This window comes from Aquiflexum gelatinilyticum (assembly GCF_024741135.1).
GTDB classification, from domain to species: domain Bacteria; phylum Bacteroidota; class Bacteroidia; order Cytophagales; family Cyclobacteriaceae; genus Cognataquiflexum; species Cognataquiflexum gelatinilyticum.
Map to the genome: position 1 here is coordinate 115,344 of NZ_JANSUY010000007.1, position 115,343 is coordinate 230,686.

Genomic DNA, 115,343 nt, shown 5'->3' on the forward strand with positions numbered 1-115,343 from the left:
GGGCAGGGCCAAAGGGAAAAAGACACCAAAGATTCAGGTCAGGGTAAACCGGCTGAAACATTTCCAAGAAGGCAGGAAGGAAGGACATTTGAGCAACCTAAACCGAAGACTGTCCAAGAAGTCAAAAAGATCAAGAGATATGAAAGTTATGAAGGGGTGATTGAAGAAAGAGCCCTTCCGGACAGGGTTAAATTAGCAGACCAAGAAAGGATCCATAGCCATGTGGAAGGGATTAAATCCACCATTGCACTTGAATCTGTAGGAGGTCAAGAAGAAGAGAACAAGTATAAAACCATGCTCAGAAATCCTGAAACCATCAAAGATGCAGTGATTTTGAGTGAGATTTTGAATAGGAAATATTTTTGAAGCCAAGCTTATTTTTTGATTTAATGAGCGGGTATGAACCTTACTTATGGCTTTCTTTGATATGAATATTGTTTCTTAGTAATTTATTACTGAATGATTTGGTTTAGCACCATTTTCCCAAACCTTTACCTCCTATTTTTCTGAAAAACAATTGTTTGCCTTTGGCGTTTTACTCTAGTAATAATTTTTAAATCCAATCCCAATCCCTTATCCGTATATCTTAACATGAAAACTTTAACTAAAATCAAAACGGGTGAATTGTCTTCGGCAAGAAGAGATTTTATCAAAAAATCCGGTGCTATGGCAGCCATGTCTTTATTTGGAGTGGCTTTTTTTACAAGTTGTTCTTCCGATGATCCTGATCCTGGAAGCGGCAGCAACAATCCTCCGGCGACTGGAAATGGAATCACCGTTACCAATAGTGCTGTCACTGTCAATCTTGATCAGGCAACAGCCTTAGCAACAGCAGGAGGTTGGGCTTTGGTAATTGAGGCAAAGGTCTTGATTGTCAATTTAGGGAATAACACTTTCAGTGCTTTAACATCTGTCTGCACACACTCTCAATGTGACAGAAACTGGACTTTTGGAAGCAATGTGTTTACATGTACTTGCCATGGTTCGAGGTTTAATACAGAAGGTGCTGTGCTCACCGGGCCTGCCATCCAACCATTAAAGAGCTATGCTACCAACCTGAACAACAGGACTCTCACCGTAAATCTCACCTGATGAAAAGGTTTTGGTTTTATTTTATTGCAATTTCCTTTTTTGCATTCCCCAAAATAGGGAATACCCAAGGTTTCAAGACAGAAAGCGGTTCTGTTGAATTTCTTTCAAAAGCTTCCTTGAATGAGTTTACCGGAGTTTCAAGTTCGCTCAACGGCTTGATGGATTTGGATAAAAATCTCCTTGACTTTTTTGTTGACCTCAATACCGTGAAAACAGGTATAGGTTTGCGGGACAGGCATATGAGAGAAAATTACCTTGAAACAAAGAAATTTCCTTTTGCTGAATTTACAGGGAAAATTGAAACCTTGCCTACGTTGATAAAAGGTCAGTCAAGAGAGGTTTTAGCCAAAGGGAAGTTTAAAATTCATGGTGTTGAGCGTGAAATTGAGGTTCCTGGAAAGTTGACCATGATCTCCGATAACGAACTGAAGCTTGAGGCGCAGTTCAAAGTTTTACTTTCTGACTACAAAATAGATATACCAACTGTGGTATTTTATGAACTTTCTGAAGAACAGGTTGTCACCATTCAGGCTGTTTTGAAAAAGAATTAAAAAATCTAACCCATCACTTTATGAACTTGAGAAATCTTATCCTTTTAGCAGGGTTGGTGTTTACATACCCTGCATTTGGTCAACTCGAAAGAAAATTAGCTACCGAAAACCAAAATGTTGATTTGATATTCCACGCGCCAAGACATATCAATTTGCTTACTGTAGAGCCATTGGATAAGAAAGCACTCCATTTTGCGATCATGCATACTTTTGGAACCTTGGATGGCGGGATACAGGATTTGTGGGGCTTGGACAACGGTGCAAACATCCAATTCAGTTTTGAGTATGGCTTCAGTGACAAATTCTCTTTGGGTGCAGCGCGTCAAAGTCGAGACAAAGTGTATAACCTATACGGAAGGTACCATCTTCTAAGTCAGACACAAGATAACAGCATGCCTTTTTCCCTCTCATTGATGGGTGGTGCAGCGGTCAACACTTCTGATTATGGTTTTTTACAAAATGACGCACCAAATTTTGCTGAAAGAACCTCATACGCTTTTCAGTTTATGGCTGCCCGTAAATTTTCGGAAAAGCTTAGTGTACAGGTCACACCGATGATGGCCTATTTTGTAGACCCTAATCCTATCTTCTTTATTGAAGGAGATCAAAACCTGTATCTCGCTTTGGGATTCAGCGGTAAATATAAGGTTACAGGAAAGTCCTCGCTGACTTTACAATGGATTCCCAATCTAAACAGCGACCTAAGAAACAACCTTGGAGTTGGGATTGATTTAGAAGCAGGCGGGCATGTATTTCAAATGTATTTTGTTACCTCCCAATTTTTAAATGAACAGTATCTTTTGGCAGGAGGAAATGGAACACCTGGGGATGAATTCAGGATAGGGTTCAATGTCAACAGAATATTTGCTACAGGAAGAAAGAAAAGCAAAAAGTGATTATTTGCTTTTATAAATCCTGATCAAACCCATTTAGTGAAAATTTTCTGTGACATTCCTTGTCAGTCAGGAAGGAATAGTTGTCAAAAGCATTATATTTTGGCTTTAAACTTATTCTTATGGCTCAGGCAAATACTATTGAACAGCAAAAGATTCTTCGGGTATTTAAACTCATCAACCTTTTGAGGGGAAATATTGGAAAAAATGTCCACCGGTTGGCAGAATCATTGGATACGGATTCAAGGACCGTTTATAGGTATTTTAAGTTGTTGGAAGCATTAGGATTTGAAATAGAAAAACAGCATTCCAAATTCAGAATCGTAGACCGGGTGGAGATTCCCATCGAACATGTTTTCGGTACTTTCAACGAGGAGGAAATCGGTTTTATGAATGAGCTGATCAACAAAAGCAGCCAAAAGAACCTCCTCAAAGACTCCATTCTACAAAAAATAAATATCCGTTCTGATTTTAGGCAAAGCGTAAACCAGCTTTTCAATGCCAATTTGGGCATTTTTGTAGACTTGATTTCCCATGCCATCAAGGACCAAAACCAAGTGATTCTGAGAGATTATTATTCCATGAGTTCGGATTCTGTTTCTGACAGGTTGGTTGAGCCTGTGGCCTTCAACAATAATTTTGATTCAATCTATGCTTTGGAAGTAGAAAGCAAAGAAATGAAAATGTTTAAAATAGAAAGGATTGGGGAGGTTTTGTTGACTTCCAAGGTATTCAGATACCAATCATTGCACCAGCCTTTGGAGCAGGGATTGTTTGGTTTTTCAGGAAAAAGTCAGTTTACCGTCCACCTCAAACTCACCAAAAAAGCTTATCAACTGATGATAGAGGAATATCCTGACGCCAAACCTTTTACTTTCACCAAAAACCGAAACCAATATTATTTTGAAGGAAAGGTGCCACAATTGCCGGGATTGGCCCGTTTTATTCTTGGCTTACCCGGAGAAATCAAAGTGGTAGAAGGAGAAGAGCTAAAAATATATCTGGAAGAGCAGTTGGAGAAAGCTAAATTTTTTTGATTCTTATACTTTTAGCTCTGATAGTGATAAATTGTAAAGACTCTTTGTTAAGGACATTATTTAAAACAGAAAGCAAATTGTTAAAAACCTCTTCAAATTCATTTCTTGAATACCTGAGAAAAATGACTGAGCAATTTTTTAATCCATGTGCGAAAAAAAGTTCTCCGAAATCTTTGTCTTCAGTGATAATAGTTGCCTGCATTTCTTTTGCGAGATGAATAATTTCCTTGTCACTGAGACCTTGATAATTCCCTTTTATTGAAACAAATTCAAACCCCTCATTTTCAATTTTTGATACAAGCCTTTGTTCAATATTTTCGTCAAAAATAATCACTAGACTTCGATGTTTTCTTCAAGAGATATCATATCAGCCGCAAACTGAAGAGCTGCCAAAATCTGTTCTTTTGAAATATGTGGATAGTTTTCCAATAAATCTTCGATGGAATATCCTTCCCCTAGTTTTCTTATTACAAGTTCTACAGAAATTCTAGTCCCTTTTATTATCGGTTTTCCCAATAATACATCAGGGTTTCTTTCAATTAGGTTTCGATAAGTCATTGCAGTAATATTTTTATGCCAATTCAATTTAAACAAAAAAGCCACAATTTTCATCATGGCTCTTTCTTTAACTTATTTTTTGAAATTCTTTTTTTTCTAGAATCTATCTCAAATCTCCAGTCTCAATTCTCACTGATGCTCATCCCGCAATAAATCATTGACAGTCTTCACTGGATTGAAGGTAATCAAGGGAACTTCCACGAATACGGTATTCCAACCTGCCATCGCACCGTTCCATAATCCCGGCAATTCCAATGCCTTCAGGTCGCGTCCGCTTTTTGATTTTTCGGTAATGAACCCTGTCCGCATATCCCTAAATTTCAATAAGTCAAATTTATTACCCTTGTAATCCTTGGTGGCACAAACCAAATCGACAGGATTGAAGTGGGTAGAGGCAGAGAAAATCTCTTTGTGTTTTGGGTTGGAAAGGTCGATCTGCGCAGTCTCTGCGATCTGAAGGGAAAGCGAACCGTCATCCTCTTTTACCCAAAAAGGTCCACCTCCCGGTTCCCCGGTATTTTTGACCATCCCGCCGACACGCAAAGGTCTGTTGAGTTTGTGATGTAGGTATTTTCCTTTTTCTTCAAGACTTTTTACTTGGTATGAATCAGGCAAAATTCCTCCCAATAATTCAGTAAACACCTTCTCGGCAAAGGACACTGCAGATTCATCTACATTGAGATCCAATTTATTTAGAGCCTCGAAGACTTTTTCCTGAATTTCAAGCAACAATCCTCCAATTGCGATCTTATATTCCTTGGTAGTCTGCTTTAACCTGTCAGGAACTTCATTGTCAATGTTTTTGATGAAAATCACATCTCCGTCGATGTCATTCAGGTTTTCGAGCAATGCACCGTGTCCTGCGGGTCGGAACAGTACGCTTCCATCTTCCTCTACAAAAGGCTCGTTGTCCATGGTTACCGCTATCGTATCAGTGGATTTCTTTTGTTGAGAATAGGTAATATCGAACTTGACCCCATACTCCTTTTCCAGTTTTGGCTGAACTTCAGCAATCAAGGACTTAAACTTTGGCTCGTGGTCAGGAGAAACCGTAAAATGAAGTCTGATGGTGTTGTCTTTCCCCAAACTATACATCCAACCTTCGATCAGGTGTTCATATGCCGGAGTCCTGTTGTGGTCGCTATATTTATGGAATTTCAATAATCCTTTAGGGAGATTTCCATATCCCAATCCCGAATCATTGAGCAGGGCCGAAATGATTCTTTTGTATTCCTTGTTTTCCAAAGCCTCGCGGATGCTTGATCCTTCTTTTTTGAGGGTATTGTCGAGGTCTTCATAGAAAGCAAACTTTTCTATCTGACTGATGAATTTGTCTACAAACTTACTTTTGGAAATATCGCCGTCACCTTCCACAAAGGAAAAAAGGTCTTTGAACATCCTTGTAGCTGCACCACTGGCTGGGACAAATTTGACTACCTCTTTTTGTTTTGCTTTTTCAGGATAGGTTTTTTGAAAATGAGCCAATTCTTCTTCGGTCAACAATTTGATCCCGTCCCCGATGGTGGCTGCCCTTTCAATAGGTAAAAATGGAAATCCTTCTTTGAAGTTTTTGAGCTGTTCTTTGGCATTTTCAAGGGACATACCCTGACTCAAAATCTGCTTTTCAAGCTGTGCGTTCATGGTTGAATGGTTATTGGTTTAAAAACTTTAATATATGCATTGGAAATATAGAATGAAAGTTTTTTTAGAGGCTAAAGTTAATCCTGTCCCCAGGTCTTTTTTGGGAGAGGATGTTAAGGGAGTTGTTTTCTACTTGCAATATTCTCGGATATCCACCTGTCACCTGTGCATCGCGCATGAGGACTATCAGGGTTCCGTTTGGGGTAAGCTGAATTGTCCCCGGATATACAGGTGAAGTCAATATCGGCTCAACTTCATTTTCTATGGTTTCTTCAAGTTGATAGGCCATCCTGTTGACTAAAGTAGAAATGGTAAAGGACTTTTTCATGATCCTGTTTTGCATCAGTTTGGGCAATTGATCCCATTCTGGTCCTTTATAGACTTTGATCTCCCCATGCTTGAACCAGTTGAGGTTCATTTTGGCGTGAGAACTCAAAGCAGGGTAGAAGCGCTCTTCAGATAGGTAACAGACTGAATCACTTTTTTCAATCTTGAATTGTGGCGTAATGCCAGGGTACCAACTTCTGCTTTCGGCTACGATTTCAGTTTCAAAACCTCCCTGAATGCCCATATAGAGCCATTGTCCTTTCCTGAATTTACGGATATGGATAACATCATCTTCTTGGATCTCTAGTATTTTTCCTGCTTTGACAGGTTTGTCATTCCAATAGATATCCGCATCTGCTCCGACAAAAACAATCCTTGTCGGCATCTCAAAAACCATCTTGGCACCGGGCCCTCCCATTTCCAATACCGAATCGTAAAATTGGTTTTGAAGCAGATAATTAGCTTGGGTCATCGAAAACCTATCCATCACACCGGAATAAGGAACTCCGTATGCGGCCATTCCAAACCTTCCAAGGTCCTGAACCGTGGTCATCAATCCCGGTTGGATAAAATGAATGTAGGCGGGTGTTTTAATCATGATGCCATGAATAAAGTCCCTGATGGGAAAGTTGTTGGATATCTTCGAAAACCTCCCTTGTGATGGGTTCAAATTTGACTTTGTCACCAATGGCGGGAACTACAGGTCTTTCTTTTGAAATATCAAATAGCCTGACAGGACATTGGCCTATAGCATGCCATCCTCCGGGACTTTCTGCGGGATAGATGCCAGTCTGTTTTCCCCCTATCGCAACCGTTCCTGAGGGCATAGATCTTTCAGGATTTTTTTTCCTTGGGGTATATAGCTTTTCATCCAAACCTCCCAAATACATAAACCCAGGCAAAAAACCGTAGAAATGAAGTGTGTAAATGGTTTCGGAATGGATTTTAATAATTTCCTCAATGCCGATTTCGTGGATGCCTGCGAGTTTTTCTAAGTCCTTGCCGGATTCAGGGCTATAGTGGACAGGTATTTTCCAGATTTTGGAACTGAAACTTCCGAGGATCGAAGGCAATTGATTGATTTCCTCAAGGATATCAGCGCAATCATTTTCTGAGATTTCTATTCTAAGTTTCAATGAAAGGGTATTGAATCCTATCCTGATTTCCCGGATACCTTCTGTGTATTCTTCCTCAAAGAACCTGCGGACTTGTTGCTGTTCTCTCAAAATATCTGTAGAGATGACTTTTGGCCAAGCTAGCTCAATCAATTTGCTGTGAATTCTAAAAATTCTGATGTCCATCGTTTATTTGCCAAAATGGGTCCGGAAACTTTTCAATATCTCCAATGCCGCAGGATTGTCTCCGTGGATGCAAATGGTCTCCGCTTCGATGGGGATAAAATTCCCTGTGATTGTTTTGATTTTACTTTCATTGACCATCCAACCGACATGTTCCAAAACCTCTTGTGGGTCAGTCAGTAATGCTTTTGGTTTGCTTCTATCCACCAAGCTTAGGTCGTCATTATAACTTCTGTCTGCGAAAACTTCTCTCTTGATTTTGATGCCTGCCTCCATTGCCATTGCTGCCATGAGAGATCCGGAAGGACAATATAGGAAAGCATCTGCAAAATATTCTTCGACCAAGTGGATTAGGATAAAGGCTGTCAGGTCATCTTTTGCAGCAAAGTTATACAATGCTCCATGGGGTTTGACATGATTCATCGATAGGCCTTGTTGTTGGCATATTTTTTCAAAAAATTGAATTTGTTTCAAGATAATTGTTCGGAGCAGCTTATGCTCTATGTTCATGTACTTCCGACCAAAGTTTTCCCGGTCAGGATAGGAGGGATGTGCCCCTGCTTTAAGGTCATGTTTCTTTGCCAGCTTGATTGTGATTTCTATGCTTTTTTCATCTCCTGTATGTCCTCCGCAGGCAATATTACAGCTGTCAATAAATGGCATCAAGGCTGCATCATTGCTCATTCCTTCCCCAAGGTCACAGTTGATATCAAATGGAAAGGTGTTTTTGTTCATCCCTCTAAATTTAGCAAAATAGTCCTTGTATTGGGGTTTGGTCCTGCTTGGTTTTTTTGCAGATTCAATTTTATTTTTTTTATGGTTTTGGTGAATTCTATTTTTTGGAATAGGTATTTAATTTCTCAAGTTGATATTTTTCTCAATATTTGAATAAAAAAATGAAATATTCATACATTTAATTTAATAGCAGCCGATGTATTGATATGTATAAAATCCAAATACTGATTGTTTATTTTGTCTGTCTTTCGGTTGTTTCATTTTCACAGGAACAGGATTCTGTATTGCTCAGCAGGGCATCAGCTGCTTTTGACCTTGCATCTGTAGATTCAGATTCCGCGTACCTTATAGCTAAAGATGTTCTGAGACAATCGGAAGAAAAGGATTTTTCCCGTGGAATAGCAAATGCCTTTAATGCTTTGGGTTGGGTTTTTATGCACAAAGGCAAAATGGATTCTTCCTTGGTCTTTTTTCAGGAGGCAAAAAAGATCTTCGAAAACACAACCTCTGATTTTGACGTGGCTAGGGTGAATATCAACCTGACGGAAGTTTTGACCAAGCAATCAAGGTTTGCAGAAGCATTGGATTATGCATTGGAGGCAGAATTACAAGCTAACAAAATCGGTGACCTTCCACTTCAGACGGATACCAAGAGGCTTTTGGGGATATTATACAGGGAATTGGGAGATATGGAAAAATCCATTTCTTATTTCAATCAAGCCATAGCCGGATTTGAAAAATCGGGAGATATACGGCGGTCCGTCAATACCGCTATCAGCCTCAGTATTTTATTGAGGAAAATGAACCTCCCGGACAGCAGCCTGACAGTGCTTGAAAAGTGTTTGACTTTGGCACAAAACCAACCCAATAATGATTACCAATTGGCCATGATAAGGGAACACCTTGGTGACAGCCATTATCAAAAAGGTGATTTTAATGCTTCATTGGTGGATTATTTGGAAGCCTTCCAGCTGTTTGAAAAATTAGGAAATATGGCCGATGTGGCCTATGAAGCCATGGTGGTAGGTAAAACCCAAGTTGCTTTGGGAAAGTATGAAGATGCAGACCGCTACCTTTCCATGGCCTATAAAGTCAGCGACAGTCTTGGCTTTACCAATTACCAATATGATGCTTCGGTGGAATTAGCCTCTCTGTACCAAAAAACAGGTCAATGGGAAAAGGCCACCAAACAGCTCGGGATGTCGCTGCAGCTCAAAGACAGCCTTGCCAATCAGATGCAGCTTCAGAAAATGGCAGAGCTCAAAGAAAAATTTGAATCTGAAAAGCAAGAACAGGAAATAGCCTTACTCAAGGCCAACATTGACCTCGAAAGCAGCAAGTCCCGACGAAGAATGCAGCTGCAATATTTTGTTGTTGCAGTTTTTTTGTTGGCAATCATCTTGGCCTACCTTATTTTCAACAGATACCAGCTCAGCCAAAAACTCAAAGAGCAGGAACTGAGAAACCAGATTTCCTCAGACTTGCATGATGATCTTGGCTCCACTTTGTCAAGCATAGACATCAACAGCAGGATCGCTTTGCTCAAAATTGATGACGGCACCCTCGTCGCTTCTCAACTCCAAAAAATTCAGGAAAACAGCAAGACCATTTTGGACAGTCTTTCGCATATCGTTTGGTCGATCAATCCTTCCAATGACAGTGTCCAAAAGGTGATTTCCAAGATGAAGGATTTTGCCTCCGAAGTATTCGAATCTCAGGGCATCCTTTATAGGTTCAAGTCCGATGAAGAAGATTTAGAATCGAAAATCAATCCCTTGATCAGAAAAAATATTTACCTGATATTCAAAGAAGCGGTAAACAACTGTGGCAAATACAGTTTTGCAGAAAATGTGGAGATAGAAGTTGGGTTCAAAAACCAATGGTTTCACCTTTCGATCATAGATGATGGAAAGGGGTTTGATATCTTTGAATCCGGCGAAAAGGGAAACGGACTAAGAAATATGCGCCTGCGTGCGGAGCAGATCCAGGGAGATTTGACGATCAATTCCCAAGTCGGCCAAGGAACTTCCATCCACTTCAAAGTTCATATCCCCTGATTTGGGTATTGTAAATAGCTTTGCCAATCGATAGCTTTAATGTTAAAATGTTTTTCCTATGCCGACCAAGATTTTGATTTATGACGACAATACAGACCTGAGGGAAGGCATTTGTCATTTGTTGAGGTTAAGGGAGGAATATGAGGTGGTAGGCGAATTTGGAGACGCCAAAAACGTCCTCAAAGAAGTCGGCTTTTTGAAGCCTGATGTGATTTTGATGGATATCGAAATGCCGGGAATCACAGGGGTAGAAGCGGTCAAAAAAATCAGGACAATAGACAGGAATGCCCAAATCATCATGTTGACGGTCTTTGATGACCAAGGCCATATTTTTGAAGCGCTGCAATCCGGCGCCAACGGCTATTTATTGAAAAGAAATGCCTCGGACAGGTTGGTGCAATCCATAGAGGAAGTTTTATCCGGCGGAGCTCCCATGAGTCCATCCATTGCGCGTCTCATCATCTCAGAAATGCAGCTAAGGAAACCCCAAGAAAACTACCAGCTTTCTATCCGTGAAAAAGAAATTCTAAAATCCCTGGCCACCGGCAACAGCTTCAAACTGATTGCCTCCGACCTGCAGATCAGCCTGGAAACTGTCAGGACCCATATCAAAAAGATCTATGAAAAGCTGCAAGTACACTCTCAGATCGAGGCCGTCAGCAAAGCTTTGAATGAAAAACTGGTCTGATTTTTTGATTCTCTAAAATTTTTATCACCCTATTAGGGTATTGTGGGTTGTTACCCGATTCTGCACCTTTACTTTATGCAAATCATTCAGGTTGAAGTATTGACAGGCTGTCTATTAAAGTTTTTAGAATATTTCCATCATTTAACTTAATCAGTTATGAGAAAAATTATCTTCCCATATTTCAAAAAAATCCTCTTAAGGCTGCTGCTTTTCGTCTTGATGTTGGGGTCACTTGCTTGTTCTGAAGAGGAGGGACCAAACAATGTAAACAATCCCAACCCTCAGCCTACCACCAAGCTCGAAATCACAGAAACCTCTCCTGAGTTCGTGTTTTGGGGAGAAGAAATCACCATCAAAGGAACAGGATTTAGTACCAAGACTGAGGATAACTTTGTGTGGCTCAAAGGTGAATCCCAATCTTTTGGTAACTGTGCGTTAACCAACAGGACAGATTCACTTGGATGGAGAAAAGCAACTGTTATCAGCGCTACTACTACTTCCCTGACGGTAAGAATTCCTTATGTCCCAGCCTCTCAAAATGCCAATAACAAACCTTGTGGAGTATATAATCCAAATCTTAGCATAACGGTAGCTGGCAAAACCGTCGTCAGCCCGCAGGTGAAACTTCTCGGAAAGCCGTTTATCAATGAAGTCTGTATCAGTAATTCGGGATTCAAAGGCTCAGGTATCATACCTGGCAAGCAATCCAACAATGTGATCAGCATTGGTGGTTTGGGAATGTTTGGATCGGCTTCAGGAATGGATGCCAAAATGAAACTTGCCATAGGTTCTGAAAATATTCCCCTGATCAAAACAGATCCGCCAATTGCCACCTGTTCCAATGGTTATAGTTTTACAATCCCAATTACAATGGCTTCAGGAGAATGTACACCTGATCCAATCAGGACCGGCAGATTCTCAAAAATGATGGATTTTGTTGCAAGTATAGAAGGTACCTCAATCCAGTCAGAGAAGTTTTCCTATCCTGTCGGCTCATTCCCTGATCAAAGTATAGAGTCTTTAGCTACGCAAAGAGCTTCAAAAAGTGCTGCGGGAAATCCTGAAATCAAAATCAAGGGCAAAGGGCTGAATTGGTACAAAGAAGCAAGATTTATCAGTACCAATAGCGCAGGATGCCCTATGGCAACAATTGCCCCTGTATCAAATGTTGCGGGTACAGAGCTAACGGTCTTAATTCCATTGGCACAGATGAACGCGAACTGTACCTATCAACTTTCGCTGATCAATACCTGCAATCTTTCAACAGGACAAATCGGACAAGTGATCATTGACCCTTAATTATAGCTTTTCTTTCAACCAATCAGGGATAAGGCTTTTGGCTTTATCCCTTTTTTTTGGATTTCAGGTTAATTTCTGCCGCAATGGTCGCGAAGGTTTCGCAAAGTCCGCAATGGGAAGATCTCCGTTTCCCCGTTATCCTGCTTCTCCAGAAGCAGGATATTTTAATCCTATGATAGCATAGCACGCAACTAGAGGGTCTCTGCTAACCTGCTTCTCCAGAAGCAGGATATTTTTACTGCAAAGAATCTTCACTCAAACATCCCACAGAATTACCCAGGATTTCATTCTTAATTCTAATTCCCCTCTTTCTAGGGAAGTAAAGCGATCACATCAGAAGCAAATTTATCCATACTGAATTCTCCTTTTGGGGTAAAACCAAGACGGACAATCACCAAATCTTTTGATGGAATCACCAAAATCCATTGCCCTTCAAATCCTCCGGCATAAAAAGCATCATTGGGTAGACTTGGGAATTTCTTTTCCTCAGGACGGCTAGGATTGCCGGCATTGAGCCACCATTGTGCGCCATATTCTCCCATAGGAGCGGCAGTAGCCGGTGTGGTCGCAAATTTCACCCAATCTTCCGATAGAATCTGTTCGCCAAGCCAGTTTCCTTTACCCAACATCAGCAAACCCAATCTCGCAAAATCCCTTCCCGGGGCAAATACAAAGGAAGAACCCACGAAGGTGCCGGAGGCATCTTTTTCCATGACTGTGTTGTGCATGCCTATTTTGTAAAACAATCCTTCATAAGGCAAACGCTGGTAATTTTCTTCGCCAAGTTGGTTGCGGAGAATCTTGGACATGATGTTGGTTGTCCCGCTTGAGTAGTAAAAGTATGTGCCCGGTTCGTACTTCAATGGCTTGGAAGCTGCTACGGCTGCGGCATCAGGTTTAAGAAAAAGCATATTTGTCGCGTCTGAAACACCGCCGTAATCTTCCACCCAATCCAATCCGTTGGTGGCCTGAAGCATGTTTTGGAGGTTGATTTTACTTCTTTCATCTGTCCAATCAGGAAGTAGGCTGTTTTGTTCCAAATCCATGATACCCTTGTCTACCTGAAGGCCGATGAGGTTACTGATGATGCTTTTTCCCATGGACCAACTTGTATGTTTGGTATTGATATTATGGTCATTGCCGTAGCCCTCGGCCACCAATTGTCCTTTGTGCAGAACGACAATCATGTGGGTCAGATGGGTCTTCTTGACAGAATCTTCAAATTCAATATCAATCAAATCCTGGATTTTTTTGTATTGGGGAAGGTTCAGGATCGAATCATTGAGCAGGTCTCCGTTTGGCCAACTCACGGTATCTTGACTCCAATTGGGTTTGGCTACTTCATAATAAACCTGATTTCGGACTTCCTCTTCCTCCATTCCGGACAACAAAGTACAGCCCTGGCCATCGCGGTAAATAGCCACTCTTTTGGCCAAACCAAAAACAGATCCCGTTACTTTTTTTCCTTCTCTGTCCACTTCAAAATCTCCCAAGCTGATCGGGAATGCCCTCAATTCCTGACTCATCACCGAATTTTCGTCCCTTTCCGCAAGGAAAATACAGCTGCACATGATCTTTGATCCATAAGAACTGACAAGTGGAAATGATTTCCAGGCGTAGTTAATCCCATAGCCTAAGCCTGCTAAAAGGATCAAAAGGAAGGAATAAAGGATTTTCTTTTTCATGGGTAAGGTGGGGGCTTTTATATTTCCTGAAATTTAAAGGTTTTATTATTTCAGATGGCATTTTTTTTATCGCAAATCTCTCTAAGGATTTACCAAGTATGAAAAGAACTCAAATGATTAGGCTAAACCTGTTTTTCATAGTTTTTTTCAATCAAAGAACCTTTACATTTTCGTGATTTTTTTGTGATAACTCATATGCAATTTTGGATCAAACAAAATCACATCTATTATGAAAAAACTAATCTTATTCTTGTTTGTCGTCATTTTTGCTGCCTGTTCTGAAGATACCGAGCCGGTAATTATCGATTCAGCATTGCCGGATGGCACTTTGAGCGTTCTTCGCATGGGTACATTCATTGACCAAAACGGTGCCGGAAGCGCAGGCGCAGCATCAATCGGTACAGATACCAAAGGGACAGTATTTTTGAGTTTCAACAATGCCTTCAGAACTGCCTTGGGTACAGGAACCGTCACAGTTTACCTGTCAACATCTGACACTTTCACGCCTGACCCGGCTAATGGCAACCCCAATCTATTATTGGTGGGACCTGTTAGAAATGCCGGTGAAAACTTCTTTAAAATCCCGACAGGAACTGATTTGGCTAAATATACCCATGTTATCCTTTGGTGTGGATCAGTGGGTATTCCGTTTGGAAATGCAAGGTTGCAATAATCACTCTTCACCGACATCCCGGAATTTCCGGGATGTTTAAAGCTCCAATCATGAAAAATCTAAAATTCTTACAGATAGCAGCACTGTTTTTTGTGGTTCAAGAGGTGGACGGGCAAAGTGGATGGACCAAATCAAAAGGTGAAGGGTTTTTCCAAACTTCCTTTTCGACATTCAATTCCAAGGATTACTTCACCCTTGAAGGGGAAAAACTCCTCACCAATAGGTTTCATCAGCAAAGTATAGTCTTTTATGGAGAGTATGGGGTGACCGACAAATTCACGGTGATTGCCAATCTGCCCCTTCAAAACTTCAACGGTTTTGAAACCACTGAAACTGTTTCCGGACTTGGAGATCTTAGACTGGAATTTAAACATTCCCTATTGAAAAAATTCCTGCCATTGGCCATCAGTGTGGCTCCGGAAATTCCGACCGGTAGGGCCAATAATTTTGCCAACAGCATAGTCAATGATTTTGAAAGGATCAACCTTCCAAGTGGTGATGGAGAATTCAATGTTTGGACCACTTTGGCCACTTCTTTTGCTTTGGGAGACTTTCCGTTTTATGGTTCTTTATTTGGGTCATATAATTATAGAACGCAGTATGACGGGATCTCTTTCAGTGATCAGATGGCCGTAGGAGTGGAGTTTGGCTACAAGTTCTTTGATAAGGTTTGGGTCAATGCCAGGCTGAATGGGCTGACTTCTGTAGATGAGATTACAGAGGTGACGGATTTTGTAAGGGGGGATGGGACAGAATACACCAGTTACAGCATTGGTGCAAGTGTTCCGGTCTACAAGGAATTCCACCTCAATCTCAATTACCGAAACTTCAACGACCTCTTGTTCCAAAGAAAAAACATCTATTCAGGTGGAGTCTTTACTCTTGGGATCTATTATAACCTCAAACCTACGGCCGAATGAACAACAGCAATATAGTTTCGGGGTATACCTTCGGAAAAAACATTAACCCCGTCGGTTTGATGTTTATGCCTTCCGGAAAATTGGAAAAATTCCAGACTGTCTTCCATCAGGGGGATTTGGCAAACAAACTTTTTATCGTCAAAAGCGGCTTTGTCAAACTCTGTGAGTTGTCCCAATCAGGTGAAGAGATCATCCATGATATCAAATCTGAGGGTGAAATATTCGGTGAATGGGACAGTCTCTTCCATCCCGGAATTCATTTCAGGTATTCTGCCATTACCCTTTCAGATAATACTGAGGTTCATGCTATCAAATTCTCAGAAACCTCCATTGAACAGCCTTTCAATTCCATCTCAGGACTTTCCAATCTGGTATTGGAAGATTTGAAAAAGCTTGCCCTCAGACACCAAAGACTGCTAAACAATGATGCAGCATACCGGATCAAAGAAACCCTCCTCAACCTTGCCAGAAAAGCAGGTCAAAAATTCGGAGATGAAACCCTGCTCAAAATATGGCTCTCCCATGAAGATATCGCAAAACTCGCTGACACAAGCCGTCAGACTGTGACTGCAGTCATGAATCAACTTAAAAACAAAAATAAAATCACTTACTCAAGGGACAGGATTCTTTTCAGAAGCCTGACCGATTTCCACAATTAAACTCAATCATTATGAAAAAACTAAGCATGATTTTGGTATTGGCAACATTCTGCCTTTTTTCTTGTCAAGATAAAGCTGACAAAGTTCCGGCCGATGATTCAGTTGAGGTCACAGGGCCATTGGAAGTAGTCAAAAGCGGTACCCTTTCCAATCAAAGTGGGGCAGGGACCAGAGGAACCGTTCAGTTGGTAAAAGACCAAGCTGGAAAATTCTACATTTCCCTGAGTGATAATTTCACAACCAAGTTTTCAACAGGAACTGTCACCGTCTACCTTTCCACTGCCTCTTCTCTTCGATTGAATGAAAGCGGTAGTTTCCAATTGCTTGGATTGGCCAATAGACCGGGAGCACATTTCTACGAACTGCAAGGCAATAAAGACGATAAGTTTACCCACGCTATCATTTGGTGTGGGGCAGCGGCAATTCCTTTTGGAAATGCCTTATTGGAATAACATTTTGTTTGGTTTGTTTATTTGTAAAAATGGGGGATGACTATTCATCCCCTTTTTTTGTGGTCCTCTTTGAGAAAATGAATTATGATCCTATCTATTCATTATTTTAAAGAATTAAACTAGAATAACTTTTGGTACGGATAATTGTCCGAGGTGAGCAATCCATAGTCCAAAAGATGTAATTATTAAAATCATATCATTCCTTTTTTTTAATTAGAAAAAATGTGTGTCAGTATCGTTACACGTATCCGAATAATTCCGGAATTTTCTGCTTAAAACAGAACCTCATTTGTTCAAGGCGGGGAGGAATGACCCCGAAACTTCGGGAGGCCGGCTCCGGCCTTGTGCGCTGATAGGATTCCGCCGTCTTGGCTTTTTTGGCTACTTTTTTTGCTAAGAAAAAAAGTAGCTGTAAAAATGAGGAATCGATTTTCTATGTCATTAAGAATAATTTAAAGTTAATTTTGGTATGTGCATTCATCCGGATAAACATATCAGAAAATAATGGAGTGGAGAAGATTTGTCCTAATCTAATGTTGATTAAAATAAATTCCTTTATCAATTAGACTGCATCGGATCAAGCTCAAAAACAAATTCCGTAAAGGTGGAAGAATCAGAAAAGACCTGAATGGTGGAATCATGGACTTCCAATATTTTTTTGACAATGGCCAATCCCAAGCCTGATCCTTCAATCCCTTTTTTGTCCCTATCGACCATGTAATACCTTTCAAAAAGTGAATCCAAATCCTTTTGTGGTATTCCCGAGCCTGTATTTTTGATACTCACACAGACTTTGTAGGTAGTCTGACAATAAAAAGCTTTGAGCGTAATCTTTCCGTTTTCGGGAGCATATTTGACGGCATTGTCTATCAGGTTTTGGATCACCCGGTCCAATAAATAAAGATCAGCTTCCACGACAGGAAGGGAGGGCGAAATGTCTGCAACAAGGTCTATTTTTTTCGCTTTGGCCAATAGTTCAAATTTCAGACATGCATCAAAAAGCAATTCCTGAATTCGGAAGGGCTCCAGTTTTAACTGCATCTGACCGGATTCCAGCTTGGACAACTCAAATAAATCCGCGACCAATTTGGTAAGCCGGTCTGAGGAATCAGAGATTATTTTCAGGTATTGATCTCTTTCAGCTTCTGTGATCTGATCGCCTTTGATCATCATGGTTTCAACGTATCCGTTGATTACTGCCAAAGGATTGCGGAGATCATGGGACACATTGGCGATCAATTCCCTTCTCAGGCTATCCACTTTTTTCAATTCATCCATATGGTGGAGGATATTGTCGGCCATTTGGTTGAAGGTAGAGGCCAATACCGATAATTCTGAATTGGTCATTTTCTCAGGAATTCTTGCTTCCAAGTCTCCGTCTTTAAACTTCCGGACTGTGGCTACGATTTCCCTCAGGTTTTTTGTGAGCAGGATAGTCAAAAGTAAGGCGATCAATAAGGCTACGACCATGGTCACAATAAATGACTTCAGGGTCAGCTTCAGCCAATAACTGCCCAACAGTCCCGCGGCGGCCTCCTCAAACTTTTCACTAGCCAAAGTGATGTAAACATAGCCCAATAATTTTCCGTTTTCGGTCACTTCTGTTGCAGAGAAAATGGTCTGATATCCATTGGACCTTGGATCATCGCCAAGGATGAATTCTGAGCCTTTGGTTTGGATAAATTCCCGGACAGGCTGGATATCGACTCTTTTGAGCTTGACCTTGGAATCCAAAACAACAAATGAGAGGATCTCGCCTTCGGGATCCAAAAGGTAAACCTCAATACTCGGATTGACGGCCATCATGGAATGCATGATGACTCCCAATGCCTCTTCATTTACCTCACCGTTTTTGAAGGGCGGCGCTTCTTTGATCAGGTAATCCGCGATGGAAGCGTTGAGCTTTTGGGTGGTTTCGAGAAAATAATTTTTGGAAGCGATCGTGGTAATGATGATGTAGGCAAAGCCGACCACCATCATGACGAGTGTAATCACTACAGAAATTCTCCAATAAAAACTTTTCATAAAATCATGTTTTAGTATCCGCAAGTGTTTACCATTCGTCATTGAAGCGGTAACCAATCCCCCAAGTGGTCAGGATAAACCTTGGGTTGTTGGCATCGACTTCGATCTTGGATCTCAGCCGGTTGATGTGGGCGTTGACGGTGTGTTCATAGCCGCTGAAATCATATCCCCAAATCAGCTCCAACAGTTCCGACCTGCTGTAACTTCTTCCCGGACTTTTGGCCAAAAGCATGATCAGGTCAAACTCCTTTGGGGTGAGGTCAATTCTTTTTTGGTTCAAAAGGACCTTCCTTCTTTTTTCATCGATTTCCAGGTTTTCATACCTGACGGCATCCTCATTTTTATTGCTCAGCAGGACAAATTGGTCTTGCCTTCTCATGATGGCTTTGACCCGGGCGATAAATTCCCTGATTTTGAATGGTTTGGTGATGTAATCATCCGCGCCCGATTCCAAGCCTATCACTTTGTCAATTTCTTCAGATTTGGCTGTAATCATCAGGATGGGGGTGAAATTGTCCAAGGCCCTGAGCTTTTGGCAAATGCTCAACCCGTCCATTTCGGGAAGCATGATATCCAATATCATCAGGTCAAACTGTCCCGAGGAAGCGGATTCATAGCCTAAACGGCCATTGTTGGCTACCTGAATCTGATAACCCAAATCCTTGAGGTGGATCTGAATCAGTTGGCTGATATTTGGATCATCTTCGACTACCAATACCTTTTTCATAATTGACTAGTTATAAATTCCAATAAAAGTAAACTGAAATGTTCACGAAAGTATCACGAAAAAATCTGTTCCATATAATGGCCTTGGAGGAATGATTCATCCTAATCCATATGGTCCTGGGAGGATGTTGATTTTTAACCGCTATGTCCGCCAAGGTTTCACAAAGGGCCGCCAAGCTGTAATCCCAAAAAATCTATTTCTTCCATTCGTAAAAATACCCCGATCAAGGGATTTTTTGTTTGTCAAAGAAAAGGTAAGTTTGTGTTGGAAGGTTATTTCCAATAAATTTAAAAGTAATTGATATAAATAATTTTTTGGGAGAATCAAACAATGGGAAATTTAACAAAAAGCTTTTATGATAAAACAAAACCCCTTTTCACTATATGATTTTTTAGGATATTTCATTCCAGGTGCAATTACGTTTTATATCATACTAATTTTAATGGTGGGAGATGATATTAATTCTATTCAAGATATAATCAAAATCGCTAGCGAAAACAAAGAATTTCAATTTGATAAAGCCCTTTTTTTTATTATCATAAGCTATTGCCTTGGACACTTAATAAGCTATTTATCATCAATTACTATAGAAAATTTTGCAAATTGGAAATACGATTATCCTTCAAAATATTTATTAGGTTTAAATAGGGAACAGAAATATTTAATTAAAAAAGTAGAATGGCAAAAAAAAATGTTTAGAATACTCTTGGCAATAATTATACTTCCAGTTTCAATTTTAGATTACATTCTTGGTGAATGGTTTTTATTCAAAAGATTTTATACTAAGAAACTAGATGATTTTTTAGTTAAAGTTATAAAAGAAAAAAAAATAGAATTACTTCAACAGTTATATCCGCTTAATTTTACAAGTATAGAAAATTATGATTTTCATAGAATAATTTCACATTACGTTTATGAGAATTCGAAAAATCATCAATTTAGGATGACTAACTATGTTTCCTTATATGGCTTTTTAAGGGCATTATGTTTAATATGTTGTTTCGTTTTTTGGTTATTTGCCTTCCGTGCATTACAAGAAATTTGTATTTATTTAATGAATGTGGTCATTTATGAAAATTTCAACTTTTCAACTAAAGACTTTAATTGGGAATTATTTATTATTCTTATTTCATCATTTTTTATTTCCTATGTTTATTTTATGGGATTTATGAAGTTTTATAGAAGATATACATTAGAAGCCTATATGCTCGTTGCGATCGACCGCGAAATTGTAAATAACTCAAAAAAATTTTCACCACCTATTAAAAAATTATTTTCAAAAAATTAAAAGCCTGCAAATGAAGTTGGTATATCAATATTTTGAATAAAAAAAGTTTTGTATGATATTCATTACTATTGAAAATTTTATTTGAACAAACTTATTTTTTTAACTTTCTATACTTCTTAGAAATCTTAAGCTGAATAAAAAATAAGTGATGGAATCAATTAAACATATTTTATATGACTAAGGAGGAGGTAATGATTAATAAAGGGAGGGTAAATGAGTAATTTAATATCTCCAACGCTTTTAATGAGAAAGCCAAATGAAAAAAAAGTGATTTTTAATGGATTCTGCAATTTGATTCACAAAGAAAATACTATTAAAACAAAAGTTAAGATTTTTTATGAGTGGATTCCTGATATTAAAATTAAAATACATATTAAAAACATCCCTTTTATTATGGCACATTCATTTGCAGATTCTGGGGTAATAAAAGGGCCGAATTTTGAAATAACTAAATTTTTTATTTCAAGTATAAGAGGTTTTATTAATGCCGATGTTACAGGCTATTTAGACGGAAACTTCAAGATTGGAGACATCAAAGAAAAACAGAAGATTTTTAAAATTGATTTTACATTATTGAATTTAAAAAGTTACTTCGGGAAAAATTTTTTTTATGAGAATTCAAAAGGAAAACATTGGTCACGAGGAGAGTTGAAGTTTTTTTCAAATTCTACTGAATTAAATATCCATCAATATTTTAAAGAAGAAACACAACAAGATTTGCTGAATAAGTATGGAGGATTTTTGTCCACACATGGGGGGTGTATAATTTTTAAGGAAGGAATAAATCAATTTGAATATTCTTATTTCATAAAACGAATTGGATTGTTTTTTTCATTTATAAATGGAAGAAGATCTTACCCAAATTTTTTGAAAATTTATGATATAAACGGAAAATTAATTTTAAGAGATTATACGACCTATTTTGTTGATAAAAATAAATATGTTAGTTCATGGATTCCTCAAATTATAGATGCAGATTTCCAAGATTTATGGCCAAATTTTTTAGAACTAACAGAAAGTGAAGATGATTTTGAAAGAATGGACCTGATTATTCATTGGTATTTAGAGGCTTTAAATAATTCCGGATTTATTAATGGATCAATCATCCTAATACAAAATTCATATGAATTGCTGTTTAACTGGATTTTTAATGAGGAGAAAATTATAATTTCTTCTGATAGTTTAGAAAAAATTAGAGCCAGTGACAAACTCAGGCTTTTGCTTGATAAATTTGATCTTGAATTTAATCTTCCTGAAAAGTATTTAGAAAAATATAAAGATGAAATCAAGAAAGACCCAACTCTCAAAGATTTCCCATATCAATTCACTGAATTTAGAAATCATTTTGTTCACTTTAAGATGTCCAAAAAATCGAAATTGAATAATAGACCTGAAGGATTTTCTTGGTCTCTACTCAATACTTCTATTTTTAACTTGGAACAAATTATTCTAAAAATATTAAGATATAAGGGAAAAATCAGATCAAGAGTACACAAAAATCTTTGGCGAGGCACAAATGAAATTGACTTAAAATAATTGGTTTTTCTACCCCGTCTGAGAGTAGTTTATACATTTTATTTAGGACTGGGTGGTGCCGATAGCTATCGGCATGTAATCCCACCCTTAAATTTTTTGGGATTTGAAATCCCGATTCTGAGAAGTTCAATCCTTGGCTAATTCCCCACTGAAAAAAATCCTGTATTCTTCTCAAGCCTCAAAAATGCCATTCTCTAGAACCGGGAGGCAGAAATATTTTGCCCAAAGGGGGTACTTGCCAAGTGGAGGGGGGTACTTCCGAAGTACCCCCCCCCACTTCATTACCTACCCGAGTCACCTTTTTACCTACCCGTGTCACCTTTTTACTGACTCGGGTCGCCTTTTTACTGACACGGGTCGCCTTTTTGCTGACAGCGGTCGACTCGGAGGTGACACGTCTCACCTTTTTGCACCTCGCTGTCACCTTTTAGGTGACACGTCTCACCATTTTGGTAACTCGTGTCACCTTTTTGCTGACAGCGGTCGCCTCAGAGGTGACTCGTGTCGCCTTTTTGCTAAGCTGTGTCATCTTTTTGGCTCTCGCTGTCAGCTTTTAGGTGACTTGATGGTTCTCGGAAGTGGGTAAGGTGATATTTTTGGATAGACCTGTCAGGTTTTGGAAACCTTACAGGTCTTTTTCTCAAAGTTTGGATATAAAAAAACCGGACCTTTTCAGGTCCGGTGTAGTCTAAGTTCAAATCAAGGGTTAATCTTTTGCTTTTATCCGTTGTCGGATGGCTTCCTGCCTTGCTTCTCAAACCTCTTTCTGAGGTCTTCATAGATGGCTTTGGCATCGGGAGCATTCATTTTTGCAGCTTGCTTCACCGAATTGTAATAACTCAAGGCACCTTTATAGGCTTCCGACCCTGCTAGCATGGCAGTATCGCTCAAGGTGTCTTGGATCTGATCTACCATCCTCAACAATGGCATCAGTCCCGAAGTAGCATTCCAGTCTTTTTGAAGTTCCCCCAGACTGACATATGCGGGTAGAAATTCCGAATTGTTGACGGCATAGTCCATGACCTTGTCCACAAAAGGCTCTGTGCCGTCACTCATTTTTGGGATGGTTTTGCGCTGCTCGGGTGTGAGGGCGATGACATGGGGTGCCAATAGGCCCTGAATTTGCTGCAGGGCGGCCTTGATGGCCTGAAGATCCGCAGGTGGGATCTCGATGGAGATTCGATTTTCCATTGATTGGATTGTTTAAAATGAAAGAATATAACTGTAAGCACCTAGTACTTAGAACAAAATGTAGTTATTAAGGAAAAAATAAACAAGGGTTTAGGTAAAAATATTTGTGAACATTAGTTCAATGTCGTAAAATACCGTAGGAGGGAGGGTTTTTGGGATTTCTAGGCTAGTATTTCATGACCACTTTGGTTCAAATAATGATTTATCCGCCGGTAAAACTTTTTGGGAAGCTTTGATGGAACTGATCCATTTATTTTATATTTAAGCATATAATTTTGTCTTATATGAAAAAAGCCATCAATCATTGCCTTGTTTTTGTTTTTATCCTATTTGGAAGCTGTTCTTTGTTTGAAAGCGAGGAAGAAAAAAGAGAGGGAGAAGCAGTGGAATTGGACAACCAAGACTTGAATCTTTCCATTTTTGAAATAGTTACCATAAACCTTCCCGAGGGGCAATTTACCAATGGAGAAATCGAAGGAACTGTAGAAGGGGAGAACATAGAACTGACTATATCTGATAATACCCTGACTTTTATGGTTCCCAAACTCAATCAGGGATCTTACAAACTTATATTCCAAGAAAAAAATAAACCCTACAACATCGCTTTTCAGGTCAAGGCCCACAGTTTAAAAGAAACTCCCGCCAATTATATCCAAACCTATCTTGATAAGTCCCAAATGCAGGTTGAACGGCTGGAAAAGACTAAAAACTTACTTGTTGGGGAAAAGAAAATTGAATTGGAAAAAGACATCGCCGTCTTGAAGAAGTTTTTGGACGAGCAGTATGCCAAAGCAGCCTTATTGAAAGAGGATGAATTGGCGGATATGGCATTTTTTATAGAGGCCAATAAAGAATGGATGGATGAATTGTCTGCGGCTGTGAACGAACTCAACGTTTCTTTTCCAAATGCACGCATTGCAGGGGAGGTGGTGACCAATATCGAGGCTTTGGGAAACAGGGTTTCTGGAAAATATGTAGCTGCTGTGATGACAGTGGTTAAGCATATACCAAAAATCGTGTCTGCATTAACCATTGGTTATCTAACAGGATCTATTTTTGGCCCATTAGGGAGTTCTCTTGGTGCTGCTATTGGATTGGGGATTTCGCTTGGAAATTTATTATTGGATTTAGAGGAACTTTTGGGAAGTATTGATGCAGTGGCGAATTTTGTACAGGTAGTCGCGGATAATATAATGGAAGTCAATCTAAAGACCCTTTATTCTTTTCAAAATAATGAATCCACTGAGCTTTTTGTGTCGAGAAATTACAGGACTGTTTACAGTGGGGATTTGAATTCTACTGTACCGTTTGTCAGGGATTTTATGGGAGGAATTAAAACCTTGATTGCAGAATGGCAAAAGATAATATCAAAAATCCCTTTGGATTTGGTATTTACACCGACAGATTATTCAGCTATTTCTACTTACCAAACGACTAATCAAAGGGTACACAGTGACCATTTGAGTATATCAGGAATCACAAATCCCAAAGTTTCCGGCTCAGTCACAAAAGAAGAGGGAAGGTTATTGGTAAAAATGTCCACAGCCGCAGAATCCGAGGAAACATTTAAATTCAATTTGGTTTATGACAATGCAGACTTTGGGAAACTCACGGAGACAAATGATGGGGTGATTAATTCAAAATTTGTAGAAATAACAGACCCTCGGGATGGGAAAAAATACATGACCGTTAAGATCGGTAATCAAACCTGGTTTCGAAGTAATCTTCGCTACGTTGGAAACATTCCACAGGTTACCTCAGATGAAGCCTGGGCTGCAATTTGGAATAAAGGAAACCCGACCGGACAACCGGCATGGGCTTATTATGAAAATAAGCCTGAAAATGAAATTTTTTCTGGTAAAATGTATAACTGGTATGCTGTTGCCAATGGAAATCTGTGTCCTCCGGGATGGCATGTGCCTACCATACAAGAATGGCAGACATTAATAGATTTTTTGGGTGGACGATTCAGTGCTGGCAGTAAATTGAAGTTTCCGGGAGGCTGGAGTCCTGATTATTTTTCCACAAATTCATCAGGGTTTACCGCTTTCGGAGATGGTGTTCGGTATGCTGATGACGGAAAGTTCATCTTTCAACTAAAGATTGGCTATTGGTGGAGTTCTTCTGAAAGCGAAGCGACAAAGGCAAATGCTTTATTTATGATTTATGATTCTAGTTCAGCTTTGCTTGGTTCAAATTTTAAGGCTACAGGAATGTCCTGCCGCTGCATCAAGGATTGAATTTCCACAACCTGAAAAGTGGAGCCGATAATTATCAGCATGTAATTCCACCTTTTTTTTGGATTTATAATCCCAATTCTGAGAAGTTCAATCCTCATCTGGTTTTTGTTAAAAGTGCCAAAGAGTCGGTTTTTTATTTTTATTTGTTGTTTTTGAGAAACACACCCACCATTTCTTAACAAATTTTTTATGGAGAAACAGATGCTTTTCAATCGATTCCGAATGGTATTTTATTTCAAAATCAAAGCAAGGTTTGTTCTGATTTAGAATAAAATTCTGTTTTTGACGCAGAAATAGCTACTTTTGAAGCTTCATACCTACTAGGTAATAACGGATGACCATCACTCCACCCTGATATTTTGATTTTTTGATACCATCTTATTCCCTCAGATGAGCGGAAGACCCATTGCCTATTTTCCATTTAATAAAGTTTAAGAATTATGACGCAGATGTTTTATCGCCTGTTCAAACCGACACAGGTAAATCTGAAAGACGAAGTATTGTCCGGCTTGACTGTGGCCTTGGCTTTGGTGCCTGAAGCAGTAGCTTTTTCATTGATTGCGGGAGTCAGTCCTTTGATTGGATTATATACCGCATTTATTATTGGACTGATTACCTCTATTATGGGTGGCCGTCCCGGAATGATTTCCGGTGCAACAGGTGCCATAGCTGTAGTAGTAGTCGCTTTGGTGGTTTCTCATGGAGTTGAATACCTCTTTGCGGCAGTTGTCCTGATGGGATTGATCCAGATATTAGTAGGTGTTTTGAAATTGGGGAAATTGATCCGCTTGGTGCCGCATCCGGTGATGTTTGGATTTGTCAACGGATTGGCCATTGTGATTGCCATGGCACAATTTGCTCAGTTCAAAACTGTAAATGCCGAGGGAGTATCTGAATGGATGAGCGGAAATCCATTGTATATCATGATAGGCTTTGTCGTACTGACCATGGTCATTATTAAGTTCCTCCCAAAGTTGACTACAGCAGTTCCTTCAGCCTTGGTTGCAATATTGACCGTTTCCTTGATTGTTATTTTCGGAGGCATTGATACCAGAACAGTTGGTGATTTGGCATCCATCAGTGGAGGATTGCCGGAATTCCATTTGCCTTTGGTTCCTTTAAACATGGAGACCTTGATGATTATCCTGCCTTATTCTGCCATCATGGCGGGAGTTGGGCTGATAGAAAGTTTGCTGACCTTGACCTTGATAGATGAAATCACAGAGACGAGAGGTCATGGGAATAAGGAATGTGTAGCTCAAGGTGTGGCTAACATAACGACTGGATTTTTTGGTGGAATGGGCGGCTGTGCGATGATCGGACAGTCATTGATCAATGTCAATGCAGGCGGAAGAAGCCGGATTTCGGGAATAGTAGCTTCTGTCGGTCTTTTGGTATTTATTCTTTTCCTCTCTGCTTATATCGAAATGGTACCAATGGCGGCATTGGTTGGGCTGATGTTTATGGTGGCAATAGGAACATTTGAATGGGCTTCATTGAAAGTATTCCGGAAAGTCCCAGCCCATGATGTGTTGGTGATGGTTATCGTTACATTGGTAACTGTCTTTTTGCATAACCTCGCTTTGGCTGTGTTGATTGGAGTCATCATTTCCGCTTTGGTCTTCTCTTGGGAGAATGCCAAAAGGATCAGAGCAAGGAAATATGTGGATGAAAATGGAGTCAAACATTACGAGATGTTTGGTCCGCTCTTCTTTGCTTCTGCGATGGCTTTTGGGCAAAAGTTTGACCCGATCAACGATCCTGAGGAAATTATTATTGATTTTCAGGAAAGCAGGATTGTGGACCATTCGGGCATAGATGCCATCCACAAAGTAACCGAGCGTTATGAAAAATTAGGGAAAACTGTTTATATCCGTCATCTGAGCAGTAGCAGCAGGGTATTGCTCGAAAAGGCAGAGACGATCATCAACGTCAACTACACCGATGATGACCCAAGCTTTAAGATTGTCTTGGACAAAAGAGAAAAAGTGAGGTCCTGATGTTGATATGCAACCCTCCGCAGGGTGGAATTACAAATTCCACCCTTTTATTTTTTGGGATTTGAAATCCCAATTCTGAGAAGTTCAACACATACTTTCTGTCAGATAGCAGTTTCCTTTTCTCCAGGTTTCTTTACCTGAAGTGCCCTTTTGGTAACTTTCAAATCTCTGAAATAACCGATCGTACCGATATCCACATACAGTCCTACAAATCCCTTTTTGGTTTTGCCCAGCATTTTGTCTACGATAAAGGAGGAATACTTCATGTCATTGACATACATTTCGGCAGATTCACCATTGACTTCTATCCTCATGGTAATCCACTCATCGAGGGCCACTGGGGCAGAACCTTCATACCTGAATGGGGCAGTCTTCCGTAAGGTGTCAAATTTAAAGTCGGGATAAGAGAAGTACTGTACGGTGTGGTTTCTTCGCAGTTGGTTATCGGACCTTCCGACTTTTGGTCTCACATAAATACTTTCAAAGGCCGAATCATCTTCCTGAATCCTGAAATAAAGACCGATAAATCCGGCGATGCCTGAGTACGGGGCAGGGTTTTGTAATTGGCTGTACATCTTGACTTCAATGGTTCCATTTTCGAAGTCATCCAATCCTACAAGCCGGGCATAATGGGGTTCATCCACCGTGGCCTCTACGCGTGTCGAATCAAAAGGGAGGGCATTTAAATCCCGTTCGATTTTTAAGACTTTTTTTCCTTGAAATTTCACCACCTCGCCGGTGACATTGTGAAGTTCAAACTCCTGGTTTTTGAGTTTCAGGTTTTGCGCATTGACACCCAAGGTGAAAAATGCCAAAAGAAGTATGATTGGGGATTTTTTTATTGACATGATTTTCTTTGTTGATGATAATAACATTACAAAGGTCAACATAATCAACGGCCTATACCCTTAATCTAGGTTAAGAAATCAGCCCTTGGCTTGGAGGTTCTTCCGGATTTTGCTCAAAAATTCAGGGGTAATCCCGAGATAAGAGGCTATCTGCGTATTGGGAATCCTGTTAAAAAGATGGGGATATTGTTCCAAAAAACTCAGGTACCGTTCCTCCGCCGTAGAACTGAAAAGCTGTCCGATCCGTTCCTGTTGCTGCATAAAGTGGTTTTCCAACAATACCCGAAAAATCCTGTCAAACTTTGGGGCATGAATATACAGATCAAGCAAATCCCGGTGTGTGATGCGAAGTACCAAGGTATCTTCCAAAGCTTCAATATTCAAAGAGGATGGGATTCTTTTATGGAAACTTGTGAGGTCAAGAATCCAATAATTCTCTGTGGCAAACTGAAAAACGTGGTAATCTCCTTTTTCATCCACTTTAAAAAGCCTGAGACATCCTTTTACCACAAAATCAAAATGGTCACATACTTTACCCTCCTGTAAGGCAAACTGCTTTTTTGCAAAAGTGTGGGGATGGAATTTTGCTTCAACCAATTCTTTCTCCTCTTGCTTCAAAGGAATCAGCTTCCCGAAATAATCGAGGAGCGGTTGGCAAGCAGCTGGATTTGAATCGATTTCCATAAACAAAGAATTGCTAATTAGCCGTTCAAAGGTAAAAAGTTATGACCAATATGGGGGCTTTTTTGAATTGCAAAGCTACTCGGTCATTGAAATAAAAAAACCTACTCCATCTTTACCGCGATCACCACAGCCGAAAGAATCGTCAGCCCTCCAATGGCTAAAATTGAAATATCAATACCGAATGAATCTGCAATCAGGCCTGTGATGATTGCCCCGATGGCATAACCCAAATCCCTCCACAAGCGAAATATCCCGATACTTTTTGCCCTGTCCTGAGGATGGGTATTTTCAGCAACGGTTGCGAGAAATGTCGGATAGACCATGGCGGTTCCCCAACCCAATATGGCTGACAAGAACACGTAATGCGTCATGCTTTCTGCAAAAAGAAATAGACTCAATGCGATGCCCTGCAGCAGCATTCCGGTAAAGAGGAGGTACTTTTTATTGAAAACATCTGCCATCCTCCCGGTAAAGAGTTGTCCAAATCCCCAAACAGCCGGATAGACAGCGGTGACGACACCGATTTGTTCCAGATTAAATCCTTTGGCTGCAAGTAATATCGGGAAAATCCCCCAAGCCATTCCATCATTGAGGTTATTGATCAAACCGGCCTGCGTGACAGCGCCCAGGTTTGGATGTTTCCAGGTAGTATCCCAAAAAGGATTTTTCAATTTTGGAACATCAGAAAAAGAATTCTCAACTTCCACATGCTTCCGTGTGTCTTTGACAAGGAAAATGGAGCCGGCTAATCCCAATAGAGAAAGGCCTATTCCAAGGTAAAAGGGATAAGGTCTCAAACCGTATTCTGCCGCGATATATCCTGTCAAAAACGCAACCAAAGCCACAGCAAGGTATCCGGCAAATTCATTCAAGCCCATGGCAAAACCCCGCTGTTTTTCGCCAACAAGGTCAATTTTCATGACCACGGTACTGCTCCAAGCCAATCCCTGATTGATTCCAAGCAGGATGTTTGCGGCGACAATCCAATCCCAACTAGGAGCAAACATCAGGATAAAGGGAACCGGAACTGCAAACAGCCAACCGATGGTAAGCAGGTTTTTTCTCCCTACTTTATTGGCGAAAACTCCGGCAAAGTAATTGGTGATGGCTTTTACAATCCCAAAAACAATGATAAAAGAGAGTATGGCAGTTTTGGCTGCAATGTAAAATTCCTGTTCGGCAATCTGAGGCAGGATGCTCCTCTCCAGGCCTACCATCCCGCCTACAAAGGCATTGATGATGACCAAAAGTGTAAATTGCTTCCAGTTTTCTCTAAGACCCAGTTCTATTTTTTGCACTATCCCTCCATTTGAATACACAAAATTCGTGGAGGCTCGGGTCGATTCCTTTTACAAATGTTAAATAATCAACGTTGGGCGCGGATCCGGCTGAGGCTGACCTGAGTGATGCCTAGGTATGAAGCAATGTACTTCAGGGGTATTCTTTTCAAAAAATCGGGGGATTCCCGGGTCAGGGCATGATACCTTTCTTCCGCACTGTGAAATTGGAGACTCTCAATCCTGTTGACAGTTTCGACATAAGCAGATTCAAAGATTTTGCGGAAAAGACGTTCTATGTCAGGAAATTGGTCATAGAGATCAAAAAGTAAGGGAGAACTGATTCCGATAAATTCGGAATCTTCCAACACCTGAATGCCTTTCTTGCTCGGCTTTCCTGTAAAAAGGCTTTCCACCCTTGCAATCAGGGAGTTTTCGAAGGCAAAAGATTCGGTGATGTCTGTTCCGTCTTTGTAGTAATAGATCCTGGCGATTCCTTTTTTGACAAAATAAATGGTGCGACAGGTGTGGCCGATGGATTGGAGGTCTTTGTTTTTGGGGATCTGGGAAAGGCTACAAATGGCTGCTAATGCTTCCTTGGCTTCTCCGGAAACCCTATGAAAAGTATCAAAATAATCAAAGAGCGGGGAATAGTCTTTTGAAAAGTGATTGGTTTGAGTCGGCATATTATTCAAAGTTAAACCTCTGAAAGGGAAATTTCATTTAATTTTTTTTGCTATTGTTTCATTCTTTGGTTTTTAAAAAATTTGAATATTAAAAATCCTAATTCTAAAAAGTTCAGTCCTTGTGGGGATTTAGGATAGAATTTAATTTATTACTTTTTCTTTGGTTAAAGCCTAAAACCCTCTCTTCATTTTTTTATCCACCAGCTAAAGCAGGTTGCCATTAAATCCAAATCCATACCTCTGCTTAATGTCATTCTTCATTCAGAATTATTCATTTATTTGGCTAAAGAAGGTAGCAATTAACCATTGCCTTGTTTTTATCCTATTTGGAAGCGGTTCTTTGTTGGAAAGTGGGGATGAAAAAAGAGAAGGAGAAGCAGTGGAATTGGACAACCAAGATTTAAATCCCGTGCAGCCTGTAGTATACTGTTGTGCTTTCGACAAAGTCGTGAATAACAACTTTAATTAATTAAGGTCTTATTGCCAGTTGTAACCAAAACTGCTCAATTTTTTTGATTACATTAAAAAATTCCTCTATCTCCAGAGGCTTTTTCAAATAGCTGTTGCAATGATTGCTGTAAGCTATGTTTACATCCTTAGGATTGGAAGAGGTGGTTAGCATAATTACCGGTATTTTTTTGAGACTTGAATCCATTTTGATTTGCCGCAATACTTCATGACCGTTATATATTGGCAAGTTGATATCCAACAGGATAAGGTCTGGCTTTGGTGAATGAACAAATGATCCTTTTCTGAATAGAAAATCAAGTGCTTCCTGCCCATTCCTTGCCACACTGATCTCAGAAACCAATTTACTTTCTTCAAAGGCTTCTAAAGTGAGTAGGATGTCACCTTCATTGTCTTCCACCAGAAGTATATGTGCAGGTTTTAATTTCATTTTTTCTTCAATTTATTTTGCAACAGTAAAATAAAACGTGCTTCCAACTCCGGGAACAGATTCTACCCATATTCTGCCACCCAAAAACTCCACATGCTTTTTTGCAATTGATAAGCCGATTCCGGTACCTTCAAACTCGTCATGGTTGTGCAGTCTCTGAAAGATACCGAATATTTTATCAATAAAATTTGGATCAATACCAATTCCATTGTCTCTGATGGAAAATTCCCATTCCTTTTCTTTTTCGATTGAATGGATATCAATTTGCGGAGGAACGTCTTCTTTCGAATATTTGATAGCATTGTCCAATAATGCATGCAATACTTGGGTAATCCCAGCGCTGTACGTTGTAAGGGAGGGAAGAGGTTGGTAAGAAATGGATACTGACTTTTCTGAAATGACTGTTCTTCTTAATTTTTTATATTCATCGAGGATTTCATTTAGGTCAACCAATTCTTTGCCTTCGGAAGAACTGCTTGCCCTTGAATACTCCAATAATTCCAATATTATCTGCTTCATTCGTTTTGCTCCATCTATTGCAAAATGGATGTATTGGATTGCTTTTTCATCCAATTGTGAACCATATTTCCTTTTGAGGAGATCCATAAAGCTCGAAATCATCCTTAGGGGCTCTTGAAGATCGTGAGAGGTGACAAAGGCAAATTGTTCCAGCTCTTCGTTTGAGCGCTCGAGTTCTTTGGCGTACTTTTGAAGAGATTCATTAAGGGACAGTAATTGAAGTTCAGAATTCTTCCTTTCCGTAATGTCATTCATGGCACCAATTACCCTGATCACTTTTCCTTCGCTATTTCTAATAAAAGTAGCGCGGTCAATCACAAAAGCTATGGTATGGTCATTTTTTAAGAAACGGTATTCCTCATACCAATCCTTGAGTTCAGGATCCGACATAAAGCGATTTACTTTGTTGATGATCCTTTCCCGGTCCTCTATGTGAATACATGACATCAACAATTCAAATGTTGGATTTATTTCATCAGGATTGTATCCAAACAACGTAAAAAATCCCTTCCCCCAAAACAACGTATTGTTTACAGCATCAAAATCCCAAATTGCGTCGTTGGTGGCTTCAGTCACTTTTTCAAATCGTTCATTCGCTTCCAAAAGACGAAAATCTGCTTCTTTTCTAAGGGAAATGTCTCTAAAAAAAACCGTGATCCCCTCTTCCGAAGGATATGCATCCACTTCCAGCCACTTGCCAAAATTGTCCTCAAAGTGAATAGCTTCTCCTGTTTCCAGAACCCTATGGTAATTAATATAGGAAGGAAGGGTCACTGCATCAGGGAAGAGATCCCAAAGATTCCTACCGATAATTTCTTCTCTTTTTACACCAAGAAGTTTCTCGGCAGCATGATTCCAATAAGAGACAATGCAACCGCTGTCCATGGTAAAGAAGGCATCTGCAATACTTTCTATGATGTTGTTTTTTTCCTGAAAAGCCTTCTTTAATCCTTCTTCCGCTTTAATCCGATCATCTATATTTTTAAAAAAGGCAGAAACACCTCCTTTAGAAGGATATGCGGTGATTTCATACCATTTGCCATCAACAGGGTAATTGTATTCAAATGTTTTTGCTGCTTTGGACTTTGCAACACTTTCCAATTTGGATTTTAATCCTGTTTCTTCCCCTTGAGGGAAAACTTTCCAAAAATTTTCTTTATTGAATTTACCCCCGCTTTTTCTTTTGAGTAGATTTTCAGCTTCAGTATTAAAATAGGTAAGGTTCCAATGTTCATCTACGGCATAAAATGGATCGGAAATACTTTCCAAAATCTCGAGAATTTGAAGCTCTAATGATTTTGGTAAATCTATATCCTGAAAACTCCCAAAAATACGTTGACATTTACCTTCTATAAATTCCCCAATTCCTATGACGCGAACCCATCGTTCTTTCCTAGTAGCAGTCACAATTACTGCCTCAAAATCAAATGATTCACCTTTCTCTATACATTTTGACAATTTTTCAGTGACAACTTCATGGAAATCTTCCCTGTAAAAATGAATGGCAGTTTCCCAATCAAGTTCATAGGAATTAGGATCTGTTTCATGAAGCTCGTGGACCATATCTGACCAGAATATTTTACCTCTGTGCAAATCGATTTCCCAACTTCCAATTTTTGCCATACTGGTAGCTTGTCTCAACAACTCCTCATTTTCGACTTCCTTGGTAATATCCATCACCATGGAATTAAAAAGCACTGTCCCATCAGGTAAAAAATCAGGAGAGCCTAATCCTTGAAGTGTCCGCCTTTCACCGCTTGGAGATACTGTTCTGTAGCGTGCTGTCCATTTGGACCTGTTTTTTACAGAATCCAAAATACTTTGTCTCACCTGATTGAAATCACCGCCGGCTTTGGTTTGATTCCAAACCAAATGAACATCGTCCATCACTTCTTCAGGACTATATTCCCAGATCTTTTTGGATCCTTTGCTCACGTTTCTTAAAGCATCTGTGCCATCAGGAAACAATAAATATTGAAAAACCACCCCAGGTAAGTTATCAGCCAAAGACTGATGGCGTAATTCCGCAGCTTTTCTATCCGTGATATCTTCACAAATAGCCACTGTCCTTACAGGCTTACCCATTTTGTCCCTTATAAATGCAACGTGTAAGCGAACCCAAACAATGGAACCGTCTTTTTTCACATAACGCTTTTCATTTCTGTATTCTCCTTCCCCTAGGGCAGCTTTGCTGAAAATTTTCCAATCTTTTTCTTTGTCCTCCGGATGGGTAAGGTCCGGAAATTTCATGTTTAAAAGTTCAGATTTAGAATAACCTGTGATGGATTCATAATAGGAATTGACTAAAATTATTTGGCCGTTTGAAGGATCAACCTGTGCAATACCCAAAGTAGCAATCTCAAAGATGGTTCTGAACCTTGCTTCACTTTCAGCCATGGCTATTCCTGACATTTTAAAATCATGTATATCCTGAAAACTGCCATAAACGCGTGTGCATACCCCATCCATAAATTCTGCTTTCGCAGTGGTGCGTACCCAAAGTTCTTTATTGCCGGAAGTGACGATAACCGCCTCAATCGTATATGGCTGTTGGGTTAGAATACATTTTTCAAAACTTGATCGTGCTAGATGGCGATAATCCTCTCTGTAAAAATTAAAAGCCGCTTCCACATTTGGCACAAAGGACTTGGGGTCTGTCCCATAGATTTGATGAACTTCATCTGACCAAAAGATGGTGTTATTTACTGCATCAAACTCCCAACTTCCTATTTTAGCGAGTTTGCCAACTTGACGGTTTAATTCTCTTAGGTTCTTCTCTTCAGTAATGTTTTTGGCAACTGCATATACAACACCTTGTTCCGGAGAGGAGGTTGAAGTCCAACTCAACCAAATTACTTTACCTTGTTTTGTGACATAACGATTTTCAAAGTTTCTTATATTTTCACCATTATAAAGTTTCAATTGAGCGTCACTTGTCAACAATCTATCTTGCTCGTGTAAAAATGAGATGATGGGCCTAGAGCATATTTCTTCCAGGGTATAACCTAACAAAGCTAGGCCTGCTGGGTTGATTCGTTTTATATAGCCATCGAAACCTGCCATGCAGATTAAATCGGGTGTAAAGTCAAAAATTTGAGCCAATTCGATTTCAACTTTCTTTTTGCTTAGTTCACTTCCAATCGCTGACTCTAATTTTCTCAATAAGTCGATATATGGAGTCAGCGCTGATTTTGGTTTAACAGTTCCCAATAAAAGAACACCTATTACCTCATCTTTATTTTTTAAAGGCACTCCCATCATGGCTTCAAAGCCTGCCTTTTTAGCAGCTAATTTTCTTTTTATAAGCCATTCTCCCTCAACATTTCCCCAAATTTCGATTGTTTTGTTTTGCCAAACATTGCCCGGTAACCCTTCCCCCAGAGCGCAAGAGGTAATTTGCTTCGTTGCCTGATAAAAGGTACTTCCTGTTATTCCCTTCGCATGATGAGCTACGCGATTGATGCTTTTACCATCAATAGCAGGTAGCCATATTTCAGAAAGATCAAAATCACCAATCTTGATAATGTGTTCGCAAAGATTTGAAAGGCATTTTGTTAAATCATTATCAATGCTTTGATGGAAAATATCACTTATGGTATTGATGAGGTCTTTTTCTAATTCTTTGTTTTTTTGCTCCGTCACATCCCTTTCGATAGCAATCCAGTGTGTATACCAGCCTTTTTCATTGGCTACCGGGATTACAGAAAAATTGATCCAAAATTCCTCTCCGTTTTTTTTGTAGTTGATGGTGGTGATTTCATAGGGTTGCCAGTTTCGGATGGATTTGCTGAGCACTGCCAATTCTTCTCTATCTGAATTTGGACCTTGAAGGATTCGGGGAGATTTACCGATTACTTCTTCGGAAGTGTAACCTGTCATTTTTGTAAAAGCCTCGTTGACATAGATTATCCTTGGACCAGGTTCGTCAAATAGTTCAGCTTCTGTGATCAGAACAGCATCATTGGTATGGGTGATCACACTTTCAAGCAACTTCAGCCGCTGTTCTTCAGCTTTTTGCCTTGTAATATCCTGTACAGTTCCTTCAAAGGCAATCGGCTTCCCATTTTCATCCTTTATCAATCTACCCAATTCGTGTACCCACTTGATACTTTTATCGGGAAGAATGATCCTGTGTATATAATCGAGTTCTTTTTCTCCTGAGAATGCATCATCTTGTTCCTTCATTAATCCTTGAAGGTCGTCAGGATGAATGCTGCTCCTGAAATTTTCAAAGTTGACTTCAAAGCTGTTCTTGTCCCTGCTCCAAATATTATAAACCTCATCTGTCCAGGTTAAGGTTTTGCCATCTATTTCCAACCTCCAATAGCCAATCTTAGCCATTGACGATATAGACTTTAATTTTTCTTCCGTTCTTTTCAGTTCTAAAACCTGATTTTCCTTTTCTGTTACATCAAGGCACACCGCTAACATACATGGTCGATCAAAGTAGTCAACTTTGTTCGCATTGATTTCCATCCGGATCAGCTCACCTGATTTCTTTTGGTGGGTGAAAACCCCAAAATTAATATTCCCCTCAGGTTGATCCCGGCCCGCGTTAATTTCCAAGATTTCCTTTTTGGGATGGATATCCTTTAAGGTCATCGAAAGAAATTCTTTTCTTGAATATCCATAATGGTTGATGGCAGCAATGTTTACCTCTAAGATTTCTTGAGTCACATAGTCAAAGATCCATGATGGGATAGGATTAAGGCTGAAAAGGTTATTGGTCATAGCATCAATTACCATATATTTTGAAGGTTTTGGGCAAATCGGAAAATATAAGATTGTATTAAAAATTCGTTGTGAAGGAAATAGATATAAACGAACTGTCGAGTTTGGGCTTTCCTTGGCTTGGGTTATCGCAGGGAGATACTCGAATCCAATAGTTGCTGTTAAACTTCTAGCCAAAAAAACAGACAATCCGGTGGAATTAACCAATGTATTATAAGCATTATTTGACCTTTAATCAATTATGTTGTGGTTATATATGTTTGGTTTTGATGATCAATTTATTGACCCTTTCAGTTCGAATTTTTCTACTCTCACTATCATTTCTTGGCAGATATTAATTAAACTTAGTTTTTTTTAACTGTAAATCCAACTGCCACTGCAAACTATTATTTAGGATAATCCAAACCATAAAAACATTCTGTATCGGTAAGAATTTGAGGACAGGATTCTAGGGTTACTACCACCGTATTTCAAACATATATGATAAGCTGATAGTATTTCGTTAAGCAAAAAAATAAAGCCAAGTATTAGCTTCCTACTTTCATTATTTCTAAATCAAAAGAATCATTGGACTTCAACCGGTATTGAAGTACTTTACAGCTTTGCTTATGAGTCTATTGATTTATATGATATCAATTAATCCCCCTATTGGGATTTGAAATTCTCATTCTGAGAAGTTCAACTTATGCCTTCAACTGAAGAATGAAAAATCCAATTTGATTCCATAAACCACACACTACAAAAGAATCAGTTTCCCGAAATAATCAAGCAGCGGTTGGCAGGTTAACGGTTTTGTTTTCTTATCCATTAATCGGAATTTTCTTTTTAAAATAAACAACCAAATTTAAAAATTATTAATTGCTTCTTTTCCACAACTTCATTGTGGTGAACAATCTAAAACACCTCCATAGGACAGGAAGCTGATGATTGTTTTTGTCAAATTCCGGTAAATCCAGACAGGGTCGAATCTAATACCTTTGTCAAAAAGGATGGAATCTTTAGCTTAATCTTGTTTTTTTGAAGTAAATGGATATTCCTGATTTGCATATCCTCAGCAATAAACCAGAATCATCTCGTTCTTTGTCCCCCAATTTTTTCCTGATTTGGGTTTAACTTTTGGACTCAATATCAGTATCGGTTGTCCATTTGATCTAAGAAATAGGAAATGCTACAATAGCAAAGGGTATCAGGAAATTCCGCCTGATACCTAAATAGAATTATTGAAAAGCCCAACCCACAAAGACTCCGTAATTTGGTTTGAATGTTTTTTCAGGACCATATTGGTCAAGATTTCCTCCCAAGCCAAAATTGAAAGCATTCTTTTTTAATCCGGCTCGGATTTGAAGAAAACTCCTTGCATGCAGGTTGTCACGCGTACTGTGGATGTACAACATTTGGATCCTAGTGTATAAATTGGTTTTGGGAGTAAGGGTGGGTTTATACTCATAGATCCCAAAAAATTCTACATTTCTTTTGGAATGAAGAAATGCCGAAACTATAGTCACGGCTACCCATTCCTTATTGGTAAATGAATGTTGCGCACCAAGCAGCGGGGCAAAACCCACCGCATTGTTGATCGAAGTTCCGCCGACCAAACCAAATCCTTTATAGATATTATAGTTGATCAATACCGGGCTAGCAAAATCCAGATCTTCCATATCATTATCATAGCTTGCAGCTATAGAGGATACACTCAAAAATCCGAATCTACTCTCAGGAGTAAACTTTTTCTTGACCACCATCTGAAAAAACATCCTGTTGTTACCCGCCATAAATTCAACAGGGGTGGGGACTTTTGGGACAAATTCCTGAGCCAAAGCTGATTGAAAAACTCCAATAAAAAGCAATATTGTCAGAAGTGGTAATAAGTATCTTTTTGATTTTAGGTTTGAAACTTGCATAAGTTTTTCATTTAGTTTATGCAAATTTCAGAAATCAAAAAACAGTAATAGTTGCTCTATATCAACGTTTTGATACTAGAGCTGGGCTTTTAACCGGCTAAGTGTATAATGTGTGATACCTAAATAACTGGCGATTATTTTATGAGAGATCCTGCTTAAAATTTTGGGCTGATGATAAATCAGCGATCTCAACCTTTCCAGGCTATCAGTCCCTTGAAAATCATAAATTCTCCTCTGGGTCGTGATGTAAGCAGATTCCAAAATATTCCTGTAGATTTTATTAACAGAAGGTTCATTTTCCACCAAGAAATAAAAATCCTCTTTACTGATATAAAGTAGGGTGGATTTTTCCAGGGCTTGGATATACTCTATAGAAGGCTGTCCGGTTATCAAGCTTGTAAAAGAGGTTCCAAATTTACCTTCAAATGCTATGTACCTTGTATTTTCAAACCCTTCATTGTTTACAGAAAACAACCTCAAGCAACCTGATATAACAAAATAATTGAATTTGCAGACTTCACCTTCCTTGAGTAAAAATTCGTTCTTTTTTACTTTTTTTTCTTTGAAATAAGGAGATAGCGATTCGAGTTTTTCCTCCTCGATTTTGGTGAGGTTATGAAAATAGGATTTTAAAACTTCATGCATGATCTAAATTAATTCATTTTGTTAAAAATAACAGCAACCTTATCCATTGTTTAAATGATTGACAGATGGATTGGCTGAACTTTTATGTTCAAATGGGTCTTATAATCAAACATTACAAAAACTTTTAAATCAATAAATTACTAATCATAAAAATACGATCATGAAGGCCTTCTGGAAAAACCAAATTTTAGCTGAAAGCGATAAAACAATTCAAATTGAGGGAAATCATTATTTTCCTGCTGACAGCATCAAGAAGGAATTTTTCAAATCCTCCATAACCCATTCAACCTGTCCTTGGAAAGGGATAGCTTCTTATTACACCATTGAAGTTGACGACGAGGCAAACAAAGATGCTGCGTGGTTTTATCCCGAACCTAAGTCAGCTGCCAATGAAATCAAAGGCTATGTCGCTTTTTGGAAAGGTGTGGAGATAAAACATTAATAGTAGTCCACACTAGGTGGTGGCGATAGCTATCAGCATCTAATTCCACGCATTTATTTTCTAAGACTGAAGTCAGTGGAATAAAAAATCCAGTAATCTTCCCAAGCTGCTGAAATGCCATTCCTGAGAACCGGGAGGTAAAAATAATTTATTCTTCAAAGATAATTCCCAAGTGGAGGGGGTACTTCTGAAGTACTCCACTTCATTTTCTACCCGAGTCGCCTTTTTGCCGACAGCGGTCTCCTCAGAGGTGACACTTTTTGCCTTTTTGGTAACCCGTCTCACTTTTTTGGCTCTCGCTGTCAGCTTTTAGGCGACACGATGGTTCTCCCAAACCCAAATTCAAAATGTGGATAAAGCGCTAAAAACTAATTAAAGAAATTTTTGTTCCTTTATCATCTTTGGCAAAACCAAAACTTCAATGGAAAATTTAAGGCAGGCAATGCGACAAATGATTGACATTTCGGAACAGGAATTGGAGGTGTTTTTTGGGAAAATTTTTTCCAAAACATTCAAAAGACAGGAGATTCTATCAGCTCCCGGAATTGTTCCCGATGAGATCTTTTTTATTGTAAAAGGCATGGTCAGGGTAGTAGTCACCGACCATGCAGGAACAGAACATACTGTCCACTTTGCGATGGAAAATCAGTTCATTGCCGATTACACCAGCTTTTTGACCAACCAAGATTCTATCTACACCTTGCAGGCCTTGGAAGAAACCACCGTTGTGGTATTGCCCCGAGAGGCAGTTTATTGGGGTTATGAGAACCTTAAAGAAGGCCAAAAGATGGGTAGGTTGATTGCCGAATTCTATTTTGTGTACCAGGATACAAGGGTGAGAAATATGTATTCACGGACATCCAAGGAAAGGTATGACAGCATTTCTGAGGTTTTTCCCGGTATTCATAACAGGGTTCCGCAGCATATGATTGCCTCTTACCTAGGCATCACCCCGGTTCATCTCAGCAGGTTGAAAAAAGCAGACAGCCAAAAAGTCTAAACATTTGTTATCGTTTTGGGGAGTAAGTAGGGGGTAAGTTTGTGCTGTAATAAATGACAGACAAATGAATAAATACCTTATCCTGACTTCTCTTTTTGCATTCGCTTTGGGCATTGAGGCCACTGGGCAAAAAAAAGACCTAAAAGACCGAACCCCTCTGATTTCGTGGCCGACCGAATTTGAACCTGAAAAAAGTAAGTTTTTTGTTCACAATGAAATCGAGATTTCAGCTCCGCCCGAGGTGGTATGGAATATCCTGATCGATGCCTTGACATGGGAATCATGGTATGTTGGGGCAAAAAACGTCTCCCTTATTAATCCGTCGGACAAAGTTCTCCAAGCTGATTCCCAATTCAACTGGGAAACGATGGGATTGAAATTCCCAAATACCACCATCAAGGAATTTGAACCCAACAGGCTGCTGGCTTGGGAATCCAGAATCAAAAGTATTCAGGGGTACCATTTTTGGCTGATCGTGCCTACTGCTGAAGGGTGCAAAGTCATCACCGAAGAAGCACAAAACGGTTGGCTGACGTTTTTTGAGAAGACCTTTCAGGGCAAAAAGCTCCACCAACTCCATGATGTTTGGTTAGGAGAAATGAAATTGAAGGCTGAAAAGGTAGATTAAACAAAAAGGGTATGAATTCGAATAAAGTTTGATTGCTTGAAGGATACCGGGATTTTCAGATACAAAGTTGAGTTTCTATGTTTGTTCTTTATGGATTGAACTACCTTTAGGAAAACATCAGAAAATGCGTGAAATCATCGTTATCGGAGCTGGACTGAGTGGGCTTACTGTTGCTTATAACCTTCGGAAACGGGGGATTTTTTGTAAAATATTAGAAGCACAGGATAGGATTGGGGGAAGGATTCAAACCGTATTCGGGAAGGCTGGTACTCCCATGGAAATGGGGGCGACTTGGTTTGGAGATGTCCATGTACATCTTTTAAAGCTGCTTCAGGAGTTGGAAATCGGCTTTTTCAAGCAAAAAGAAGAGGGCATCGCCTTGTTTGAGACCATGTCCTTTGAGCCTCCCCATCAATATTATATCCCCGCTTCGGAGTCTTCTTCCTACCGGGTTCAGGGGGGTACTTCGTCTCTGATCTCCGCTTTGGCAAAATATGTAAGAGAGGAAAACATCATCCTCAACACGCACATTCTTGAAATAAGCGAAGACAATGATCAACTCATACTGATGGACCAAAATGGCAAGGAAAACCTTTGTCATCATCTTGTGGTTGCGATGCCTCCTAGGATTTTTTCCTACGGCATCAAGGTACATCCTGAGCTGCCCCGAGAAGCTTCCGAAATCCTTCAAAACGTTCAAACTTGGATGAGTGGCTCGGTAAAATTTGCTGTGGAATATGCTTCCCCTTTTTGGAGAGAAAAAGGATTTTCAGGGAACGTTTACAGCCAATCAGGGCTGGCAACTGAAATATATGACCACACTGATTTTGAGGAGTCAAAGTTTGCCCTCAAAGGATTCTTGAACGGCAGCGCATCTCATTTTAGTCCGGAAGAGAGGAAGAAGAGGGTTGTTCAACAACTTGTACAATACTACGGGCAGGAAGCGGCAGAATTCCTCAGCTACTCCGATAAAATCTGGGACGACAAATACATCAAGTCTCCCCAAGACGGGTTTTTGCTTCCCCATCAGAACAACGGCCATCAGGTTTTCAATGGATCTTTTATGGGAGGCAAGCTCTTTTTGTGTGGAGCTGAGACTGCCAAAACCTATGGTGGCTATATGGACGGTGCGGTAAAGGCAGCCAATGTGGTCTCAGAAAATTTATTCAGCCAAATCTTATGAAAAAACTTTTGTTGCAGATCGCCTCGGTCTTATTGCCCAACATGGTCGTAGGAAGGGCATATCAGGCACTGACCAACCCACAGATCAAGATGCTACGTGCACATGAAATCGAAATTCTGGAAAGGGCAGAAAAAGAACAGATCCATTTCAACGGATTTTTGATCCAAACATACAAATGGGGAAGTGGCTCCAAAAAAGTCCTTTTGATCCATGGATGGGAAGGTCAGTCCGGGAATTTTGCTGAAATCATAGAGGGTCTGTTGCGTGCCGATTACACCGTCTTTGCTTTTGACGGTCCCTCACATGGTAACAGTTCCAAAGGTCCGACAAGTCTGATGGAATTCACCAAATTGGTGGGAGAGATGATCAGAAAGTTTGAGGTGAGCAAGTTGGTCAGCCATTCCTTTGGAGGTGTAGCCACGACATATTCACTGAGTACCAATCCCGACATCCGGATCGAAAGATATGTCTTGCTTACTGCGCCAGATAAGTTTTCTGAGCGGATTGACCATGTTGCAAAACAGATGGGGATTTCTGAAAATGTAAAAAGAAAACTGATACAAAGGTTAAAGAAAGAAACCGGGATGGAAGTGAGTGAGTTGAATGTTTCTTTGTTTGTCAAAAAGATTAACGTAGTAAAAGGGTTGATCCTTCAGGATAAAAATGACAGGATTGTACCTCTTTCCCAATCCAAGGCAGTACATCTAAACTGGAAAGCTTCGACTTTGGAAGTCCTTGAGGGAACTGGCCACTTCAGGATTTTGCGTGATCAAAAAGTAGTGGACAGGATTGTAGCTTTCTTGGGATAGTCACCTCAGAAGGTTCAATGGCTAAAATTGAGAATCTTAGCCGCCATTGACTTTCATGGTTTCATTGTCAAACCTGTAGACGACACCATTGTCCAATTCTATTTCCAAATCAAAAATAAGTTCTAAGTTCCCGGAAGGTACGCCGATAAATTTGAGGTAAAGCCGCTCATTCTTGAGGAATCTGTGTCTGTTGTTAATGAAATCGGTCAGGTTATATTCCTGCTGAAAATTCTGGGTAAGGACGAATTTTTCATTGATCACAGCGCCTTCCTCCAAGGTTTCGTTTTCATTGACAATAAGATTTTTTTTATTGATGATCCTGATTGACCTCAGCGTTTCAATGGAGTAAGATTCAGGTGGGCTGCAGGCATAGGCTGTATTCAAAAAGAAAGAAACCTTTTCTTGGCTTTTGATTTCGCTGACAGGCTTCAGTCCTGAGACCCAAAATGCCTTGTATAAAGTCTGATGGAAATAGTACCGGTTTGGATCAAAGGCAAAATTCTTGTCAGCGCGAAACAGTGTTTCTATAGAAAAAGTGGTGATGGCGAAATCTTCTGTTTCAAAGACAGGATTACAGCCACAGGGACCGTTGCATTGGTCGATACAGGAAACCGGCACAATCCCCATAAATAGTAACAGTAATAAACCGGAGGCAAGATTCTTTGTCATTATACTTGGATTTTGGGAATTAATTTAACCAAACCTAATAGTTTTGAAACAAAAAAACTGATAAGAAGTTTTGATGTCTTTTATAAAATATTTGACAAAGAAGACTTTTTCAATAGTGATTGGATTAAATGATCAAATGGTTTTTTGATCAGTGTTTTTTAAGTATTGAATTTCCCGATTCTTAATTATGGATAGCGCTTAGGGAATCACTTTAGCCATTTTGTCAATTTGAAAGCTATAGGATGGGATATTTTATTCATAGTTTCTATATTCATATTCTTTTTAATTTAACCATAAACCACATGTCCCTAATCCAAATCAACGAAAGACCGGAGTTTACATCAAATGAAAAGATCAACAAAAGGATCAATTGTTTTTCGAACCTGATCCATGAATTAAGGAAAAGACAGCTTTCAGAAAAGGAGGTGGAAACCATCAATGCTGAAATCCAAAACATCAATTCCATCTCTATTTCTGAAAAAGACTTCGCCAAGGCCCTCACCAAATCACAAAGCAATGTGTTAAAGGTGATTGAAAAGGAGTCAAAGCTTGTGGTAAAGAACCATTACCGTAACCTGTGGCTTGTCCTGGGCATGTCAACTTTTGGAGTTCCTCTCGGTGTTGCATTTGGGATTTCCATAGGGAATTTGGCCTTCCTTGGTTTAGGGCTTCCGATTGGAATGGCTATCGGAGTTGGATTTGGTATTACATTGGATGCCAAGGCAGCCAAAGAAGGAAGGCAACTAGATGTGGTTTTGACACCCTGATTTGATCTTTTATCCACCCGGTTTATGTAAATGACCTATATGAAAGCTGCTGTATATTATCAATATGGACCTCCTGAACTGATTCAGGTCAAGGAAATTCCTAAACCCATACCTAAGCATGACGAGGTACTTGTTAGGGTTCATGCCACGACAGTAAACAGAACAGATTGTGCGATTCTCCGTGCCCATCCTTTTATCATGAGATTTTTCACAGGATTGACCAAGCCAAGTAATCCCGTGCTGGGGACTGATTTTGCAGGAATGGTAGAGGGGCTTGGCAAATCCGTAAAAGGCTTTAGATTCGGTGATCGGATTTTTGGCTTTACTGACCAGGGAATGAGTTCTCAGGCAGAATACCTTGTCTGCAAAACAGAGAAATTCATTAGCCACATGCCCAAAAACATAAGTTTCCAACAGGCCGCTGCAAGTATAGAAGGTGCCCACTATGCCATCAACTTTATCAACAAAGTCAAGTTGGAAGTGGGACAAAGGGCTTTTGTCAATGGTGCAAGCGGTGCCATCGGGTCGGCTATGGTGCAGCTGTTGAAGTATCAAGGTCTCCATGTAACGGCTACCTGCACATATAAAAACTTGGGACTGATCAGTTCTTTGGGAGTAGATAAAGTCATTGACTATGAAAAGGAAGATTTCACGCTAATCGGGGAAACTTTTGATTATGTTTTTGACGCTGTAGGTAAAAGCAGTTTTGGAAAATGCAAACCAATTCTGAAGCCTAAAGGGATTTACATTTCCTCAGAGTTGGGACCCAAAAACCAAAACCCAATCTTAGCACTTGTCACGCCTTTGATGGGGGGAAAGCAAGTCAAATTCCCTTTTCCTTACGACATTAAAACAAGTTTGGCTTTGGTGAAGAATATGATGGAAGAAGGAAAGTTCATGCCACTTATAGACAGAGAATATTCATTAAATGACATTTCCAAAGCATATGCTTATGTCGAAACAGGTCAAAAAACAGGGAATGTAACCATCAACCTTTTTTAGAAACAGCCGTTTTTCCAATCAATTTTCCACTAATCTCTTCCAATGAAAGCCATTGTTAATTCTAAATATGGGACACCTGATGTCCTTCAATTGATGGAAGTCCCAAAACCTGTTCCAAAAGATACTGAGGTTTTGATAAAAGTCCATGCCACCACAGTCAATAGAACAGATTGCGGATTTAGAAAGCCGGATTACTTTATCATCAGATTGTTCAATGGCTTTTTTAAACCTAAAGTAAAAATCCTGGGATCAGAATTTGCAGGAACAGTGGAGTCTTTTGGTTCCAAGGTCAGTGGCTTTAAAACAGGCGATGAGGTATTTGGATTAAGTACCAAAAAATTCGGGGCACATGCCGAATATATCTGTGTTCCGGAGTCAGGTTCTATAGCTATCAAACCTGTGAACTTTACATTTGAGGAGGCGGCCGCAGTTTGTGACGGACTGATGCTTGCAAATGGATTCCTTAAGGATCTCGATTACTCCAAACCTCAAAAAATCCTCATCAATGGTGCATCAGGGTCAATAGGGACAGCTGGAGTGCAATTGGCGAAATTCTTTGGGGCTGAAGTAACGGCAGTTTGTAATACCAAGAGTATGGACCTTGTCAGGTCATTGGGAGCAGATGAAGTCATTGACTATACAAAGAAAGACTTTACACTTGCAGGCAATGACTTTGATTTTGTCTTTGATGCGGTGGGGAAAAGTTCCTATTTCAAATGCCGAAAATTACTCAAGCCAAATGGCGTGTATGTTTCGACAGAATTTGGTTACCTAGCCCAAAATGTATTCCTGACCCTATTGACACCTTTATTCGGAGGAAAAAAGGTTAAGTTCCCGATTGTGACAGACAGTAAGTCAGACATTGTTTTTTTCAAAGAACTGATCGAATCAGGGAAGTACCGGGCAGTAATTGACCGGCGGTATCCTTTGTCTAAAATCATTGAAGCCACCAAATATGTAGAGACAAAGGAGAAGGTCGGCAACGTAGTGATAGATATAGGATAAGGGTTTTTTGGAATCCTTATATTTCATTTTTTTTTTCAGATCTTTAATATGAATATTGACCAATTTGCCATGAAAAAATTGAGCTTCTATATCTTGGGAATAATAACAGCTTTTTGTTTTGGGTTTCTGATAAAACCTACAGAGTCGATTTCAAACCAAATCAACAACGACGAAACTTTAGAAAATATGAAACTAGGTGCATTTTCAGTCAGTCTGAGTGTCAAGGACCTGCAAGCTTCCAAGGCTTTTTATGAAAACCTTGGGTTTACACAATTTGCAGGCTCCATGGAGCAAAATTACCTCATCATGAAAAATGAAAAAACCCTTATCGGACTGTTTCAGGGAATGTTTGAAGGAAACATCCTGACATTTAATCCCGGATGGGATGAAAATGCGGTTGAACTTGAATCCTTTGATGATATTAGAGCCATCCAAAAGCATTTGAAATCAAAAGGTGTCAAATTGGATGCTGAAGCAGATGAGAATTCTTCCGGCCCGGCAAGTTTGATGCTAAGAGATCCCGACGGGAATTTGATTTTGCTGGACCAACACCTGTAATTGAGGTAGGTTGCTTAAAATCAAAAAAAGAAACCTATATGCCTTGATCTTTTTGTTCAATTCATTGTAGACAAAGTTTTGGAAGGGAAACTTTATTTTTTTGAAAAGTATTGTGTTATTTTTTAGTAGTATGCTTAATGGTAAAAAATTTAAAAAAATGATTTTTACTCCATGTTTTAGGCTATTTGTATGCAAAATTAACCTATTGAATAATACGCATTTACAATTATTTTTCTAAATTGCTAGAGAAGTTTTTAAAATTCATCACTTAACTTATTTAATCTTAGATATGCCAATAATCAAAGAGATTACAATTTCGGGCATTCAACCAAATGGAGATCTTGTTTTGCCTAATAATGGAATTACCGAAGTGGAAAAAGGAGATAAAGTGATTTGGATCATAGGCCCCACCTCAGGTGTTAAAAAAATAAATAAAATCGAAAAAAGTGGAGGAGATGAGGTATTTAGTAAAAAACCTGCTAAGAAACTTTTTTCAAAAAGATGGGTGGGTACTATAAGCAACACTGTTCGGAATGGCGCAGAGCAAAAGTATGATATTCATTATACAGCTGAGGGAAGCACAGAAGTAGTTGTATTTGATCCAAAAATTATAGTGAACTCCCGATAAGTCAAGTGTAAAAAAACAGAAAGGGAAGTTTTGAACCTGCCTTCGGGTAGACCAAGATTCAATTTAATTAAAGGTTTTTTTTCGAAAAAACCGAATAATATTTGTTCAAGTTCTCTGAATTTCAGAGCAGGATTATTTTGATTTGCTTATTATTTGTCATGAGTCCATTTTCAACCATAAATTTTTAAAGCCATGAAAATTCATTATATCACCATTGAAGGAATAGAGTCTAGAGGAAAATTAAAGCTCTCGGATAAAGGAATCACAAAAGTGAATCCGGGAGATTTGGTGATTTGGGATATAGTTCCTGACGAAGGAGTCGTCAGGGTGAACAAAATCCTTAAAGACGAAAACTCCAACAATGTTTTCAGCATTGGGCCGGTAAGAATAAAAAACTCCACAGCATGGTTGGGGGTGATAAATCCAACAATTCCTCAGGCTGAGGAAGATTATACCATCGAATACACCGCAAAAGACAAGGATTTTAGATTTGATCCTAAAATTCAAGTTAACTCTTGACCCCGCTTATGAGATTCAAGATTAAAAGACATTTTTTTTCATTGACATGTTTTTTCTGTCTTTTATACCTCCATGTTTTTGCGCAAGATCAAAAACTAGCAGATAGTCTTGCAAAAGTTTATGAGCAAGGAAATGTGCCTGATGAAGATAAACTTGAGCTTTTAAGAAATCTCTCTTTCAATGAAATGAGGGATCTTGACTTGGGTCTGCGCTATGCTGAGGAACTGATTGATCTGTCAGAAAAGCTTGGAAATGACCTTTACCTATATCGTGGGTATTTGCAAAAAGGAAATAAAATCAGGTACCAAGGTGATTTGGACTTGGCATTGGATGCTTATTTTAAAAGTGCTCAGGCAGCCAAAAAAGCCAAATACAAAATAGGGGAGGGAACGACATACATTGCAGTAGCTGATGTTTATTCTTTTTCCAACAACCCTACCAATGCGATGCTTTATTACCATAAGGCGATTTCCACTCTCAGGGAGGCAGATGATTCCGTTGCATTGGCTTCTGCTATACTCAATGCAGGAGATGAGCACCTTAATTTGAAGAATTATGATTCTGCTTTGGTTTATTTTAGGGAATCAGAATTGATTTTTGAAAATGTGGATTATCCGACAGGGAAAGCCTTTAGCCTAGGAAATTTAGGAATGGTTTACGCCAATTTTGGGCAAAGCGACCTGGCTGAAAAAAACATCAACGAAGCGATTTCAATTTTGGAAGAATTGGGAAATTTTTATCCTATCTGCACCTACCTTATCTCCATGTCAGATATTTATTTGGAAAAGGGCGATATCCTTATGGCGATGAACTACGCAGCAAGAAGCTTAAAACTTGCACAAGTTCATGGACTTAAGGAGCAAATTTCTGATGCAAACCTCAAACTTTCTGAACTATATGAAAAAGAAGGGGACTTAAAAAAGTCCCTTGTCTATTTCAAAGACCACATAGCATATAGGGACAGCATCAATAACCTTAAATCTGTTCAAAATATGGCTGATCTCAGGACTGATTTTGAGGTTTCTCAAAAACAGATTGAAGTAGATCACTTAAATAAAGAAAGGGAAAACCAAAGAATAATCCTGATTTCTTTGGTAGTCATAATGGTTTTGGGGATTATTATTTTGGCGACCTTGTTTTGGTATTATAAAAATATCCAGAAAGAAAAGAAAAGGTCTGAAACCTTGTTGCTCAATATCCTGCCTTTAGAAACTGCCAAAGAGCTGAAATTAAATGGAAAAGTTGAAGCTGTCAAAGCGGAAAAGGTAACTGTGTTATTCACTGATTTTGTTGAGTTTTCTACTTTGGCAGAAAAAATTGAGCCAGAAAAATTGGTGCAAAGCATAGATTTTTATTTCAAAAAATTTGATGAAATCATCACCAAATATGGACTCGAAAAAATCAAAACGATTGGAGATTCATACATGTGCGCCGGAGGGATTCCAACTCCTAAAGAGGGCCATGCTTTCAGCATGGTCATGGCGGCTAAAGAGATGATGGCTTTAGTAGAGAATTCCAAGAATAATAATGACGGCTTGCCCCACTTTGAAGTTAGGATAGGAATACACACAGGACCTGTCGTAGCTGGAATTGTCGGCATCAAAAAATGGCAATATGATATATGGGGGGATACTGTAAACATTGCCTCAAGGATGGAATCCGCTTCTGTTCCGGGTAAGATCAATATTTCTGAAAGTACCTATAATGAAATCAAAAATGAGTTTAAATGTGAATATAGGGGGGAGATTGAAGTGAAAAACAGGGGACTGTTGAAAATGTATTTTTTGACCTGATTTACCAAAAGTAATTCTGGCAAACCGATGCCCCCAAGGATCAATTATTGATCACTTTATTTGGTTTGAATCTTATTTTCGTCTTATCATTGATAAGATTTATTTTAAAACTTTAACATCAAGGATACACAATCATGCATAAAGTCAATCTCTCAGAAAAATTTTCACTTTTTCAGGATTATTGGAATCCTAGAATAGTAGGAGAGCTCAATGGACAACAAGTAAAACTAGTCAAATTCAAGGGGGAGTTTGTCTGGCATAAACATGACCTTGAAGACGAATTGTTTTTTGTGGTCGCCGGACAATTCAGGATGGAGTTTAGGGATAAAACCGTTGAATTGAAAGAGGGTGAATTTTTGATAGTCCTTAAAGGGGTCGAACACCGTCCTGTGGCTGAAGAAGAGGTTTCTGTAATGCTTTTTGAACCAGCGACAACATTAAATACAGGCGATCAAAAAGGCACATTGACAAAAGAAAGCCTAGAGAAAATCTAATTAGGGATTGAAAAAAGGATGTCAGACTTTTAGCCCCATAAATCCTCCATCAATATTGAAATTGCTTCCTGTTATGAAGGAGGCATCATCAGAACCAAGGTAATAAACCATGGCAGCGATTTCCTCAGGTTTTCCCATCCTTCCTATCGGTTGGGTTGCTGCTAATTTTGCAAACATTTCCTTTTCTTGGCCCGGATAGTTTTTTGCCAAGAAACCGTCCACAAAAGGTGTATGGACCCTGCCGGGAGAAATGCAGTTGCAACGAATATTTTGGCTTACATAGTCTCGGGCTATAGATAGGGTCATAGACATTACAGCCCCTTTGGTCATGGAATATGCAAACCGGTCAGGAATTCCTATTGTCGCTGCTACTGAACACATATTGATTATAGCCCCGCCGCCATTGGCTTTGAGCTTCGGAATTGCTGCCTGACTACAGGTAAACACGCCTTTTGCGTTGACTTGAAAAACTCTTTCAAATTCTTCTTCTGAAGTATTTTCCAGATTTCCGATATGCGAGATTCCGGCATTGTTTACCAAGACATCGATCTTTTCAGGAGTTCTTTCAAAGGTTTTTTTGACCTCCTCTAAATTCGATACATCAGCTTGGAGGAAAGTAACCTTATTTCCTTTTTCTAGTAGGTCTTTTTCCACTTCTGTTCCCAAAGACTCATTGTAATCAATGAAGTAAACATTGTTTCCCTTTGATGCAAAAAGCGTGGTGATGGCCAAGCCAATACCACTTGCCCCTCCCGTGATGATGATGTTTTTCATAGCCTAAATATAGGAAGGTGATTCCAAAATAGTAACCTGCGGTGGAGTGGGGGAGAGGCTATTTTGAGGTTTTTTTTATTTTTTTCTTTTCTAATGAATCCAATTGAAATTCAACAAGCAAAAGTTTAGGAACAACATTTGGGAAAGGAAATAAACTGAGGAATTGAAATCAGTCTTTTGTTTTCCAAAATCAATCGTTTAAAGTGAAAAATGAATAGTTATATAATTATGCTATAATAAACTCAAAATATAGATTTTTTGGACAAAATAAAGTCAGAATTAGCAAAAAAACAGTAAGATTGAGAAACATTTAATGCGGAATTTGAATCTTTAGAAGAGTCGATAATTCCCCCATGAAAGCAAAATTACTAGAGCGAAGGAAGCCATTTGACAAATCCTTTATCTCAGCCATCCACAACTACCCCCATTTTCTCAATATCTGGCATTACCATCCCGAGCTAGAATTGGTCTTTATGATCAAAAGCAAAGGTACACGGTTTGTTGGAGACAGTATACTGCCATTTTCTGAAGGTGAATTGGTTTTGATAGGTGAAGATGTGCCCCACATGTGGCAAAACGACAAGGAATATTTTGAAAAAGAAAGCAATCTTACTGCTGAGTCCATCACGCTGCATTTCAGGAAGGATTTTGGAGGGGAACAATTGCTTGATATTCCCGAAATGATCCAAATCAAAACACTTTTTGAAAAGGCTTCACAAGGCATCCTTTTTAAAGGACCTATTTTGGAGACTGCAAAGGAGAAGTTACTTGCGATCCATAATGCTGAGGGATTTTCAAGGTGGATAGGTTTGGTAGAGTTTTTGCAAGAATTGGCCTTGGAGACTGATTTTAGGTATCTTTCATCAAAAGGTTTCCAACATCCTAAAGAAAAAAACGGGGATAGCAGAATTGATAAAGTGTATTCTTTTACATTCAACAATTTTCATAGAAACATCACGTTGGAAGAAGTAGCTGATATTGCAAACCTCAATCCAACAGCATTTTGTAGGTTTTTTAAGAAAAATACCAAGAAAAACTATTCCAAATTTCTGAATGAAATCAGAATAGGATATGCCTGTAAGATGTTGCTTGAAGAGAAGATGAATATCTCAGAAATAGGTTACGAATCTGGATTTAATAACCTTTCAAATTTCAACAGGCAATTCAAAGCCTCGATGGGGCTTTCTCCCTCTGAATATCTTTCAAAACACAAAAAGTAATTAAAGTAAAACTTTAATTAAATTACATTAACTATTTGGCATACTATTTGGTAAAGTAAATTTCCCAAGCTTTTATCAAAACCAAATAGCCATGAGTAAGAGATTAAGCGTTTACATTCTTTTAATTTTTAACCTATTGGGTTCCTGTATGCCGGGTTCGGAGGAAGGTGACCTCAGTCCTATCTATGATGATTATTTGGTGCTGATGGTAATTGATGAAAGCAGCATAGATAATGGTATCGAGCCTAATAATTTTTCTGAAACAGATGTCAACGACCAAATCGCTTCTGTAGGGCAGAGGGCGCAACTAAAGTTTTTTAAAGATAATGTGGGTAAAACCATTGACCTGAATACAGGTCAAGTAGGGGATGAAGGATGGTTTGCATTGAAAAATATTCCCAATAGATGGGTTAATGCAGGTCCGACTGACAACGGCGCTCAGAATTACCTGACCCCAGGTCCAGGTTTGGGTGCCCCAAATATTGATGGCGAACAAGATATATTGTTAGACGAAATTCCTTTGGTTGCTCCGATGAGGGCTACAGGTTTAAAAATGCTTGTAGGTTCCAAGGTTTTGGCAGTAGTGTATGACAGCGATATCAGCATAAACTATTCCCCTTTGGAAGGAAATCTTCAAGGTGCGAATCTTGGATTGGTAGCTTTTGAGGTATTGGAAGTGAAATCAAAAATCGGCAGCAGCGACTCTGAACTTCCTGTTGTAACTATAAAAATTTTGAATGTAGAGTCAACAACTCAGTTTGGTATTGTGCTGTTCTCAAATGCCCCCGAGCCGTTTTCCTCTTCTGAACCTAAGGATACCAATCCACCTGCAACAGTCGATATGCCTGTTTTTGTTTTGGCAAATTAGAATCTTTTCATTTATTTTTTTATTTAACCGTTTTCCACATTTGGTCCTTTGAAAATTTCCAGAAAAAACCACCTTCATAACCCATAAACAAACTGAGGTGAATGAAGATAGCAGGCCAAACCGCCTCTAAATAAATTACCAAGACGCAAAGGATCAGACCAAACCCAAGGCTAGACCAGGCTTCTTTTGGCGGAGCAAAAATGTGGATCAAGGCATAACATATAATATTGACGAGGATTCCTACAGGTAAAGAGGTAATTAATAACAAATCATTTAGAAAAAATCCCCTAAACCATATTTCGTAAGAAATCAGGAATAAAATACGAAACAGCAAATATGTAAAAATTGTAAATGTTGCAGGGTGCGGCTGGAATACATGGAATTTAAAATCTGATTTATTCACTTGAGATTTTCCGACCAAAAAGGCCAAAATCCCCAAAATAAGGACTAAAAAAACCTGAAAGTAGGTGGGTATAATTGGACCAAAAAGAAGCAGATAGGAATAGGTCATTTCGGATTTGGTCAAAGGAATAATTCCCCACAGCAAAATCCCTGAGGCCAATAAAAAAAATTGGATCTTATTATTTTTTGACCATCTATTTTCAGAAAAAAACTTAAGACTTTTGGTATGGTAAGCCCACCAACTTATCAAAAACAGAATGAAATACGCAAACCCATGATAAACAAATCCAAGGTATAGGTTATTGATCATGGATTAGGGAGTTAAAAGAAGACAGTCTTTCCTGATTTTACGGATTCATCACATGCAAATGCGATTTTAAGGCTATTGATGGCATCCTCCAAGTGGTCAGTCAGGTCAATATTTTCCTGAATAGCTTTTAGAAAATACTGTTGTTCCCTATCACAAAGTCCCTGATGATCAGGTTCGTCAGTCATGTCGATCCAAAAATCTTTTTTTGTAAAATGATTTTTTCCATCCAAATCTGAATGGTGTACTTTGATACTTTCGGTTTTGGTATGGGAATCCACATCATCTGATTTTCCAACTGATCCTGCTGATTTGGCTACGATAGATACGGCGCCTTTTGGCCCGAAAACGTCTTTGATAAAGAAGGCATTGTCGGAAATCATCGGACCCCATCCTGCCTCATACCAACCTACTGATCCGTCCTCAAACCTGATTTGTAGTTGTCCATAGTTGTAATTGTCAATGGGAATTTCATCCGTTAGTCTTGCGCCAATGGCCGACACCGAAACAGGCTTTGAGCGGGTCATCTGACACATCACATCAATATAATGTACGCCACAATCAACGATTGGACTTAGACTTTTCATGAGATTTTTATGGACATCCCACATAAAGCCATGACTTTGTTGATTGAGATTCATCCGCATGACGAGTGGTTTTCCAAGTTTATGTGCTTCCTTGATGAACCTCTCCCAAGATGGATGATGCCTCAAAATATACCCCACGACTACTTTTTTATCAGCTTTTTTGGCAGCATCTATGATCCTTTGCGATCCTTCGACTATGTCTGCCAATGGCTTTTCGATAAAAACATGGCAGCCATTTTCCAGAGCTTTGATGGCCATTTCCTCATGGGTATCGGGATAGGTAGAAATACACACCGCATCAGGTTTTGATTTGGTCAAGCCCAATTCAAAATCATCGTATAAAGGATAATTTGAACCTAATTTTTCATTCAGTTTGACTTTGCTTTCTCCCCTGGCTACAAGGCCACAGATTTCAAATTCAGGCATATTGTGATAAGAAGTGGCATGGGAAGCACCCATATTTCCACATCCGACTACAAGGATTTTAAATGGTCTTGACATTTATTTTGATGTTTATGGCTCTAATTTTTTCAAATCCGGAAGTCAGAATATTTTCAATTTCCCTTTGCAAAAACCTCCTTGATAGCTTCAAGGTAGTCAAATCCATGACCTTCTGTAGGTTCAATGTGATTTCCTTCCAGATATTCATTCCAGCAACAAACCATCACGGTATTTCCATTGGAGGCTCTATATTTTTCGGAAAACTTTTGTGCTTCCAAAAGTTTGGCTTTGAAAGTTGATTTGGTACTATGGACTTTGTCTTTGTATGGTTCACTCGGAAAACCTGTGGCTTGGGGCCATGTACCGCCCATAGGCCTCATATCCCAACCCATGGCCACAGGAATTTGGTATTCAAAATCTGAATCTCCATTAAACTTCTCTGACCACATTTCCCAATGACTTTTATAATTATTGCGCATATCATCATAAGACCTATTGTCTTTATCCATAAAGCTATGATAAACGTATGCCGTCATTCCTTCAAATCCCATCCCTTTCAGTCTAGGGACATAATCCTGAAAAAGTAATTTGTCAGTATAGTTTCCTCCACGCCAAAGCTCTCTAGGATTATTGGCCACCCATTTCGTGGGCAAAGCATATTGTCTCTCTCTTTCAGCCATAGCACCTGCAGCCACTGCTATGAATTTAATTCCTTTCAAGCCTGCTTTTTGCGCCAGGCTTTTGGATCTGTCAAGCAACTCTTTCATGGTTATGCCATAGACAGAAGCCCTAGCCTCAAGGTCTTGCGGAAAATAAAGGTAAACAATTGGTCTCCCTTTATCATCCTTGAGATAATCCTTCCTATTGAAATATTTGTCAATCCATAACTGGGTGATTTTATCATGAACTTGAAGGTAAAGTTGACGATCAGGAACCTCACCTCTATAATTTCTACCTGCTGATAAGCTAGCTGGTGAGCCTACATCAAGCCAATGTCTCCACCTTTCTTCACTGTCATCAACCCAGTTTATGGCCCACTTCATTTGTTTTTCGGCAGGAAGTTTTTCGTTTTCGCTTAATAATACAGTCAGTTGCTCATTCCATTCTTCCATTCCCGGAACAGCGGTTCTCCCATCTTTGGTAGGATCAGTTTTCCAACCTTTGGGATAGTATGTTTTTGCCTGTGGAGCAAAATTCATATGATAGTAATAGTGCCTGCCAAAAAACCAATCGTATGCAAAAAAATCTATGCCATAGCTTTTCATATATTCAAGTTGCTTTTTCGCGACTTGAGGATCATTTCTTTTATAAAACCCTTTGAGACTAGGATGTGGTTTTCTTTCCAAAAATGGACCTTCATAAGGATTTTGAGCATTATAAATCCTTCCCTTTGGTCCCCATATCGCCGTATTGTTGAGGTGTCCGCAATTCTCTCTTCCTGTCAGACAAGCCCAAAAGCTGTCAATATCTTTGTTTGGGTCAGGAGAAAGATTCCAAGATGGCATAAAATAAACACCTACAAGATTACTCTTTTCTGTTTTTTGATTTTGCCCTTCATCGCTTTCTAAAGGGTCCAAAGCAATTGAGTTTTTTGAGTTGCCCAACAAAGAAGGGGAAGATTCTGGTTCAAATACAGTGGATTGCAGGGTAGTTTTCTTTGAAGAACAGCTTTCGGGACCATACATGAGAAAGGTCAAAAGAAAAAGATAGGGCAGTAATTTGATCATAGGAAAATGACTTGATTGATTATTTCTTAAAAATAAAAAACCGTGATGGAAAAGCCACCACGGTTTAAATTTATTACACAATCTTATTTTATTTTCTTGCAATAGCTTTTTTGGCTGCCTTCACAATATTCTCAGCGTTCAAACCATATTTTTCCAGCAATTGCGTTGGGGTCCCGGATTCGCCAAATGAATCCAAAACACCGATATATTCTAGTGGAGCCGGGTTGTTTCTTGCCAAAGATTGGGCAATACTGTCTCCCAAACCGCCATTGATCTGATGTTCTTCGGCAGATACAGCACAACCTGTCTTGGCGATAGATTCCAATACTGCAGCTTCGTCAAATGGCTTGATGGTGTGGATATTGATCACTTCTGCATAGATGCCTTCTTCGCGGAGCATGGCTTCAGCTACAACTGCTTCCCAAACAAGATGTCCTGTTGCAAAGATGGAAACATCCTTTCCTTCGATCATTTTCCATGCTTTCCCGATTTCAAATTTTTGGTCTGCCGTTGTGAAAATTGGCCAAACAGGACGTCCAAATCTCAAATATGCCGGACCCACATGGTCTACCAAGGCTAAAGTTGCAGCTTTGGTCTGATTGTAATCGCATGGATTGATGACGGTCATATGCGGCAACATTCTCATCATGCCCACATCTTCCAAAATTTGGTGTGTTGCACCGTCTTCTCCCAAAGTCAAGCCTGCATGGGACGCACATATTTTGACGTTTTTGTCGGAATAAGCCACAGATTGCCTGATCTGATCATAAACCCTCCCTGTGGAAAAGTTGGCAAAAGTTCCGGTAAATGGGATTTTTCCTCCAATAGCCATACCTGCAGCCAAGCCTATCATGTTTGCTTCAGCGATACCTACCTGAAAAAATCTTTCAGGAAATTCTTTTTGAAAAGCCCCCATTTTCAATGATCCAATCAGATCAGCACAAAGTCCTACGACATTTGGATTTTTGCGTCCTGCCTCAAGCAATCCATCTCCAAATCCTGAGCGGGTATCTTTTTTATCCGTGTAGGTATATTTTAAGTCTAAGGTCTTTTCCATATTAATAGTCTCCTAAAGTTTCTTCCAATTGGCCCAAAGCGTTTTCAAGTTCAGCATCACTCGGTGCCACACCATGCCATTTGTGGGTGCCTACCATGAAATCCACGCCATATCCCATTTCGGTATACAAAAGAATCATCACAGGTTTTCCTTTTCCTGTAAGGCTTTTTGCTTCAGCCAGGCCGTTTACCACTGATTCTACATTGTTTCCTTTTTTTATTTCGATCACATCCCAGCCAAATGCTTCCCATTTTGCTTTGAGATTTTTCAGATCCATGATTTTTGAGGTTGGTCCATCTATCTGCTGGCCGTTATAGTCAATGGCCGCAATCAGGTTGTCCACCTTGTGGTGCGCAGCGTACATGCCGGCTTCCCAAACCTGACCTTCCTGTTGCTCGCCGTCACCCATCATCACATAGACAAGCTTGTCGTCCTTATCGATTTTTTTGGCTTGGGCAACACCGATGGCTACAGAAAGTCCCTGTCCCAATGAACCGGAAGCGATTCTGATTCCCGGAAGTCCCTCATGAGTAGCCGGATGCCCCTGAAGCCGTGAATTCAATTTCCTGAATGTCCCCAATTCCTCTGTGCTGAAGTATCCGCTTCTAGCCAATACACTGTACCAAAGTGCAGAAACGTGCCCATTGGAAAGAAAGAACAGGTCTTCATCCTTACCGTCCATCTTGAACTTGTTGTCGTGGGTCATCTCATTGAAATAGAGCGCGACAAAAAATTCAGTGAGACCTAGGGCGGCGCCAGGGTGTCCTGACTGTACGGCATGTACCATACGGAGGCAATCCCTTCTAACTTGAGAACAGATTTGTTTGAGTTGATCGATAGATTGTTTTTCCATTAGTTGGAATTATTTGAGTATTTGATTGGTATGGTTTTTAGTATCTACTTTTTCGATTATTTCTGTCAAAACCCCCTCTTCATCAATGACAAAAGTGGTTCTGGCAGTTCCCATATACTTTCTGCCATACATGGATTTTTCTACCCAGGTACCGTATGCTTCATGGACTTTGAGGTCTTCATCGGCAATGAGCGGGAAGGGGAGGTTTTGTTTTTCGATGAATTTGAGATGTGATTTTTCGGAATCTGAACTTACTCCAAGCACGATAAAACCTGCTTTTTGCAATGCTTCATAATTGTCTCTGAGGTTACAGGCCTGTGCTGTACATCCCGGTGTGGCGTCTTTTGGATAAAAATAAAGGATAACTTTTCTACCTTTGAAGTCGGATAGTTTGATGATGTTTCCGTTTTGGTCTTTTGCTTCAAAACTTGGCGCTGGATTTCCTACTGCTAATGACATAATGTTTTTTGTTTAAAGTTGAAGATTGATTAAAGCTTGGTGGTATAGCGTTTTTCATTCCCTGCCATATCCCTTACTATCAATAGAACTTCTCCTTTGAATGGTTGTTTATCTAATTTTTCGGACCAGATCACACTTTGTTTGTGTTCATACCTCATCAGTATCCATTTTCCATCCACATAAGCTTCAAAATCTTTGATCCCGGATTTATCATCTTTGATCACAAATCTCATTTCAGCTGTGTTGACTCTTACAGGTGCTATTGTGGGAGCCGTCTTGTCTACGTCCAAAACAAAAGTACCAAAATTTCTGGTTTTGAATCTGATATCTTCATTTTCCCATTCACCACCAACAAATGATTTACGTCCATTATCCGCTTGAAAATAGATATGGGTGTTTTTTTTATCCCCTGTAAATCCTGTATTTCTGATCAAAACCTCCATGTTGCTTTGAAGGTATTCAGAAGGACTGTTGATTCTGATGGATGGCCCATTGCCATTTTTTTTCCTTTCTATGCGGAGGAATAGGTCATCCAAAAGGGTGTTTTCTGAAAATTTGATTTCGACATCATTATTTGCAAAAGAGATTTCTTCGCCAAAGGGAATTTTGACAAGAACTCCCGGTTTTATGATTTCTGTACAAAGGTCTACCGAGTCAGGAACACCATAGCGCATATCCCAAAGGTAGTTTCTTCGGCCATCTTGGATATAGGCAGGAGGGATTTCCATTTCAAGACTGTTTACAAAAACCTTGGCCAAAGTACCCCATTCTGAACCAGCAGTCTGGATGGACATCACTTCCCTATTGAATGATATATTGGTAGTCTTATTGGCAGAAATGGCCTGGCTTCCTATCTGGGTTTTTGTATCTTCTCCCTCGACCTGCAGACTTAGAACCCGTGCATTGCCGAAGTAGTCCTTCATCGTGACTTTGAGCTGCTTTTTCTCCCCTGTTTTGGCAGAGATAGCGCCGGCAGTCAGGGAATCCGGTTCGTATATCTTGAGTTGATTGTTGGGATACTGATAGAGTCTGATAAACCTGTTTTGGTACATATGACTCAAAAAGAACCTCCCTTTATTGAAGTCGACATGGTCAACATTGATACGGTAAAGCGGTTTTTCGTTTTCGAGCATTTCTATGACCGGAATTCCAAAAACATTATTGACACCGTCCATTTTATCCACCGCATAGATTTCTACACCGACCCGTCCAGTGATTTTTACAGGTTGGTGAAGAATATACCTTCCGCCTTCGATGATGGGGGTAAATTCTTGTCTTTGATATCGGCCATTGACCCTAGCATCAGAATCGAGTGGGCTTAGGGCGATTCTGTATAAAACCGGAGGTGTTTTGTCTACCACTTCTTTGAAGCCAAAAATAAATGGGTCTATGGCCCTGTCAAGGCTGTCTCTGATTTCAAAATGCAAATGCGGTCCACCCGAACTCCCTGTATTGCCGCCGTTTCCTATGATTTCCCCTTTTTTGATGGGGAGGAATTCAGGATCCGGAAATACTTCCAATTCGTTTTTCTGGGCAAAATACATCTCCTTCCGCATGAATTCCATGATCTTGGGAGAAAGGTTCCGGAGATGGGCATACACGGAAGACTGGCCGTTGGTATGCTTGAGGTAGATGATATTGCCATAACCAAAGGAAGAAATTTTGATCCTGTACACGTATCCATCAGATATGGCGAGAACCGGTTCTCCATCGACACCGCCGATTTTGACGTCTATTCCTGAATGGAAATGGTTGGGACGGATTTCACTGAAATTTCCTGATAGGAGATTCCTGCTTCCGGGCTTGACCGGAAAAAGGTATTCCTGGGCATGGAGGAGGAAAGGAAAAAATAAAAATAAAATGAGGAGGTATTTACTTGACTTCAAAATCCAATAGCTTTTTATCTTCTATAAATGCTTCTAACCTATCTCCAATAGAGACTTTTCCAACCCCCGCAGGAGTTCCGGTAAAGATGAGGTCTCCTTTTTTCAAGGTGAAAAATTGGGAAACATATTCAATGATTACAGCAAAATCAAACAGCATCATGGAAGTATTTCCTTTTTGCCTCAACTCCCCATTGATATGGAGGTGGAAATTGATATCTGCAAAATTTTCAAACTCGGACACAGGTAAAAATTCCCCGATGGGAGCGGATCCGTTAAAAGCTTTGGCGATTTCCCAGGGAAGTCCTTTTGCTTTGCACTTATCCTGAATGTCTCTTGCAGTGAAGTCAATTCCAATCCCGATTTCATCAAAGTACCGGTCAGCAAATTTTTTTTGGATATGTTTGCCTTCCTTACACACCTTCAAAACCAATTCTACTTCATGGTGGATATTCTCCGAAAAGTCAGGATGGTAAAAGGGAGCGTTATTTTTGAGAACAGCAGTATCAGGTTTCAGAAACACCACAGGAGCAGTTGGGCGCTCGTTTTTCAGTTCCTCAATATGTTCTGCGTAGTTTCTTCCGATTGCAATAATCTTCATGGAAAAGGGAGTTTTTGGCTATGGCAAAGAAAGGGATTTTTTGTGGAAAGACATAGGGATATTGTACAGCAAAAAGATTAAAAAATTGGAAAAAGAGATGGTTTTTTTATCCTAAGGTTGCATTTAAAACGTGTTTAAAGAAACCACTATTTTAAGATTTGATTTACTTTTTGAACGAAAAAATCAAATTAGAACTTGCAAAAAGTTTGGGGATTTTTGACAATTACCCGACAAATTACGTGATTTTTGAATGGAGAAGAAACCCTCAATCCTAAGTGAGCCCGGTATAGCCAACTACAAAAAGTCCCTATTGTCTGCCCATGACATTTTGAATGTGGAATTGTAAGGTTGGATAAACCATTCCAAAGAGTGGAGACTTTCCGCAAAGGTTTGAAGAAAAGATCCGTTGAGGGATTGAAAGAAATATCGGGTCTTGATAATAACACTTTGGAAGCTGAATTGTCTCTCTCTGCCAAGACCCTTCATAGAAAAGATGTTTTTGATGAAGATCAATCTGAAAAGATGTATGAATTGGCAGAGTTATATGCTTTGGGTACCAATTATTTTGGCAGTGGGGGTTTTGAGCGTTGGATGGAGAGGCCACTTTTTACCATTTGAAATAGAATTCCCCTTGATCTTCTTGATGTTTCTGAATGGCTTGATATTCTAAAGACCGAGATTATGCGCCTGCTGTGCGTTCTATTGTTGATAAAACTTCAATCAACTTTGTGATCAATCCATTATCCCAAAATTTTCCTTCAGTTTCTTTCCGGGTTTATCCTCTAAATTTAGATCTAAGGATTATCTGTTAAAAAAGGAAAAAGGCTCAAGATTTGATCTTGAACCTTTCAAAGGAAAAATTTCATTTCTTCTTTTCATCGGTTTTTTTTTCCGGTAACATCAGTTTGATTATAAAACTAAAGCCTATGATCAGGTGGAGAAGAATCAGAAATAGGATTATTTTTGTACCGAAGGTCATGATTTTATTTGTGGATTGGTCTAATATCATCAAAGCCCAAGGAAATTCTGTCAATTTAGGACAAATTCACTATGATTATCAGCAACTTGAGTTTCGAAATCCTGATACTATTTCAACTTTATGCCAACAATATTTTTATCTATTTCAATATAATACCCTAAACCTGATTGTGCCGGGAATTTCTTTCATGGCTTCGATCATTTCCGGTGAATAAGCTTTGTCAATATCCGAAATCACATATCCGATTTTTTCATTGGTCTTAAGGTATTGACCGACAATATTGATATTATAACTGGCTAGGATTTGGTTGATTTTTGCCAATACACCGGGTTCGTTTTGGTGGACGTGGATCAACCTGTGTGCATCTCTTAGGAAAGGCAATTGGATATTGGGGAAGTTTACAGAGTTGTAAGTATTTCCCGTATTGATGTATTCCATTATTTTGCCCGGGACAAATCTTGCTATGTTTTGTTGCGCTTCTAGGGTAGATCCTCCGATGTGGGGTGTCAAAATGGTATTTTTCATGCCGATCAATTCAGATGCAAAAGGCTCATCATTATTTTTAGGTTCATGCGGAAATACATCCACTGCAGTACCTGCGATATGTCCTGATTCCAAAGCTGCTTTCAGGGCAGGAATATCTACAACATGACCTCTGCTAAGATTTACCAAGTAGGAGCCCTTTTTCATCAAATCAATTTTGGATTTATCGATAAGACATTTGTTGTCTTTTCTGCCATCCACATGTAAGGAAATCACATCACAGGTCTTAAGCAATTCATCCAAAGAATCAATTTTTGTTGCATTTCCGAGCGCAAGTTTTTCGATGACATCATAGTAGTAGACATCCATGCCCATGTTTTCTGCCAAAACTGAGAGTTGGGCACCGATATTTCCATATCCTACGATTCCTAATTTTTTACCTCTGATTTCAAAACTGCCTGAGGCAGATTTATCCCATATACCTTTGTGCATGCCATGGCTTTTGTCATGGAAGCCACGCATCAGGAATATGATTTCGGCAATTGCCATTTCCACTACTGAACGGGTGTTGCTGAAAGGCGCATTAAATACCGCGATTCCCTTTTCGGTACAGGTTTCCAAGTCAATCTGATTAGTGCCAATGCAAAAAGCACCTATGGAAATCAACCTGTTGGCATTTTCCAAAACTTTCTTGGTTACATTGGTTTTGGAACGGATGCCAAGAATGCTAACATTTTTGATTTTTTCTGCAAGTTCATCCTCACTTAGTGCAGAACTGATCACTTCTACATTATAGCCTTCATGTTTCATCAATTCCACACCAATAGGATGGACATTTTCAAGCAAGAGGACATTGATTCGGCTTTTTGGGTAGGAAAATTTTTTGTTCATCTTATTGACGTAAAGGATTTCATCTAAACTTGGTGCTATATGATCTGCTTTTGAAGTTACTTTTGGTCTTTCCACATTTTCTGTAAAGGCATAGAATTTGTTGGCCAATCCCGATTCTTTGATTTCATAATCTGTGTAGCCGTCTCCTATTACATAGATGTCACCTTCGAGATTGAGGGTTTTGATGGTTTTGGATTTGCCACCGTTTTTAGAAAGTACGTTTTCACGGTTGAAGTCAATTATTTTGCCCGCATCATCATATATAAACTCATTCGCAAAAACATTTTCAGCTTTGATTCCATACTCCCCGACTATGGGAGTGATAAAATCCTTAAAGCCGTTAGAAATGATGATGATGTTGTCAGCGTTTTCTTCAAAAAATTCTTTGTTCCGCTGGAAGGATTTGGAGACTTTGGTTTTCAGTTCAGAGATCAATTCCGAAATCTGAGGCTTGGAAGCTTCCAATATATCCAACCTTCTTTCAAGGCTTTCGCGGAAGTTGAGACTTCCTTCCATCCCAAGGTCTGTGATGTTTTTGATGGCCTGTATTTTTTCAGCTCTCTTTGGATCATTTTTTAGGCTGATTTCTCCCAATACATCCAATGCTTCGACTTGGGTAAAAGTACTGTCAAAATCAATGATAAATTTCTTGCTGCTGGGCATTATTGCTGTGGATTTTTTATGATCTAAGCTCAAAATTAGCATATTATTAAAAAGTAAACCCTTTTATTGAACAAAATACTTTTGTGATTTTTGGCACTTACCCTTGAAATCGATTGAGAAGGTTGTATTTACATTTATCCGATGAGCCTTTCGCCTGTCAACTCATAGACTAACCATTTGATATCCATGTTTTCATCATATTCAGAATCAAGAACGAATTTTTCTTTGTCCAATAGAAATCGGTAAATAAACCAATCTGTTTTTGGTGTTGGAATATTTAGGATATCATTGAAATGTATCCATTCCAAGGTCCCTTCATTGCATTCAGGAGGAGGGATTTTTTCGATTTCAGCCCAATACACATAATTGATCCAATTATAGTTGATAGGGGAGGTTTCAGTCAGGATACCACAAAATTCCATGGTCTCTACCTTGATTCCAGCCTCTTCCCTAGTTTCTCTGATAGCTCCTGTCAGCGGAGTTTCAAAAGGATCCAACTTGCCACCAATTGGTGTATAAAGGTCCTTATTGGGTTCCTTTAACCGCTTCAATAGTAAGAAGCTGTCTCCGTTTTTGAGCACGCATATTGTTGCTGTTTTTTTTATTCCAAGTGGTACGTTACTCATCTATTGAGTTGTTTTTGAAATGCTTCAATAAATAGACCTACATCATGTCCGTCCATCAGTGCATGGTGCACATGGATTGAAACGGGCATGGTTTTGATTCCTCGTGATTCTGTTACTTTTCCAAATGAGATCTTTGGACAAGAATCGGGAAAAGAAAAACTTCTCGCATGTGACAATGAAGTGAAGTCTATCCATGGTATCGATGAAAAGTGAACCACGTTTTCTCCTGAGCCTGCAGGAATTAGACCAGTGCTGTTTCTAACTTTTTCTATTTCTATTTTGGCAGATTTTTCAAATTCTATAAAATCTTCGAAGTAATCCAAATAAGAAAAGCCAAACGTCCCATTTTCCCTATTGATAGTTGGAGATGCATTGATTTTATCAAAGACAAGGACTTGACCGTTTTTGATTCTGTACCTGAATGCTTCTATGGAATTGACTGCCTGAAGAGAGGAATGTAGATAATAGAGAAAGAATGAGCTGCCTTTTGATTTGGAAGTCTCATATGCTTTTGTGCAATCCATCCTGACTGTCAATCCAAAAAACGGTTCTTCAAATTTACTGAAAAACAAGAAGTGGTCTTTTCGGGACCACTTTTCGATATCAAGAATCCTGTACATTCTTAATTTTTTATTTGATGGATTTAATCAATCTTTCATTTAGACTCACATAATCTGGGTTTTTAGCTTCCTTTGCCATTTCCATGGATTTGGTTGCACTTTCAATGGCTTCTTTTTTCTTACCAAGTGCCAATTCAATTTTGGCTTTCAAGTGCATCGTCCAGTATTTTGGATCTTGATTGACAGATTTCGAGATCCAATCAAAGGCCTGGTCCATGTCCTTGTTGTTGGTAAAATAATAATTGGCTGCCTGATAAAGTAACCCCGGATTCTCTGCTTCTTTATCTATCACCAAAGCCTTTATTTCTGCCATCACTATGCTGTCCACTTCGGTCTCTATCCGGAATTTCACCCTAGTGTTTTCCCATTTCATTGCGATGGTAGCTCCGGTATCCGTCATGTCCACGAAATTGATTTCCATGGTTTCATATTTTTGACCGGTTTTTCCGGGCTTCACATTAAACCTTACTAGGTCATCTTTTGGATCATATCCTACGGCACCCCACAATTTTGTATTTTTAGAAAGAATAATTGTCCATTCTGTCTTACCGGGAATGGAATAAAGCGCGTAAGATCCAGCTGGAATTAAATTCCCTTCAACTTTTGCCTCATTTTTAAAATTGATAATCGTAGCGGCATTTGCCCCTGTTCTCCAAACTTCCCCGAATGGAACTAATTCTCCAAATATTTTTCTTCCCTTCGTACTTGGACGGCTATATTCAATTATGACATCAGTAAGTCCAATTTTTTGGCTGATGGTAGCCGAAGGACTCGCCTGTGGCATTTGGATTTGTTGCCCTATTGCTAGGGTTGAAAATGTTGCAAATAATATAAATTGCAATAAAATGGATTTGGTTTTCATTTTTTTGTATATTAATTTAGTTAATCTAGATTTAACAATTGTAAAGATAATAATTTATTCAATGTGTATTATTTAAAGCCTTTTGAAAAGGTGGTACGGTTAATTTTAAATAATAGGTCCTTTTGTAACCGCTTAAAAAATTGTTTTTTTACTTAAGGAGATAGAAAAGCAATTTTGAACCGAATTAAATTTTAAAAAGTCAAATGAGTATAGCAATAATTTCACCTGGGAGAGACGTAAGTTCTTGGGTAAAAACATTTGAAAAGGTTGATTCAGGAATTGATGTTCAGGTTTTTCCAAATATAATTGACAAGAAATCTGTCGAAGTCGTCATTCTGTGGCAGCATCCAAAGGGGATTCTCAAGGAATTTCCAAATCTCAAATTGATCTGTTCTATGGGTGCTGGAGTTGACCATATTTTGAGTGATTCTGAAATACCCTTTTCAATGCCAATCACAAGGATTGTTGACCCTGGACTTACTATTCCTATGACAAATTATGTGGTCATGGCTACATTAAATTTTCAAAGGCAGCTTTTTAGGTATCAAACAAACCAAAAATTAAAAATTTGGGATATGAGCAATCCTGAACTGGAGACAAGAGTGGGAGTGATGGGGGTAGGTGCTTTGGGAAGTGATGTCATCGAAAAATTAAAGTTGCTTCGGTTTCCTGTTTTTGGATATGGAAACAGCCCAAAGTCAGGTACAGATTATCCTTATTACCATGGTGATGAACTTCCTTTATTTTTGAAAGAGGTAAATTTGATTATATGTATGTTACCCTTAACACCTAGAACCGAAAATATCCTTGACATGGGTTTTTTTCGTAAATGCAACAAAGGGACATATATAATTAATGTAGCGAGGGGTAACCATCTTGTCGAAGAGGATTTATTGGCCGCAATTGATGAAGGAATCATTTCAGGTGCTTTTTTGGATGTTTTTAGAAAAGAACCTTTACCAAAAGAGCATCCGTTTTGGAATTCTGATAAAATCACAGTCACCCCGCATATAGCAAGTGTTACCAATCCGGATTCAGCTATACCACAAATAATTGAGAATTATAAAAGAATCAAAAACCATGAACCACTTCTGAACAAGATAAACCCAATTTTAGGATATTAACCAGTAAACAAAATGGACACTACTTTTAAGATTGTTTGCCCAACAGATTTCTCAGAATGTTCACTCAATGCCATTGAATATGCTGCTAAGCTAGGGGAAATGTATAATGCTGATTTATTTTTATTCCATGTGCCTGATAAAGAAGATTATCAAAAACTGGCTTCAAATGAATTTCACTCAGGCGATCAATATTCTTTTATCCAAAAGAAATTGGACAGTTTGGTAAATATCGTTAGCCAAGAAAGTATTCCAAAAGGTTTGAAATCGTGTCAAAGCGAATTCATTGAAGGCAAAACGGTAAATACCATATTGGAGTATGCTGATGTCCAAAATGCCGATCTTATCATCATGGGGACTGAGGGAGTCAATGATTTTAAACAGAATTATATCGGGACAAGGGCAAGTAGACTTGTGGAAAAATCAGACAGAGATGTAATGGTCATTCCTCGAAAGGTATTTTTCAAATCACCAAAAAAATTGGTTTATGCTACTGATTATCTTGAGGAGGATAAACTCGCGATTCAAAAAGTGGTGGACCTAGCCCGAAATTGGGATAGTGAAATAGATATTGTTCATGTGAGTACCAAAATGAAAAACATAGATAAATCACTGCACATGACTATGGTTCAGGAGCTTAAACCATTTTTAAAATATGAAAAAGTCAACTTTGTTCTCAAATCCTACAGAGACGAACCCGGTTTGGGATTAGAAAATTATCTGATCATATCCAAAGGAGATATCCTGATTACATTGAGTAAAAAGAAGACATGGTTTGAACAGATATTTTCTAATAATCTCTCCCGAAAGATGTCATATTTCATCAATAAGCCACTCTATGTAATCAAAAAAGTTTAGTGATTTTATTTGGGTTCACCATTAAATTTTGATTTTATAAAACCAATAAATTCCTGTCTGGTGGAAGTATTTGTAAAAACCTTTTTGATTACTGAAAAATAACCTTTTACAGTAATCTTTTTTGGCCCTTCTTCGCGTTGAGTCTCGTTGGTACCCCCAAATGAATCTTTTGTTTGTGCAGATTTTTGTTCAGTATTTTTATTTGGTTCATATCCGATTAGGTCATCTGCCTTTGAAAAACTTGATTTGGCTCTTTCCTGATAGCCAAGTTTTTCTTCAAGCAATCCTTTGTTGTTGTATGCTACTGCATCCTCAGGATCAAGCTCAATGGCCCTTTCATAATCTTCAATAGCTCCTTTCACATCTCCGATTCTATCCCTAAAATACGCTCTGCTTGAAAAACGGTATGGATTTTTTGGGTCGAGGTTGATAGCTCTGTCAAACTCAGCCAAGGCTTCCTCATCATTTTTCATCAAATGAAGTACCACTGCCCTGTCATTGATATAGCTCGGATTGTAGGGGTCCAAGTCAATCAGTTTATTGAAATCTGCCAAAGCAGAGTCAAAATCACCCAAACGTGAAAAAACACGGGCCCGGAAAAAATAGTATTCTGTATTGTTTCCGTCTTCCTTGATGCAAAAATTAATTTGGGAAAGGGCATCTTCGAATTTGCCTTCCTTGAAATGAGCGATACTTAATTGAAATTCTTTCACTTGCTTGACTGTTAATTTCTGAAGTAAATACAAAACTAGGGCTAATAAAGTTTAAAATTAATCAGACCTTATTCAGGTATTCTTTCCCTAAAATGTTTTCTTTATATATTTGAATCGAAAACTCAAACCATGGCCAACAAAGCAGAAGATGTATTAAAAGACCTTAAGTCAGGAAAATATGCACCTATCTATTTTTTACAGGGAGAGGAACCGTTTTTTATAGATCAAATATCAGATTTCATCGAATCCAATGCCCTTCAGCCGCATGATAAAGGGTTTAACCAAGTGGTTATGTACGGCAAAGACGTAACGGTCCCTGATATACTGAACAATGCAAGGAGGTTTCCTATGATGGCAGATAGGCAGGTTGTCATAGTCAAAGAAGCACAGAACATCCCCCAACTTGGTAAAGATGAAATAGATCAAATGCTGATCAATTACATCAAAAATCCACTTCCGAGTACAATTTTAGTGTTTGCCCACAAATACAAAAACCTTGACGGCAGAAAGGCATTGGCTAAGGAGTTGGAAAAAAGTGCAGTTTTTGTAAAATCTGAAAAGATTAAAGACAACATTTTGCCATCATGGATTGAAAGTTTTGTAAAGAGCAAAGGACATGCTATTGACAATGCAACTTCATTTTTTTTGGCGGATAGTATTGGAAACAATCTTGAAGTGATTTCCAACGAACTTTCAAAGATGTTTCTCAACCTTCAAGGCGAAACAAAAATCACCAAAGATCATATTCAGAAGTTTATCGGGATTAATAAGGAGTACAATAACTTTGAGCTAACCAAAGCTATGGGAGTAAAGGATGTCGTCAAGGCAAATAAAATCATCCATTATTTTTCCCAAAATCCCAAAAACCATCCTCTTATACCAATTATTGCGCTGGTTTATGGATTTTTTAGCAAAGTCGCTTTGGTACATTTCAACAAACAAATGGCTGATGCCGAACTTGCAAGAATAACCGGTGTTCATCCCTATTTTCTCAAAGAATATAGGATAGCTGCAAATAATTACCGCTTAGGCAAGGTTATTGATTGCTTCGCATATATAAAAGAAGCGGATTTGCGTTCTAAAGGAGTCGATGCAAACGGAATGGAGAGTAAGGAGATTCTTAGAGAATTAGTATTTAAAATCATGCATTAAAAGGCATTATTCACCCATGAGGAAAAGTTTCATATTGTTTTTGATATTGTGGTGTGTCCACAATTTAAGTGCGCAGACAGGTTTATACCAATCAGGAAAGCAGGTTACTTTGGATGATAATTTTGAATTATTCAATAAGCACCTGTTTAGTGGTTCAAGATTTGAATATGAAGAGCTAAAAAATTCTGATCTAAACAATAACCAACAGGTTTTGGTAGATTTTTACCATTCCGTATCAGCACTTAAGATTGAAAATCCCGGTTCAACAGATCTCGTTAACCATTTTATAAGGAATTATCCCAATCATCCCAAAAAGAATGAAGCAGCTTTTATTTTGGGAAGTTTTTATTTTGACAGGAAAAATTACCGTGAGGCCATTCCGGCATTTCAAAAAATCGAAGCTTCGGCCATCAAACCTGAGAAAAAATCTGAGATCTATTTCAAAACAGGTTATTCTTATTTTTTACTGAAAGACTTCAAAAACGCACTTAATTATTTCAATCAGGTAAAAGTCGAGAAAGGGGGATATTCTGCAGATGCATACTATTATGCAGGTTTTATTTCTAAAGAATCAGGAAACTATGATCAGGCAATAAAGGATTTTAAAGAAGCGGAGAAAGCCAGTTTTTATGCTTCAAAAGTCCCGTACATGCTTGCAGGAATTTATTATCAACAAGGATATTTCGATGAATTGATTGCTTATGCTGAGCCTGTACTGAAATCCAGACCTAATCTTGACAGAAAAGAAGAAATCCACTTGTTCCTTGCAGAGGCTTATTTTGAAAAAAGAAATTTTGCAGCTGCAGCTCAAAATTATGACCTATTTGTAAATGCCAGAAAAAGGGATTTGGACAGGTCACAGGTTTATAAAGCAGGAGTCGCCCAATTTGAAACCGGAAACTTCCAAAGAGCCAGTGATTATTTTAAAGTGTCTGCAGTCATCGAAGATGAGATCGGGCAGGTTTCCAGCTACTATCTTGGACATGCATATTTAAAATTGAATAACCCGCAATTTGCCTCAACGAGTTTTAATGCTGCGTATAAAAATACCAGCAATCCAAATATCAGAGAAGATGCCTTGGTGAATTTCGCCAAAGTCAACTTAGAAAGAGGGAGTTTTCAGGAGGCGGTCAATGCGTTGGATGCTTATTTGGATAACTATCCAAATGGGATTTATGCCAATGAAGCAGAAAATCTGCTTACGGATGCATTGATCAATACAAACAATTACCTCAGGGCAATCGAACATATTGAAAAAATGTCCCGCAAGTCCGAAAGACTTAAAGCCGCCTATCAGAAAATAACTTTTTATCAAGGTTTGGTATATTACAGAGACAAAAAGCATGATTTGGCGACAAACTACTTTGACAAGTCTCTTGCCTCACCTATAGATAAGGATTTGGTCATCCAAGCTCATTTTTGGAAAGGTGAAAATTTTGCTGCTACGAATAGAAGTCCGCAAGCCATCAAATCTTACGAAACACTCCAAAGTCTTAAACCAAAAATAACTGATCCTTATTTGGTAAAATCCTATTATGGTTTGGGTTACACCTATTTTAACCTTCAGCAATATACCAAAGCCGAAAACCAGTTTAGGCAATACGTAGACAAAGGGGGTAAAAACGATGATCCTGACAAGTATGACGAGGCCTTGGTAAGGTTGGGAGATGTATATTTTGTTCAGAAAAAATTCACAGAATCACAATCCGCTTTTCAAAGGGCAATCAATGAAGGTGGTTCTTCGGTAGATTATGCCTATTTCCGCTCAGGTGTTGTTTTTAATTTTCAAAACAGAAACACGGAGGCCATAAGTCAGTTGGACAGGTTGATTTCAGGATATCCCAACAGCCTATATTTTGAAGATGCAATTTACCAAAAATCACAGATCAATATGGAAGAATCCCGCTACGCAGATGCAAGGGAAGGTTATTCCAGTTTGATCAGCAGCCGTCCCAACAGTCAGTTTGTTCCCTTTGCATTGGAGGGAAGGGCTGTAGCCAATTTTTCCCTGCAAAATTATGATCAAACCATAGAGGATTATAAAAGGATTTTACAGAACCATCCCAATTCTTCGAATGCAGAAGCGGCACTTGTAGGATTGCAGGAAGCATTGGCGCTTCAAGGCAGGTCAGAGGAGTTTTCTCAATACCTTGGTACCTACAGAAACGCCAATCCTGACAACAAAAGCCTTCAGAACCTTGAATATGAGGCAGCCAAAAACCTTTACTTCAGTAATTCATTTGATCAAGCTATCAATGCTTTTTTGGGCTATCTTAAAAACTACCCACAATCTGCCAACCGTGATGAAGCCAATTACTTTATCGCCGATGCACATTATAAGTTGGGGCAAAAAGAGAAAGCCTTGGAATATTTTTATCTGATAGAAAAAGTAAAAGCCTCAACCCAACGAATTAAAGCAGTCCAAAGAATTGCTGCTCTTGAGATGGAACAGAGTAATTACAAACAGGCTATAGGCTTTTACAGAGAAGCCATCAATTATTCGAGAAATAAAATTGAGGAATTTGAGGTTTTTTCAGGATTAATGAATGCCTATTATCAAACCCAAAAGTTTGATTCTGCGGGCTATTTTGCGGATAGGGTGGTTCAGTTGGGAAGCGTCACCCAAGATGCAGTTCCCGAAGCAACTTTGCTCAAAGCAAAATCACAAAGGGAAATGGGTAAAGAAACAGAAGCAGATGAGACACTTATGGAATTGATCAATGAATACAAGACTGTTCATGGAGCTGAGGGACTATTTCTATTGGCAGAGGGCCAATCCCAAAAGCAAAACTATGAGCAATCAAACAATACCATATTTGATTTCTCGGGACCTTTCTTCCCTTATGATTATTGGTATGGGAGGTGTTTTATTTTGTTGGCGGATAATTACCTGAAGTTGGACGAAGTGTTTCAGGCAAAAGCGACTTTGGAATCTATTCTTGAAAATTCCAATAATGACGAAGTTAAAGAGATGGCAAACAAAAAATTGGCTGAAATAAAATAATATGAGAGGAAATCAGATGAAACGATCAATCCAAAAGGCTTTCATATTCGGTATTGCAGGTCTTGTTTTATTTTTGGTGACTCCGGAATTGGTTTTTGCCCAAGAAAAAGGGGAAGTCAAAGACCAGGAATTTATCATCCGAAAAGACAGGGTGTTAACATTGCCTGTTCAGCCAAGGAGATTTGAAAGAACTCCAACCTTGCCGGCAGCAAAAAGCAATTCAAGCTTCAATTATGATGTAAAGCCGTATTTTCTTTCCCTTCCTCCAATTGTAATCAAAGCAGAGGCTTCGCAGAAAAATTTCCCGAAAACAGCCGAAGAACAGTATCGGGGATTTGTAAGATTTGGATATGGAAACTATGGCTCTCCTTTATTGGAAGGACGCTATAATATTTGGGAAGATGAAAATTATGACTTTGGAGCCAAATTCAAACACCAAAGCTTTGCCAAAGGTCCTGTAAGAGGAAATCAATCGTCGGAGAGTTTTACCGATTTCGGATTGGATGGCACTTACTTTATGGATGTATTCCAGGTTTTTGGAGGGATCAAATATGACAGGCACGAATTCAATTTCTATGGATTTGACCCTTCGAACTTGAACTTGGCAGATTATTTCCCGAGCCAGAATATTTTGAACTCATTCCGTCTTTTTGGAGGAATTCAGGACATTGACAAAATGGAAGGTGTCAATTATGCTGTAAAGTTAGATATCAGGGCTTTCAATGATAATTTTCAAGCCGCAGAAAATGAAGTAACTGTCGATGCCAATTCTTCCTATTGGTATAACGATAATTTACAAGGATCGATAGACTTTGATTTGTCACTTACAAGTCCTAAAGATGAGTTGTATGGTGATATCAACAGGAATTATTTTAAAATCAAGCCTAATATCGGATATCAGGACGAAACTTTAAAAATCTTTGCGGGTGCTAATATTATTTTTGAAAATGATGTCACACTTAATAAAAAATCTGACTTTCATATTTTTCCAGTCGTAGGTGGAGAATATAGGCTTAGCAAAGAAATTGGTGTCTATGGAAGTTTTGAAGGAGATGTTTTGAGGAAAACATACCATGATTTTGTATTGGAAAACCAATTTTTGGGTCCAAGCACCCAATTGTTGAATACCATTCAAAACTTTAAAACAGGAGCAGGGATCAAAGGGACTGTATTGGAAGGGTTAACTTATGAGGCGGGTTTTAACATTGGAAAGTATAGAAACATGCACTTTTTTGCCAATGGAGCTTCAGACAGTTTGAGATTCAATTTGTTGTTTGATGAAAATACACGTGTTTTAAACTATACAGTAAAAGTAGGATGGGAATATGAAGGGTGGTATAAAATGACTGCAACAGCTGATTATTATCACTATACATTAAGTACCTTGGGAGCGGCTTACCAAAGACCCGAATGGGAATTAAAAATCCACAACAGATTTACTCCTGCAGAGAAATGGCTGATTTACCTTAATGCCGATTTGATGGGTGGAATCGTTGGTTTCAATCAACAAAGCGATCAGACTCAAATTTTACCTGCGATTATGGATATTCAGCTTAAAGCGGATTATCAGATCACAGAAAGGATTTCTGCATTTGCCATTGGGAATAACTTATTGAACAGAAACAATCAAAGGTTCCTGAATTACCCTGTCCGGGGAATCCAAGGTATTGTGGGAGCAACAATTAAATTTTAGATTTACTGTGGTTTTGATTGATACCTTTGTTCAAAAACCAGTTTTGCAAGTCACCCAATTCGCTTAGTTTGCAAAGTTTTATAGACCAAGATCATTAATGGAAAACGATTCTGAAAATAACCTCAATTCGGCTGACAAGGACTATGGCTTTCCGTTTGTGAAAGTAGAACCTTTACAAAATACCTCAACACAGGAAGTTTCTCAACAGTCTGAGGATATCAAAGAAAGTGAATTCAAGAAAAATGAGATTTTGGAGCAACAGGTATCCGGGACAAACGACCTCAAGTTTGACGCACCGAAAATTCCTGAAAGTAAGAAAAAGAACTCAGCCCCTTTACTTTTTGGCCTTGTGCTTTTGATCCTAATTGTTTTGGCTTCTATGGCCTACTTCTTATACTATGAGCCGATACAATCAAACTTGGAAGAAAAAGGCGAAATGGTAGAGAATAAAGTTGCAGAGCCGCAGCTTCAACAAGCGGATGAAATAGATGAACCTGTTGAAACAGTAAATGATTCTATCGTTTCAGAAGTAGAAGAAGTACCAGCTCTTGTGGTTACTGAACCTGCAACCACTTCATCTGCAACAGGGAAATTGAATATATTAACAGTAAAAGAAGAAATAACGTATTACCATTTGATAGTGGCGAGTCTCCCAAATGAAAAAATAGCAAGGGAGGAAGCACAGATTTTCTTGGATAAAGGCAAAGAAATTTGGTTGATCTTTCCTTATGAAGATACCAAAAATTACCGCCTTTCCGTTGGTAAATACAGCAGTTTTAAATCAGCAACAGATGCCTTGGCTGGTGCCAAAGCGGACTTTAATGAATCTACCTGGATTTTGAAATATTAACATGATTTTAGCACAAACTTTGAGTACTGATGGCCAAATGATGGCCGATTCCCTGTCTATGATGGAACCTGGCAAACCTAGTATCGGATTGCTTGATTTATTGATTAAAGGCGGATATATGATGATCCCGCTTTATATCTTATTTGTCATTGCTGTATTTATTTTTGTCGAAAGACTGATTACGCTTCGAAAAGCAGCGAAATCCCCCAAACACCTGATGGATCAGATTAAAATTTTGGTTCAAAGCGGAAAAGTTGACCAAGCCAAATTCCTTTGTCAGGGAGAATCTACTCCAGTGGCCAATATGATTGCAAAAGGTTTGGAAAGAATCGGAAGTCCACTCAAAAACATTGAAGTTTCTATTGAAAATGTCGGAAAAATTGAGATTTATAAATTAGAAAAGAACCTTGGAATTCTTGCGACGGTAGCAGGAGCGGCACCCATGATTGGGTTCTTGGGAACGGTGACAGGCATGATTCAGGCCTTTATCGCTGTGGCCCAAGAAGAAGGAATGGTTTCTCCAAAACTATTGTCAACAGGTATCTATGAAGCGATGATTACCACTGCTGCCGGTTTGGTGGTAGGAATCATAGCTTACTTGGGTTATAATTACCTGGTAAGCCAGGTTTCCAAATTAGTACACAGCATGGAATATACCTCTGTGGAATTCATAGACTTATTACAGGACAAATAATATGGGCTTACAATCCAAACATAAAGTAGATGCCGCATTCAGTATGTCATCGATGACGGATATCATTTTTCTTTTGCTGATATTCTTTATGCTGACATCCTCTTTCATCACTCCTTCAGGGCTTCCGGTAAATTTGCCTTCAAGCGAAACTTCGGATATAGTGATGCAGGAAGTAACCGTGACAGTAACCAAAGACCTCAAGTTTTCCGTTAACGATAAGGTAGTAAGCAGAGATCAGATCAAAACCGAATTGACAGCCTTATTGAAAGATAAAAAAGGCCAAGTGGTTCTTCACATCGACAAGCAAGTGCCTGTGGAATATTTGGTTGAAATCGGAGGAATTGCTGCAAACCTAGAAGCCAACGTTTCGATAGCAACACAACCTTTCAAATAGCATGCAGATTTGGGAAACAGATAGCCAAGAAGCTGAAAACAAAAGAAAAGCGCTGATCATTACCATTTTGGTGAATGTGTTGTTATTGATTGGTATCTATTTTATTGTGGTCTGGAAGGAACAAATTCCACCTCTTCCAACTTATGGAATGGAATTGAATCTTGGATTTACAGATCAGGGAAGTGGGAATAATCAGACCACCACCCCTTCAGCAGAAACTGCAACCAATAACACAGAATCACCCGCTCCTGGAGAAGTTGCTGCCAAACCTGTGGAGTCTTCTGTACCTGTCTCTGAACCAAAAACCCAAGCTGCCAAGCCAAAATCTTCTCCGGCCAAAACTACCTACGAAGCACAATCCAAAACGCCTAGTCCAATAAAAGGGAGTGAAAAATCAAGTACGGCTAGCAAAGACCCAAGTTCTGCCAAAAAGGATCCCACTACGGTAACCCAACCTGCCACTGCCGAGGCAGAGAAAACGACTACCAAAGCCGAAGAAAAACCCAAAGTTGACCAAAGGGCAATTTTCGGAGCAGGTGGAACTTCGGGTACGAGTGCCAAAAAAGCATCAGGAAGTGCCCAAGGTTCATCGAATCAAAAAGGTGATGAAGGAAAACCTACGGGAACTGTAGATGGCAGGGCTATTATGGGTTCAGGAACAGGGGAAGGAAATCCAGGACCTGCTTCGGGAGTAGGTTTGGAACTTGCGGGATGGGATTTCGCTTCCCGACCGACTATCAACGATAATGTCTCTACCCGAAACGGTAAAATAGTTTTTAAAATAACCGTTGATGACAGCGGTAAAATAGTACAGGCAGTTCCATTGGAATACAACGTCTCTAATGAAGTCCTCGCTTACTACAGGACTGTAGTAAATAAAGTCAACTTCAAGCGCCAATCCGGAAATCCCACAGCCGATTATTCTACTGGCAAAATCACTTTTATTATCAAAGTAGATTAATCCATGACTTACCAAGAAACGTTGGACTTTCTGTTCAATGCATTGCCGATGTTTCAACGGGTCGGAGCTGCTGCATATAAGAATGACCTTAATAATACCCACGCAATTTGTGCTCACCTTGGTAATCCTGAGCATTCACTGAAATGTGTCCACGTAGCCGGTACAAATGGCAAAGGAAGTACTTCACATTCCATTTGCTCAGTCCTGATGGAGGCAGGCTATAAAGTGGGCTTATACACTTCACCTCATCTCAAAACATTCACCGAAAGGATCAAAATCAACGGGGCTGACATTCCGGAAAAAGAAGTGGTTGATTTTGTAGAAGATAATAAAGCATTTTTGGAGGAACTGAAACCCAGTTTTTTTGAAATGACTGTCGGTATGGCTTTTTGGTTTTTTGCCAAAGAGAAAGTTGAAATTGCAGTGATTGAGGTGGGCATGGGAGGAAGATTGGATTCGACAAATGTTGTTATGCCGGAAGTTTCGGTGATTACCAATATCGGCTTTGACCATATGCAGTTTTTGGGTAATACCCTTCCTTTGATCGCAGGAGAAAAAGCAGGAATTATCAAGCATAATATTCCCGTAGTTATCAGTCAAAAGCAGGAGGAGACTTTTTCGGTATTTCAAAGTAAGGCTCATGAAATGCAGGCACCAATTTATTTTGCAGAGGATTTTATCAAGGTGAAAAGATCCGGAATAAGCAGTTCGGGCAGACGGGTGTTTGAAATTATAGAACAAGATGAAAAGTCTTTGATCGAGATTGACCTTCATGGAAATTACCAGGAAAAAAATCTTGCAGGAATTCTTCAGACGTTAAAAATCCTCAAAAATTTGGGATGGAAGATTGATGAAAGTGCTGTGAAAAACGGATTGTCCCATATCGTTTCCAATACAGGTTTGAAAGGAAGATGGCAGATTTTGGGGTATCATCCTTTGACAATTTGCGACACAGGCCATAATGAAGATGGCATCAGGTTGATTATTGAGCAGATTATTGAACAGAAATTCAACAATCTATTTATGGTCATCGGGATGGTCAATGACAAGGATGTTTCAAAGGTTTTGTCCATGCTTCCCAAAAATGCTTGGTATATTTTCTGTCAGGCTACTATTCCAAGAGCGATGGATCCTGAAGAACTTTCAAAAAAAGCCATGGAAGCAGGCTTGAATGGGGAAATAGTGAAAGATGTGAATCAGGCTATTGAAAAAGCCAAAAAATCAGCATCAAAAGAGGACTTAATATTTATCGGAGGAAGTACATTTGTCGTCGCCGAAATCAACAATTTGTAAACATGAGCAGAAGAAAACTGGAAAGATTCAAACAAAACGAACAAAGCCGAAATGTGATTCAACCCGGAAAGGAGCTTTTTGAAACAATAAAAGGTAATTGGAAATCTGTTCAGTTTGAAAATGAAAACCCATTGGTCGTGGAATTGGCCTGTGGAAGAGGGGAGTTTACGGTTGGATTGGCTAGAGAATATCCCGGAAGTAATTTTATAGGGGTAGATATCAAAGGATCAAGGATATGGAAAGGAAGTACTATTGCCATAGCAGAAGGATTGCACAACGTGGCCTTTTTGAGAACTCAAATCCAATTATTGGACAGGTATTTTGATGCCGGGGAAATTTCTGAACTGTGGATCACTTTTCCTGATCCATTTCCAAGAGAAGGTGACGAGAAGCGCCGTCTGACTTCTCCGAAGTTTTTGGAAATGTACAAGCCATTATTGGAAAAAAACGGAATCATCCACTTCAAAACAGACAATACAGGGTTGTTTGATTACACTTTGGAATTGATCCAAAACCGGTCTGACTGTGAAATAATGATATATACCCATGATTTTTATGATTCTCCTTACAGGGATGAGCACCATGGTATCAAAACAAAATACGAGAAGCTTTTCAGCGAAAAGGGTGAAAAAATCAAATACCTGAAATTCAGATTTAAAGATGTGCAACCTGTCTAATTTTTTTAATCAAGATTCATTTCCATTACTATGTCATCCATAACGAATCCGTTACCGATGTCGATCACCTCCCGATAGGCTTCGTAAAAACCGATGTGCTTGTAAAATGAAATTGCACTTTCATTGAATCTGTTCACATTGAGGTATAAAAACTTATCTCCATTCATAAGTGCTATGTCCCTAATGTGGTTGATGAGTTTTTTGCCGATTCCTTTTCCTTGGGTACCGGGCAAGATGTAGATTTTGTGGATTTTCGTTTTTGTGTCATTCTTACAATGAACTTCATAGGATGCAAAACCCAAAAATTCCCCATCCTCTTTTGCCAAAAGGAAAACATGTCCCTTTTCATTTACCTGTTGTCCCAGCGCATTTAAGTCGTACATCCAATTCAACATAAATTTGATTTGGTCAGGTGTAAGAATGTTGGAAAATGTAACAGGCCAAGTTTGATGGGCTATTTTTTGAACAATAGAAAGCTGTTTTTCTGATGCTTCGTTGATTTCTATCATGGATATATAAGGGGAATTTGTTCCAAGTTTGATTTTTTTCATTGATTTTTTCCTAACCCAAAAAAACAAAAAACCCTTCAGAATTGAAGGGTTTTTATTTGGGTGAATTAAGCAAAAAAATTGATGGTCGAAAAAAAAATAATACTTTGAATGAAAAAAGAATTTCTGAGATAGATAAGCGAAATCGAGAATTGTGTTTTAAATTTTCATTGTTTTTTCAAATGGATTAAGGTAAAAACATTGGGTGATTTGACCTTTTGTCCTTATCGATGAGTTAAAACTATACAAACGAAACCAAATAAACAAAATAAAAAATATGCAAAAATCACATGAATTTCATTTTTATTATTTTTTATTTAAAAATTCCAAATAATAGTTTGAAGTATAAATTCATATATTCCAAAAGCATTTATTTGATTTTTTATGGTCTGGGTTGCTTTCATAACTTTAACTTTTGTGAATACCAATGCCATTTTTACTTCTACCATCTGAAGCCACAAGGCAAAAAAAAAATTAAAAAAAATGAAAAATATTTTTTGTGGCGGTTTTAGAAGCTAAAAAATCGCCTTGGACTTATAGATTTAAATTTTTCGGGTTAAATTTTTTCTCTATATCTGACGATTTATTTTTATTTTCCTTAAAGTAAGCCCCTCGAATTCCTGAAATAAGATTTTAACATATTCCAACTCCAATAAAAATGAAAACAAGAAAGATTTTCCCCATAATTCTAACCTTCCTGTTTCAACTTTTTCCTTTTTTTCTTTTTTCACAGAATTTTGATTTGGATTGGGATAGAAATCTGAATTTTAAAAGAGTTAAAGAAAATGAGATTAATAGCCCGGTTCCTGTTTTCTCTTTTCTGCTTAATGGTGAAAAAAAGTATTCGAATGATTTTTTACCGAATGAAAAGTCTTGGAATTTGGATGGGCGGGTTTCCCTAAGTATTGACAGTATAAAGAAAGGCCAAGACAACTGGACTGCTGTCTTTACTTTTTCCAATATTTCAAAAGATACGCTGAAAGTCGAAAATTTTATTCCCTTTGGAGGTTTGGAAGATCAGGTCTACATCACCGGAAAAGGCGATCACCGGTTATCCCGCTCCCACCTCTTCAGGCCGGGATATGATCCGGTCAATGTCATCCTTCCTGACAATGCATGGGAATTGGGCTATTCCAGTTTTGAAGTCGGAAATCAAGGATTTGCCGGTTTAATGAGACGCAAGTATTGGGATGGCGCGCAAAGGAGAAGGTTTGAGACTATTTTGCCTCCTAACTCGAATGTCAGCTACAGGATGTATGTAGATTCCTTTACGGGTGATTGGCAGGAAGGATTGAAGCAGGTTTTCCAAAAGAGGTTCCTTTACGATTGGGATGATTTTGACTACAGCATGTATCAAAGGGAAGACTTGCAATGGATCCGAAAGTCTTATGCCATGCACCTTATGATGGCTTGGGATGCTGATTTTTATGATAGGGAAGGAGAGAGGTTCACCATTTTTGATTTTCAACAAAGGAACAAGGAATGGTTTGGCGGGGATGATGTGATCGGAATCTGGCCTACCTGGCCTACTTTGGGATTAGACCAAAGAAATCAGTGGGATTTGTTCAGAGATCTTCCGGGTGGATTGGAACAGTTGACATCGATATCTGACAGCCTAAATCGGTTGGGTACCAAATTCTTTATTTCTTATAACCCATGGGATGAAAGTACCCGGTTAGAAGGGCATTTGGAGGGTATGACTGCCCTGATCAAGGCCACCAAAGTTGATGGTGTGGTCTTGGATACCAAGGGCAGTTCGAGCCGTGAAATACAGCAGGCTGCTGACTTGGCAAAACCAGGCGTAGTCATGTATAGTGAAGGAATGGCTGTACCCAAGGACATGCCGGGGATAGTTTTCGGAAGGGTTCACAATGCGCTTTATTATCCTCCTTTACTGAATCTCAACAAACTGATCAAACCGGATTTTGCGATTTTTAGGGTGGCTGAATTGGCCTATGACCGGATCAGAAGGGAATATGCCACCTCATTTTTCAATGGATATGGAACTGAACTGAATATTTTCAGACCTGGAAGGCCTGAATGGATGGAGGAGGATTACCGGTTTTTTGGAAAGACCTTGAGGATTTTGAGAGAAAACCATTCCAATTTTATTTCATTTGGATACACTCCCCTGATATCCACTTTGTCAGATGGGGTTTTTGTCAATAAATGGCACTCTGAGAAGAAAACCATTTATACCATTTTCAGTCTCAAGCCTGAGGGATTTTTGGGAAACCTTTTTGAAATTGAAAAACCTGCATCCGATTGGCATTATGTCGATCTGTGGAATCATGAGGAAGTGCAGGTTCAGGAATCAGAGGAAAAACATTTGATTCCTGTCGATTTGGAAGCTTTTCACAAGAAATGGCTGGGAACAAACAATGAAGGAGCCGTGGGGAGTATTGCATATTTCCCCAAATTATTAGAGGTGGATTTGGAACAAAATAAGTTGGGTATCAAAGCCTCCAAGGGAAATGAAATCAGGGTTTGGGCGGAATTCCGGAATATGGGAAGTCGTATTTGAGTTTAAAATCAGGTCTGCATTCTGTGGATATCCAAGAAAAATTCGGCCGATATGAAGGCAAAATAGTCGTCCAATTGTTTGAGTCAGAAGAACTGGTAGATGAACATGTCATCGAGATGGAATATGGAACTCCGAGATTGATAAGTTCGCCCGAAAAGACCCCAAGATCTGACAATGCGCCAAAGGGAATGGTAAAAATTCCTTCGGGAAGTTTTGAAATGAAGGTTTCTCAGGGAGACCAATTTATCCCTTATCCAACGTCAGGTTATCCCCGGACTATATCTATGGATGGTTTTTATATGGATAGGTATCCTGTTACCAATCAGGAGTTTAAAGAATTTTTGGAAGCTACAGGTTATCATCCATCGGATAAAAACCGTTTTCTTGCTCATTGGGTCCAAGGCCAAATTCCGAAAGATATGGAACAGCATCCGGTTGTGAATGTAAGCCTTGAAGATGCACAAGCCTATGCCAAATGGGCCGGAAAAAGACTTCCTACAGAGGCCGAATGGCAATATGCAGCATCATCAGGTGATGGAAGGGATTGGCCTTGGGATCAAAACCTTAAAGTGAAAAAGAGGTTTGAATATGTGACCAACACCTTGACCGTAGAGCATTTGGATGGATTGGGGGAAGAGTTTTGCAATATTGGGAATGGAATACCTGAAGCAGTGGGAAGCCATCCGAAAGGTAAAAACCCTTGGGGTTTGGAAGATTTGGTGGGTTCAGTTTGGCAGATGACCTCGGATATTTATGAAAACGGAACCAATCAGATGATGATTATGAAGGGTGGTTCCTATTTCAAACCCTCCTCAAGTTGGTGGTATGTACAGGGCGGTCCGAGGGAAACACATTACCGGCAGATGCTGCTGAGGGTTTCTCCGGGATTTGAAAGAAATGAAACTGTGGGATTTAGATGTGTTGCGGATTATTAAATGAAACTTTGTAAATGACCATTTCTGAAAAAATTGCCAATCAGGTGTTAGATGCTGAACTTCAGTTTCAATTTAGCCGAAGCAGCGGTCCCGGTGGGCAAAATGTAAACAAAGTCAACTCCAAAGTTGAGCTGAGGTTCAATATTCCGAATTCACAGATCCTTGATGAAACAGAAAAAGCGACACTTTCAGAAAAACATTCATCCAAAATCGATACGGAAGGAAACCTGATTATCCAAAGTCAGGAGAAGAGGTCGCAGATCCAAAACAAAGAGATTGCTGTTAGAAAATTCTATGACCTGCTCAAAAAAGCTTTCCATAAAAAGAAAATAAGGAAAGCCACCAAACCTGGTAAAGGTGCCATCGAAGACCGTCTGAAAGCTAAAAAAGCCCTTTCTGAGAAGAAGAAAGGAAGGAGAGGAGAGTGGTGATTAATTTTCGTCAATTTTCAAATAGTGATTAACCTTCGCTCCTAATCCCGGAATCTGACTCAAGTCCATTCCCCATAGATCTTTATTGGAAAAAACAGTTTCGATAATATCTTCCTTATTTTCATTTTTCCATACTTTTTCAAAAAACTCCAACACAGCAGGTTCATCTTTCAATGGAATGGATTCACCATTGATATTTCCTTTGAAAAACCGGATCAGGTCAGCAAATGACCGGATTAGATTTTCGGGAAATTGCCCGATCCGACTGTGGTATTCCAATATTGTTGGTAAAACCCTGACCCGGAACTTAGAGATGGAATTGAGGGAAATGGAGATCAATTCATGACGGATAAATGGATTTCTGAACCTATCCAAAACTTCAGCGGCAAATTGCTCCAACTCTTCTTGTGGTAAATCAAGCGTCGGGATGATCTCTTTAAAAATGGTGCCTGAGATAAATGCCGAAGTAAAGGTGTCTTCGATTGCTTCCCCAACAGTCCTGATTCCTTTCAGATATGCTACAGGAACCATCGCCGTATGTGCACCATTTAAGATTCTGACTTTTCGGAGGCGATAGGGTTGGAGGTCCTTGACTATGTGCACGTTCAGCCCTGTTTTTTCTGTTTGAAAAATGAACTTCAATGTTTCAGGGCCTTCTATTGCCCAAAAGTGATAAGGCTCGGCAACTACTGCCAAATGATCTACAAAGCCTGTTTTCTTCTCCAACTCTTCAAAATTCTCTTTAGGAAAACCCGGGACAATCCGGTCTACAAGTGTATTGCAGAAGGTGCATGTTGTGTCTAGCCAAACAATGAATTCCTGGGGGAAATTCCACAACACCGCATACCTGCTCACATTTTCTTTGAGTTTGTCCCCGTTATTTTCAATAAGTTCACAGGGGAGTATTGTTAGACCCTTTGTTTTATTTCCTTCAAGAAATGTAAACCGCTCATATAGCAGTGCCGCCAACTTCCCCGGAAATGATGCCGGTACTTTTTGGGGATCGGTATCTTTTTCATCGAAAACTATACCCGCTTCGGTGGTATTGGAAATGATAAATTCCAAATCAGGATTTTTGGCCAAATCCAGATAGAATCCATAATCCAAATTAGGATTGCTTATTCCTGAGATCGAGGTGATAAGTTTATATTCATCGACAACATTTCCGTTTTGAAATCCCCTTACGAAAACATGATAATTAAAATTCTGTCTAACAAAATCCTCAGGAATGGATTTTCCATGGCTTTGGATAATGTGGATGGAACCATCAAAATCTGTTTTTTCATTCAAAATCTCAATCATCCAATCGGCAAATCCACGGAGAAAATTCCCTGTACCAAACTGAAGGACTTTTACAGGTCTTTTTTTCTTTTGTACCAAAGAGATTGAATCAAGGTTTGTCATCATAGATTTAAATCTAAAATTAGACAGCAGTTTTATGGCTGTTTACATAAAAGTTTGTCAAACATCAGGGATTTTTTCTAAACTTTGATGTACTAAACAGAAAAAATATGCCTGCATTGGTTCTTGTTGAGGTCAGTATCCATGACCCTGAATTGTATGAATCTTACAAAAAGCTTACCCCCGGTTCCATGCTTCCATTTGGAGGAAAATTTGTAGTACGAGGAGCCCAAACAGAATCTTTGGAAGGAGACTGGAATCCGGAAAGATTGGTGATTCTAGAATTCCCATCCGTCCAAAAAGCCAAAGATTGGTGGAACTCAGAAGAATATACAAAAGCCAAAAATATCAGGTACCAGGCTGCCAAATCCAAAATGCTGGTGGTGGAGAGTTTGTGATATCGCTTTTGAATTTTTGATTTCGCTCCTCAACATCCATCAACCATGCAAATAACCTATCAAGAAGTTATTCATACCCTAGAAAAAATCCTTCTTAAATATGGGTTTGCAGAAGACAGGGCCGTTTTATGTGCTTCTCTTTTTGCCCAAGCCAGCTTGGATGGGGTTGCCTCCCATGGTTTGGATCGCTTTCCTGTGTTTTTGGAAATGATCAGAAAAAAACTCGTCTTCCCCGATCAAGAAGCCAATCTTTTGGACAGCTATGGGGTTTTTGAAAGATGGAACGGAAACCTCGGTCCCGGCCCGCTCAATGCGCATCAATGTATGGATCGAGCGATTCGGATTTCAAAGGAATTTGGCGTGGGAATCGTAGCGCTGCAAAATACGAACCATTGGATGAGGGCAGGGAATTATGGTTGGCAGGCCGCTGAATCCGGTTGTATAGGCATCTGCTTTACCAATACCAAACCCAATATGCCTGCTTGGGGCGGGAGTGAACCTAAACTGGGCAATAACCCTTTGGTAATCGCCATTCCGCGATCCAGTGGTCATATTGTTTTGGATATGGCTATGTCTCAGTTTTCTTACGGGAAATTGAAAACCTATTTGCGGGATGGCAAAGAAATGCCTTTTGATGCCGGGTTTGATCCTGATGGAAACCTAACCAAATCCCCCGAAAGCGTTATCGACAATGAGTTGGCTTTGCCTATTGGTTTGTGGAAAGGTGCCGGATTATCATTGCTGCTCGATATGTTGGCTACCACTTTATCAGGAGGAAATGCAACTTTTCAGGTTGGCGATAGTGGAGAAGAATCCGGTTTGTCTCAGGTTTTTATTTGTTTGGATGTCGAGAAATTGGGTTTAATGGAGTGGTCAGATGAAAAATTGGACCATATAATTTCAGATCTGAAGGCTTCTGAGACTTTCGCAGATAAAGAAATCCGATACCCTGGTGAAAACAACATGAAAACCCGCGCAGAAAACATGCAAAATGGTGTCCCTGTGGATGAGAATATTTGGAAAAGCATCATTAGGGAACTATGACAAAAAGAAAAGTAGAACTGACCGGATCAACTTTGAAACCTTACAACTCTACAAAGAAACTCCCCTTTTCCAAGGAATAAAATCATCCTGAGCCAATAGGACCGCTTTTGGTTTAACTTCTCCTGAAGCCACTTTAATGATTATTTCCAGGATTTCCTCACCCATCTCAGGAATGCTTTTTTCGCCTGAAATGATGCCTCCGGTATCAATATCAATGATGTCAGGCATTCTGTTGGCAAGTTTTGTATTGGAGGATATCTTGATCACCGGAGCAATTGGATTCCCTGTTGGCGTTCCTAATCCTGTTGTAAAAAGCATGACATTGGCCCCGGAACCTGCCATGGCAGTGGTACTTTCCACATCATTGCCCGGAGTGCAGACAAGATTGAGACCCGGCATCTGAAAATATTCCGCATAATCGAGCACATCTGTGACCGGTGAAGTTCCGCCTTTTTTGGCAGCTCCGGCTGATTTTATCGCATCTGTGATCAAACCGTCCTTGATATTGCCCGGGGAGGGATTCATATCAAAACCCGAACCCACAGCGACTGCTGAAGCCGCATAGGCTTTCATCAATGCGGCGAATTTGTCAGCCGACTCATCGGTAGTGCATCGGTTGATCAATTCCTGTTCCACCCCACACAATTCAGGAAATTCTGAAAGCATGGTAGTTCCTCCTAGAGCGACTATCAAGTCAGAGGCATACCCTACTGCAGGATTTGCTGAAATGCCTGAAAATCCATCCGATCCGCCGCATTCCAACCCAACAGTTAGCTTACTGAGCGGTGCAGGTTTTCTTTCCTGTTTGTTGGCTTCAACCATTCCCAAAAAGGTTTTTTTGATGGCCTCAGAAAGAAGTTGCTGTTCGGTTCCTTCCTTTTGCTGTTCCAGGATAATGAGCGGTTTTTTTAATTCCGGATTGATCTTTTGAATTTTTTCTTTCAAGATCGAAGGCTGTGCATTCTGACAGCCCAAGCTCAGTACCGTCGCCCCGGCCACGTTAGGATTGTTGATATATCCTGCCAAAAGTGCGCATAGGGATTCTGAATCTCTTCTAGTCCCGCCACAGCCTCCCTGATGATCCAAGACTTTGATGCCGTCAAGATTTGGAAACAATAATTTGGACTCCATTTCCTTCGCTTTCTCTATGTTCAGGTTCACGATTTCTTCTTGTTTTCCTTCCTGATGCAGCCTCACCATGTTTTTGACCATGGACTTAAACGGATTTGTTTTTCCATATCCCAATGCATCATTAAATGCATCATTGATGACTTCTACATTCCGGTTTTCACAAAAAACCAATGGGATGATCAACCAATAATTTGCTGTCCCTACCTGACCGTCCTCCCTGTGAAAGCCCATAAATGTCCGCCCTTGAAACCTACTTATGGAAGGAGGATTCCATTGATAATTTTCGGTTTTCTTGCCAAAATACGCAGCCTCGTGGACAGTATTTTGGGTTGTAATCAGACTTCCCACAGGCAAATCTATCTTGGTACGGCCGACGACTGTCCCATACATATAGATCAAATCCTCTTTAGCCAAGGGCTCAATGGTAAACTTATGTTTTGCCTGAATTTCCTGTCGGAGTTTGATTGTCTTTCCTCCAAAATCTATTATACTTTCTGCAGGTAAATCCACCAAAGCGACCAATACATTGTCCTTTTCGTGGATTTGAATAAAAGTATTTGGTTTGCCGGTCATATATATCTTGATTTAACCTGATATCGTTTGCATTAACTTATATCCTGTATCTCTTGAAAACAAAATTTAAGTGTTTATTTTCATGAATGAATAGCATTTTAAAACAATGAGCAAAAAAATTATCACTATAGGCGAAGTAATGATGCGTCTCAGCACTCAGGGTCACGAAAGGTTCGTACAGGCAAGTTCTTATGAAGCTGTTTTTGGAGGATCGGAAGCAAATGTTTCCATCTGTCTTGCCAATTGGGACCAGGAAACTTACCATGTGACTGCTTTTCCCGGACATGATATTGGAAAAGCTGCGACCCGGTATTTGAGACAGACCGGTGTCAATACAGATTTCGTTTATTTCTCAGAGGGTAGGATGGGTTTGTATTTTCTGGAAAATGGTTCCATGCAACGTTCATCGAAAATTATCTATGACCGATTTGATTCTGCTTTTTCAAATTTTGATGGAAAAGACATCAATTGGGATTTGGTTTTTGATGGGGCGGATTGGTTTCATTGGACTGGAATTACGCCAGCACTCAGCCAAAATGCAGCAGACATGACGCTGAAGGCACTTAAAGTTGCAAATGCTAAGGGATTGACTATCAGTGGTGATATCAATTATCGGAGAAACCTTTGGCAATATGGCAAAGGACCTTTGGACGTGATGCCAGAGCTGATCAGATATACCCATGTCTTGGTGGCAGGAAAATCCGATTTTGAAAATTGCATGGATATCACTTTGGAAGATTGGGCAGATGCTTGTCATCAAGCGAAGAGGGATTATCCTCAGATCAAATTTATAACCAAGACAAAAAGAGAATCAATCTCTGCCTCACATAACCGTCTCAAAGGGGTTTTATGGAACGGTGAAGAAATCCTTTTCTCAAACATCTATGAAATGACCCATATCGTGGACAGAGTAGGAGGGGGCGATGCCTTTATTGCAGGGTTGATTTATGGGCTAATGCATCTTTCCGACCAGGAAGCGATCGAATTTGCCACTGCTTCATCAGTTCTTAAACATAGTATAAAGGGCGATGCCAATTTTGTGTCTTTGGAAGAGGTTCATGATCTGGTAAAAGGAGAAAATGTAGGTAAACTTTTGAGGTAAACATTGATCAGGAAAACTCAAGACTTGAATACTACCATTAACTGATTTTCAAATTTTCAATAACCTATTAACCAACTATTAAAATGAAATATACCCATCAGGAAATCCTAGAAAAAATGGCCGAAACAGGGATGATTCCTGTATTTAATCATAAGGATATTTCTATAGCCAAGGCAGTAATCGATGCATCATACATCGCAGGCATCCGGGTTTTTGAATTTACCAACCGTGAAACAAATGCTTTTGAGGTGTTCAAAGAGTTGAAGATTTATTCTGAAAAATACCCTGATTTGCTTTTGGGAATAGGGACTGTTTTCTCGGCAAAGGATGCCTCACGTTTTCATTACATCGGGACGGATTTTGTGGTTTCTCCTGCTTTGATTCCTGAAGTTGCCAATTACTGCACGATGAAAGGGATTTTTTGGGTTCCCGGATGTGCCACAGTTACGGAAGTTTTTCAGGCAAAGTCCATGGGCGCGCTTTTGGTCAAAGCATTTCCCGGAAATTTATTGGGTTCCGGATTTATCAAAAGTGTATTGTCAGTCATGCCTGATATCAAAATGATGCCCACAGGTGGAGTTGAGCCCACACAGGAAAACCTTTCGGAGTGGTTCAAAGCTGGTGTCCATTGTGTGGGGATGGGTTCGCAGTTATTTGACAAAAAAGCCATAGAAAAGGGAGAATTCGAAGTTTTGGAAAGCAATATCAAAAAAGCCCTTGTAACAATTCAAGAGATCCGAAAATGAAATTCCAATTTTACAATGAACCCATGACTGATTTAAATTCAAAAAAGAAAAATCGGAATAGTTTGTCTATTTTTTCAAAGCCCGTTTTTTTGATATTGGTCTGCCTTGCTTTGTTTTCTACCTGCAAAGGCCCGGGAGGAGTCCGGGTGATCAAATTGGGCCACGGACTTGGAGTCACGCATCCTGTCCATGAGGCGATGGTTTTCATGGCTGAAAAGGTCGCTGAAAAATCCAATGGTCAGATGCAAATCCGAATCTATCCAAACCAGCAATTAGGTACTGAAAGAGAATTGGTGGAATTGCTTCAGATCGGTAGTTTGGGCATGACAAAAGTTTCCTCAGCGACTATGGAAAGTTTTGCTCCCAGGATGCAGGTCCTTTCAATGCCTTATCTTTTTGAGGATGACGCTCATAGAGACAAGGTGCTGAAAGGTGAAATCGGAAAGCAATTACTACTTGATGCGGAAGATTTTTGGTTGAGGGGATTGTGTTACTATGATGCAGGAAAGAGGAGTTTTTATACCAAAAACAAACCTATAGAAAATCCATCTGATCTCAAGGGTTTGAAAATCAGGGTGATGGAAAGCAATACTGCCATCAATATGGTGAAGAGTTTTGGAGGATCTCCGACACCGGTTTCCTACGGTGAGCTCTATACTGCTCTGCAACAAGGAATTGTCGATGGTGCCGAAAACAATCCTCCAAGTCTTTATACCTCCAAGCATTATGAAGTCTGTAAATTCTATTCCATCAATGAACATACTGCTGTGCCCGATGTGCTGATAGTCAGTACTAAAGTGTGGGAACTTCTGGATGAAAATGAAAAAATATGGCTTCAGGAAGCTGCCGACGAATCGGCTATTTATCAATATAAACTGTGGGCAGAATCTGTGGAAGAATCTTACAGAGAACTTAAGAAAGCAGGAGTTACAATCCTTTATCCTGAAGTGGCTGGATTCCGAGAAGCTACTGAAAGTATGTATGAGGAATTTAAACTTACCCAGCCCAATTTATTTGAAATTGTTGATCAAATCAGAAAGATTGAGTAATGAAAACTAAAATAGGATCTTTATTTTACCTTAATCCAACCTTTTGATTTTGTTAATTCAAATTGAATCATTCAATTCTTTTAACCCAAAATTTATTTGCCAATGCTTAATCCTTCATTCAAAATAAAGCTGGACAAAGTCGTCTCAAGCCTCTTGATTATTTTGATGGCTTTAATGGTTTTTAATGTGACATGGCAGGTTTTGTCAAGGTACGTTGTGCAGAATCCAAGCTCTTTTACAGATGAATTATCGCGATATATGCTTGTTTGGTTGGGTATGTTGGGTGCCGCATATGTGGCGGGGCAAGATCAACATATCGCTATTGACATATTGCCAAAGAGACTCCATGGCAAGTCAAAAATGAAATTGATGATTCTGATCAATGCTTTGGTATTGCTGTTTGCCTTTTCTGTAATGGTTCTTGGAGGAAGTAACCTTGTTTATATCACTTTCATTTTGGAACAAAAATCTGCAACCATGCAAATTCCCCTTGCTTACATCTATACCATATTACCGGTCAGTGGACTGCTCGTGATATACTATCAGATGTTTCAGATTTCCAATCATTACAGACTTTATAACTCCTGATCTATGGAATATATCAGCATCATTATATTGATCCTCTCCTTTATTACTTTATTGGCAATTGGGGTTCCTGTTGCATGGAGCTTGGGAATTGCTAGTTTTATCACTTTGCTGGTTTCAGTTGCAGCAGGCCCATCCGCTACTACCATAGCCCAGCGTATGGCTACCGGTTTAGACAGCTTTGCTTTACTCGCTATTCCGTTTTTTGTTTTGGCAGGAGAGATAATGAATAAAGGAGGAATTGCCAACCGCTTGATAGAATTGGCAAAATCTCTGGCAGGAAGACTTCCCGGGAGTTTGTTATATGTCAATGTGATCGCGGCGATGCTTTTTGGCGCTATTGCCGGTTCAGCTGCTGCGGCTGCATCCGCATTGGGAAGTATCCTTGGCAAAAGGATGGAAACAGAAGGTTATCCCAAAGAACTTGGTGCAGCTGTCAATATCACCTCGTCGACTACAGGATTGATCATTCCTCCCTCCAATATCCTGATCGTGTATTCCTTGGCTTCAGGCGGCGTTTCTATTGCTGCACTTTTTGTAGCAGGTTATTTGCCGGGTATTTTTATTGGGTTTGTATTGATGGTTACTGCTGCGATATTTATCAAAAAAGAAAAACTGCCTGCCGGAGAGGGAGTTTCTCTTAAGGAATTTGGCAGAACATTCCTCCGAGCATTTCCTTCCCTGATGCTTTTGGTTATTGTAATTGGTGGGATTGTAGGAGGTGTTTTTACAGCAACTGAAGCTTCAGCCATAGCTGTGATTTATACTTTAGGATTGTCTCTTTATTACAAGGAGTTAAAAATCAAGGAATTGCCATCTATTTTATTGAAATCCTCAGAGACTACAGCGATCGTCCTTCTTCTAATAGCGACATCGATGAGCATGTCTTGGGTGATGTCAAGTGAGGATATTCCTCAGGCGATTACCAATTCCCTGCTTTCTGTGAGTGATAATGTTTTGGTGATATTAATTCTGATCAATCTCATCCTACTTTTTGTCGGAATTTTTATGGATATGACGCCTGCAGTGTTGATTTTCACTCCGATTTTCCTTCCTATTGTTATTGAACTTGGGGTCGATCCTGTCCATTTCGGAATCATTATGATCATGAATCTATGTATAGGATTGTGTACTCCGCCTGTAGGTTCTGTATTGTTTATTGGGGTTCAGGTGGCAGGTACCACGTTGGAAAAAGTAATCGGTACTTTAATTCCGTTTTTTATTGCCATGATTTTGGGATTGATTGTAATTACACTCTGGCCTGGAATGACGCTATGGTTGCCTAGGCTTTTTGGATTGATGTAAAAATATTATAAGGTTAAATAAAAAAAGGAGGTAAAAAAAACCTCCTTTTTGCATGATAAGATTGTTTCAGGTGGATAATATTTTTGCAATCCTGAAATCATCTTCATCTACTTCTTTGTGCCCTACAATCGCTTTGGAAATAGGAGTGAAGACGACTTTATTATTGATGATACCTGCCATTACATCATATTTTCCCTGCATTAATCCCTCTACAGCAAATACTCCAAGCTTACTGGCTAAAACCCTATCTAACGAACTTGGAGCACCACCGCGCTGAAGGTGGCCAAGTATAGTCACTTTGATATCATAATAGGGGAGTTCCTTTTTGATTTTTTCGGCAATTTCTACTGCGCCGCCACTTTTGCCCCCTTCGGCGACGATGACAATGTTCGAGGACTTCATGGCTTTGGTTCTAGCTTTCAATCTTTCCACCAATCTTTCGATCGGCATTTTCTTTTCAGGAATCAATGTCGCAGCTGCTGCACTTCCAATTCCGGCATTGATGGCGATGAAGCCTGCATCTCTTCCCATTACTTCCACAAAGAAAAGACGGTCATGTGAAGTGGCCGTATCCCTTATTTTGTCGATTGCCTCTATGGCTGTATTGCAGGCGGTATCAAAGCCTATTGTTAAATCGGTTCCCGCAAGATCATTGTCGATCGTTCCAGGCAAACCTATAGATGGTATTCCAAATTCATTGTAAAATAAATGTGCCCCTGTCAATGAACCGTCTCCACCAATAATTACCAAGGCATCTATTCCGTGTTTTACAAGATTGTTATAAGCTTTTTTTCTTCCTTCAGGGGTTCTGAATTCACTGCTTCTTGCGGATTTTAGAAATGTCCCACCTCTTTCAAGTACGTGTGCAATATTCTTGGATTCAAGCTTTTTGATATCATCTTGGATCATTCCTTCATATCCTCTGTAGATACCGTACATTTCAAGGTTGTAATAAAACCCGGCTCTAACTACAGCCCTGATGGCAGCATTCATTCCCGGGGCATCTCCTCCTGATGTAAGAACGCCTATTCTTTTGATTGTCTTTGGTTCCATTAAAATTGTGAAGTTAATTGTTTAAACATGAGGTCGGCTGCAGCGGGATTGGTAGCGAGGGGTATGTTATGCACATCACAAATCCGCATCAACATCTGCACATCCGGTTCATGTGGGTGTTTGTCAAGGGGATCTCTAAAAAAAATAACCATTGTAAGTTCTTTTTGGGCCGCCATGGCTGCTATTTGGGCATCACCTCCTATCGGTCCTGAAAGTACTTTTTGAACTTTAATCCCTATTTTTTCAATGTGCGAACCAGTAGTACCGGTTGCCACCAATTCAATGTTTGAGTTTTGCAATTGCTTTTTAAAACCACTCAGGAAATGGACCATGTCGGCCTTTTTCCCATCATGGGCTATCAATGCTATTTTCATTGGGATTAGGTTAATAGGTTTAGGGGGTAAATTTATAAAATTTTATAGCTTAAGCCTTCTGGATATTTTTTTTTAATCATTTAGATCAAAATTTTAATTCACATTTCGGTAAAACCAAAGATTTCATTTGGTATGATGACTAAATTAAAAGATAAATATCAATAGATTTTGAATTTTTGCTATTTTGGAACCTTATTTAAAAAAACCATAACCGTTTAATTTATGAGCCTAATAAAAGAATTTAAAGAGTTTGCCATGAAAGGCAATGTTGTCGATCTGGCTGTCGCGGTGATTATCGGAGGTGCCTTTGGCAAAATTGTGTCTTCTTTTGTCAATGACATCATCATGCCTCCAATTGGGGTGCTTTTGGGTGGGGTTGATTTCAAGGACCTCAGCATCATCATTAAAGAAGCAGAGGGCGAGTTGCCTGCTGTGGTTTTGAGCTATGGTAATTTCATCCAAAACGTGGTGGATTTTCTGATCATCGCATTTGTGATTTTTTTGGCGATTAAAGGAATGAACTCCTTTAAAAAGAAAGAAGTCGAAGCGCCGGCACCACCACCTCCTGCACCTCCCAAATCTGAGTTATTGCTCGAGGAGATTAGAGATTTGCTAAAAAATAAATAAAAAAAGCAGCCATTTGGCTGCTTTTTTTATTCCTTAGGGCCACCTTCTCTACCACCGCGATGTCTCTGATACACCTGACGGGTGAATTCCCGGTTTACTCCTCCTAGTTTTATTGCCTGCTGCGGAGAAATCACTTTGGTGATTTCTTCCATAAATAACTTTTCACGGTCAAGCAGCTGCTGCTGGATTGAAAACCTTTTTTGAATGATTTCCTTTGCCCTCATTTCTGAGATTTCCTGCATTGATTCCCGATTGAGTGAGGAAACTTTATCCATCATTTTGGTTCTTTCCTCATTATATAGATTGAATAGCGGCCAAAATTTTTCAGCCTGTTCAGGTTTAAGGTCTAGCCTGTTTGTAATAAACGCTACCCTTGCAGCTTCTAATTTTTCTTTGTCATATTCATTGGTGGGTTTTTGGGCAAAAGCCTCAATTCCAACAAGAAAAAGGACAGCACATATCAATAATGTCTTTTTCATGATCTTCTTTGTTTTACAACCATTCTTCGATATCAGTATCTGTTTGGCTACTTTCCAGCCCTCCCCATTCTTCTTCAATGATCTCGTCTAGGATGAGGTTGGGATTTTCTGAAAAAGAAAGAATATCTTCTGCCTGCCAATATCCTGAACTGATGTACAAGTCAATTTCTTGCTCTAAATAAGCTTCGAGTGATTGCTCTACCATTATTTCATTTTTAATAACAAAGAAATAAATCCCAATGGTAACCAAAGCCGCCGCTGCAGTCATGCGAAACAATGCGATGGTCCGGCTTTTCTTTTGTCTATTCCTTTCTAAAACACGGTTAGGGAGATCTTCGAAATAACCTTCAGGCGTTTTGAAAAGTATGTTTTTGGGTAAATTTTCCATAATTCAATTGATTAGACAGGCTTAAAACACAGAGGTTTACTCTGTATGGAGTTCAATTTCTATTTTTTTGACTGCATGGTGGTAGCTTGCTTTTAACGCTCCAACCGACGTTGATGTTATCTGACTTATTTGTTCATAGCTTAAGTCCTCATAATACCTCATGTTGAATACCAGGCGTTGTTTGTCAGGCAATTTCAATAAGGCTTTGTGCAGGCGCTTTTCAATTTCTTCCCCTGTAATCAATCCTGATCTGTCCAAATATCCTGACATGGTCTCCAAATGATCTTCTATAGAAAAGAAATACCTTTTCTTTTTTCTTTCAAGAAAATTTAGACTTTCATTGGTTGCAATTCTATACAGCCAAGTAAATAGGGAAGAGTTGCCTTGGAAATTTTCTATATTTTTAAATGCCTTGATGAATGTGTTTTGGGTAATATCATCAGCATCTTCATGAATTATCAGCATTTTTCTTATGATGCCATATACCCTTTTTTGGTACATTTCTACAAGCAGCCTATATCCCTTTTCCTTTGTTTCGGGATTACGGATCAATTCCAAAAGTTCTAGGTCACTGATTGATATCATTAGGCCTTTTGACATTTCTCCTTCCAAGAGGTTTAATTTGGGAATCATCTTTCTGAAAGGATTTCTGGTAGCCTCTCTTATGATGAATAAAAAGAAAAAATCCGATCTCCTATATGGGCTGAAGATCGGATTTTAAATTCAAAAATATCAAGAATAGCAAATCAAATTTCAAGGATGTAATCCAAAATACCTGCGTTTTTACCTTTTGGCCTCGTGACCAAAAGTGGGAAGGTTTCATTGAGCTGAATAAGACGTTCAGCCATGCTTCCAATAAATAAAGCGGTAGCAGCAGTCCTGCCTTTGGCACCGATAATGATCCCGTCAGCACTTATTTCTTTGGCTTTGGCGATGATTTCTTCTACCGGGTCATCGTCGTCATCCTGCGTATAGATTGGTGTGATTTTTAGGTTTTTGGTATCAATATTTCGGATAAACTTCTTGAAATTAATCTCCGCATGCATTAGCATGATGGAAGTAAATTCTTCATAACTTTTTCCGGTAAAATGATAGCCTGAGGGGATAGTGAATACATTTTGACAAATTATTTCGGCTTTACCTCCATATTTTTCCACAATAATAATTGCCTCTTCAAGAGCATCTTTCGAATAATCAGAAAAATCGGATGGTACCAATAGTTTGTCCATTTTGGGTTCCGCCTTTTCGGGAATAATCAATAAGGAGCAACTTGCTCTTCTTGCAAGCCTCTGTGAAATAACCCCTGTGCCTGGAAGAGTTACTTTTCTGCCTATAATGATCATATCAGCAGATTTTTCGTGGGCCAGTTTTAGAATTTTTTTACTTAATTGTCCTTCTTTGACCACATAAGAAAATTCAATATCTTCTTTTTTGCTAAAGTTTTTGTCCACGACATCTTTCATCTGCCTCTTCCTTTCCTCGACCATATTATCTATGAGATTGGGAAATTCCTCCAAAACTTCCTTGGGTATTTGCAGATTTCTGATGACGTTGGTAAAATAAATTTTTTTAGTCTGATTGACTCGGGACACAAAGGATGCAAACCTAACCAGGGTTTCATCTAGGTCGCTTTGGTCAAGACAAACGATGAGCTTTTTTATTTGATACATTTTATTTAGCCTTTTCGAAACACAAAGTTACGCGAATCCGATGATGAAAAATAGATGATGGAAGAATAAAATTTTGTCTATTTCCAGAATCAAAATCCATTACGGATTTTTGTACTGTAAATCAACAGATTTTGATTGAATAGTTTGGTGTGCTTGTGGTTTTTTTAGATATATTAATTTTTTTTAATTTTTCACCTAATAAAAATACATATTTTAAGTTCTCAACAAAATGATTTTTGGTCAATTATAAGTATTCCTATTTTGTATGGAAAATTTGGCAGGTTCAGATTATTTGGAGGTGAATTTGAAAGAGAAGACCCAATTCATTATATCAATAATTTGTATATTTGCACAAATGGCTCGGGTCGCCGACATGTTCCGACTTCACAATTATAAAACAATCCCGAGTGAAGCCCTTTCCAAAAACAGGCCTCATCCTTTAGTAATAAAGGACCTCGTATCTTCGGATTCAGGATAACAGTGGAAGTTTGCGGATCTCGTGGCAGCTCAAATCCTGTCAGTAAAGAGGTTTGGTAACACTCTAAGGCCTGAGCCCTTTTATTTTTTCAATTACTTTTCTCTGATTTTTTTTGGCTATTCCAAGCAAGAAAATCCCCAATGCATAAAATAACGTAATCGCAAGCGATCTGATGATAAGGTCTGGTATTCCTGGATTATTTTTGCTGAATATATAAGCCTGTATAAAGTAGATTCCTAAACCTAGAATCAGGATTTTCAGCACATCCCATGAAAATGGCTCAAAAGATAGCCTTATTTTAATATAGAGGTATTTGAGAAAATTGAAGAAAAACATCGCCAGAAAGGATGCAAATGCAGCTCCTTCGATACCGTAAGACGGAATCAGCAACAAATTAAAAACCACCACTGCGATACTCATGATGACTGTTGCTGTGATGTTAAAGATGTAATATTTTGAAAAAACGATGATTTCTCCGTTGATGGAGAAAATAACGTCGCACATTTTTCCGAAACCAATCCAAAGGACAACCCATTTACCAGCTTCATAGATGGTACCATTGGGGACAAAATGGTAGAGATTATCCACGTTTGACCAAATTCCCAAAAAAAGCAAAATACAGATTAAGGTCTGGTTTACGGCAATGTCTTTGTAAAGCTTGTCGATCTTTGGGAATTCCTGACGGGAAAAATAATCGGCGACCACAGGCATACTGACCTGAGAAATGGCCCTGCGAGGCATTTCCATCACGATGGCAATTGAAAAAGCAATGTTATAAATCGCATTGGCTTCTAATCCGATCATGGAACTCACCATCAGGCTATCAATTTTCATGATCAAAATGCCTCCTGCAGTGCCGAGTAAAGTGATGAAGCTATAATTGAGAAACTCTGATTTGAAGCCCTTTCTTTCAAAAAAGAAATCTGTTTCAATGCTGAATTTCCCAATGCGGAACATGTAGCTTATCAAGCTTCCAAGGACGATGAGGTAATTGACCGATAATCCCCAAGTCATCTGATCAAAGTCTATCCAACCGACTAAATAGACCGAAACAAGCACCGTCGAGAGCAGCCGCAACAAAACCTCCCTGAGTAATGTCGGTATTGCGATCTTCATATAAGACCTGCTGAAGGCATCCAAAACGGTATTAACTACTGCAAATAGGGTAATTAACAATACCACTACAAAGAAGTCAATGACCTGCGGGGAATTGACGGCAAAGGCAGCTATAATTTGGCTTTTGAAAATAAAAAACAAAAGAGAGACAGCAATAAATCCCATCAAGGTAACCAAAACACTGAAGGTGAGGAAAGACCCCTGCTTGCTTTTGAGTTGGGGAAAAAACCTCGTGATCGCATTTCCCAATCCCAATTGCGCAAAGGGAACCAAAAGCATTGCCATGTCTTGCACTGTTCTGAAGATCCCGATTTGCTCAGGGGCAAGGGAATACGGAAAGAGCCACAATACATTGAAATACCCAATTGCCACTCCCAAATAATGGGAGAGCGTAGTAAGAATGCTTTGTCGGGCAAATTTTTCCAATGAATTAATCAGTTAAACAATCCCAATAATTCTTTCTTTCTTTTGGAATAAGGATAATCTTTCAAGATTTTGTTTCTGGATTTTGATCTTTTCTTTTCAAAATCCATGTTTAAAACCTCTTGGATTATTTTGGTTAATCTATCGGGATTTTTTTGATCCAAAATAAAACCAGAATCATCTATGATCAATGGAATGTCTCCGACTGCTGAACCAATAGGAACGCAACCACACAGCATGGCTTCAGCTAATGCATTCGGAAAACCCTCAGATGTGGATAATTGGAGGTAATATCGGTGTATATTATATAATTCCCTTAACCTGTCTTTGTCCATTGGACCGGTTACTGAAATGTTTTTTGCTGTGGGCTTATAGTCAACATCACCTACCAAAGTAAATTCAGCTTGGGGAAACCTCAATGCAATCAATTCAATCAAGTCAATGCCTTTGATCCTCCCTCGGACAGGATTGGAGATTCCTTTTGCCACAGTGATAAAGGTCATCGGCTTCCTTTCCTTTCCAAAATCAATCCAAAAATCTGTGTCGAATCCATTGTAAATTGTTTGGATTGGGGTTTTTAAGTCAGGGATTAGATTTTTCAATCCTTGTTTGGATGAAATCAAAGGATCGTAATGATACTCAGATCGGACCAAAGAGTCAGCAACAGGTAGAATTTTTGTACAGTTTTTGAAGCTGTAAACAGTCGCCAATCTCAGCCATTTCTTTCTGAAATTCCCGTAGTTTATCTCCGGCATATTGACTGCATCTGTTCCTCCACATTGGATAAAAACTTTTCTCTTGAAAATTTTACCTAAGAAAGTCGGTAAAACAGAATGGTATCCCCCAAAAAAACACAAATAATACTTTGTCTTTGGAAGGAAGATTACCAATTGAAAAAACTGGAGAATAAAGAAGAAGGGGAGAGCAACCGGATTTTGGGTAAATTCAAGTGTTTTGATGGAAAATTTAGTCTGGATCATTTCAACATCTCTATCCGTAAATGCAGTCCGTACTGGATAGGTATAAATAATCATAGATTGTCTTGAAATGGATCTGAATTGTTGAGAATTGGCTACAGAAAGATACTGTTTTTGATTTTAAGAATTGTCCTTTCTATAAATACGGGCCATTTTCCCCTTAAAGTACTTTTGGTGACTTTGGTATTTCTCCTGAAGACAAAGTATTGGTAATCTTTTTCCTCAAAGAATACCGGATAAGTCTCCATTTTGTCAAGGTAGTATCCATTTGAATTTAAAACACCAACCAAAGTTGCCGTGTCTAATGGCTGATCGATGATTTGAAGCTTTTGAGGCTCGTTGCTGATGTTGTATTGCAAAAACCTTGGAGCAGGTATGTGGATGAAAACTACTGATTTTTCATGTGAATGGGCATCGATTCTTTCAAACAGATTGGGATGTTGCTCTACAGGAATATGTTCCAAAACGTCAGGAAAAACAAAATAATCAAATGTCTGACCAGATTTGGTAAAATCGCTCATGTCAGAAACTTCGAAGCTTAGATTGGAAAATTGCTTCCAAAGGATTTTGGCCTTTTCGACGCTTTTCTCGCTGATGTCGACCGCCAAAACTTTTCCATTTGAGGTTTTCTTCGCAATCAATTGACTGACCGTGCCGATGCCACAACCAACCTCCAATACATTATGATTGGACTTTAACCCTGATTGGACAAGCTTATCAATGATGGAAATATGACGTGAATTAATCCCCGTCTTTTCTTGTTTAGTCACATATTCATCATAAAACTCCTTTACTTCTTCCTTTTTGCTCATGGTTTTAGAAAAGGTTTAATTGACAAAAACGTTCCTCCAATCAATGTGAGTAGGATAAGATATTGAAAAATGATGGTAACCGTCTTGGTTTTATAGTAGCTATCCGGTTCAAATTTCATTAGAACCTCAGATTTTCCTGCAGGAACAGATATGCCCCGAAGCAGGTAATTGGTTCTAATTATATCGGTTTCTTGCCCATTGACAAGTGCTTTCCATCCTTTTGGATAGTAAATCTCAGAAAAGACAACCAAACCGGCTTTTGTCGCCTCTACAGAATATTTCAACTCATTTGGTTTTTGGGAAGTGATAGAAACTGAACCCGAACCAGTCTGGACTGTTCCAAACTCAGTCTCATTGACAGTTGCTTCAATTTTTGTATCCATTTGAGAAATGAGTTTGATTTCATCTTCGTTGGAAGTGACAGACCTTATATTGGATGGAAACCACGCTGGCCCATTTGCTTCGGGATTGGTAAAAACAGCATTTTCGGCCTGCCCTGCGACCACATATTTGGTGTTGAGCATATTCAGAGCTTTCAGTCCCTGCCAATCAAAATTTCCTTCCTGTGCTTTTTGGATAAAAGACTTAATTTCAGAACCCAATACGTTTTCAGTTAATTCTTGGTAACGCTTCATTTTCGCTCCATGGTAACCACCGATGCTGTTGAAGAAATAACTTGTTCGCGCATCGTTGAAAGGATTTTCTAGATTGATTACCCTAAAATATCCTTGGTCATTCAGGATTTTTGCATCAGCAGGTGTTTTTGCAAAAAACTGTGCTGAAGGACTGGCCTGAAACGAGTCTTCATTTAGGTATCTTTTATTGATCATCCAAAGGTCGATGGCAATCAACAATGCGATGGACAATCCGGCTATTTGTGTTGAGATTTTATTTTTCAAACTTGCCCAAATCAAACCTGCAGCAAGCAAAATGAAAATGAGACTTTTGAAAGCACTGCTTTGAAGCATTGATTTTCTGTCCTGTTGGATAGCGTCGACAAGCCATTCCGGGAGGTTGGCGTCTACTGGTGCCCTGAATCCAAACATTCCTGCGAAGATCACTAAAATCAATGACAATCCTGCTGTACTTCCTAATGCTATGGAAAGATTTTTAACAAGTGTTTTGCTATCTGAATTTCTGAAGAGGTATTCCAATCCCAAACTCCCCAAAACTGGAATGGCGAAAAGCGCCATAGAAAGTGCCATAGTCACAGCTCGGAATTTGTTGTAGCCAGGAAGGAAATCAAAAATCAAGTCATTGAACCAAGCGAGATTTTTTCCAAAGGCAAGAAAAATGGACAGGATCGTAATCGAAAGGAATACATATTTATACGTTTTTGGAGCATAAATCAAACCTAAAACAAACAGGAAAAGCATAATCGCCCCTCCATAAATAGGGCCTCCTGTTCCCGGCTGCTCGCCCCAATAGGTAGGCGCTTTTTCAATAAACCCTGTTGCTTGGGCACTTTCCACGCCATTGCTCCGCAAAGCCTGTTCTGAATTAGAATCTTTGGGCAAAGCTTCCCCACTTCCACCACCATATATAAATGGAACCAAGAGAGTGAGAGTTTCCATTTTTCCCTGAGACCAGTTAAAGGCATAGTCTCTGTCCAAACCGCCTTCAGAAGTATTGGCTGAAGTAATATTGGATTGTCCTCTTGTTGAATATTCACCGTATTCCAGTACCGTCATAAACCTGCTAAGATTGGATCCAACAGCAAGACAGGCGCCCAAAACCAAAATAAGAATTGTTTTACTAAAAGCAGTGAGTGATTTCGATTTGTAGGCATCCACAATCTGACCGATTCCATAAATCAGCACAATCAACAAAGTGTAATAGGTAATCTGTAGGTGGTTGAATTTGAGTTGGAGCATCAAACCAAAAGCAAAAAGCGCAAGACCCAAAATCCTTTTTCCGGAGAATGCCAGGTGAATCCCTGCCAAAATCAGGGGAATCAGGCAGATGGCCCATATTTTGGCATTGTGTCCTGCATCCAAGCTGATGATGTGGAAGGTATTGAAGGCAAAGGCCACTGCACCGGCAATAGAAAATTCAGATCGGACTTTGAAACTCAAAAGCAGGATATACATGGCTAACATTCCAAAAAACAAGGAGTTGACAGGGTGGGGGAGTCCCAAAGTGACCACTTTAATCAAGAAATTGGTAATGTCTCCCGGAACTTCAAAGCTCACCAAATAAGCCGGCATTCCGCCAAACATGCTGTTGGTCCAAAGTGCTTCCTTGACTGTTTCGGCCCTGTAATCCATAACTTCCTTGGCAGCACCTTCCCATTGAAGAATGTCATATTGGAAAAGGATTTTGCCATCAAAAACGGCAGGTGAAAAATAAAACAAAACGATGAGGTAAAAGACCACAACTCCTACAAGGTGCGGCAAGATGTTATTTTTGAAGTTGATCTGCATGATCCGAGTCAGTTCTTTTTGAAAGAATGGCGCAAATTAAAAAATAAATAGGATTATCCGCCTGCTTTTCAATTTCCAAATTCACTTAAAATCCCTTTTCGTGCTTATTTAATGAAGATCACAAATTGAAAGTGGCTGGAAGAATCTTTGCTTTTAGCCAATTCTTCCAGCTACTTAAATTATAAAGTAAATCGAATTTTGAACTAAGATTCATCACAATCCATGGACTATGTTTTGCCACCTATCGACTCCTTCTATTTATCAAAAACCTTATAATATACCTCGCTCCATTTCAATTCATTCTGAAGATTTCTGATGGTGGTTTGACCATCAATATTGACAGATTCTATCCCTGCTATGTTGGCAAAGTCATTTAAAATAGTTGTGGAAAGGTTTTGACTGAAGCAGGTATGGTGAGAACCTCCGGCCAAAATCCAAGCGCCGCATCCGGTTTTCATATCAGGAAGAGGCTTCCACATAACCCTTGCAACTGGCAATTTTGGCAAATCATGAGGAGCATCAACTGCCTCAACTTCATTGACAATCATCCTGAATCTATTTCCCATATCCACAAGGGAAGCATTGAGACCTTTACCGGCTTTTACATTGAAAACAAGCCTGACAGGATCTTCTTTTCCTCCTATTCCCAATGGATGAACTTCGCAGGAAGGTTTGCCTGAAGCAAGACATTCATCCACCTCAAGCATATGTGAACCCAATACGAGGGTATTTTCTGGATCAAAATGGTAGGTATAATCCTCCATAAAGGCATTTCCACCTTCCAATCCCGTACCCATTACTTTCATTGCCCTGACTAGAGCGGCTGTTTTCCAATCTCCCTCACCTGCATAGCCAAAACCTTTGTTCATCAGTCTTTGGACCGCAATTCCCGGAAGTTGGCGCATGCCATGCAGGTCTTCAAATGTGTTGGAAAAAGCTTTGAATCCGCCTTCTGTTAAAAATCGATCCAATCCGATTTCTATCCTCGCCGCTTCAAACAAAGAGTCTCTATTTGCACCACCGGTTTTTAGATTTTCAACCAAGGTATAAGAACTCTCATATTCTTTGATCAGGTTGTTGATTTCTGAATCGGCCACGGCGTTGATTTTTTGAACCAAATCTCCTACAGGAAAGGTGTTGACAGCAAATCCTAATCGCATTTCAGCCTCGACTTTATCACCTTCTGTGACGGCTACATTGCGCATGTTGTCTCCAAACCTTGCGATTTTCATGCCCTGCCAGTCATGCCAACCGCTAGCTGCCCGGCACCAACCGTCGATTTCCTGATGGACTTCTTTTTCCTGCCAAAAGCCCACCACCACTTTTCTATTGATCCGCATACGGCTAGTCAAAAATCCAAATTCCCGGTCTCCATGAGCACTTTGGTTGAGGTTCATAAAATCCATATCGATCGAATTCCATGGAATATCACGATTGAATTGGGTATGCAGATGGAGTAGGGGTTTATTCAGGATTTTGAGACCGTTGATCCACATTTTGGCAGGAGAAAAAGTGTGCATCCAAGTAATGATGCCAATACAATCTTTGACTTGGTTTGCTTCCTGACAGATTTGAAATATCTCTTCAGTGGTTTTAACAATAGGTTTGAAAATGATTTTTACTGAAATCGCATCAGATTGGTTTAGTACTTTGGCTATGATTTCCGAATGTTCAGAGACCATGGCTAAAGTTTCCTCGCCATATAAATGTTGGCTGCCTGTGATAAACCAGACTTCATTTTGGGCTATTTTTTTCATTGGATTTTCGATTTTGAAACAGGAGTATTTTTATTTGAAAGATGATCTGACTAAGGCAGTCTAATCCTGAACAGCTTTTTTGGGATTTTTTTGATACGCTCTAAACAGGGAATTCATAAGCAATTCCCAGCAAATGATAAATTAAGTGTTATAATTACACATAAAATGACAATTTAAAAATAGAAAATCAAAATTAATCCTTTCATCCGTTGATTTCAGTAAGCGGAATAAAATTTTGGATGGACAATAGGGTGTCTTTATATTGCTTTTCGTCCAAAGAATAATAAAAAGCCCCTTTCTTTGAGTTTAGCTTGTCCTTGTCATTTTCTTTATTCAAAAGATTGGTAGAAAGTACTTTGCGGGTGAAATTTCTTTTGTCAAATTTTGTGTTATAGAGACCCTCATACATGTTTTGCAATTGCGGAAGCGTAAATTTATCAGGAAGTAACTCAAAAAGGATCGGGTGAAAAGCTGCTTTATACCGCAATTTGTTCAATGCAATTTCTACCATTTCCTGATGGTCAAAAATGAGTTGTGGAAGTTCTTTCATAGGAAACCACCTCGCATGAAAATCATCATTGATTTGTTGTTGGTATTTTTTGATATCGATCAGTGCAACGTATGTCACTGCGATCACTCTTTCGATCGGATCCCGATTTGGCCTGCTAAATGACTTCAATTCTTCCAGATAAATATCCTGAAGTCCGGTCAATTGTTTCAATATCCTTTTGGCCGCCTCATCCAAAGATTCCTCTGGTTGCAAAAAGCCTCCCATCAATGACCACTTTTCCTTTTCCGGAGCAAAACCACGTTGGATCAAAAGCAATTTGTATTCCGATCCATCAAATCCAAATACAATACTGTCTACGGCGACAAGAATCCTGGTTTGGTTAGAATATTTCATTTTTTCTTGGAAATCTATCTGAAATTAAGCTTTCAAAAGATATGTAAAATATTAGATTAAACACAAAGGTGAGACTTTTTGGAATCCCGATGATCATCCCAATTGAAATGGTATGTATTAAATAGGAGAAAATTATTAGTGTAATATATACATTTAATATTTGTTGCTTCAGGTTTATTTTCTAATATTAGATTATGTTTTGCCTAGGAAAAATAGGAGACAAGTTTATCCAATTAAGAAATAGATTTATATAAATACACCTCAAATACTTACAATAATGAAAACAATTGTTTTTAAAGGAATTACCGCTTTGGCAGCATTCCTGATTTCTTTTATATCAACAGCTCAGACCAACAGGTTAATCGTCAATGCTGATCAGGGAAGTGTCATTATCAATAAGCATATTTATGGTCATTTTGCAGAGCATTTAGGAAGAAATATCTATGGTGGAATCTGGGTTGGACCTGATTCCAAAATTCCCAATGAAGAAGGGTATCGATTGGATGTTATGAAAGCAATCCAAAAATTGGAGATCCCAAATCTGCGTTGGCCGGGAGGTTGCTTTGCTGACGAATACCATTGGACAGATGGAATCGGTAATCCAAAAGACCGCCCTACCATGATCAATACCCATTGGGGTGGGGTAGTTGAGGACAATTCATTCGGAACACATGAATTCATGAATTTTGCCAAAAAAATCGGTGCTGAACCATATATCACGGGTAATGTCGGAAGCGGTTCGGTCGATGAAATGTCCAAATGGATCGAATATATCAATTTTGACGGGGTCAGCCCAATGTCTAACCTCAGAAAGAGAAACGGTCAAGATGAACCTTGGAATATCAAATATTGGGGTGTTGGAAATGAAAACTGGGGCTGCGGCGGCAATATGACAGCGGAATATTATGCCAATGAATACAGAAGATACGCAACCTATGCGAGGGATTATGGGGCAAATAAATTGTATAAAATCGCAGGTGGAGCAAACAGTAATGATTACAACTGGACAGAAGTTTTAATGAAAAACATTCCTCTCAATATGATGGATGGGCTTTCAGTACATTACTATACCATGACTGGATCTTGGACTGATAAAAAGTCAGCCACTGTTTTTGACAGAGAAACATATTTGGAAACCTTGAGAAAAGCTGCAGGAATTGAGGAATTGATAGAGCGCCATGGCGCTATCATGGACCAATATGATCCTGAAAAAAGAATAGGAATGATCGTGGATGAGTGGGGAACTTGGTATCAGGTTGAGCCTGGAACTAATCCGGGATTCCTTTACCAACAAAATACCATGCGAGATGCACACGTGGCGGCTATTTCCCTGAATATTTTCAACAAGCATGCTGACAGAGTACATATGGCTAATTTGGCCCAAACGGTCAACGTGCTGCAGGCCATCATACTTACCAATGACACAGACATGATTCTTACTCCAACCTACCATGTTTTTGATCTGTATAAGCCACATAAAGATGCCACTTTGCTTTCCCACCATCTTGTGACGGAAGAAGTGTCTTATGGCAAAGAAAAATTGGAAGCTTTGAATGTTTCTACTTCCAAATCTCCCGACGGAACAGTTAACATCAGCATTGCAAATATTCATCCAGACAAGAAAATAGACCTTGATGTAGTGTTGAGAGGGATTTCAGCCAAGAGTGTAACAGCGGAATATGTGACGGCTCCGTCAATCGATTCTTACAATACTTTTGAAAAAAAGGAGGTAGTCAAAAAAGCAGCTTTCAAAGATTTCAAATTGGACAAGGACAACCTGAAAATTGCTGTTCCGGCCAATTCTGTTTTAATGGTAAGAGTAAAATAATTGAATAAGTTTTAGTAAGTAATTAATATGGGGGATCAATATGTAATTGGCTTGGACTATGGGACTGATTCTGTCAGGGCAGTTTTGGTAAACGCAAAAAACGGAGAAAGTATAGCAAGCCACGTTGTTTTATACCCAAGATGGAAAGCCGGTAAGTACTGCAATCCAGTAGAAAACCAATTCAGGCAACATCCATTGGATCATTTGGAGGGATTAGAAGCGAGTGTCAAAGGTGTGATGGAAAAATCAAAAATCCCTGCTTCACAAGTCAAAGCCATCTGTGTGGATACCACAGGTTCTTCCCCTTTGCCTGTAGATAATAAAGGCCAATCCCTGGCTATGAATCCTGCATTTGCAGAAAACCCAAATGCCATGATGGTACTTTGGAAAGACCATACGGCCAACAAGGAAGCGGATGAAATTAACCATATCGCCCGAACTTGGGGAGGGGAGGATTACACCAAATACGAAGGTGGAATTTACTCATCAGAGTGGTTTTGGTCTAAAATATTACATGTCGTAAGAGAGGACCAAAAGGTGGCTGATGCGGGGTTTTCCTGGATGGAACATTGTGATTATATCACTGCACAATTGATTGGAAATGAAGATCCTTTGACACTAAAGCGAAGCAGGTGTGCTGCAGGACATAAGGCCCTTTGGCATGAAATCTGGGGAGGTTTGCCTCCAAAAGAGTTTTTGGGATTATTTCATCCTTACTTAGCCTCATTAAGAGATCGTCTATATTCCGAAACCTTTACTTCAGATAATCAGGCAGGGAAACTTAGCAAAAATTGGGCAGAAAGGTTGGGATTGACAACAGACACAGTTGTGGCTGTAGGAACTTTTGATGCCCATGCAGGCGCTGTCGGCGGTGAGATATCAGAAAATACCCTTATCAAAGTGATGGGAACCTCCACTTGTGACATCATGATTACTTCAAAAGAGAATCTTGGGGAAAACTTGATCCAAGGTATTTGTGGGCAAGTGGATGGGTCGGTTATCCCCGGCATGATCGGTTTGGAAGCGGGTCAATCAGGTTTTGGGGATGTTTTGGCTTGGTTTAGGGAGTTGATTACCAAACCAAGTATCGATTTGATCCAAAAAAGTATTCATTTGGATGAAGGCCAAAAAGCAAAACTGATTGAAGAAGTTCAAGAAAATTTGATAGCCCAACTTTCTGAAGAAGCACTCAAAATTCCTGTAAATGAATCTAAAATCGTTGCACTTGATTGGATCAATGGTAGAAGGACTCCTGACGCCAACCAAGCTTTGAAAGGAGCGATTATGGGTTTGAATATGGGTTCGGATGCAGCGAGGGTTTTCAAATCCTTGGTGGAAGCCATCAGCTTTGGTTCCAAGAAGATTGTGGACAGGTTTGAAGAAGAAGGGGTAAAAATCGAGACAGTAATTGGAATGGGCGGAGTGGCCAAGAAATCCAAACTAGTGATGCAGACATTGGCAGATGTGCTTAATATGCCCATAAAAGTGGCCGCATCAGACCAAGCACCGGCTTTAGGTGCAGCCATATATGCAGCAGTTGCAGCAGGAATCCATCCAGATACACAATCAGCAATCAAGGTAATGAGCAATGGATTTGATGAGGTTTATTATCCAATTCCAGCAAACGTGCAACAATACAAAATGCTGTACGCGGAATATGGGAAGTTTGGAAAATTTGTGGAAGGAAAATAAAGAATGAAGCTACAGTCTTCTTATTACTTCAATTCGAGTTTTTAATTAACAAAAAAATAGACAATTTAGAACATGTCAATATATCTCACTCTCAAACAAGAATGCTACAATGCCAATATGCAATTGCCAAAATTGGATCTCGTAGTCTACACGTTTGGGAATGTCAGTGCTGTGGACAGGGAAAAAGGTGTTTTCGCCATTAAGCCTAGCGGAGTTCCTTATGAGGAACTGAAAGTTGAGGATATTGTGATTGTTGATTTTGACAATAACATCATTGAAGGAAATATGCGTCCTTCCTCGGATACCAAGACTCACGCCTTTCTTTACAAAAACTGGAAAAACATTGGTGGAATCTGCCACACCCATTCAACTTATGCTGTTTCATGGGCACAGGCGCAAAGGGATATCCCGATTTTTGGAACGACACATGCTGATCATTTGACAGTAGATATTCCTTGTGCACCACCTATGTCTGATGATTTGATCCAAGGTGATTACGAACACAATACCGGTCAACAGATTTTGGACTGCTTTGTATCCAAAGGGTTAAACCCTGAAGAAGTCGAAATGGTGCTGATTGGAAATCACGGTCCATTTGCTTGGGGAAAAAATGCCGCTAAAGCAGTTTACAATAGCAAAGTGATGGAAGAAATCGCCAGAATGGCTTATCTGACCTTACAGATCAATCCCAATGCCCCAAGGCTTAAAGATGCCTTGATAAAAAAACATTTTGAAAGGAAGCATGGAAAGGATGCTTACTATGGCCAAGGTTGTTAAGGCAGGCAATCCAAAATAAATAACTATTACCCTATTAGCCGGTGGCCAGACTACAAAAAACCTTTTGCCAAATTTTTTCAAATCCAATTACCTAATACCATGTTCAATTCTCCCTTTCACAAATAAATTCTTATTTTTGCCTCAAATAGATAATGAAGCATGTTCGATAATCTCAGTTCCAAATTAGATAGAGCTTTTAAAACCCTGAAGGGTACGGGTAAAATCACCGAAATCAATGTAGCCACAACGGTAAAGGAAATCCGTAGGGCCTTGATCGATGCCGATGTCAACTATAAAGTAGCCAAAGAAGTAACCGATACCATCAAAGAACAGGCATTGGGCCGGGATGTGTTAATAGCGGTTTCTCCGGGTCAGTTGTTGGTCAAAATTACCCAAGAGGAATTGACCAAATTGATGGGAGGATCCAAGGTGGACATCAACATCAAAGGTGATCCTGCTGTCATTTTGATTTCCGGTCTACAAGGTTCGGGAAAGACCACTTTTTCAGGAAAATTTGCTTCTATGCTTAAGAAGCAGGGTAGGCAGGTATTGTTGGTAGCTTGTGATATTTACAGACCTGCGGCAATCGATCAGCTCAAAGTATTGGGAGAGCAGATAGGGGTAGAAGTATATGCAGAGCCTGAAAATAAAAATGCGCTGGAAATTGCCAATCGAGCCATTGATTACGCCAAAAAGAATGGTAAGAAAATAGTCATTGTCGATACAGCAGGTCGATTGGCCGTGGACGAAGTGATGATGAAAGAAATAGAGGCTTTGAAAAAGGCGCTCAATCCTTCCGAAACATTGTTTGTGGTCGATTCAATGACAGGTCAGGATGCGGTAAACACCGCTAAGACTTTTGACGAAAGACTGAATTTTGACGGGGTGGTATTGACCAAATTAGATGGTGATACCCGAGGTGGTGCCGCGATTTCGATCAGACACGTAGTCAACAAGCCTATCAAATTTATCTCCACAGGTGAGAAAATGGAGAACATTGATGTTTTCCATCCTGACCGTATGGCGCAAAGGATTTTGGGAATGGGAGATGTGATTTCATTGGTCGAAAGAGCACAACAATCTTTCGATGAAGATGAAGCCAAAAGAATCAATGCCAAGATCAGAAAAAATCAATTCAACTTTGATGATTTTCTTTCCCAACTCGAGCAGATCAAAAAGATGGGAAATATCAAGGATTTGATGGGTATGATTCCCGGAATGGGAAAAGCAATGAAAGGAATGGATATTGATGATGATTCATTCAAACCCATTGAAGCCATAATCCGGAGCATGACACCTAAAGAAAGGGAGGATCCGGATATCATTGATGGGAATAGAAGAAAAAGAATTGCGAATGGCAGTGGAAGAACCATCACGGAAGTCAATAACCTGATGAAGCAGTTTGCTGATATGAGGAAAATGATGAAGCAGATGAATAAAATGGGGGGAGCACAAAAAGCCCTTGGGGGACTGATGCCAAAAATGGGCAGGAGATAAAAAATTTAGAATACAAATCAGACAAAAAATCCCCTTTTGGAAAAAAGGGGATTTTTTGTCTTTAAATCAGGAGGTTTTATTGAGTCAATTTATACTTTTTTCCAGGTAATGATTTTATAATTCCCTCAAATTCAAGGTTTAATAGTGCAGATGCTAAACTTGAAATAGAGATATTCAGTAAAATGGCCAACTGATCGATTTCCAGTTCTTTCTTTTCAAGAAGAATTGTCAAAACAGCTTCTTCTTCCTCATTATACTTTGTCAGATCTAGTATTTTATTTTTGGTATTAGTGGTTGTCAAGTTATCCTTTGACCAAGAAAGCGCCTCTTCAAGATCCCTGGGGCCTGTATAGATAGTGGCCTTCATAGTACGGATCAGATTGTTGCAACCTTCACTAAAAGTGGAAAGAAGGTTTCCCGGCACAGCAAAAACTTCCTTATTGTAACTGAAAGCAATCTCTGCAGTAATCAATGCCCCGCCTTTTTGGGCAGCTTCCACCACAATTACAGCATCTGATAAGCCTGAGATGATTCTATTTCTTTTTGGAAAATTGCTTGGATGCATGACAGTGCCTGGAGGGTATTCACTGATAAGGCCACTACCGGATTCGATCATTTGTTCGGCAGTGTTTTTATGCAAAGCAGGATAAATCTGATCTACTGATGATCCCAATATGCCAAATGTCAGTAAATTATTGGCCAATGCCGCTTTATGTGCTTCGATATCAATTCCATATGCCAAACCACTGATGACGGTAGCGTGATAAGGGCTCATATCCTCAATGATTTTTTTGGTAATATTTTTACCATATTCAGTCGCATTTCTTGTGCCCACTATTGCCAAAGTCCTGTTAGGGTTGAGGTTTATATTTCCTTTGGTATACAAGACCATAGGGCAGTCATCCATGACTTTGAGCCTTGCTGGAAAGTTTTGGTCTGAAAAGGTTAATATCCGGATTCCTTTCTTTTGACAATTGGAGATGATTTCCGAAGCTTCCCTGATGTATTGATCCTTATCCTTTCTGATTTCAGAAAGTTTTTTGTTAACTCGTGGGATTTTTGAAATTTTTCCGGGAGGAAGGTCAAAAAAATCCTTGGCTGAGCCTGTGTAGGCTAAGATGTTTCTGTATAAAGAAGGACCGATTTTAGGGATCAGATTAAGCGCTAACTCAAAAATTAACTCTTCATTATTTGGATTCGACATGCATAGTATCCCGTATTTCTACTAAAAAACGTTTGATTTGATGGAGTCTGTCCACCATTGCCGCTTTGTCAAAAACTTTTTGATGATCACCTCTTATTACTTCTTGTGCACCCTGAAGTGT

The 115,343-nt window shown here is 39.3% G+C and carries 112 protein-coding genes (2 of these 112 cut by a window edge); 59 read left to right on the top strand and 53 right to left on the bottom strand.

The genetic code is table 11. The features are described from left to right. The 5 genes from NU887_RS10850 to NU887_RS10870 form a co-directional block, all read left to right on the top strand. On the top strand, window positions 1–366 hold the 3' portion of the coding sequence (locus tag NU887_RS10850; protein ID WP_258423387.1) for a hypothetical protein. It extends 171 nt beyond the left edge of the window; 366 of the gene's 537 nt are visible here — the last part of the coding sequence; the start codon falls outside the window, past its left edge; its stop codon occupies window positions 364–366. 225 nt (window positions 367–591) lie between these two features. After that, complete coding sequence (locus NU887_RS10855; protein WP_258423388.1) at window positions 592–1,092, top strand: QcrA and Rieske domain-containing protein; 501 nt, start codon at window positions 592–594, stop codon at window positions 1,090–1,092. Then, complete coding sequence (locus NU887_RS10860; protein ID WP_258423389.1) at window positions 1,092–1,643, top strand: YceI family protein; 552 nt, start codon at window positions 1,092–1,094, stop codon at window positions 1,641–1,643. The genes NU887_RS10855 and NU887_RS10860 overlap by 1 nt, the downstream gene beginning before the upstream one ends. 20 nt (window positions 1,644–1,663) lie before the next feature. Next, window positions 1,664–2,539 (top strand): DUF5777 family beta-barrel protein, encoded by an 876-nt coding sequence (locus NU887_RS10865; protein ID WP_258423390.1) that lies wholly within the window; start codon window positions 1,664–1,666, stop codon window positions 2,537–2,539. 119 nt (window positions 2,540–2,658) lie between these two features. Continuing rightward, window positions 2,659–3,573, top strand: a complete 915-nt coding sequence (locus tag NU887_RS10870; protein ID WP_258423391.1) for a helix-turn-helix transcriptional regulator — start codon at window positions 2,659–2,661, stop codon at window positions 3,571–3,573. Here the strand turns inward: NU887_RS10870 and NU887_RS10875 are convergent. The 6 genes from NU887_RS10875 to pxpA form a co-directional block, all read right to left on the bottom strand. Next, on the bottom strand, window positions 3,560–3,907 hold the full coding sequence (locus NU887_RS10875; RefSeq protein WP_258423392.1) for a DUF5615 family PIN-like protein: 348 nt from the start codon (window positions 3,905–3,907) through the stop codon (window positions 3,560–3,562). The genes NU887_RS10870 and NU887_RS10875 overlap by 14 nt on opposite strands. Then, window positions 3,907–4,188, bottom strand: coding sequence for a DUF433 domain-containing protein (locus NU887_RS10880; protein ID WP_258423393.1), 282 nt, complete (start codon window positions 4,186–4,188; stop codon window positions 3,907–3,909). The genes NU887_RS10875 and NU887_RS10880 overlap by 1 nt, the downstream gene beginning before the upstream one ends. 72 nt (window positions 4,189–4,260) lie before the next feature. Beyond that, window positions 4,261–5,772 (bottom strand): DUF4301 family protein, encoded by a 1,512-nt coding sequence (locus NU887_RS10885; protein ID WP_258423394.1) that lies wholly within the window; start codon window positions 5,770–5,772, stop codon window positions 4,261–4,263. Between the two features lie 64 nt (window positions 5,773–5,836). After that, a complete protein-coding gene (locus NU887_RS10890) occupies window positions 5,837–6,697 on the bottom strand; it encodes a 5-oxoprolinase subunit C family protein (protein WP_258423395.1) in 861 nt (286 codons plus the stop codon). Further along, the gene (gene pxpB / locus NU887_RS10895) at window positions 6,690–7,400 is read right to left on the bottom strand and encodes a 5-oxoprolinase subunit PxpB (protein ID WP_258423396.1); all 711 of its coding nucleotides are present in this window, start codon (window positions 7,398–7,400) and stop codon (window positions 6,690–6,692) included. Before pxpB ends, NU887_RS10890 begins: the two co-directional genes overlap by 8 nt. A gap of 3 nt (window positions 7,401–7,403) precedes the next feature. Further along, window positions 7,404–8,132: a 5-oxoprolinase subunit PxpA gene (gene pxpA / locus NU887_RS10900; RefSeq protein WP_258423397.1), complete on the bottom strand. Its 729-nt coding sequence runs from the start codon at window positions 8,130–8,132 to the stop codon at window positions 7,404–7,406. A 206-nt stretch (window positions 8,133–8,338) separates the two neighbouring features. Here pxpA and NU887_RS10905 point away from each other — a divergent pair, with 206 nt between their 5' ends. The 3 genes from NU887_RS10905 (at window position 8,339) to NU887_RS10915 (ending at window position 12,176) form a co-directional block, all read left to right on the top strand. Further along, window positions 8,339–10,189: an ATP-binding protein gene (locus tag NU887_RS10905; protein ID WP_258423398.1), complete on the top strand. Its 1,851-nt coding sequence runs from the start codon at window positions 8,339–8,341 to the stop codon at window positions 10,187–10,189. A gap of 58 nt (window positions 10,190–10,247) precedes the next feature. Further along, window positions 10,248–10,877: a response regulator gene (locus tag NU887_RS10910; RefSeq protein WP_258423399.1), complete on the top strand. Its 630-nt coding sequence runs from the start codon at window positions 10,248–10,250 to the stop codon at window positions 10,875–10,877. Between the two features lie 156 nt (window positions 10,878–11,033). Continuing rightward, on the top strand, window positions 11,034–12,176 hold the full coding sequence (locus NU887_RS10915) for a hypothetical protein (protein ID WP_258423400.1): 1,143 nt from the start codon (window positions 11,034–11,036) through the stop codon (window positions 12,174–12,176). Window positions 12,177–12,487: 311 nt separating this feature from the next. Here the strand turns inward: NU887_RS10915 and NU887_RS10920 are convergent, their stop codons facing one another. Further along, window positions 12,488–13,861 carry a serine hydrolase domain-containing protein gene (locus NU887_RS10920; protein WP_258423401.1) on the bottom strand — a complete coding sequence of 458 codons (1,374 nt, stop codon included), beginning with the start codon at window positions 13,859–13,861 and terminating at the stop codon, window positions 12,488–12,490. Between the two features lie 229 nt (window positions 13,862–14,090). Between NU887_RS10920 and NU887_RS10925 the strand changes: the two genes are divergently transcribed. Genes NU887_RS10925 through NU887_RS10940 form a run of 4 tightly spaced genes read left to right on the top strand, consistent with a single transcriptional unit; the run spans window position 14,091 to window position 16,565 of the window. After that, on the top strand, window positions 14,091–14,534 hold the full coding sequence (locus tag NU887_RS10925) for a DM13 domain-containing protein (RefSeq protein ID WP_258423402.1): 444 nt from the start codon (window positions 14,091–14,093) through the stop codon (window positions 14,532–14,534). 50 nt (window positions 14,535–14,584) lie between these two features. After that, window positions 14,585–15,454 carry a hypothetical protein gene (locus tag NU887_RS10930; protein WP_258423403.1) on the top strand — a complete coding sequence of 290 codons (870 nt, stop codon included), beginning with the start codon at window positions 14,585–14,587 and terminating at the stop codon, window positions 15,452–15,454. Then, window positions 15,451–16,113 carry a Crp/Fnr family transcriptional regulator gene (locus NU887_RS10935; RefSeq protein ID WP_258423404.1) on the top strand — a complete coding sequence of 221 codons (663 nt, stop codon included), beginning with the start codon at window positions 15,451–15,453 and terminating at the stop codon, window positions 16,111–16,113. Before NU887_RS10930 ends, NU887_RS10935 begins: the two co-directional genes overlap by 4 nt. An 11-nt stretch (window positions 16,114–16,124) precedes the next feature. Then, window positions 16,125–16,565: a DM13 domain-containing protein gene (locus NU887_RS10940; RefSeq protein WP_258423405.1), complete on the top strand. Its 441-nt coding sequence runs from the start codon at window positions 16,125–16,127 to the stop codon at window positions 16,563–16,565. A gap of 558 nt (window positions 16,566–17,123) precedes the next feature. On the opposite strand, the gene NU887_RS10945 is transcribed toward NU887_RS10940, so the two are convergent. Together NU887_RS10945 and NU887_RS10950 are read right to left on the bottom strand one after the other, a co-directional pair. After that, window positions 17,124–18,590 carry a HAMP domain-containing sensor histidine kinase gene (locus NU887_RS10945; RefSeq protein ID WP_258423406.1) on the bottom strand — a complete coding sequence of 489 codons (1,467 nt, stop codon included), beginning with the start codon at window positions 18,588–18,590 and terminating at the stop codon, window positions 17,124–17,126. 28 nt (window positions 18,591–18,618) lie between these two features. Beyond that, entirely contained in the window at window positions 18,619–19,317 is a 699-nt protein-coding gene (locus tag NU887_RS10950) for a response regulator transcription factor (RefSeq protein ID WP_258423407.1), read from the bottom strand. Between the two features lie 355 nt (window positions 19,318–19,672). Between NU887_RS10950 and NU887_RS10955 the strand changes: the two genes are divergently transcribed. Together NU887_RS10955 and NU887_RS10960 are read left to right on the top strand one after the other, a co-directional pair. After that, the gene (locus NU887_RS10955; protein ID WP_258423408.1) at window positions 19,673–20,605 is read left to right on the top strand and encodes a hypothetical protein; all 933 of its coding nucleotides are present in this window, start codon (window positions 19,673–19,675) and stop codon (window positions 20,603–20,605) included. A gap of 213 nt (window positions 20,606–20,818) precedes the next feature. Next, a complete protein-coding gene (locus tag NU887_RS10960; RefSeq protein WP_258423409.1) occupies window positions 20,819–22,141 on the top strand; it encodes a YopA family protein in 1,323 nt (440 codons plus the stop codon). A gap of 515 nt (window positions 22,142–22,656) precedes the next feature. On the opposite strand, the gene NU887_RS10965 is transcribed toward NU887_RS10960, so the two are convergent. Further along, complete coding sequence (locus NU887_RS10965) at window positions 22,657–22,920, bottom strand: hypothetical protein (RefSeq protein ID WP_258423511.1); 264 nt, start codon at window positions 22,918–22,920, stop codon at window positions 22,657–22,659. After that, complete coding sequence (locus tag NU887_RS10970) at window positions 22,862–23,332, bottom strand: hypothetical protein (RefSeq protein ID WP_258423410.1); 471 nt, start codon at window positions 23,330–23,332, stop codon at window positions 22,862–22,864. The genes NU887_RS10965 and NU887_RS10970 overlap by 59 nt, the downstream gene beginning before the upstream one ends. Window positions 23,333–23,616: 284 nt before the next feature. Between NU887_RS10970 and NU887_RS10975 the strand changes: the two genes are divergently transcribed. Further along, window positions 23,617–25,572 (top strand): FISUMP domain-containing protein, encoded by a 1,956-nt coding sequence (locus NU887_RS10975; protein ID WP_258423411.1) that lies wholly within the window; start codon window positions 23,617–23,619, stop codon window positions 25,570–25,572. A 241-nt stretch (window positions 25,573–25,813) separates the two neighbouring features. Here NU887_RS10975 and NU887_RS10980 read toward each other — a convergent pair whose 3' ends face one another. Further along, the gene (locus NU887_RS10980) at window positions 25,814–25,993 is read right to left on the bottom strand and encodes a hypothetical protein (RefSeq protein WP_258423412.1); all 180 of its coding nucleotides are present in this window, start codon (window positions 25,991–25,993) and stop codon (window positions 25,814–25,816) included. A 19-nt stretch (window positions 25,994–26,012) separates the two neighbouring features. Here NU887_RS10980 and NU887_RS10985 point away from each other — a divergent pair, with 19 nt between their 5' ends. Beyond that, window positions 26,013–27,572, top strand: a complete 1,560-nt coding sequence (locus NU887_RS10985) for a SulP family inorganic anion transporter (protein WP_258423413.1) — start codon at window positions 26,013–26,015, stop codon at window positions 27,570–27,572. A 101-nt stretch (window positions 27,573–27,673) separates the two neighbouring features. On the opposite strand, the gene NU887_RS10990 is transcribed toward NU887_RS10985, so the two are convergent. The 4 genes from NU887_RS10990 to NU887_RS11005 form a co-directional block, all read right to left on the bottom strand. Beyond that, complete coding sequence (locus tag NU887_RS10990) at window positions 27,674–28,420, bottom strand: DUF1080 domain-containing protein (RefSeq protein ID WP_258423415.1); 747 nt, start codon at window positions 28,418–28,420, stop codon at window positions 27,674–27,676. 78 nt (window positions 28,421–28,498) lie between these two features. Further along, complete coding sequence (locus NU887_RS10995) at window positions 28,499–29,104, bottom strand: Crp/Fnr family transcriptional regulator (protein ID WP_258423416.1); 606 nt, start codon at window positions 29,102–29,104, stop codon at window positions 28,499–28,501. A 101-nt stretch (window positions 29,105–29,205) separates the two neighbouring features. Next, window positions 29,206–30,402 (bottom strand): MFS transporter, encoded by a 1,197-nt coding sequence (locus NU887_RS11000; protein WP_258423417.1) that lies wholly within the window; start codon window positions 30,400–30,402, stop codon window positions 29,206–29,208. 68 nt (window positions 30,403–30,470) lie between these two features. Further along, on the bottom strand, window positions 30,471–31,067 hold the full coding sequence (locus tag NU887_RS11005) for a Crp/Fnr family transcriptional regulator (protein ID WP_258423418.1): 597 nt from the start codon (window positions 31,065–31,067) through the stop codon (window positions 30,471–30,473). 247 nt (window positions 31,068–31,314) lie between these two features. Between NU887_RS11005 and NU887_RS11010 the strand changes: the two genes are divergently transcribed. Beyond that, entirely contained in the window at window positions 31,315–31,536 is a 222-nt protein-coding gene (locus NU887_RS11010) for a hypothetical protein (protein WP_258423419.1), read from the top strand. Here NU887_RS11010 and NU887_RS11015 read toward each other — a convergent pair whose 3' ends face one another. The 4 genes from NU887_RS11015 to NU887_RS11030 all read right to left on the bottom strand — a co-directional run bounded on the left by NU887_RS11015 (window position 31,537) and on the right by NU887_RS11030 (window position 39,761). Continuing rightward, on the bottom strand, window positions 31,537–31,965 hold the full coding sequence (locus NU887_RS11015; RefSeq protein WP_258423420.1) for a response regulator: 429 nt from the start codon (window positions 31,963–31,965) through the stop codon (window positions 31,537–31,539). Window positions 31,966–31,977: 12 nt separating this feature from the next. After that, the gene (locus tag NU887_RS11020; protein WP_258423421.1) at window positions 31,978–37,230 is read right to left on the bottom strand and encodes a PAS domain S-box protein; all 5,253 of its coding nucleotides are present in this window, start codon (window positions 37,228–37,230) and stop codon (window positions 31,978–31,980) included. A 1,202-nt stretch (window positions 37,231–38,432) separates the two neighbouring features. Beyond that, on the bottom strand, window positions 38,433–39,116 hold the full coding sequence (locus NU887_RS11025; RefSeq protein ID WP_258423422.1) for a hypothetical protein: 684 nt from the start codon (window positions 39,114–39,116) through the stop codon (window positions 38,433–38,435). 75 nt (window positions 39,117–39,191) lie between these two features. Beyond that, window positions 39,192–39,761: a Crp/Fnr family transcriptional regulator gene (locus NU887_RS11030; RefSeq protein ID WP_258423423.1), complete on the bottom strand. Its 570-nt coding sequence runs from the start codon at window positions 39,759–39,761 to the stop codon at window positions 39,192–39,194. A gap of 160 nt (window positions 39,762–39,921) precedes the next feature. Between NU887_RS11030 and NU887_RS11035 the strand changes: the two genes are divergently transcribed. Then, window positions 39,922–40,203 (top strand): DUF427 domain-containing protein, encoded by a 282-nt coding sequence (locus NU887_RS11035; RefSeq protein WP_258423424.1) that lies wholly within the window; start codon window positions 39,922–39,924, stop codon window positions 40,201–40,203. A 72-nt stretch (window positions 40,204–40,275) separates the two neighbouring features. Here the strand turns inward: NU887_RS11035 and NU887_RS11040 are convergent, their stop codons facing one another. After that, the gene (locus NU887_RS11040) at window positions 40,276–40,488 is read right to left on the bottom strand and encodes a hypothetical protein (protein WP_258423425.1); all 213 of its coding nucleotides are present in this window, start codon (window positions 40,486–40,488) and stop codon (window positions 40,276–40,278) included. 136 nt (window positions 40,489–40,624) lie between these two features. On the opposite strand from NU887_RS11040, the gene NU887_RS11045 reads away from it, so the two are divergent. The 4 genes from NU887_RS11045 (at window position 40,625) to NU887_RS11060 (ending at window position 43,823) form a co-directional block, all read left to right on the top strand. Next, window positions 40,625–41,203 carry a Crp/Fnr family transcriptional regulator gene (locus NU887_RS11045; RefSeq protein ID WP_258423426.1) on the top strand — a complete coding sequence of 193 codons (579 nt, stop codon included), beginning with the start codon at window positions 40,625–40,627 and terminating at the stop codon, window positions 41,201–41,203. 64 nt (window positions 41,204–41,267) lie between these two features. After that, window positions 41,268–41,831, top strand: coding sequence for an SRPBCC family protein (locus NU887_RS11050; RefSeq protein ID WP_258423428.1), 564 nt, complete (start codon window positions 41,268–41,270; stop codon window positions 41,829–41,831). 124 nt (window positions 41,832–41,955) lie between these two features. After that, window positions 41,956–43,014, top strand: coding sequence for a flavin monoamine oxidase family protein (locus NU887_RS11055; protein WP_258423429.1), 1,059 nt, complete (start codon window positions 41,956–41,958; stop codon window positions 43,012–43,014). Further along, window positions 43,011–43,823, top strand: coding sequence for an alpha/beta fold hydrolase (locus tag NU887_RS11060; protein ID WP_258423430.1), 813 nt, complete (start codon window positions 43,011–43,013; stop codon window positions 43,821–43,823). Before NU887_RS11055 ends, NU887_RS11060 begins: the two co-directional genes overlap by 4 nt. Window positions 43,824–43,859: 36 nt before the next feature. On the opposite strand, the gene NU887_RS11065 is transcribed toward NU887_RS11060, so the two are convergent. Next, the gene (locus NU887_RS11065) at window positions 43,860–44,492 is read right to left on the bottom strand and encodes a hypothetical protein (RefSeq protein ID WP_258423432.1); all 633 of its coding nucleotides are present in this window, start codon (window positions 44,490–44,492) and stop codon (window positions 43,860–43,862) included. A 302-nt stretch (window positions 44,493–44,794) separates the two neighbouring features. Between NU887_RS11065 and NU887_RS11070 the strand changes: the two genes are divergently transcribed. The 8 genes from NU887_RS11070 to NU887_RS11105 all read left to right on the top strand — a co-directional run bounded on the left by NU887_RS11070 (window position 44,795) and on the right by NU887_RS11105 (window position 51,258). Beyond that, the gene (locus NU887_RS11070; RefSeq protein WP_258423433.1) at window positions 44,795–45,259 is read left to right on the top strand and encodes a hypothetical protein; all 465 of its coding nucleotides are present in this window, start codon (window positions 44,795–44,797) and stop codon (window positions 45,257–45,259) included. Window positions 45,260–45,298: 39 nt separating this feature from the next. Beyond that, window positions 45,299–46,261: an NAD(P)-dependent alcohol dehydrogenase gene (locus tag NU887_RS11075; RefSeq protein WP_258423434.1), complete on the top strand. Its 963-nt coding sequence runs from the start codon at window positions 45,299–45,301 to the stop codon at window positions 46,259–46,261. A 42-nt stretch (window positions 46,262–46,303) separates the two neighbouring features. Then, the gene (locus NU887_RS11080; protein ID WP_258423435.1) at window positions 46,304–47,266 is read left to right on the top strand and encodes an NAD(P)-dependent alcohol dehydrogenase; all 963 of its coding nucleotides are present in this window, start codon (window positions 46,304–46,306) and stop codon (window positions 47,264–47,266) included. Between the two features lie 69 nt (window positions 47,267–47,335). Continuing rightward, the gene (locus NU887_RS11085; protein WP_338080993.1) at window positions 47,336–47,824 is read left to right on the top strand and encodes a VOC family protein; all 489 of its coding nucleotides are present in this window, start codon (window positions 47,336–47,338) and stop codon (window positions 47,822–47,824) included. 289 nt (window positions 47,825–48,113) lie between these two features. After that, a complete protein-coding gene (locus NU887_RS11090; RefSeq protein ID WP_258423436.1) occupies window positions 48,114–48,452 on the top strand; it encodes a hypothetical protein in 339 nt (112 codons plus the stop codon). Window positions 48,453–48,644: 192 nt separating this feature from the next. Next, window positions 48,645–48,971 (top strand): hypothetical protein, encoded by a 327-nt coding sequence (locus tag NU887_RS11095; protein WP_258423437.1) that lies wholly within the window; start codon window positions 48,645–48,647, stop codon window positions 48,969–48,971. An 8-nt stretch (window positions 48,972–48,979) separates the two neighbouring features. Further along, window positions 48,980–50,764 carry an adenylate/guanylate cyclase domain-containing protein gene (locus NU887_RS11100; protein WP_258423438.1) on the top strand — a complete coding sequence of 595 codons (1,785 nt, stop codon included), beginning with the start codon at window positions 48,980–48,982 and terminating at the stop codon, window positions 50,762–50,764. Between the two features lie 134 nt (window positions 50,765–50,898). After that, window positions 50,899–51,258, top strand: a complete 360-nt coding sequence (locus tag NU887_RS11105; RefSeq protein WP_258423439.1) for a cupin domain-containing protein — start codon at window positions 50,899–50,901, stop codon at window positions 51,256–51,258. A 21-nt stretch (window positions 51,259–51,279) separates the two neighbouring features. On the opposite strand, the gene NU887_RS11110 is transcribed toward NU887_RS11105, so the two are convergent. Then, the gene (locus NU887_RS11110; protein ID WP_258423440.1) at window positions 51,280–52,032 is read right to left on the bottom strand and encodes an SDR family NAD(P)-dependent oxidoreductase; all 753 of its coding nucleotides are present in this window, start codon (window positions 52,030–52,032) and stop codon (window positions 51,280–51,282) included. 353 nt (window positions 52,033–52,385) lie between these two features. Between NU887_RS11110 and NU887_RS11115 the strand changes: the two genes are divergently transcribed. Both NU887_RS11115 and NU887_RS11120 read left to right on the top strand, forming a co-directional pair. Beyond that, a complete protein-coding gene (locus NU887_RS11115) occupies window positions 52,386–53,252 on the top strand; it encodes an AraC family transcriptional regulator (protein WP_258423441.1) in 867 nt (288 codons plus the stop codon). Between the two features lie 91 nt (window positions 53,253–53,343). Next, complete coding sequence (locus NU887_RS11120) at window positions 53,344–54,120, top strand: hypothetical protein (RefSeq protein ID WP_258423442.1); 777 nt, start codon at window positions 53,344–53,346, stop codon at window positions 54,118–54,120. 19 nt (window positions 54,121–54,139) lie between these two features. Here the strand turns inward: NU887_RS11120 and NU887_RS11125 are convergent, their stop codons facing one another. The 8 genes from NU887_RS11125 to NU887_RS11160 all read right to left on the bottom strand — a co-directional run bounded on the left by NU887_RS11125 (window position 54,140) and on the right by NU887_RS11160 (window position 62,437). Then, a complete protein-coding gene (locus NU887_RS11125) occupies window positions 54,140–54,832 on the bottom strand; it encodes a CPBP family intramembrane glutamic endopeptidase (protein ID WP_258423443.1) in 693 nt (230 codons plus the stop codon). An 11-nt stretch (window positions 54,833–54,843) separates the two neighbouring features. After that, a complete protein-coding gene (locus tag NU887_RS11130; protein WP_258423444.1) occupies window positions 54,844–55,917 on the bottom strand; it encodes a Gfo/Idh/MocA family protein in 1,074 nt (357 codons plus the stop codon). Between the two features lie 53 nt (window positions 55,918–55,970). Beyond that, window positions 55,971–57,584: a glycoside hydrolase family 99-like domain-containing protein gene (locus NU887_RS11135; protein ID WP_258423445.1), complete on the bottom strand. Its 1,614-nt coding sequence runs from the start codon at window positions 57,582–57,584 to the stop codon at window positions 55,971–55,973. Window positions 57,585–57,672: 88 nt separating this feature from the next. Next, complete coding sequence (locus NU887_RS11140; protein WP_258423446.1) at window positions 57,673–58,641, bottom strand: transketolase family protein; 969 nt, start codon at window positions 58,639–58,641, stop codon at window positions 57,673–57,675. Between the two features lies 1 nt (window position 58,642). Beyond that, complete coding sequence (locus NU887_RS11145; RefSeq protein WP_258423447.1) at window positions 58,643–59,494, bottom strand: transketolase; 852 nt, start codon at window positions 59,492–59,494, stop codon at window positions 58,643–58,645. A gap of 9 nt (window positions 59,495–59,503) precedes the next feature. Continuing rightward, entirely contained in the window at window positions 59,504–59,953 is a 450-nt protein-coding gene (bcp, locus tag NU887_RS11150; protein ID WP_258423448.1) for a thioredoxin-dependent thiol peroxidase, read from the bottom strand. A 29-nt stretch (window positions 59,954–59,982) separates the two neighbouring features. Next, window positions 59,983–61,839, bottom strand: a complete 1,857-nt coding sequence (locus NU887_RS11155; RefSeq protein ID WP_258423449.1) for a M23 family metallopeptidase — start codon at window positions 61,837–61,839, stop codon at window positions 59,983–59,985. Then, a complete protein-coding gene (locus NU887_RS11160; protein ID WP_258423450.1) occupies window positions 61,826–62,437 on the bottom strand; it encodes a fumarylacetoacetate hydrolase family protein in 612 nt (203 codons plus the stop codon). Before NU887_RS11160 ends, NU887_RS11155 begins: the two co-directional genes overlap by 14 nt. Before the next feature lie 369 nt (window positions 62,438–62,806). Here NU887_RS11160 and NU887_RS11165 point away from each other — a divergent pair, with 369 nt between their 5' ends. Beyond that, complete coding sequence (locus NU887_RS11165; protein ID WP_258423451.1) at window positions 62,807–63,055, top strand: antitoxin Xre-like helix-turn-helix domain-containing protein; 249 nt, start codon at window positions 62,807–62,809, stop codon at window positions 63,053–63,055. Window positions 63,056–63,560: 505 nt separating this feature from the next. On the opposite strand, the gene serA is transcribed toward NU887_RS11165, so the two are convergent. The 4 genes from serA to NU887_RS11185 all read right to left on the bottom strand — a co-directional run bounded on the left by serA (window position 63,561) and on the right by NU887_RS11185 (window position 67,561). Then, on the bottom strand, window positions 63,561–65,453 hold the full coding sequence (gene serA, locus NU887_RS11170; protein WP_258423452.1) for a phosphoglycerate dehydrogenase: 1,893 nt from the start codon (window positions 65,451–65,453) through the stop codon (window positions 63,561–63,563). 134 nt (window positions 65,454–65,587) lie between these two features. Next, window positions 65,588–66,079, bottom strand: coding sequence for an NUDIX hydrolase (locus tag NU887_RS11175; protein WP_258423453.1), 492 nt, complete (start codon window positions 66,077–66,079; stop codon window positions 65,588–65,590). Continuing rightward, window positions 66,076–66,699, bottom strand: coding sequence for a chloramphenicol acetyltransferase (locus tag NU887_RS11180; protein WP_258423454.1), 624 nt, complete (start codon window positions 66,697–66,699; stop codon window positions 66,076–66,078). The genes NU887_RS11175 and NU887_RS11180 overlap by 4 nt, the downstream gene beginning before the upstream one ends. A 10-nt stretch (window positions 66,700–66,709) precedes the next feature. Beyond that, window positions 66,710–67,561, bottom strand: coding sequence for a DUF2911 domain-containing protein (locus NU887_RS11185; protein WP_258423455.1), 852 nt, complete (start codon window positions 67,559–67,561; stop codon window positions 66,710–66,712). Between the two features lie 203 nt (window positions 67,562–67,764). Here NU887_RS11185 and NU887_RS11190 point away from each other — a divergent pair, with 203 nt between their 5' ends. Next, entirely contained in the window at window positions 67,765–68,685 is a 921-nt protein-coding gene (locus tag NU887_RS11190) for a 2-hydroxyacid dehydrogenase (RefSeq protein WP_258423456.1), read from the top strand. A 12-nt stretch (window positions 68,686–68,697) separates the two neighbouring features. Then, a complete protein-coding gene (locus tag NU887_RS11195; protein ID WP_258423458.1) occupies window positions 68,698–69,540 on the top strand; it encodes a universal stress protein in 843 nt (280 codons plus the stop codon). A 5-nt stretch (window positions 69,541–69,545) separates the two neighbouring features. On the opposite strand, the gene NU887_RS11200 is transcribed toward NU887_RS11195, so the two are convergent. Next, window positions 69,546–70,253: a tetratricopeptide repeat protein gene (locus NU887_RS11200; protein WP_258423459.1), complete on the bottom strand. Its 708-nt coding sequence runs from the start codon at window positions 70,251–70,253 to the stop codon at window positions 69,546–69,548. A 129-nt stretch (window positions 70,254–70,382) separates the two neighbouring features. Here NU887_RS11200 and holA point away from each other — a divergent pair, with 129 nt between their 5' ends. From holA to trmB, 9 genes are all read left to right on the top strand, one after another. Next, window positions 70,383–71,405 carry a DNA polymerase III subunit delta gene (holA, locus tag NU887_RS11205; RefSeq protein WP_258423460.1) on the top strand — a complete coding sequence of 341 codons (1,023 nt, stop codon included), beginning with the start codon at window positions 70,383–70,385 and terminating at the stop codon, window positions 71,403–71,405. 16 nt (window positions 71,406–71,421) lie between these two features. Continuing rightward, on the top strand, window positions 71,422–74,409 hold the full coding sequence (locus NU887_RS11210) for a tetratricopeptide repeat protein (RefSeq protein ID WP_258423461.1): 2,988 nt from the start codon (window positions 71,422–71,424) through the stop codon (window positions 74,407–74,409). Between the two features lie 16 nt (window positions 74,410–74,425). Next, a complete protein-coding gene (locus NU887_RS11215; protein ID WP_258423462.1) occupies window positions 74,426–76,102 on the top strand; it encodes a TonB-dependent receptor in 1,677 nt (558 codons plus the stop codon). 97 nt (window positions 76,103–76,199) lie between these two features. Beyond that, window positions 76,200–76,952 carry an SPOR domain-containing protein gene (locus NU887_RS11220; protein WP_258423463.1) on the top strand — a complete coding sequence of 251 codons (753 nt, stop codon included), beginning with the start codon at window positions 76,200–76,202 and terminating at the stop codon, window positions 76,950–76,952. Window position 76,953: 1 nt separating this feature from the next. After that, window positions 76,954–77,646: a MotA/TolQ/ExbB proton channel family protein gene (locus tag NU887_RS11225; protein ID WP_258423464.1), complete on the top strand. Its 693-nt coding sequence runs from the start codon at window positions 76,954–76,956 to the stop codon at window positions 77,644–77,646. A 1-nt stretch (window position 77,647) separates the two neighbouring features. Continuing rightward, window positions 77,648–78,040, top strand: coding sequence for an ExbD/TolR family protein (locus NU887_RS11230; RefSeq protein WP_258423465.1), 393 nt, complete (start codon window positions 77,648–77,650; stop codon window positions 78,038–78,040). A gap of 1 nt (window position 78,041) precedes the next feature. Next, window positions 78,042–79,001 (top strand): energy transducer TonB, encoded by a 960-nt coding sequence (locus NU887_RS11235; RefSeq protein WP_258423466.1) that lies wholly within the window; start codon window positions 78,042–78,044, stop codon window positions 78,999–79,001. Between the two features lie 3 nt (window positions 79,002–79,004). After that, complete coding sequence (locus NU887_RS11240; protein WP_258423467.1) at window positions 79,005–80,294, top strand: bifunctional folylpolyglutamate synthase/dihydrofolate synthase; 1,290 nt, start codon at window positions 79,005–79,007, stop codon at window positions 80,292–80,294. A 2-nt stretch (window positions 80,295–80,296) separates the two neighbouring features. Then, window positions 80,297–80,971, top strand: coding sequence for a tRNA (guanosine(46)-N7)-methyltransferase TrmB (gene trmB / locus NU887_RS11245; RefSeq protein ID WP_258423468.1), 675 nt, complete (start codon window positions 80,297–80,299; stop codon window positions 80,969–80,971). A 5-nt stretch (window positions 80,972–80,976) separates the two neighbouring features. On the opposite strand, the gene NU887_RS11250 is transcribed toward trmB, so the two are convergent. Then, window positions 80,977–81,522: a GNAT family N-acetyltransferase gene (locus tag NU887_RS11250; RefSeq protein WP_258423469.1), complete on the bottom strand. Its 546-nt coding sequence runs from the start codon at window positions 81,520–81,522 to the stop codon at window positions 80,977–80,979. Window positions 81,523–82,177: 655 nt separating this feature from the next. Between NU887_RS11250 and NU887_RS11255 the strand changes: the two genes are divergently transcribed. From NU887_RS11255 to arfB, 3 genes are read left to right on the top strand one after another with little or no spacing between them, the layout of a single operon-like run. Further along, the gene (locus NU887_RS11255; RefSeq protein WP_258423470.1) at window positions 82,178–84,043 is read left to right on the top strand and encodes a hypothetical protein; all 1,866 of its coding nucleotides are present in this window, start codon (window positions 82,178–82,180) and stop codon (window positions 84,041–84,043) included. 23 nt (window positions 84,044–84,066) lie between these two features. Beyond that, window positions 84,067–84,978: a formylglycine-generating enzyme family protein gene (locus tag NU887_RS11260; RefSeq protein WP_258423471.1), complete on the top strand. Its 912-nt coding sequence runs from the start codon at window positions 84,067–84,069 to the stop codon at window positions 84,976–84,978. A 14-nt stretch (window positions 84,979–84,992) separates the two neighbouring features. Further along, on the top strand, window positions 84,993–85,409 hold the full coding sequence (arfB, locus tag NU887_RS11265) for an alternative ribosome rescue aminoacyl-tRNA hydrolase ArfB (protein WP_258423472.1): 417 nt from the start codon (window positions 84,993–84,995) through the stop codon (window positions 85,407–85,409). Here the strand turns inward: arfB and NU887_RS11270 are convergent, their stop codons facing one another. Beyond that, complete coding sequence (locus NU887_RS11270; RefSeq protein WP_338080994.1) at window positions 85,410–86,816, bottom strand: tagaturonate reductase; 1,407 nt, start codon at window positions 86,814–86,816, stop codon at window positions 85,410–85,412. 104 nt (window positions 86,817–86,920) lie between these two features. On the opposite strand from NU887_RS11270, the gene NU887_RS11275 reads away from it, so the two are divergent. Together NU887_RS11275 and yiaK are read left to right on the top strand one after the other, a co-directional pair. Next, window positions 86,921–87,208 carry a DUF1330 domain-containing protein gene (locus NU887_RS11275; protein WP_258423473.1) on the top strand — a complete coding sequence of 96 codons (288 nt, stop codon included), beginning with the start codon at window positions 86,921–86,923 and terminating at the stop codon, window positions 87,206–87,208. A 45-nt stretch (window positions 87,209–87,253) separates the two neighbouring features. Further along, window positions 87,254–88,252: a 3-dehydro-L-gulonate 2-dehydrogenase gene (yiaK, locus tag NU887_RS11280; protein ID WP_258423474.1), complete on the top strand. Its 999-nt coding sequence runs from the start codon at window positions 87,254–87,256 to the stop codon at window positions 88,250–88,252. Window positions 88,253–88,300: 48 nt separating this feature from the next. Here the strand turns inward: yiaK and NU887_RS11285 are convergent, their stop codons facing one another. After that, window positions 88,301–89,956, bottom strand: coding sequence for a UxaA family hydrolase (locus NU887_RS11285; protein ID WP_258423475.1), 1,656 nt, complete (start codon window positions 89,954–89,956; stop codon window positions 88,301–88,303). 106 nt (window positions 89,957–90,062) lie between these two features. Here NU887_RS11285 and NU887_RS11290 point away from each other — a divergent pair, with 106 nt between their 5' ends. The 5 genes from NU887_RS11290 (at window position 90,063) to NU887_RS11310 (ending at window position 94,743) form a co-directional block, all read left to right on the top strand. Next, complete coding sequence (locus NU887_RS11290) at window positions 90,063–91,058, top strand: sugar kinase (protein WP_258423477.1); 996 nt, start codon at window positions 90,063–90,065, stop codon at window positions 91,056–91,058. An 83-nt stretch (window positions 91,059–91,141) separates the two neighbouring features. Then, a complete protein-coding gene (locus NU887_RS11295; RefSeq protein WP_258423478.1) occupies window positions 91,142–91,804 on the top strand; it encodes a beta/alpha barrel domain-containing protein in 663 nt (220 codons plus the stop codon). Between the two features lie 23 nt (window positions 91,805–91,827). Further along, on the top strand, window positions 91,828–92,853 hold the full coding sequence (locus NU887_RS11300) for a TRAP transporter substrate-binding protein (RefSeq protein ID WP_420839750.1): 1,026 nt from the start codon (window positions 91,828–91,830) through the stop codon (window positions 92,851–92,853). A 102-nt stretch (window positions 92,854–92,955) separates the two neighbouring features. Next, window positions 92,956–93,441 (top strand): TRAP transporter small permease, encoded by a 486-nt coding sequence (locus tag NU887_RS11305; RefSeq protein WP_258423480.1) that lies wholly within the window; start codon window positions 92,956–92,958, stop codon window positions 93,439–93,441. A 3-nt stretch (window positions 93,442–93,444) separates the two neighbouring features. Beyond that, complete coding sequence (locus NU887_RS11310; protein ID WP_258423481.1) at window positions 93,445–94,743, top strand: TRAP transporter large permease; 1,299 nt, start codon at window positions 93,445–93,447, stop codon at window positions 94,741–94,743. 66 nt (window positions 94,744–94,809) lie between these two features. Here NU887_RS11310 and pfkA read toward each other — a convergent pair whose 3' ends face one another. Next, the gene (pfkA, locus tag NU887_RS11315; RefSeq protein WP_258423482.1) at window positions 94,810–95,796 is read right to left on the bottom strand and encodes a 6-phosphofructokinase; all 987 of its coding nucleotides are present in this window, start codon (window positions 95,794–95,796) and stop codon (window positions 94,810–94,812) included. After that, window positions 95,796–96,170, bottom strand: a complete 375-nt coding sequence (locus tag NU887_RS11320) for a methylglyoxal synthase (protein WP_258423483.1) — start codon at window positions 96,168–96,170, stop codon at window positions 95,796–95,798. Before NU887_RS11320 ends, pfkA begins: the two co-directional genes overlap by 1 nt. 222 nt (window positions 96,171–96,392) lie before the next feature. Between NU887_RS11320 and mscL the strand changes: the two genes are divergently transcribed. Beyond that, window positions 96,393–96,797: a large-conductance mechanosensitive channel protein MscL gene (mscL, locus tag NU887_RS11325; RefSeq protein ID WP_258423484.1), complete on the top strand. Its 405-nt coding sequence runs from the start codon at window positions 96,393–96,395 to the stop codon at window positions 96,795–96,797. Between the two features lie 26 nt (window positions 96,798–96,823). Here mscL and NU887_RS11330 read toward each other — a convergent pair whose 3' ends face one another. The 10 genes from NU887_RS11330 to NU887_RS11375 form a co-directional block, all read right to left on the bottom strand. After that, the gene (locus NU887_RS11330) at window positions 96,824–97,276 is read right to left on the bottom strand and encodes a type 2 periplasmic-binding domain-containing protein (RefSeq protein ID WP_258423485.1); all 453 of its coding nucleotides are present in this window, start codon (window positions 97,274–97,276) and stop codon (window positions 96,824–96,826) included. A gap of 13 nt (window positions 97,277–97,289) precedes the next feature. Then, on the bottom strand, window positions 97,290–97,664 hold the full coding sequence (locus NU887_RS11335; protein WP_258423486.1) for a hypothetical protein: 375 nt from the start codon (window positions 97,662–97,664) through the stop codon (window positions 97,290–97,292). Window positions 97,665–97,700: 36 nt separating this feature from the next. After that, window positions 97,701–98,249 (bottom strand): RNA polymerase sigma factor, encoded by a 549-nt coding sequence (locus NU887_RS11340; RefSeq protein WP_258423510.1) that lies wholly within the window; start codon window positions 98,247–98,249, stop codon window positions 97,701–97,703. A gap of 161 nt (window positions 98,250–98,410) precedes the next feature. Further along, complete coding sequence (locus NU887_RS11345) at window positions 98,411–99,334, bottom strand: universal stress protein (RefSeq protein WP_258423487.1); 924 nt, start codon at window positions 99,332–99,334, stop codon at window positions 98,411–98,413. 541 nt (window positions 99,335–99,875) lie between these two features. After that, complete coding sequence (locus NU887_RS11350; RefSeq protein WP_258423488.1) at window positions 99,876–101,354, bottom strand: oligosaccharide flippase family protein; 1,479 nt, start codon at window positions 101,352–101,354, stop codon at window positions 99,876–99,878. An 8-nt stretch (window positions 101,355–101,362) separates the two neighbouring features. Next, entirely contained in the window at window positions 101,363–102,385 is a 1,023-nt protein-coding gene (locus NU887_RS11355) for a glycosyltransferase family 4 protein (RefSeq protein ID WP_258423489.1), read from the bottom strand. A gap of 38 nt (window positions 102,386–102,423) precedes the next feature. Next, window positions 102,424–103,140, bottom strand: coding sequence for a class I SAM-dependent methyltransferase (locus tag NU887_RS11360; RefSeq protein ID WP_258423490.1), 717 nt, complete (start codon window positions 103,138–103,140; stop codon window positions 102,424–102,426). Continuing rightward, entirely contained in the window at window positions 103,137–105,563 is a 2,427-nt protein-coding gene (locus NU887_RS11365; RefSeq protein ID WP_258423491.1) for a YfhO family protein, read from the bottom strand. The genes NU887_RS11360 and NU887_RS11365 overlap by 4 nt, the downstream gene beginning before the upstream one ends. 254 nt (window positions 105,564–105,817) lie before the next feature. Continuing rightward, on the bottom strand, window positions 105,818–107,320 hold the full coding sequence (araA, locus tag NU887_RS11370; protein ID WP_258423492.1) for an L-arabinose isomerase: 1,503 nt from the start codon (window positions 107,318–107,320) through the stop codon (window positions 105,818–105,820). 202 nt (window positions 107,321–107,522) lie between these two features. Next, window positions 107,523–108,224, bottom strand: coding sequence for an NUDIX hydrolase (locus NU887_RS11375; protein ID WP_258423493.1), 702 nt, complete (start codon window positions 108,222–108,224; stop codon window positions 107,523–107,525). Between the two features lie 277 nt (window positions 108,225–108,501). Between NU887_RS11375 and NU887_RS11380 the strand changes: the two genes are divergently transcribed. From NU887_RS11380 to ffh, 4 genes are all read left to right on the top strand, one after another. After that, window positions 108,502–110,052, top strand: coding sequence for an alpha-N-arabinofuranosidase (locus NU887_RS11380; protein ID WP_258423494.1), 1,551 nt, complete (start codon window positions 108,502–108,504; stop codon window positions 110,050–110,052). A gap of 27 nt (window positions 110,053–110,079) precedes the next feature. Continuing rightward, window positions 110,080–111,744, top strand: coding sequence for a ribulokinase (locus NU887_RS11385; protein WP_258423495.1), 1,665 nt, complete (start codon window positions 110,080–110,082; stop codon window positions 111,742–111,744). A gap of 72 nt (window positions 111,745–111,816) precedes the next feature. After that, window positions 111,817–112,521 (top strand): L-ribulose-5-phosphate 4-epimerase, encoded by a 705-nt coding sequence (locus tag NU887_RS11390; RefSeq protein ID WP_258423496.1) that lies wholly within the window; start codon window positions 111,817–111,819, stop codon window positions 112,519–112,521. Window positions 112,522–112,680: 159 nt separating this feature from the next. Then, on the top strand, window positions 112,681–114,018 hold the full coding sequence (gene ffh / locus NU887_RS11395; protein ID WP_258423497.1) for a signal recognition particle protein: 1,338 nt from the start codon (window positions 112,681–112,683) through the stop codon (window positions 114,016–114,018). A gap of 76 nt (window positions 114,019–114,094) precedes the next feature. Here ffh and dprA read toward each other — a convergent pair whose 3' ends face one another. Continuing rightward, a complete protein-coding gene (dprA, locus tag NU887_RS11400; RefSeq protein WP_258423498.1) occupies window positions 114,095–115,222 on the bottom strand; it encodes a DNA-processing protein DprA in 1,128 nt (375 codons plus the stop codon). Further along, window positions 115,206–115,343, bottom strand: the end of a protein-coding gene (locus NU887_RS11405) for a MerR family transcriptional regulator (protein ID WP_258423499.1). The gene runs 213 nt beyond the window's last position; 138 of the gene's 351 nt are visible here — the last part of the coding sequence; its start codon lies off the right edge, out of view; its stop codon occupies window positions 115,206–115,208. Before NU887_RS11405 ends, dprA begins: the two co-directional genes overlap by 17 nt.

Coding starts and splice junctions, on each gene's coding strand:
- NU887_RS10855 (WP_258423388.1), top strand. CDS start 592: ATGAAAACTTTAACTAAAATCAAAACGGGTGAATTGTCTTCGGCAAGA.
- NU887_RS10860 (WP_258423389.1), top strand. CDS start 1,092: ATGAAAAGGTTTTGGTTTTATTTTATTGCAATTTCCTTTTTTGCATTC.
- NU887_RS10865 (WP_258423390.1), top strand. CDS start 1,664: ATGAACTTGAGAAATCTTATCCTTTTAGCAGGGTTGGTGTTTACATAC.
- NU887_RS10870 (WP_258423391.1), top strand. CDS start 2,659: ATGGCTCAGGCAAATACTATTGAACAGCAAAAGATTCTTCGGGTATTT.
- NU887_RS10880 (WP_258423393.1), bottom strand. CDS start 4,188: ATGATGAAAATTGTGGCTTTTTTGTTTAAATTGAATTGGCATAAAAAT.
- NU887_RS10885 (WP_258423394.1), bottom strand. CDS start 5,772: ATGAACGCACAGCTTGAAAAGCAGATTTTGAGTCAGGGTATGTCCCTT.
- NU887_RS10890 (WP_258423395.1), bottom strand. CDS start 6,697: ATGATTAAAACACCCGCCTACATTCATTTTATCCAACCGGGATTGATG.
- pxpB (WP_258423396.1), bottom strand. CDS start 7,400: ATGGACATCAGAATTTTTAGAATTCACAGCAAATTGATTGAGCTAGCT.
- pxpA (WP_258423397.1), bottom strand. CDS start 8,132: ATGAACAAAAACACCTTTCCATTTGATATCAACTGTGACCTTGGGGAA.
- NU887_RS10905 (WP_258423398.1), top strand. CDS start 8,339: ATGTATAAAATCCAAATACTGATTGTTTATTTTGTCTGTCTTTCGGTT.
- NU887_RS10910 (WP_258423399.1), top strand. CDS start 10,248: ATGCCGACCAAGATTTTGATTTATGACGACAATACAGACCTGAGGGAA.
- NU887_RS10915 (WP_258423400.1), top strand. CDS start 11,034: ATGAGAAAAATTATCTTCCCATATTTCAAAAAAATCCTCTTAAGGCTG.
- NU887_RS10920 (WP_258423401.1), bottom strand. CDS start 13,861: ATGAAAAAGAAAATCCTTTATTCCTTCCTTTTGATCCTTTTAGCAGGC.
- NU887_RS10925 (WP_258423402.1), top strand. CDS start 14,091: ATGAAAAAACTAATCTTATTCTTGTTTGTCGTCATTTTTGCTGCCTGT.
- NU887_RS10930 (WP_258423403.1), top strand. CDS start 14,585: ATGAAAAATCTAAAATTCTTACAGATAGCAGCACTGTTTTTTGTGGTT.
- NU887_RS10935 (WP_258423404.1), top strand. CDS start 15,451: ATGAACAACAGCAATATAGTTTCGGGGTATACCTTCGGAAAAAACATT.
- NU887_RS10940 (WP_258423405.1), top strand. CDS start 16,125: ATGAAAAAACTAAGCATGATTTTGGTATTGGCAACATTCTGCCTTTTT.
- NU887_RS10945 (WP_258423406.1), bottom strand. CDS start 18,590: ATGAAAAGTTTTTATTGGAGAATTTCTGTAGTGATTACACTCGTCATG.
- NU887_RS10950 (WP_258423407.1), bottom strand. CDS start 19,317: ATGAAAAAGGTATTGGTAGTCGAAGATGATCCAAATATCAGCCAACTG.
- NU887_RS10955 (WP_258423408.1), top strand. CDS start 19,673: ATGATAAAACAAAACCCCTTTTCACTATATGATTTTTTAGGATATTTC.
- NU887_RS10960 (WP_258423409.1), top strand. CDS start 20,819: ATGAGTAATTTAATATCTCCAACGCTTTTAATGAGAAAGCCAAATGAA.
- NU887_RS10965 (WP_258423511.1), bottom strand. CDS start 22,920: ATGAAGACCTCAGAAAGAGGTTTGAGAAGCAAGGCAGGAAGCCATCCG.
- NU887_RS10970 (WP_258423410.1), bottom strand. CDS start 23,332: ATGGAAAATCGAATCTCCATCGAGATCCCACCTGCGGATCTTCAGGCC.
- NU887_RS10975 (WP_258423411.1), top strand. CDS start 23,617: ATGAAAAAAGCCATCAATCATTGCCTTGTTTTTGTTTTTATCCTATTT.
- NU887_RS10980 (WP_258423412.1), bottom strand. CDS start 25,993: ATGGAAAATAGGCAATGGGTCTTCCGCTCATCTGAGGGAATAAGATGG.
- NU887_RS10985 (WP_258423413.1), top strand. CDS start 26,013: ATGACGCAGATGTTTTATCGCCTGTTCAAACCGACACAGGTAAATCTG.
- NU887_RS10990 (WP_258423415.1), bottom strand. CDS start 28,420: ATGTCAATAAAAAAATCCCCAATCATACTTCTTTTGGCATTTTTCACC.
- NU887_RS10995 (WP_258423416.1), bottom strand. CDS start 29,104: ATGGAAATCGATTCAAATCCAGCTGCTTGCCAACCGCTCCTCGATTAT.
- NU887_RS11005 (WP_258423418.1), bottom strand. CDS start 31,067: ATGCCGACTCAAACCAATCACTTTTCAAAAGACTATTCCCCGCTCTTT.
- NU887_RS11010 (WP_258423419.1), top strand. CDS start 31,315: ATGTCATTCTTCATTCAGAATTATTCATTTATTTGGCTAAAGAAGGTA.
- NU887_RS11015 (WP_258423420.1), bottom strand. CDS start 31,965: ATGAAATTAAAACCTGCACATATACTTCTGGTGGAAGACAATGAAGGT.
- NU887_RS11020 (WP_258423421.1), bottom strand. CDS start 37,230: ATGGTAATTGATGCTATGACCAATAACCTTTTCAGCCTTAATCCTATC.
- NU887_RS11025 (WP_258423422.1), bottom strand. CDS start 39,116: ATGCAAGTTTCAAACCTAAAATCAAAAAGATACTTATTACCACTTCTG.
- NU887_RS11030 (WP_258423423.1), bottom strand. CDS start 39,761: ATGCATGAAGTTTTAAAATCCTATTTTCATAACCTCACCAAAATCGAG.
- NU887_RS11035 (WP_258423424.1), top strand. CDS start 39,922: ATGAAGGCCTTCTGGAAAAACCAAATTTTAGCTGAAAGCGATAAAACA.
- NU887_RS11045 (WP_258423426.1), top strand. CDS start 40,625: ATGGAAAATTTAAGGCAGGCAATGCGACAAATGATTGACATTTCGGAA.
- NU887_RS11050 (WP_258423428.1), top strand. CDS start 41,268: ATGAATAAATACCTTATCCTGACTTCTCTTTTTGCATTCGCTTTGGGC.
- NU887_RS11055 (WP_258423429.1), top strand. CDS start 41,956: ATGCGTGAAATCATCGTTATCGGAGCTGGACTGAGTGGGCTTACTGTT.
- NU887_RS11060 (WP_258423430.1), top strand. CDS start 43,011: ATGAAAAAACTTTTGTTGCAGATCGCCTCGGTCTTATTGCCCAACATG.
- NU887_RS11065 (WP_258423432.1), bottom strand. CDS start 44,492: ATGACAAAGAATCTTGCCTCCGGTTTATTACTGTTACTATTTATGGGG.
- NU887_RS11070 (WP_258423433.1), top strand. CDS start 44,795: ATGTCCCTAATCCAAATCAACGAAAGACCGGAGTTTACATCAAATGAA.
- NU887_RS11075 (WP_258423434.1), top strand. CDS start 45,299: ATGAAAGCTGCTGTATATTATCAATATGGACCTCCTGAACTGATTCAG.
- NU887_RS11080 (WP_258423435.1), top strand. CDS start 46,304: ATGAAAGCCATTGTTAATTCTAAATATGGGACACCTGATGTCCTTCAA.
- NU887_RS11085 (WP_338080993.1), top strand. CDS start 47,336: ATGAAAAAATTGAGCTTCTATATCTTGGGAATAATAACAGCTTTTTGT.
- NU887_RS11090 (WP_258423436.1), top strand. CDS start 48,114: ATGCCAATAATCAAAGAGATTACAATTTCGGGCATTCAACCAAATGGA.
- NU887_RS11095 (WP_258423437.1), top strand. CDS start 48,645: ATGAAAATTCATTATATCACCATTGAAGGAATAGAGTCTAGAGGAAAA.
- NU887_RS11100 (WP_258423438.1), top strand. CDS start 48,980: ATGAGATTCAAGATTAAAAGACATTTTTTTTCATTGACATGTTTTTTC.
- NU887_RS11105 (WP_258423439.1), top strand. CDS start 50,899: ATGCATAAAGTCAATCTCTCAGAAAAATTTTCACTTTTTCAGGATTAT.
- NU887_RS11110 (WP_258423440.1), bottom strand. CDS start 52,032: ATGAAAAACATCATCATCACGGGAGGGGCAAGTGGTATTGGCTTGGCC.
- NU887_RS11115 (WP_258423441.1), top strand. CDS start 52,386: ATGAAAGCAAAATTACTAGAGCGAAGGAAGCCATTTGACAAATCCTTT.
- NU887_RS11120 (WP_258423442.1), top strand. CDS start 53,344: ATGAGTAAGAGATTAAGCGTTTACATTCTTTTAATTTTTAACCTATTG.
- NU887_RS11125 (WP_258423443.1), bottom strand. CDS start 54,832: ATGATCAATAACCTATACCTTGGATTTGTTTATCATGGGTTTGCGTAT.
- NU887_RS11130 (WP_258423444.1), bottom strand. CDS start 55,917: ATGTCAAGACCATTTAAAATCCTTGTAGTCGGATGTGGAAATATGGGT.
- NU887_RS11135 (WP_258423445.1), bottom strand. CDS start 57,584: ATGATCAAATTACTGCCCTATCTTTTTCTTTTGACCTTTCTCATGTAT.
- NU887_RS11140 (WP_258423446.1), bottom strand. CDS start 58,641: ATGGAAAAGACCTTAGACTTAAAATATACCTACACGGATAAAAAAGAT.
- NU887_RS11145 (WP_258423447.1), bottom strand. CDS start 59,494: ATGGAAAAACAATCTATCGATCAACTCAAACAAATCTGTTCTCAAGTT.
- bcp (WP_258423448.1), bottom strand. CDS start 59,953: ATGTCATTAGCAGTAGGAAATCCAGCGCCAAGTTTTGAAGCAAAAGAC.
- NU887_RS11160 (WP_258423450.1), bottom strand. CDS start 62,437: ATGAAGATTATTGCAATCGGAAGAAACTACGCAGAACATATTGAGGAA.
- serA (WP_258423452.1), bottom strand. CDS start 65,453: ATGCCCAGCAGCAAGAAATTTATCATTGATTTTGACAGTACTTTTACC.
- NU887_RS11175 (WP_258423453.1), bottom strand. CDS start 66,079: ATGAGTAACGTACCACTTGGAATAAAAAAAACAGCAACAATATGCGTG.
- NU887_RS11180 (WP_258423454.1), bottom strand. CDS start 66,699: ATGTACAGGATTCTTGATATCGAAAAGTGGTCCCGAAAAGACCACTTC.
- NU887_RS11185 (WP_258423455.1), bottom strand. CDS start 67,561: ATGAAAACCAAATCCATTTTATTGCAATTTATATTATTTGCAACATTT.
- NU887_RS11190 (WP_258423456.1), top strand. CDS start 67,765: ATGAGTATAGCAATAATTTCACCTGGGAGAGACGTAAGTTCTTGGGTA.
- NU887_RS11195 (WP_258423458.1), top strand. CDS start 68,698: ATGGACACTACTTTTAAGATTGTTTGCCCAACAGATTTCTCAGAATGT.
- holA (WP_258423460.1), top strand. CDS start 70,383: ATGGCCAACAAAGCAGAAGATGTATTAAAAGACCTTAAGTCAGGAAAA.
- NU887_RS11210 (WP_258423461.1), top strand. CDS start 71,422: ATGAGGAAAAGTTTCATATTGTTTTTGATATTGTGGTGTGTCCACAAT.
- NU887_RS11215 (WP_258423462.1), top strand. CDS start 74,426: ATGAAACGATCAATCCAAAAGGCTTTCATATTCGGTATTGCAGGTCTT.
- NU887_RS11220 (WP_258423463.1), top strand. CDS start 76,200: ATGGAAAACGATTCTGAAAATAACCTCAATTCGGCTGACAAGGACTAT.
- NU887_RS11225 (WP_258423464.1), top strand. CDS start 76,954: ATGATTTTAGCACAAACTTTGAGTACTGATGGCCAAATGATGGCCGAT.
- NU887_RS11230 (WP_258423465.1), top strand. CDS start 77,648: ATGGGCTTACAATCCAAACATAAAGTAGATGCCGCATTCAGTATGTCA.
- NU887_RS11235 (WP_258423466.1), top strand. CDS start 78,042: ATGCAGATTTGGGAAACAGATAGCCAAGAAGCTGAAAACAAAAGAAAA.
- NU887_RS11240 (WP_258423467.1), top strand. CDS start 79,005: ATGACTTACCAAGAAACGTTGGACTTTCTGTTCAATGCATTGCCGATG.
- trmB (WP_258423468.1), top strand. CDS start 80,297: ATGAGCAGAAGAAAACTGGAAAGATTCAAACAAAACGAACAAAGCCGA.
- NU887_RS11250 (WP_258423469.1), bottom strand. CDS start 81,522: ATGAAAAAAATCAAACTTGGAACAAATTCCCCTTATATATCCATGATA.
- NU887_RS11255 (WP_258423470.1), top strand. CDS start 82,178: ATGAAAACAAGAAAGATTTTCCCCATAATTCTAACCTTCCTGTTTCAA.
- arfB (WP_258423472.1), top strand. CDS start 84,993: ATGACCATTTCTGAAAAAATTGCCAATCAGGTGTTAGATGCTGAACTT.
- NU887_RS11270 (WP_338080994.1), bottom strand. CDS start 86,816: ATGATGACAAACCTTGATTCAATCTCTTTGGTACAAAAGAAAAAAAGA.
- NU887_RS11275 (WP_258423473.1), top strand. CDS start 86,921: ATGCCTGCATTGGTTCTTGTTGAGGTCAGTATCCATGACCCTGAATTG.
- yiaK (WP_258423474.1), top strand. CDS start 87,254: ATGCAAATAACCTATCAAGAAGTTATTCATACCCTAGAAAAAATCCTT.
- NU887_RS11285 (WP_258423475.1), bottom strand. CDS start 89,956: ATGACCGGCAAACCAAATACTTTTATTCAAATCCACGAAAAGGACAAT.
- NU887_RS11290 (WP_258423477.1), top strand. CDS start 90,063: ATGAGCAAAAAAATTATCACTATAGGCGAAGTAATGATGCGTCTCAGC.
- NU887_RS11295 (WP_258423478.1), top strand. CDS start 91,142: ATGAAATATACCCATCAGGAAATCCTAGAAAAAATGGCCGAAACAGGG.
- NU887_RS11300 (WP_420839750.1), top strand. CDS start 91,828: ATGACTGATTTAAATTCAAAAAAGAAAAATCGGAATAGTTTGTCTATT.
- NU887_RS11305 (WP_258423480.1), top strand. CDS start 92,956: ATGCTTAATCCTTCATTCAAAATAAAGCTGGACAAAGTCGTCTCAAGC.
- NU887_RS11310 (WP_258423481.1), top strand. CDS start 93,445: ATGGAATATATCAGCATCATTATATTGATCCTCTCCTTTATTACTTTA.
- pfkA (WP_258423482.1), bottom strand. CDS start 95,796: ATGGAACCAAAGACAATCAAAAGAATAGGCGTTCTTACATCAGGAGGA.
- NU887_RS11320 (WP_258423483.1), bottom strand. CDS start 96,170: ATGAAAATAGCATTGATAGCCCATGATGGGAAAAAGGCCGACATGGTC.
- mscL (WP_258423484.1), top strand. CDS start 96,393: ATGAGCCTAATAAAAGAATTTAAAGAGTTTGCCATGAAAGGCAATGTT.
- NU887_RS11330 (WP_258423485.1), bottom strand. CDS start 97,276: ATGAAAAAGACATTATTGATATGTGCTGTCCTTTTTCTTGTTGGAATT.
- NU887_RS11335 (WP_258423486.1), bottom strand. CDS start 97,664: ATGGAAAATTTACCCAAAAACATACTTTTCAAAACGCCTGAAGGTTAT.
- NU887_RS11340 (WP_258423510.1), bottom strand. CDS start 98,249: ATGATATCAATCAGTGACCTAGAACTTTTGGAATTGATCCGTAATCCC.
- NU887_RS11345 (WP_258423487.1), bottom strand. CDS start 99,334: ATGTATCAAATAAAAAAGCTCATCGTTTGTCTTGACCAAAGCGACCTA.
- NU887_RS11355 (WP_258423489.1), bottom strand. CDS start 102,385: ATGATTATTTATACCTATCCAGTACGGACTGCATTTACGGATAGAGAT.
- NU887_RS11360 (WP_258423490.1), bottom strand. CDS start 103,140: ATGAGCAAAAAGGAAGAAGTAAAGGAGTTTTATGATGAATATGTGACT.
- NU887_RS11365 (WP_258423491.1), bottom strand. CDS start 105,563: ATGCAGATCAACTTCAAAAATAACATCTTGCCGCACCTTGTAGGAGTT.
- araA (WP_258423492.1), bottom strand. CDS start 107,320: ATGAAAAAAATAGCCCAAAATGAAGTCTGGTTTATCACAGGCAGCCAA.
- NU887_RS11375 (WP_258423493.1), bottom strand. CDS start 108,224: ATGAAATATTCTAACCAAACCAGGATTCTTGTCGCCGTAGACAGTATT.
- NU887_RS11380 (WP_258423494.1), top strand. CDS start 108,502: ATGAAAACAATTGTTTTTAAAGGAATTACCGCTTTGGCAGCATTCCTG.
- NU887_RS11385 (WP_258423495.1), top strand. CDS start 110,080: ATGGGGGATCAATATGTAATTGGCTTGGACTATGGGACTGATTCTGTC.
- NU887_RS11390 (WP_258423496.1), top strand. CDS start 111,817: ATGTCAATATATCTCACTCTCAAACAAGAATGCTACAATGCCAATATG.
- ffh (WP_258423497.1), top strand. CDS start 112,681: ATGTTCGATAATCTCAGTTCCAAATTAGATAGAGCTTTTAAAACCCTG.
- dprA (WP_258423498.1), bottom strand. CDS start 115,222: ATGTCGAATCCAAATAATGAAGAGTTAATTTTTGAGTTAGCGCTTAAT.